The organism is Shinella sp. GW821-FHT10F02, assembly GCF_058809275.1.
The window spans coordinates 742,903-838,420 of record NZ_JBXASL010000002.1 but is presented as its reverse complement, the minus strand read 5'-3'; the positions used below and the strand labels follow the sequence as shown (position 1 = coordinate 838,420).

At 61.0% G+C, this 95,518-nt stretch carries 85 protein-coding genes and 1 pseudogene (1 of these 86 cut by a window edge); 31 read left to right on the top strand and 55 right to left on the bottom strand.

Annotation, left to right across the window (positions count from 1 at the left end; all coding sequences use genetic code 11):
• Positions 1–131: 131 nt before the first annotated feature.
• Positions 132–806, bottom strand: coding sequence for a FadR/GntR family transcriptional regulator (locus AC1RWL_RS09730; protein WP_256116715.1), 675 nt, complete (start codon positions 804–806; stop codon positions 132–134).
• Positions 807–1,055: 249 nt separating this feature from the next.
• Here AC1RWL_RS09730 and AC1RWL_RS09725 point away from each other — a divergent pair, with 249 nt between their 5' ends.
• From AC1RWL_RS09725 to AC1RWL_RS09705, 5 genes are read left to right on the top strand one after another with little or no spacing between them, the layout of a single operon-like run.
• Positions 1,056–2,045: an ABC transporter substrate-binding protein gene (locus tag AC1RWL_RS09725; RefSeq protein WP_493094460.1), complete on the top strand. Its 990-nt coding sequence runs from the start codon at positions 1,056–1,058 to the stop codon at positions 2,043–2,045.
• Complete coding sequence (locus AC1RWL_RS09720) at positions 2,045–2,887, top strand: ABC transporter permease (protein ID WP_435265537.1); 843 nt, start codon at positions 2,045–2,047, stop codon at positions 2,885–2,887. Before AC1RWL_RS09725 ends, AC1RWL_RS09720 begins: the two co-directional genes overlap by 1 nt.
• Before the next feature lies 1 nt (position 2,888).
• On the top strand, positions 2,889–3,695 hold the full coding sequence (locus AC1RWL_RS09715; RefSeq protein WP_493094459.1) for an ABC transporter ATP-binding protein: 807 nt from the start codon (positions 2,889–2,891) through the stop codon (positions 3,693–3,695).
• A gap of 6 nt (positions 3,696–3,701) precedes the next feature.
• Positions 3,702–4,454 (top strand): ABC transporter permease, encoded by a 753-nt coding sequence (locus AC1RWL_RS09710; protein ID WP_439630180.1) that lies wholly within the window; start codon positions 3,702–3,704, stop codon positions 4,452–4,454.
• Entirely contained in the window at positions 4,454–5,164 is a 711-nt protein-coding gene (locus AC1RWL_RS09705; protein WP_493094458.1) for a fumarylacetoacetate hydrolase family protein, read from the top strand. The genes AC1RWL_RS09710 and AC1RWL_RS09705 overlap by 1 nt, the downstream gene beginning before the upstream one ends.
• 71 nt (positions 5,165–5,235) lie before the next feature.
• Here AC1RWL_RS09705 and AC1RWL_RS09700 read toward each other — a convergent pair whose 3' ends face one another.
• Positions 5,236–5,505 carry a transposase gene (locus AC1RWL_RS09700; protein WP_493094457.1) on the bottom strand — a complete coding sequence of 90 codons (270 nt, stop codon included), beginning with the start codon at positions 5,503–5,505 and terminating at the stop codon, positions 5,236–5,238.
• Positions 5,506–5,537: 32 nt separating this feature from the next.
• On the opposite strand from AC1RWL_RS09700, the pseudogene AC1RWL_RS09695 reads away from it, so the two are divergent.
• A pseudogene (locus tag AC1RWL_RS09695) lies at positions 5,538–5,648 on the top strand (type II toxin-antitoxin system VapC family toxin); the annotation flags it as partial.
• 221 nt (positions 5,649–5,869) lie between these two features.
• Positions 5,870–7,420, top strand: a complete 1,551-nt coding sequence (locus tag AC1RWL_RS09690; RefSeq protein WP_493094456.1) for a DUF1963 domain-containing protein — start codon at positions 5,870–5,872, stop codon at positions 7,418–7,420.
• Positions 7,421–7,807: 387 nt separating this feature from the next.
• Here the strand turns inward: AC1RWL_RS09690 and AC1RWL_RS09685 are convergent, their stop codons facing one another.
• The 10 genes from AC1RWL_RS09685 to AC1RWL_RS09640 all read right to left on the bottom strand — a co-directional run bounded on the left by AC1RWL_RS09685 (position 7,808) and on the right by AC1RWL_RS09640 (position 18,913).
• Entirely contained in the window at positions 7,808–9,238 is a 1,431-nt protein-coding gene (locus AC1RWL_RS09685) for an FAD-binding oxidoreductase (RefSeq protein ID WP_493094455.1), read from the bottom strand.
• Between the two features lie 56 nt (positions 9,239–9,294).
• Positions 9,295–9,876 carry an S-(hydroxymethyl)glutathione synthase gene (gene gfa / locus AC1RWL_RS09680; RefSeq protein WP_493094454.1) on the bottom strand — a complete coding sequence of 194 codons (582 nt, stop codon included), beginning with the start codon at positions 9,874–9,876 and terminating at the stop codon, positions 9,295–9,297.
• 116 nt (positions 9,877–9,992) lie between these two features.
• Positions 9,993–11,120, bottom strand: coding sequence for an S-(hydroxymethyl)glutathione dehydrogenase/class III alcohol dehydrogenase (locus tag AC1RWL_RS09675; RefSeq protein WP_439616839.1), 1,128 nt, complete (start codon positions 11,118–11,120; stop codon positions 9,993–9,995).
• A 28-nt stretch (positions 11,121–11,148) separates the two neighbouring features.
• Positions 11,149–11,835, bottom strand: coding sequence for an ABC transporter permease (locus AC1RWL_RS09670; RefSeq protein WP_493094453.1), 687 nt, complete (start codon positions 11,833–11,835; stop codon positions 11,149–11,151).
• Positions 11,836–11,838: 3 nt separating this feature from the next.
• Entirely contained in the window at positions 11,839–12,546 is a 708-nt protein-coding gene (locus AC1RWL_RS09665) for an ABC transporter permease (protein WP_493094452.1), read from the bottom strand.
• Positions 12,547–12,630: 84 nt separating this feature from the next.
• Positions 12,631–13,428: a transporter substrate-binding domain-containing protein gene (locus tag AC1RWL_RS09660; protein WP_493094451.1), complete on the bottom strand. Its 798-nt coding sequence runs from the start codon at positions 13,426–13,428 to the stop codon at positions 12,631–12,633.
• A 77-nt stretch (positions 13,429–13,505) separates the two neighbouring features.
• Positions 13,506–15,470 carry a DUF2817 domain-containing protein gene (locus tag AC1RWL_RS09655; RefSeq protein ID WP_493094450.1) on the bottom strand — a complete coding sequence of 655 codons (1,965 nt, stop codon included), beginning with the start codon at positions 15,468–15,470 and terminating at the stop codon, positions 13,506–13,508.
• Positions 15,471–15,586: 116 nt separating this feature from the next.
• A complete protein-coding gene (gene hisC, locus AC1RWL_RS09650) occupies positions 15,587–16,696 on the bottom strand; it encodes a histidinol-phosphate transaminase (RefSeq protein WP_493094449.1) in 1,110 nt (369 codons plus the stop codon).
• Between the two features lie 58 nt (positions 16,697–16,754).
• Complete coding sequence (locus AC1RWL_RS09645; RefSeq protein WP_493094448.1) at positions 16,755–17,855, bottom strand: 2Fe-2S iron-sulfur cluster-binding protein; 1,101 nt, start codon at positions 17,853–17,855, stop codon at positions 16,755–16,757.
• An 11-nt stretch (positions 17,856–17,866) separates the two neighbouring features.
• Entirely contained in the window at positions 17,867–18,913 is a 1,047-nt protein-coding gene (locus AC1RWL_RS09640) for an aromatic ring-hydroxylating dioxygenase subunit alpha (RefSeq protein WP_493094447.1), read from the bottom strand.
• A 103-nt stretch (positions 18,914–19,016) separates the two neighbouring features.
• On the opposite strand from AC1RWL_RS09640, the gene AC1RWL_RS09635 reads away from it, so the two are divergent.
• On the top strand, positions 19,017–19,976 hold the full coding sequence (locus tag AC1RWL_RS09635; RefSeq protein ID WP_493094446.1) for a LysR substrate-binding domain-containing protein: 960 nt from the start codon (positions 19,017–19,019) through the stop codon (positions 19,974–19,976).
• 206 nt (positions 19,977–20,182) lie between these two features.
• On the opposite strand, the gene AC1RWL_RS09630 is transcribed toward AC1RWL_RS09635, so the two are convergent.
• The 15 genes from AC1RWL_RS09630 to AC1RWL_RS09560 form a co-directional block, all read right to left on the bottom strand.
• The gene (locus AC1RWL_RS09630; RefSeq protein ID WP_493094445.1) at positions 20,183–21,088 is read right to left on the bottom strand and encodes an SMP-30/gluconolactonase/LRE family protein; all 906 of its coding nucleotides are present in this window, start codon (positions 21,086–21,088) and stop codon (positions 20,183–20,185) included.
• 4 nt (positions 21,089–21,092) lie between these two features.
• Complete coding sequence (locus AC1RWL_RS09625) at positions 21,093–22,121, bottom strand: 4-hydroxythreonine-4-phosphate dehydrogenase PdxA (protein WP_493094444.1); 1,029 nt, start codon at positions 22,119–22,121, stop codon at positions 21,093–21,095.
• Positions 22,118–23,236 carry an ABC transporter ATP-binding protein gene (locus AC1RWL_RS09620; protein ID WP_493094443.1) on the bottom strand — a complete coding sequence of 373 codons (1,119 nt, stop codon included), beginning with the start codon at positions 23,234–23,236 and terminating at the stop codon, positions 22,118–22,120. Before AC1RWL_RS09620 ends, AC1RWL_RS09625 begins: the two co-directional genes overlap by 4 nt.
• Positions 23,233–25,176 carry a glycoside hydrolase family 127 protein gene (locus AC1RWL_RS09615; protein WP_493094442.1) on the bottom strand — a complete coding sequence of 648 codons (1,944 nt, stop codon included), beginning with the start codon at positions 25,174–25,176 and terminating at the stop codon, positions 23,233–23,235. Before AC1RWL_RS09615 ends, AC1RWL_RS09620 begins: the two co-directional genes overlap by 4 nt.
• 34 nt (positions 25,177–25,210) lie before the next feature.
• Complete coding sequence (locus AC1RWL_RS09610; RefSeq protein ID WP_493094480.1) at positions 25,211–26,050, bottom strand: carbohydrate ABC transporter permease; 840 nt, start codon at positions 26,048–26,050, stop codon at positions 25,211–25,213.
• A 20-nt stretch (positions 26,051–26,070) separates the two neighbouring features.
• Positions 26,071–26,997: a carbohydrate ABC transporter permease gene (locus AC1RWL_RS09605; protein WP_493094441.1), complete on the bottom strand. Its 927-nt coding sequence runs from the start codon at positions 26,995–26,997 to the stop codon at positions 26,071–26,073.
• Positions 26,998–27,102: 105 nt separating this feature from the next.
• The gene (locus tag AC1RWL_RS09600) at positions 27,103–28,344 is read right to left on the bottom strand and encodes an ABC transporter substrate-binding protein (protein WP_493094440.1); all 1,242 of its coding nucleotides are present in this window, start codon (positions 28,342–28,344) and stop codon (positions 27,103–27,105) included.
• A gap of 64 nt (positions 28,345–28,408) precedes the next feature.
• Entirely contained in the window at positions 28,409–29,419 is a 1,011-nt protein-coding gene (locus AC1RWL_RS09595; protein WP_493094439.1) for a LacI family DNA-binding transcriptional regulator, read from the bottom strand.
• 440 nt (positions 29,420–29,859) lie between these two features.
• On the bottom strand, positions 29,860–30,864 hold the full coding sequence (locus AC1RWL_RS09590) for an ABC transporter permease (protein ID WP_493094438.1): 1,005 nt from the start codon (positions 30,862–30,864) through the stop codon (positions 29,860–29,862).
• Positions 30,857–31,861, bottom strand: coding sequence for an ABC transporter permease (locus tag AC1RWL_RS09585; RefSeq protein WP_493094437.1), 1,005 nt, complete (start codon positions 31,859–31,861; stop codon positions 30,857–30,859). The genes AC1RWL_RS09590 and AC1RWL_RS09585 overlap by 8 nt, the downstream gene beginning before the upstream one ends.
• Positions 31,842–33,392, bottom strand: coding sequence for a sugar ABC transporter ATP-binding protein (locus AC1RWL_RS09580; RefSeq protein WP_493094436.1), 1,551 nt, complete (start codon positions 33,390–33,392; stop codon positions 31,842–31,844). Before AC1RWL_RS09580 ends, AC1RWL_RS09585 begins: the two co-directional genes overlap by 20 nt.
• Before the next feature lie 75 nt (positions 33,393–33,467).
• Positions 33,468–34,508, bottom strand: a complete 1,041-nt coding sequence (torT, locus tag AC1RWL_RS09575) for a TMAO reductase system periplasmic protein TorT (protein ID WP_493094435.1) — start codon at positions 34,506–34,508, stop codon at positions 33,468–33,470.
• A gap of 544 nt (positions 34,509–35,052) precedes the next feature.
• The gene (locus AC1RWL_RS09570) at positions 35,053–35,565 is read right to left on the bottom strand and encodes a flavin reductase (protein WP_493094434.1); all 513 of its coding nucleotides are present in this window, start codon (positions 35,563–35,565) and stop codon (positions 35,053–35,055) included.
• Positions 35,566–35,567: 2 nt separating this feature from the next.
• On the bottom strand, positions 35,568–36,845 hold the full coding sequence (locus tag AC1RWL_RS09565) for a styrene monooxygenase/indole monooxygenase family protein (protein ID WP_493094433.1): 1,278 nt from the start codon (positions 36,843–36,845) through the stop codon (positions 35,568–35,570).
• Between the two features lie 706 nt (positions 36,846–37,551).
• A complete protein-coding gene (locus tag AC1RWL_RS09560; RefSeq protein ID WP_493094432.1) occupies positions 37,552–38,475 on the bottom strand; it encodes an NAD-dependent epimerase/dehydratase family protein in 924 nt (307 codons plus the stop codon).
• A gap of 424 nt (positions 38,476–38,899) precedes the next feature.
• Here AC1RWL_RS09560 and AC1RWL_RS09555 point away from each other — a divergent pair, with 424 nt between their 5' ends.
• On the top strand, positions 38,900–39,610 hold the full coding sequence (locus AC1RWL_RS09555) for a GntR family transcriptional regulator (protein ID WP_493094431.1): 711 nt from the start codon (positions 38,900–38,902) through the stop codon (positions 39,608–39,610).
• Positions 39,611–39,817: 207 nt separating this feature from the next.
• Here the strand turns inward: AC1RWL_RS09555 and AC1RWL_RS09550 are convergent, their stop codons facing one another.
• From AC1RWL_RS09550 to AC1RWL_RS09505, 10 genes are all read right to left on the bottom strand, one after another.
• Positions 39,818–41,038: a M20 family metallo-hydrolase gene (locus AC1RWL_RS09550; RefSeq protein ID WP_493094430.1), complete on the bottom strand. Its 1,221-nt coding sequence runs from the start codon at positions 41,036–41,038 to the stop codon at positions 39,818–39,820.
• A gap of 105 nt (positions 41,039–41,143) precedes the next feature.
• Complete coding sequence (hydA, locus tag AC1RWL_RS09545) at positions 41,144–42,571, bottom strand: dihydropyrimidinase (protein WP_493094429.1); 1,428 nt, start codon at positions 42,569–42,571, stop codon at positions 41,144–41,146.
• 28 nt (positions 42,572–42,599) lie between these two features.
• A complete protein-coding gene (locus AC1RWL_RS09540; RefSeq protein WP_493094428.1) occupies positions 42,600–43,361 on the bottom strand; it encodes an SDR family NAD(P)-dependent oxidoreductase in 762 nt (253 codons plus the stop codon).
• Positions 43,362–43,380: 19 nt separating this feature from the next.
• Positions 43,381–44,295: an NAD-dependent epimerase/dehydratase family protein gene (locus AC1RWL_RS09535; protein ID WP_493094427.1), complete on the bottom strand. Its 915-nt coding sequence runs from the start codon at positions 44,293–44,295 to the stop codon at positions 43,381–43,383.
• Entirely contained in the window at positions 44,295–45,950 is a 1,656-nt protein-coding gene (locus tag AC1RWL_RS09530; protein ID WP_493094426.1) for a dipeptide ABC transporter ATP-binding protein, read from the bottom strand. Before AC1RWL_RS09530 ends, AC1RWL_RS09535 begins: the two co-directional genes overlap by 1 nt.
• A complete protein-coding gene (locus AC1RWL_RS09525) occupies positions 45,947–46,795 on the bottom strand; it encodes an ABC transporter permease (protein ID WP_493094425.1) in 849 nt (282 codons plus the stop codon). Before AC1RWL_RS09525 ends, AC1RWL_RS09530 begins: the two co-directional genes overlap by 4 nt.
• 12 nt (positions 46,796–46,807) lie before the next feature.
• A complete protein-coding gene (locus tag AC1RWL_RS09520) occupies positions 46,808–47,848 on the bottom strand; it encodes an ABC transporter permease (RefSeq protein ID WP_493094424.1) in 1,041 nt (346 codons plus the stop codon).
• 61 nt (positions 47,849–47,909) lie between these two features.
• A complete protein-coding gene (locus AC1RWL_RS09515) occupies positions 47,910–49,544 on the bottom strand; it encodes an ABC transporter substrate-binding protein (protein WP_493094423.1) in 1,635 nt (544 codons plus the stop codon).
• 536 nt (positions 49,545–50,080) lie between these two features.
• Entirely contained in the window at positions 50,081–50,830 is a 750-nt protein-coding gene (locus AC1RWL_RS09510) for an SDR family NAD(P)-dependent oxidoreductase (protein ID WP_493094422.1), read from the bottom strand.
• Positions 50,827–51,618, bottom strand: a complete 792-nt coding sequence (locus tag AC1RWL_RS09505) for a GntR family transcriptional regulator (RefSeq protein WP_493094421.1) — start codon at positions 51,616–51,618, stop codon at positions 50,827–50,829. The genes AC1RWL_RS09510 and AC1RWL_RS09505 overlap by 4 nt, the downstream gene beginning before the upstream one ends.
• 198 nt (positions 51,619–51,816) lie before the next feature.
• Here AC1RWL_RS09505 and AC1RWL_RS09500 point away from each other — a divergent pair, with 198 nt between their 5' ends.
• The 11 genes from AC1RWL_RS09500 to AC1RWL_RS09450 all read left to right on the top strand — a co-directional run bounded on the left by AC1RWL_RS09500 (position 51,817) and on the right by AC1RWL_RS09450 (position 66,615).
• Complete coding sequence (locus AC1RWL_RS09500) at positions 51,817–52,791, top strand: nucleoside hydrolase (protein ID WP_493094420.1); 975 nt, start codon at positions 51,817–51,819, stop codon at positions 52,789–52,791.
• Between the two features lie 213 nt (positions 52,792–53,004).
• Positions 53,005–54,042 carry a BMP family lipoprotein gene (locus AC1RWL_RS09495; protein WP_493094419.1) on the top strand — a complete coding sequence of 346 codons (1,038 nt, stop codon included), beginning with the start codon at positions 53,005–53,007 and terminating at the stop codon, positions 54,040–54,042.
• Between the two features lie 81 nt (positions 54,043–54,123).
• Positions 54,124–55,695: an ABC transporter ATP-binding protein gene (locus AC1RWL_RS09490; protein ID WP_493094418.1), complete on the top strand. Its 1,572-nt coding sequence runs from the start codon at positions 54,124–54,126 to the stop codon at positions 55,693–55,695.
• 5 nt (positions 55,696–55,700) lie between these two features.
• Positions 55,701–56,789: an ABC transporter permease gene (locus AC1RWL_RS09485; RefSeq protein WP_493094417.1), complete on the top strand. Its 1,089-nt coding sequence runs from the start codon at positions 55,701–55,703 to the stop codon at positions 56,787–56,789.
• Position 56,790: 1 nt separating this feature from the next.
• Complete coding sequence (locus tag AC1RWL_RS09480) at positions 56,791–57,711, top strand: ABC transporter permease (RefSeq protein ID WP_493094416.1); 921 nt, start codon at positions 56,791–56,793, stop codon at positions 57,709–57,711.
• Between the two features lie 38 nt (positions 57,712–57,749).
• On the top strand, positions 57,750–58,676 hold the full coding sequence (locus tag AC1RWL_RS09475; RefSeq protein ID WP_493094415.1) for an NAD-dependent epimerase/dehydratase family protein: 927 nt from the start codon (positions 57,750–57,752) through the stop codon (positions 58,674–58,676).
• Positions 58,677–58,769: 93 nt separating this feature from the next.
• Complete coding sequence (locus AC1RWL_RS09470; protein ID WP_493094414.1) at positions 58,770–59,810, top strand: nucleoside hydrolase; 1,041 nt, start codon at positions 58,770–58,772, stop codon at positions 59,808–59,810.
• A gap of 171 nt (positions 59,811–59,981) precedes the next feature.
• Positions 59,982–61,271: a styrene monooxygenase/indole monooxygenase family protein gene (locus AC1RWL_RS09465; protein ID WP_493094413.1), complete on the top strand. Its 1,290-nt coding sequence runs from the start codon at positions 59,982–59,984 to the stop codon at positions 61,269–61,271.
• A 182-nt stretch (positions 61,272–61,453) separates the two neighbouring features.
• Positions 61,454–62,344, top strand: a complete 891-nt coding sequence (locus tag AC1RWL_RS09460) for a ribokinase (protein WP_493094412.1) — start codon at positions 61,454–61,456, stop codon at positions 62,342–62,344.
• A 210-nt stretch (positions 62,345–62,554) separates the two neighbouring features.
• The gene (locus AC1RWL_RS09455) at positions 62,555–64,966 is read left to right on the top strand and encodes a molybdopterin-containing oxidoreductase family protein (protein ID WP_493094411.1); all 2,412 of its coding nucleotides are present in this window, start codon (positions 62,555–62,557) and stop codon (positions 64,964–64,966) included.
• A complete protein-coding gene (locus AC1RWL_RS09450) occupies positions 64,966–66,615 on the top strand; it encodes an MOSC domain-containing protein (protein ID WP_493094410.1) in 1,650 nt (549 codons plus the stop codon). The genes AC1RWL_RS09455 and AC1RWL_RS09450 overlap by 1 nt, the downstream gene beginning before the upstream one ends.
• Positions 66,616–67,045: 430 nt before the next feature.
• Here AC1RWL_RS09450 and AC1RWL_RS09445 read toward each other — a convergent pair whose 3' ends face one another.
• From AC1RWL_RS09445 to AC1RWL_RS09430, 4 genes are all read right to left on the bottom strand, one after another.
• Positions 67,046–67,405, bottom strand: coding sequence for a nuclear transport factor 2 family protein (locus tag AC1RWL_RS09445; RefSeq protein WP_493094409.1), 360 nt, complete (start codon positions 67,403–67,405; stop codon positions 67,046–67,048).
• A gap of 85 nt (positions 67,406–67,490) precedes the next feature.
• A complete protein-coding gene (locus tag AC1RWL_RS09440) occupies positions 67,491–67,964 on the bottom strand; it encodes a carboxymuconolactone decarboxylase family protein (RefSeq protein WP_493094408.1) in 474 nt (157 codons plus the stop codon).
• 133 nt (positions 67,965–68,097) lie between these two features.
• Positions 68,098–69,657 carry an alpha/beta fold hydrolase gene (locus AC1RWL_RS09435; RefSeq protein WP_493094407.1) on the bottom strand — a complete coding sequence of 520 codons (1,560 nt, stop codon included), beginning with the start codon at positions 69,655–69,657 and terminating at the stop codon, positions 68,098–68,100.
• A gap of 151 nt (positions 69,658–69,808) precedes the next feature.
• Complete coding sequence (locus tag AC1RWL_RS09430; RefSeq protein ID WP_493094406.1) at positions 69,809–70,765, bottom strand: GlxA family transcriptional regulator; 957 nt, start codon at positions 70,763–70,765, stop codon at positions 69,809–69,811.
• A 123-nt stretch (positions 70,766–70,888) separates the two neighbouring features.
• Between AC1RWL_RS09430 and AC1RWL_RS09425 the strand changes: the two genes are divergently transcribed.
• The 3 genes from AC1RWL_RS09425 to AC1RWL_RS09415 all read left to right on the top strand — a co-directional run bounded on the left by AC1RWL_RS09425 (position 70,889) and on the right by AC1RWL_RS09415 (position 74,584).
• Positions 70,889–71,698: an SDR family NAD(P)-dependent oxidoreductase gene (locus AC1RWL_RS09425; RefSeq protein WP_493094405.1), complete on the top strand. Its 810-nt coding sequence runs from the start codon at positions 70,889–70,891 to the stop codon at positions 71,696–71,698.
• 87 nt (positions 71,699–71,785) lie between these two features.
• Positions 71,786–73,054: a beta-ketoacyl-ACP synthase II gene (gene fabF / locus AC1RWL_RS09420; protein ID WP_493094404.1), complete on the top strand. Its 1,269-nt coding sequence runs from the start codon at positions 71,786–71,788 to the stop codon at positions 73,052–73,054.
• A gap of 336 nt (positions 73,055–73,390) precedes the next feature.
• A complete protein-coding gene (locus tag AC1RWL_RS09415; RefSeq protein WP_493094403.1) occupies positions 73,391–74,584 on the top strand; it encodes a TCR/Tet family MFS transporter in 1,194 nt (397 codons plus the stop codon).
• A gap of 21 nt (positions 74,585–74,605) precedes the next feature.
• Here AC1RWL_RS09415 and AC1RWL_RS09410 read toward each other — a convergent pair whose 3' ends face one another.
• From AC1RWL_RS09410 to AC1RWL_RS09350, 13 genes are all read right to left on the bottom strand, one after another.
• A complete protein-coding gene (locus AC1RWL_RS09410; RefSeq protein ID WP_493094402.1) occupies positions 74,606–75,334 on the bottom strand; it encodes an esterase family protein in 729 nt (242 codons plus the stop codon).
• Positions 75,331–76,290, bottom strand: coding sequence for an acetylxylan esterase (locus AC1RWL_RS09405; protein WP_493094401.1), 960 nt, complete (start codon positions 76,288–76,290; stop codon positions 75,331–75,333). The genes AC1RWL_RS09410 and AC1RWL_RS09405 overlap by 4 nt, the downstream gene beginning before the upstream one ends.
• Positions 76,291–76,351: 61 nt before the next feature.
• Positions 76,352–76,585: a tautomerase family protein gene (locus AC1RWL_RS09400; RefSeq protein WP_493094400.1), complete on the bottom strand. Its 234-nt coding sequence runs from the start codon at positions 76,583–76,585 to the stop codon at positions 76,352–76,354.
• Between the two features lie 137 nt (positions 76,586–76,722).
• Positions 76,723–76,884, bottom strand: coding sequence for a hypothetical protein (locus AC1RWL_RS09395; RefSeq protein WP_493094399.1), 162 nt, complete (start codon positions 76,882–76,884; stop codon positions 76,723–76,725).
• A 164-nt stretch (positions 76,885–77,048) separates the two neighbouring features.
• Positions 77,049–78,236, bottom strand: coding sequence for a saccharopine dehydrogenase family protein (locus AC1RWL_RS09390; protein ID WP_493094398.1), 1,188 nt, complete (start codon positions 78,234–78,236; stop codon positions 77,049–77,051).
• A gap of 27 nt (positions 78,237–78,263) precedes the next feature.
• Positions 78,264–79,769: an aldehyde dehydrogenase family protein gene (locus AC1RWL_RS09385; RefSeq protein ID WP_493094397.1), complete on the bottom strand. Its 1,506-nt coding sequence runs from the start codon at positions 79,767–79,769 to the stop codon at positions 78,264–78,266.
• A 174-nt stretch (positions 79,770–79,943) separates the two neighbouring features.
• Positions 79,944–80,291 (bottom strand): cupin domain-containing protein, encoded by a 348-nt coding sequence (locus AC1RWL_RS09380; protein ID WP_163898473.1) that lies wholly within the window; start codon positions 80,289–80,291, stop codon positions 79,944–79,946.
• A gap of 28 nt (positions 80,292–80,319) precedes the next feature.
• Positions 80,320–80,682 carry a cupin domain-containing protein gene (locus AC1RWL_RS09375; RefSeq protein ID WP_493094396.1) on the bottom strand — a complete coding sequence of 121 codons (363 nt, stop codon included), beginning with the start codon at positions 80,680–80,682 and terminating at the stop codon, positions 80,320–80,322.
• Entirely contained in the window at positions 80,675–81,967 is a 1,293-nt protein-coding gene (locus AC1RWL_RS09370; RefSeq protein WP_493094395.1) for a nucleotide disphospho-sugar-binding domain-containing protein, read from the bottom strand. Before AC1RWL_RS09370 ends, AC1RWL_RS09375 begins: the two co-directional genes overlap by 8 nt.
• Positions 81,968–81,980: 13 nt before the next feature.
• Positions 81,981–83,033 (bottom strand): ABC transporter ATP-binding protein, encoded by a 1,053-nt coding sequence (locus tag AC1RWL_RS09365; RefSeq protein ID WP_493094394.1) that lies wholly within the window; start codon positions 83,031–83,033, stop codon positions 81,981–81,983.
• The gene (locus tag AC1RWL_RS09360) at positions 83,030–83,821 is read right to left on the bottom strand and encodes an ABC transporter permease (protein ID WP_493094393.1); all 792 of its coding nucleotides are present in this window, start codon (positions 83,819–83,821) and stop codon (positions 83,030–83,032) included. The genes AC1RWL_RS09365 and AC1RWL_RS09360 overlap by 4 nt, the downstream gene beginning before the upstream one ends.
• Entirely contained in the window at positions 83,818–84,618 is an 801-nt protein-coding gene (locus tag AC1RWL_RS09355) for an ABC transporter permease (protein ID WP_493094479.1), read from the bottom strand. Before AC1RWL_RS09355 ends, AC1RWL_RS09360 begins: the two co-directional genes overlap by 4 nt.
• 166 nt (positions 84,619–84,784) lie before the next feature.
• The gene (locus tag AC1RWL_RS09350; RefSeq protein ID WP_493094392.1) at positions 84,785–85,843 is read right to left on the bottom strand and encodes a polyamine ABC transporter substrate-binding protein; all 1,059 of its coding nucleotides are present in this window, start codon (positions 85,841–85,843) and stop codon (positions 84,785–84,787) included.
• Between the two features lie 203 nt (positions 85,844–86,046).
• Between AC1RWL_RS09350 and AC1RWL_RS09345 the strand changes: the two genes are divergently transcribed.
• From AC1RWL_RS09345 to AC1RWL_RS09325, 5 genes are all read left to right on the top strand, one after another.
• Positions 86,047–86,988 (top strand): GntR family transcriptional regulator, encoded by a 942-nt coding sequence (locus AC1RWL_RS09345; protein ID WP_493094391.1) that lies wholly within the window; start codon positions 86,047–86,049, stop codon positions 86,986–86,988.
• A gap of 5 nt (positions 86,989–86,993) precedes the next feature.
• Entirely contained in the window at positions 86,994–88,283 is a 1,290-nt protein-coding gene (locus AC1RWL_RS09340) for a glycosyltransferase (RefSeq protein ID WP_493094390.1), read from the top strand.
• 17 nt (positions 88,284–88,300) lie between these two features.
• A complete protein-coding gene (locus AC1RWL_RS09335) occupies positions 88,301–89,782 on the top strand; it encodes an aldehyde dehydrogenase family protein (protein ID WP_493094389.1) in 1,482 nt (493 codons plus the stop codon).
• Positions 89,783–89,965: 183 nt separating this feature from the next.
• Complete coding sequence (locus AC1RWL_RS09330; RefSeq protein ID WP_493094388.1) at positions 89,966–91,207, top strand: AGE family epimerase/isomerase; 1,242 nt, start codon at positions 89,966–89,968, stop codon at positions 91,205–91,207.
• 28 nt (positions 91,208–91,235) lie between these two features.
• Positions 91,236–91,643 (top strand): DUF3307 domain-containing protein, encoded by a 408-nt coding sequence (locus AC1RWL_RS09325; RefSeq protein WP_439617406.1) that lies wholly within the window; start codon positions 91,236–91,238, stop codon positions 91,641–91,643.
• Here the strand turns inward: AC1RWL_RS09325 and AC1RWL_RS09320 are convergent.
• The gene (locus AC1RWL_RS09320; protein WP_493094387.1) at positions 91,640–92,536 is read right to left on the bottom strand and encodes a hypothetical protein; all 897 of its coding nucleotides are present in this window, start codon (positions 92,534–92,536) and stop codon (positions 91,640–91,642) included. The genes AC1RWL_RS09325 and AC1RWL_RS09320 overlap by 4 nt on opposite strands.
• A 276-nt stretch (positions 92,537–92,812) precedes the next feature.
• On the opposite strand from AC1RWL_RS09320, the gene AC1RWL_RS09315 reads away from it, so the two are divergent.
• From AC1RWL_RS09315 to AC1RWL_RS09305, 3 genes are all read left to right on the top strand, one after another.
• Positions 92,813–93,862 (top strand): helix-turn-helix domain-containing protein, encoded by a 1,050-nt coding sequence (locus AC1RWL_RS09315; RefSeq protein WP_493094386.1) that lies wholly within the window; start codon positions 92,813–92,815, stop codon positions 93,860–93,862.
• 68 nt (positions 93,863–93,930) lie between these two features.
• Entirely contained in the window at positions 93,931–95,304 is a 1,374-nt protein-coding gene (locus tag AC1RWL_RS09310) for a transaminase (protein ID WP_493094385.1), read from the top strand.
• On the top strand, positions 95,301–95,518 hold the 5' portion of the coding sequence (locus AC1RWL_RS09305; RefSeq protein WP_493094384.1) for a glutamine synthetase family protein. 1,171 nt of this gene lie beyond the right edge of the window; 218 of the gene's 1,389 nt are visible here — the first part of the coding sequence; it begins with the start codon at positions 95,301–95,303; its stop codon lies off the right edge, out of view. The genes AC1RWL_RS09310 and AC1RWL_RS09305 overlap by 4 nt, the downstream gene beginning before the upstream one ends.

The following is a 95,518-nucleotide window of genomic DNA, read 5'->3' as shown; positions in this document are numbered from 1 at the left end:
TCCTTGATGAACTGCCAGATGATGCGCGTCATCTCGTCGCCGTCGAGCTCGACGACGGGGTTGGCGACCTTGATCTTCGTCATTCCATGTTCTCCCTTGGGCCGCTCTTGCCGCCCCTCCTCGGATTTCGTTTAGCGCATGTCGCGCATATGTCCCTCGACGCTGCGCAGGTGCCGGCGCATCGCATCCGCCGCGGCAGCGCCGTCGCGGTTGGCGATCGCCTCGACGATGCGCTCATGTTCCGCGAAGGAATGGTGGTCCGGCGGGGGGCGGACCGGCGTGTCGCGCAACCGCCCCCAGGTGACGGCGCGGCGCACCGCATTCAATGTGTCGAGCAGGCCGAGCAGCAGCGAGTTCTGCGAGGATTCGCCGATCAGGCGATGCAGGCGGTTGTCCCACTGCTCATAGAGCCGCCAGGTCGGCGCCTGCTGCGCCTTCAGCATGCAGCTGCGCAATTCGGCGATCTGGCTCGGCGTGGCGTTGAGCGCGGCGCAGCGCGCGACCTCCGGCTCGAAGGCGATGCGCGCACCCATGACCTCCAGCGGATTGGTTCGCTGCACCATGGCATTGATGTCCGCGACGGTGTCGATCGGCCGCTCGCCGGTAAAGGTCCCCTTGCCGACATGGCGCCAAACGACGCCTTCCGCCTGCAAGGTCGCCAAGGCCTTGCGCAGCGCGCTGCGCCCGACATCCAGCGATTCCGCCAGATCGCGCTCCGGCGGCAGGCGCCCACCCTCGGCAAGTTGCGCCGTTGCAAGGAAGTCTCTGAGCCGGGAAAGCACGGTGGCATCGGTGTTTTCAAGCATGGCATTGTCCGAACCAATTCACGATTGGTTCGCTTATATTGAACATATTGGCCGCTGTCAACGCGCCGTTATTGAGGTGTTGAGCCAGAAATTTTTATAGTTTAAAATCAATATATTAAATCAATTAAGGGCTAGAAATGACCTGCCGATCCCGCATCGCAGCACGTTTAATTGGTTGACACAATGTTCGTTTAATGAAGAATTGGTTTTATATTGGGTTGGGAGAACCCGATTTTGGGAGGAAGAAAAATGAACATGTTTGCCAGACGAATGAGGGCGTCCGCGGTCGCCGCCGCACTTTGCCTTTCTGCCGCAGTGCCCGGATTGGCCTTTGCCGATCCGATGCGTGTTGCTTTCGGCGACATCGCGACGGTCGAATCCCTCCATCTGCTTGCGGCGCTGGAGCGCGCCAAGGAAAAGGGCGTCGATGTGCAGGTGACGTTCCTGAAGAGCGAAGACATCGCCGCGCAGGCCGTCGTCAGCGGCCAGGCCGATATCGGCATCGGCGGCCCCTATGCGCTGCTCCAGAAGGTGAAGGCGCCGATCCGCATCTTCCTGCAACTCTCGAAGCTCCAGTTCTACCCGGTGGTCAACACCGAGTTCTACAAGGAGTGGAAGGATCTCAACGGCCAGGAAATCGCCGTGCATTCGCGCGGTTCCGGCACCGAGGCGATCATGCAGCTGATGGCCGACAAGAACGGCATCGCCTATTCCAACATCTCCTACGTGCCGGGTGCCGAGGTGCGCACAGGCGCGCTGCTCCAGGGCAACGTCAAGGCGACGATCGTCGATTCCTCCGGCAAGCGCATCCTGGAAAAGGAAGCGCCGGGCAAGTTCGCCTTCCTGCCGCTGGGCGAAGTGGCGGCGACCGACGAGGCGCTCTTTGCCAACACCGATTATCTCTCGAAGAACACGAAGGACGTGGAAATCCTGGTCGAGGCGATCCTGACCACCTGGCGCGAGGTCGCGGCGGACCCGAAGGCGACCATCGCGCTGCGTGAAAAATACAAGCTGCTGCCCGATGCGACGCCGGAAATGGTCGCCGACATCGACCCGTACTTTGCCGAAGCCGCAGCCACCCTGCCGCTCAACGGCGGCGGCGAGGATGCCGCGAAGGACGATTTCGACTTCTACACGGTCTCCGGCGCGCTGGAAGGCAAGGCCGAGGACCTGAAGGTCGAGGACTTCTGGGACCTCACGGCACTCAATGCGGTGCTCGCCAAAATCGGAACCAAATAATGCACATGGCCGCCACACCCCACAAGGTGAGCGCGACGGGAGGGGCTGGCAGCGGCTCCTCCACCATCGTCGAAACGCTCGCCGAATTCGCCCGGCGCCGGAAGTCCTTCTGGGTCGTGCTGTCGCTCGCAATTCTCTTCACCGCCTGGGAAATCGCCGGCCGTGTCCCGATCAGTTTCGCTTTCCCGACATTTCTTGAAACCTTCGCCGCCCTGATCGAAATGGCGCTCGACGGCACGCTGCTGCCGGCCTATGCCATCACCTTCCAGCCGCTCCTCATCGGCGTCGCCGTCTCCGCGGTGCTCGGCATCGGGCTTGGCATCGCCATGGGCCTGTCCGACAAGGCGGAATGGCTGTTGGCGCCAGTCTTCATCGTGCTCCAGGCAGCACCGATGGCAGCGCTCGTGCCGCTCGTCACCTTCGTCTACGGCATCGGCCTCGTCGCCAAGACGCTCGCCGTCATCATGCTGGCGCTGCCGGTAATCGTGCTCAACTCCTACAAGGCGGTGCGCCACGTCAACCCGTCGCTCGTCGACATGTGCCGCTCGTTCCAGGGCACGCGGCTGCAGCAGATCTTCAAGATCATCATTCCGGATGCGACACCGGTGCTGTTTGCCGGCCTGCGCCTCGGCATCGCCGCGGGCTTCATCGGCGTCATGCTCGCCGAACTACTGATCACGCCTACGGGCATCGGCGACCTCATCACCTATCACCGTTCCATCGCCAATTACGCCCACATGTACGCGGCCGTCGCCTCGATCATCGCCGTCTCGACGATCACGCTTGCCGTCCTGCAATATGTCGAGGTCCGCTTCCTGCGTCCCGAAAAGAGGAGAAAGTGACATGGCCAATCCCATGCCGGCCCGCGCGGTCGAACAATCCGGAACCGCCACGTCCGACGCCATCGTCGAGGTGCGCGACATCTGCAAGCGCTACGGCGATATCGAGGCGTTGCGCGGCATCAACCTCGAATTCGAACGCGGCAAGCTGACGACGCTGCTCGGCCCCTCCGGCTGCGGCAAGACCACGCTTCTGAAGATCATCGCCGGCCTCGTGCCCGCCACCTCCGGCCAGATCCGCATCAACGGCAAGGTCGTCACCGGCCCCGGCCCCGAGCGCGCCTTCGTCTTCCAGGATTTCGCGCTGATGCCCTGGGCGACCGTGCTGCGCAATGTTAGCTTTGGCCTGGAGCTCAAGGGCGTGCCGCAGGCGGAGCGCCATCGTATCGCCAAGCACTATATCAGCGAAGTCGGCCTCTCCGGCTTCGAGGAAAAATACCCGCACGAGCTTTCGGGCGGCATGCGCCAGCGCGTCGGCATCGCGCGCGCCTTCTCGGTCAATGCCGACGTGCTGCTGCTTGACGAGCCGTTCTCCGCGGTCGACGAGCAGAACCGCCGGAAATTCCAGGAAGACCTGCTCCAGCTCGTCGAGAAGGAGCGCAAGACCTTCCTCTTCGTCACCCACTCGATCGAGGAGGCGGTCTACGTTTCCGACCGCATTGTGCTGCTCTCGCCGCGCCCCGGCCGCGTCTCCCAGATCATCGAACCCAATATCGACCGTTCCGCCGCACCGGACGTCATCCGGCGCGACAAGGGCTATCTCGATGTGGTGGAGGAGATCTGGCAGGGTCTCCGGCAATATGCGGAGTAGGGCGCCATGAAACTCTTTGGCTTCAAGGTCCCCATGATGACGTCGCTCCTGTTCTGGGCGCTCGTCTGGGAAGTCGTCGGCAGGATGGATGTGATCTTCCTGATCCCGCCGATGAGCGCGATCGTCTCGGCTGGCGTCGAGCTGGTCGCGACGAATTCCTGGCAGAACGCCTCGCTGGTAACGCTGCGGTCCTTCGTCGTCGGCATGGCGCTGGCGATCGGGGTCGGCGTGCCGCTCGGCATCGCCATGGGACGCTTCAAGATCGTCGACAACATCTTCGGCCTGTGGGTCAACATGTTCGTCAGCGCGCCGCTGTCGGCCCTCGTGCCTGTGCTGATGATCCTCTTCGGCCTGGGAGAGACAACCGTCGTCGTGACCGTCTTCCTCTTCGCCGTCTGGATCATCGTGCTTGATGCACGGGCCGGTGTCATGCAGGTGCCGCCGTCGCTGATCGAAATGGGGCGCTGCTACGGTGCTTCAAGCATCACGATCTTCTCCAAGATCATCCTGCTCTCCGCCCTGCCGGAAATCCTCGCGGGCATCCGCATCGGTCTCATCCGTGGGGTGAAGGGCGTGGTGATCGGCCAGATCCTCGTGTCGATCATCGGGTACGGCGAACTCTTCGAGCTCTATTCCCGCTCCTTCGACATGGAGCGGTTCTGGGCCCTGACAATCATCCTCTTCGCGGCAGCCATGCTGTTGTCCGCGGCCGTGGAACTCTTTGAAAAACGCATCGAATATTACGCAGGAGCGCGATAATGAACGACATGTCCTCCATCAATGCCGCTTACGTCTTCACGCCGGCAGCCGTCCCCACGCTACCTGTCGTCGACAGCCAGGCGCTCTTCCCGGTGCACCGCATCTACTGCGTCGGCCGCAACTTCGCCGACCATGCCATCGAGATGGGCCACGACCCGGACAAGGAGCCGCCGTTCTTCTTTCAGAAGAACCCTGATACGCTCGTCCTGCCCGGCACCGATTTCCCCTATCCGGCCGAGACGAAGGACGTGCACCACGAGGTCGAGCTCGTCGTGGCGCTGAAGAGCGGCGGCGACAACATCCCGCTCGATAAGGCGCTCGATTGCGTCTACGGCTATGCCGTCGGCCTCGACATGACCCGGCGCGACCTGCAAGGGGAGGCCAAGAAACTCGGCCGCCCGTGGGAGACCGGCAAGGCCTTCGAAAGCTCCGCACCCTGCGGCCCCGTCCACCCGGTCGAAAAGGTCGGCCACCCGACGGACGGCGCGATCTGGCTCAAGGTCAACGGCGAGACCCGCCAGGAAGGCGACCTCAACCAGATGATTTGGAAAGTCCCGGAAATGATCTCCTACCTCTCACGCCTCTTCACCCTGCAACCCGGCGACCTCATCTACGCAGGCACCCCCGCCGGCGTCGGCGCAATCGTTAAGGGCGACGTGATGGTCGCCCATGTGGACGGTGTCGACGAGGTCGCCTTCAAGGTTGGCTGAATACGAGGCGGCGCGCTCCGGCGCGCCGTCATTTCTCATTTGACCCGCCCACCGGCGCCATTTTGTCCTTGTTAGGGTAGGGGGAGAAGAAGACTTAGGGTGGGTGTTTCCCGAGAGCCGTACTCTATCCTTGAACCCACCCAGCGGGAAAGCCGCTTGCAAAGCGTGGTGCGCGGGCCATAGCGATCCGGCATATTACGGCGGGATGAACCTGTCCGGAACCGCCCTACGATACCGTCGACAACCCGGCGGTCATCGACCCGCTCAACTCCAAGAACGTTGTTTGGCGGAAGCGGCGCGATAACGGCCTGTTCCTCGTCGCTCAGTTCGTGACGGCGCACAACAGTCTCCTTGAATCACACACCACCGAAAATCGGCCGCGGATGGAATGGTCGCGGCAATCGCTCGGGTAAATGGCGGCCGCGTTGCGACACGTAATCTCAGGGATTTTGAGACCAAAGGACTCTGGCTCATGTCCCCGTGGATTTCTGAGGCTCTGCCGAGAGCTTCCTCCATACGCGATGGAATGGGAGGGGCTATAATTCCATGTTGGGGAACCGGTTCGTGTCGACTGAAACGACATATCGTCAGAACATGTTGGTAGAATTGTAACCCATCGACATATCCCTGCGGACAACTCCGTTGGGGGGCTTGGGAGATGGATGCTTCACCCATTCTTCAGACGAGCTTCGTAAGTTATCCGGCATGCAGCCCTTCGCTCGAGCGTTTTTTGTCTTCTTCGTCATGTCTGTACTCACCGTGCAGACTTGGTCCCGCGTTCTCGAAAAACTGCCAGGAGGGGAGGACGCACGTGGCGTGCGGGGCATAAACGCCGTTTTGGACTTCGTGCTCGTTTCATGGGCTGGGGTGGAGGCGGCTACAGGTGTCATGGCGGTCTTGACCGTGATCTTTACGGTCATGGCTTTCCTGCGCACAGACGTGGCGGCAAGAGGCGACAATACCGGAATCCGGCGTCAGCCGCCCACCCCGTCCGTTTCAAAGAGCCGGATTGCTTCTGCCGTTAGGCAAGCGCCGGCACCCGTAGTAGCGCCGACCCAACATAAGGGTGAGTCGGTGGATAGCAGATCGATTGTAAGCGAGCTAATCGCCCGCTCGGGTCGGTACGAACGCGCCGCGCAACTGCCCGCTTGGGCACTGTTGTTTCGCTCGCCCTTCGCGCCTTTTGCGGATGTAACCTCTTGGCTCGGCGGCGTGCCACATGCACCTGCCGGCTTTGAATGGCCGAACGATGTCGATGGAACTCCGCTTCATTTCCTTGCGCAAATCGATTTGGCCGCCGTGCAGCCAGAGCCGGAAAGTGGGCATAGGCCGCCCGGTCTGCCGGTGGAAGGTTCCTTGCTCGTCTTTATCGGCGAATCCTACGCGTGCCGCGTGCTCGGGGTCGAGGAAATGCTACAGGCCTTGCCGGTGCCTTTGCCGGAAGGACTGGAACCGGTTTCCAAGCATGGGTTCTTCAGCGAAGAACAATGTTTCACCTGGCGGCCGGTCGATCCTGTGGCCTATCTGAGCATGGAGGGGCGGCCTGCATTCATGCCTGAAAGGTTCGTGTTGCCGCGCGACTGGATAAAGACGTGGGCGATTGCGGTCCTGGATGCAGAGGCCGTCACGGATTGCCTAGAGTCCTCACTACGGGTCGCACAGGCATCGGAAAGGCTGCGTCAGACTTCTGCCATAGCACCGCCTCACGATATCAAGGGCGCACAGAAAAAGGCGGCCTACGAGGCCATAATACTGCGAGAAGCGCCGTTGCTTTTGAGGGCTCTGAAAGATTTCTTACGGCTGGCCCGTTCGCGGCCGAAAGAGGATGCTGTTGACGTCCTGATCCTTGACGAGATTTTTTCGCAGCGCATGGCGGTGTCCGATCAGATAACCGATACGTACGAGCCGAAGCTTCTCTTGCCAGGCAGCGCCCAAGCAGTCTGGTACAAGCTGCAAGCGGCTTATCCCGACCTGCTCAAGCAGAGCCGTTGGGACGCGCTTCCGGCCTGTTACCGTTCGTTTGCCGAAGCATTGATCACCGACTGGCGTGACCACAGGCTCTTTGGCCTGGAACCTGAATTTCCAAACAACTGGGAGGACTTTCGCGGCCATGATTGCCTGATCAGCATTGCCGCCGACGACCTTCTACACACGCAATCGGAACACGAATACGGCATGTCGGTCTGGTGCCCCCAACCGCGGATCACCAACGGCCTGTACGATCAAGGGATGTTCGTTCGACACAGCAAGGGATGATGGATCGCTTGGCATACGGTTCTGTACAAGAGCGAGTTGGAGGATTTGCCACGGGAGTTGCCGCATTGAACTCGACTGTGGTTCGCCGAGACAATGCGGGCCTTGTTGGCGCCGACTCGACGAGAGGTGGCGGCGCTACCTGAGTTCGAGGAGATAGTCCTGATAGCAGCACGGAATTTCCCGTCGAACTGCCAAACATATTTGGCAAGACGGTATTGTCCATGTGTTGCGTGTCGGCTGCCGGCGGCAGGATTGTCCAGCTCCATTCATCGTTGTGCAACATCACGCCCACCGAATTCGCGATGAAAATGGATATGGAAAAACAGGTTGCATAAGGCCAAAGCTAAAAATCCAAGACTCTCAGAAATCGCGCAGGAAACTTGGGGCTCAGGTCAGAGGGATGTTCCGCTGCGTCCGTTGGTCATGCAGCACTTTTCCGCGGTTGAAAATCGCGCCTGGATCGAGCGTGTTTTTAATGTTGTTCATCAACGTCATTTTCGCGGCGCTCGCTGTTTCCAATAGGGCTCCCACTCTTTTTACGCCAATCCCGTGTTCGGCGGAAAACGAGCCACCAAGCTGACTGAGATCTTTATAGAGGACGGTCTCTATTGCTCTTGCTTTTTCCGCCGGCACGTCGCTGCCGGCCGCGTTTAGGACGATATGGAGATTGCCGTCGGCGAGATGGCCGAACACGTAGGGATCGAGCATGGCATCCAGGTCCCGGAGGTCGGCAAGGCAGCGGTCGAGATAGGAACGCACGTTGGAAAGGGGAACGGAGACATCATAGGAAAGGGCGCCCGGATGCTTGCGATAGATGAGGTCGGTATCCTCGCGCAGCCGCCAGATATCCGCCTCCTGTGCACCCGACGACGCAATCACGGCCGAAGAATCGGGATGATCTGCGATGATGTCCTCATAGATATGTTCGAGTTCCGTCTGCAGGGCCGCATCGTCGGCGCCTTCGAGCGAGACAAGGAGGTTGACCGGATGGTCGGCCCTGTAATCCGTGGCGGACCAGCCGTGATGGCCCGATGTCATCCGAAAATAGTTATTCCAGATCGCCTCCGCTGCACGCAGATGCCCGTATCCGGCATGAAGCCCCCGGCTTACCGTCGCGAGAGCCGCATCCACCGAGGATAGGCCAAAGAGGATTGTGGCGGTGGCCGCCGGCTGGGGTTCGAGCTTGACGGCAAGGCGCGTTATGATGCCCAGCGTGCCTTCGCTTCCCACGAAAAGGTGTTTCAGGTCATAGCCGGCAGCATTCTTCACGACCCTGGTGAGGTCGGAATAGATGGAGCCATCCGCAAGCACGGCCTCCAAGCCAAGGATACGGTGTCGCATGACGCCGTAGCGAAAGGCGGAGATGCCGCCGGCATTCGTCGATGCCATGCCGCCGATGGTTGCCGAGCCGCGAGACGGCACATCGATTCCCGGTTCCAGTCGATGCTCGGCGGCGGCGATTTGCAGTGCCTGCAATGTCACCCCCGCCTCCACGACGGCAACGTGCTCGACAGGTGAAAGAGACAGGATTCGATTGAGGCGGGCGGTTGAGAGCACCAGTTCGCCAGGCCGGGACATCGCCCCGCCCACGAGCCCGGTTCGGCCGCCATGCGTGACGAGCGGGACCCGGTGGGCGAGGCAGCATTTGACGACGGCGGCAACCTCCTCCGTGCTTCCCGGAAGGACGACAATGCCTGCCCCGAGGTTTTCAGGAGCCACCCCATAGTCGATGGTGGACGTGACCTCTCCATCCTTGAGGTTGCCTTCGCCGACGATCTTGCGGATTTCGGCCTTGAATTCAGGGGGCAGGCTATGCATTCGATGTCACCTGTTGATGGGAACGGAGAACGATGCGGTTGTTGCCGCAGGTTCCGTCAGGACGCCTCTGCCGGCAGGGTGCCGTTCTTTTTCGCCGTCCAGGTGGCGAGGTAATCCATCAGCCCGGGGTTGAGGCAGTCATAAGGTTCCAGGCCGAGTTCGCGCAGGCGTGCACGCACACCGTCCATCTTCGCCGGATCGTAGCCGCTCTCGATGATGGAGGAGACAAAGGCCGCAAAGCCGGGCTTCGCCCAGCCCTGCTCCTGGAAGCGTTCCGGATGCACGAAGGACAGGCCCTTGAATGCATGATCGCGTTCGACCGGGCCGTACATGTGCACGCCGCACCCCTTGCAGGCGTGGCGCTGGATCAGCGCCGCGGGGTCTACCACGGCGAGCTTGTCGCCGTTTTCGAGCACCTCGACATTGTCCGTCGGCGCGACGGCGACGACCGAGAACACGGCGCCGTCAGGCTTCCAGCACTTCGAGCACCCGCAGGCATGATTGTGGGCGATGTCGCTCTTGATGCGGACTTTTACGGGATTGCTCGTGCAGTTGCAGACGAGCGTGCCGCCGGAAAAAGCGGCATCGGTCGCGTTGAACCCGCTGTCGATGGATGGATGTATCGCAATGTTTGGCATGGGCTTCTCCTCCTTCATGGCCGGCGCGGTATGCGCGGCCGATCACAGGCACCACCGAACGGCGGCCGGCGGCACGATGAATGGATTGCAGTGTGCAAGCGGTCTCAAACCCGCGCTCAGTATACCACAACGCTGCGGATCGACTTGCCCTCATGCATGAGGTCGAAACCCTTGTTGATGTCTTCGAGCGGCATGGTGTGGGTGATCATCGGGTCGATCTGGATCTTGCCCTCCATGTACCACTCGACGATCTTCGGCACGTCCGTGCGGCCGCGCGCGCCGCCGAAGGCGGTGCCCATCCAGTTGCGGCCGGTGACGAGCTGGAACGGACGGGTGGAGATCTCCTGGCCGGCGCCGGCAACGCCGATGATCACCGACTTGCCCCAGCCGCGATGCGAAGATTCGAGCGCCTGGCGCATCACCTTGGTGTTGCCCGTGCAGTCGAACGTGTAGTCCGCGCCGCCGATTGTGTCGCCGTTGCGCTTGGTCAGGTTGACGAGGTAGGGCACGATGTCGTCGCCGACCTCCTTCGGATTGACGAAATGCGTCATGCCGAACTTCTCGCCCCAGGCCTTGCGGTCGTTGTTGATGTCGACGCCGATGATCATGTCCGCACCGGCAAGGCGCAGGCCCTGCAGCACGTTGAGGCCGATACCGCCGAGCCCGAAGACGATCGCCGTCGACCCGACCTCTACCTTGGCGGTGTTGATGACCGCGCCGATGCCGGTCGTCACGCCGCAACCGATGTAGCAGATCTTGTCGAAGGGCGCGTCCGGGTTGACCTTGGCGAGCGCGATCTCGGGCAGCACCGTATAGTTCGCGAAGGTCGAGCAGCCCATGTAGTGGAAGATCTTGTCCTTGCCGATCGAGAAGCGCGAGGTGCCGTCGGGCATTAGGCCCTGGCCCTGGGTGGCGCGGATGGACGTGCAGAGGTTGGTCTTGCGCGACAGGCAGGAATAACATTCGCGGCATTCCGGCGTGTAGAGCGGAATGACATGGTCGCCCTTCTTGAGCGAGGTGACGCCCGGGCCGACATCGACGACGATGCCGGCACCCTCATGGCCGAGGATCGCCGGAAAGAGGCCTTCCGGGTCGGCGCCCGACAGGGTGAATTCGTCCGTGTGGCAGATGCCGGTGGCCTTGACCTCGACCAACACTTCGCCGGCCTTCGGGCCGTCGAGCTGCACGGTCATGACTTCCAGCGGTTTTCCGGCCTGAACGGCAACGGCGGCGCGTACGTCCATGGTTTTCTCTTTCTTTCGAGCGGTGCGTTTATCGCGGCAGGTAGCGCGTAAGGTGGGCTTCCAGGAGCCGGACGAGGGTGATCAGCACCAGGTTGATCAGGAGATAGAGCACGCCGGCGATGGCGAAGATTTCGAGGATCGCATAGGTCTGGCTCATCAGGCGCTTTGCGTGCCCGGTGATCTCGAGGACGGTGATCGTGGAGGCGAGGCTCGTTCCCTTGACGACGAGAACGAGCTCGTTGCCATAGGCCGGCAGTGCCTGGCGGATGGCGAGGGGAAATGCGATGCGGCGAAAGCACAGGAGCCGCGACATGCCGCAGGCTTGCGCCGCTTCGACGAGCCCTCCTGGAATGGACATGAGGCCGCCGCGCAGGATTTCCGACGTATAGGCGGCCGTGTTGAGCGCCAGCGCCATAACGGCGCAATGCGTGCCATCGCCGACGATCCACCAGAGCACCGGATTGTCGCGCACGATGGAAAGCTGGCCGAGGCCGTAATAGAAGAGGAAGAGCTGGACCAGCAGGGGCGTGCCGCGGAAGACGGTGCTGTAGCCCTTGGCGAAGCTGCTCAGCGCCGCATGTTTCGACAGGCGCATGACGGCGAGGGCGAGCCCCAGGTTGAAGCCGATGGCGACGGAGGTGAGCGTCAGGACGGCGGTCAGCCACAGCCCCTTGGCGAGGGTGGGAACGGCGAGGTGGATGAGGTCGAAATTCATGGCCTATTTCCTCGTGCGAGGGCGCAGAAGGCGCTCGATCCAGTCGAAACCGCCCTGGCTCACCAGCGTGATCGAGAGATAAACGACGGCGGCGATGAAGTAGAAGATGAAGGGGTGGCGGGTCGAACCGGCGCCAACGAAGGCGGCGCGCATCAGTTCCTGCAGGCCGACGACGGAGACGAGGGCCGTGTCCTTGATCGTCGTCTGCCAGACATTGTTCATGCCGGGCACGGCGATGCGCAGCATCTGCGGTGCGATGATGCGGCGGAAAATGCGGGTTGCCGGAATGCCGAGCGCCCGTGCCGCCTCGATATGGCCGGTGGGAATGGCCGCAAGAGCACCGCGGACCACCTCGGTCGAATAGGCTCCGGAAATCGCCGCGATCGCGACGGTGGCGATGACGAAGGCATAACCGTTTCCGGCGAGCCCCTCATAGCCGAATGCCGCCGCAACCCGTGCCGCGAATTCCACGGAGGAGAAGAAGAGAAGATAGATGATCAGCAGCTCCGGCACCCCGCGCACGATCGATGTGTAGAAATCCACCGCCAGCGTCAGCGGGAAAAGCCTGGCCCATTTGATGAGGCCTCCGGCAACACCGATGACGATGCCGAAGGCCATGCTGGCGACCCCAAGGGCAATGGTGACTGCCGCCCCGCGCAGGATTGCGGCGATCCAGCCGCCCTCCCATACCTGCCATAATCCAAGTTCCATCGAACCCGCCCAAACCTGTCTGTTGTGCTGTGGGATGCGGCGCTCCCGCGGAGAAAGCTTTTCCGCGGGAGCGCCGTGTCGGCTTTACTGGCAGGGACGGGAGATATCCGTCTTGAACCAGGTCTCGCTCGCTTTGCCGATCGATCCGTCGGCGACCAGTTCGCAGAGCGCCTTGTCGATACGGGCCTTCAGCTCGGTATTCTCTTGCGAAATACCCACGCCGATGCCTTCGCCGAGCGACGGATCGAAGGTGCTCTGCACCTTGACGTCGACGAACTGGAAGTCCTTGCCGTCGGGGCGGGCAAGGAAGTCCTGAAGGGCGGATGCATCGGCGAAGGCGGCCTCGACGCGACCGCTGGCAAGGTCGATCTGCATCTGGTCGAGCGTGTCATAGGTCTTCAGCACGGCGGTAGCCGCGCGTTTTTCCATGAAATGCGCATGGGTCGTTCCGGCCTGGACGCCGACCGTGCGGCCGTCGAGCGATTTCAGAAGGGTCTCGATGTCCTTGATGCCGGCAAGGTCGGAATCCTTCTTCACCACGAACATGTTGGCGAGTTCCGCATAGCCGATCGAGAAGTTGATCTGCTTCTTGCGCTCCGCGGTGATCGACATGCCGGAAATGATGATGTCGAACCGCTTGGCTTTCAGCGCCGGAATGAGGCCGTCGAAGGCCTGCACGACGAAGTGGCACTTCATCTCCAGCTTGGTGCAAAGCAGGTTCCCGACATCCGCATCGAAACCGGTAACGTTCCCGACGGAATCGGCCATGCTCCACGGTGGATATTCGCCCTCCGTTCCAATCGACAATTCACCCTCGGCGGCCTGTGCCGCGGTGATGCCGGCGGCGAAGACTGCGGCGAGCAACAGACTTTTCAGCTTCATGTTTTGGTTCCCCATGTTGAGCGTTCTTGTTGGTTCCCGTCCGGAGACATTCCCGAGCGGGCATGTCTGGCGGGATGTCAGAGCGTACGGGCCAGGAACTGGCGCATGCGTTCGGAGCGGGGGTTGGTGAAGACCTCCGCGGGGGCACCCTCTTCCTCCACCTTTCCCTGGTGGAGGAAGAGGATCTTGTGCGAGACCTCGCGCGCGAACTGCATTTCGTGCGTCACGAGGATCATCGTGTTTCCTTCTTCGGCGAGCTGTCGGATCACGCGCAGGACCTCGCCGACCAGCTCCGGATCGAGCGCTGATGTCGGCTCGTCCAGCAGGATGAGCTTCGGGCGCATGGCGAGCGTGCGGGCGATTGCGGCGCGCTGTTGCTGGCCACCCGATAGCTGGCCGGGATACTGGGCGTGTTTTTCGGAGAGGCCGACTTTCTTCAGGAGGGCGTGGGCGTGGTCGATCGCCGCCTTCTTGTCCTCCTTCAGCACATGCAGCGGCGCCTCGATGATGTTTTCGAGAACCGTCATGTGCGGCCAGAGGTTGAAGTTCTGAAACACCATGCCGACGCGAGAGCGGATGCGCTCGACCTGCCGCATGTCGGCCGGCGCGGCGCTGCCGTCCGATGCCTTCTTCATGCGGATTTCTTCGCCGTCGATGATGATGCGCCCGTCGTTTGGCTGTTCGAGCAGGTTGATGCAGCGCAGGAACGTGCTCTTTCCCGAGCCCGAAGAGCCGATCATGGACACGACTTCGCCCGGCTGCGCGGAGACGTTGACGCCGTTGAGCACCGGCAGCAGGCCGAAGCGCTTGTGGATGTCATGCACCTCAATCGCGGGTTTCTCGCCATGCCTTGGACTGCCGCCATCCGGATGGGCGAGCACGGTCACGGCCGCGGCCGCGGGGATCGGCTTTTCCACCCCCATGCCGCCGACCGCTTTCAGATCGGCAAAGGCGCGATCGAAGTGGCGCAGGGAGGTCGATAGACAGGTGCGCTGCCAATCCGCATCCTCCGGGATGAATGCGGCGCGCAGGGCCTGCTTGATCCGGCCTCCGAGCGCGCTGTCGATCTTGCCGAACAGGTGGAGCCAGTTGTCCGCCTGGACCGCATCCGACACGGCGGCGCCATCGAGGGTTCCGCATTCCACTACCAGCGGCAGGACACGCGCCTTCGGCAGCGCGTTTCGCACCGCGGCCGAGACATAGCCGGTCGCAGTTGCCGCGATGCCGGTGTCCGTCTTCGCATTCTCTCCTGTGACGACGACCGAGAGGGCCGGCCCGAAGACGCGCCGGCCCCAATCCAGACCGGCGTGCTCGCTTTCGGCGACGGAGAGGAGCGCGGGATAACCGTAGGGTCCGGCACCGGTATGCAGGTCGAAGACGACGACCTCCACTGCGTCCTGCGCGAATGTCGACAGGATGTCGAAGAGTGTACGGTTCGACCAGACGGGGCCGTCGCCGCCATAGAACAGGCCGTACGGAAAATCGTACTGTCCGGCCTCCACGATCGGGGCGATGCCGTCATAGCCGCCGAGCCGCTCCTTGGCTGCTTCATAAGCCTCGGTGGCCGCATCGCGCTCCGGGCCTTCCCACGCGCGACAGACCAGCGTGCCGTGCAGATCGGCATAACGGTCGTTCTTCGGGGGCGCCTTCTGCCAGTCGATGAAGTTGCGGTTGAGATCGACATTGTCTTCGTTCACGCGGCGCGTCCAGGCCGTACCCCAGGGATTGATGAGGTGGATCGCCAGCACGGCGGTATCGTCCGGAAGCTGCCAAGGGGAATTCTGCGAAAGCCAGGCGGTCTGGCAGGCCGAGCCGAAGGGACCTTCGACGCCATGTGTGCCGGAAATCAGCACCATGAGCTTGCTCGCATCGTTGCGGCCGAGATAGGCGACGTCGGTGGCCAGCCGCTCGCCGTTCGGTCCGTGCAGGGGGTGCAGGTATTCGACCAGGCTGGCCCCGGCGGTGCGCGCGGCGGCAAGAAACCGGGCGCGCAGTGCGGAAAAGTCACCGGCGAAAAGGCCGGATGGCGTTGAAGGGGACATGCGAAAGGGCTCCCGGTTTGCTTCGTACAGGCGTGCGTTTGCACTCATTGTTCGTTCCCTTGGGTCGTGGCCCGACCCCTTGTTCTGCATTGGCTTGTGTGACGCCCAAGGCGTCGTCACCCGCTGGCAAGAGCGCGCAACGCGTCGAGGAAGCGGTCGTTTTCCGAAGGGGTGCCGATCGTCATGCGGATGAAGGTCTCGTAGCCTTCCTCCTTCCACGGCTTGACGATGATCCCCTTCGACAGGAAGTGATCCAGCGCCGCCCGGCTGTCCCAGCCGACATCGATGAACAGGAAGTTCGTCTGCGACCGGGCGGCCGCCAGTCCCATTGCGGCAACGGCGTCGGCCACCCGTGCCCGCTCGCTTTTCAAGGCTGCAACGGAAGAACGCATCCAGGCCTCGTCCTCCAGCGCGGCGACGGCGGCGACCTGGGCGGCGGCATTGACGTTGAAGGGGGTCTTGGCCGCCGTCACGACGCGCGCCAGCCGCACATCCGACATCACGGCGTAGCCGACACGCAGGCCGGCAAGACCATAGGCCTTGGAAAAGGTGCGCAGCACCACCCAGGACAGGTCTGTTGCGGAGAGTGCGGCAAGCCCGTCGGGCATGTCTTCATCGGTAAACTCGAAATAGGCCTCGTCCAGCACGAGAAGCGTCTCGGGCGCGACCGCCGCGAGAACACGGTCGAGGCTTTCGCGGTCGAGCGCCGGGCCGACGGGATTGGACGGTGAGGAGAGGAAGAAAATCGCCGGCGCCCGTGCCAGCATGGCGACGATTGCCGGCACGTCGAATTCGAGGTCCGCCCGCATGGCGACCTTCTCGACCCTGGCACCATTGGCGAGCGCTTCGATCTCGTGCAGTCCGAAGCCGGGACAGACCGTTGCCGCGAGGGCGCCGGGGCTGAGCACGGCACGGCACACCGCGGCGATCATCTCCTCCGAGCCGTTGCCGGCCACGATGCGCTCCGTGGGGACGCCGAGCTTGTTGCTGAGTGCGGCGCGCAGCGCCGTGCAGGCGGGGTCGCAATAGCGCGAGGGGTTGAGGCCGGCGAGTGCTGCGGCGACACGCGGTGAGCATCCATCCGGGTTTTCGTTGCTGGCAAGGCCCGCAATGTCCTGCCGGCCGCTGTGCTTTCGCGCGGCGGCGATGTTCATGCCCGCATTGTAAGGCGGTAGGGCCGCGACATGTGGATTGAGCGGGATTTCGGTCTGAAGCAGTTTCGTCACGGATCCTCCTTTGGGATCGGGTATCCCGGTTCAGGCCGCAGCCTCTTGTTTCGAGCTGTCAGAGATCGAGCACGATCGATGATTTCGGCCTGGTGCAACACAGCAGCACGCGGTCATGCGGTAGTGCATCGAGAGGCTCCTCGAAGTAGTCGACCTCGCCCGAGACGAGCCTCTGTTCGCATGTTCCGCAGACCCCCGCACGGCAGGAGAATTCCGGCTCGATGCCCTGCGCCTCTAGAAAGGCCAGGATGGATTCGCTCGTACCGTTCCAGACGAGGTCCCGCCCCGATTTCCGCAGAACGATGCGATGGCCGTCTGTCTCTGTGGCTGGCTCGACGGCACTTGGCACGGGGGACGGGGCGACGGTCTGCCCGGTCTCCGTCAACAGGCTTGCCGGCCCGAAAAACTCGTAGGCGATGCGGTCCTTGCGCACCCCGAGGCCGGTGAGGATGCCGTAGAGGGCCTGCATGAAGGGCGGCGGGCCGCACATGTAGATGTCATAGTCGTCAAGCGGCAGGAGACGCTGGAGCGTGGCACGCGTCAGGAAGCCCGCCGAGTGGCATCGGGCCGTATCGAGATCATCCCTGTCCGCGAAACGGTAGCAGAAGTGCACGGCAATACCGGGTCGCAGGGCGGCGACATACTCGACCTCCTCCCGCAACGCATGGACGGCCGCGCTGTCGCAGGCATGGATGAACCAGACGGGACGGTCGCCTTCCCGTGCCAGCACGTCCAGCATCGAAACCGTCGGCGTCAGCCCGACGCCGCCGGAAAGAAGCACGACGGGCCTCGAACTCGCGGCGTCGAGCTTGAAGGCGCCGCGCGGCGGGTCGATCTCGACGACGGCACCGGGCTCGATCTCGTCATGGAGCCAACAGGAACTCAGGCCCGGCGGCACGTCCTCGGACGGCGCGGCTTCACGTTTGACGGTGATCCGGTATGTGCCCTCCTCGCGCGGCGACGAGGAGACCGTGTAGTTGCGCAGGACATGGCCACCCTTGCGGTCCGGGACGCGCATGGTGAGGAACTGTCCTGCCTCGAACGGCCGCCAATGCTGCCGTTCGAGCGGCGCCAGGCGGAAGGATGTGATGGTGGCGCTTTCGCGCACCTTCGAGATGATTTCGAAAGGGCGGAAGCGCGAGGCCGCGGCATTCAGCATCCGATCGATCCCTATTCAGCCGCTTCACTGGTCGGTTCGGCTCTCGCCTCCGCGGCGATCATCTGGGCCAGCTTGCGACGGAAGCGCATCGGGCCGACGTCGATCTTCAGGTCGAGGTTCGGCGTCTGCTTGTTGGCCATGCCGTGATGGACCGCCTCCAGCACCACGCGGTCCTCCTCGAAGGCGCCGCGCACGGATTTCGCGAAGCTCTCCGAAACCTTGGCGTCGTCGGGCGCGAAATTGCGCATCTGGAACCAGTAATATTTGGTCCGGTTCTCATCGACGGGCGTCATGAAGTTGTAGCTGTCCATGAGGAAGGTGTTGTCCGGCAGCGTGCGGCCTTCACCGCCGGTATGGGCGGGCGCGAAAATCGCCTTGATGATCGCGTTGCTCGGATAGCGCACCTCATAGTGCTGCTTGCGATCGGTATTGCCCTCGAACTGCAGGAAGGGCGCATAGAACGGAGCCGGCTCGGAATCGATCATCCAGCGCCACACGGTCACGCCGTCGTCCTTGACTGTCGTCTCAAGCGGCGTCTCCTCGCAGGCGGAACTCGCGAAGGACGACTGATGGACCCAGGCGACATGGGACGGATCGAGCAGGTTGTCCGTCATGTAGAGATAGTTGCAGTTGAGGGTCATGGACTCGCCGCGATTGACGCCCCATGCGGGATCGCCGAAATAATCGACCTCGAAGATGTCCTTCGGATCCGCCTTGTCGGCGTCGCCCATCCAGATCCAGAGCATGCCGTAGCGTTCGTGGACGGGGTAGGAACGCACCTTGGCCACATGCGGAATACGCTCGGCGCCGGGAACGCGCGTGCAGGCGCCGGAACAGTCGAACGTCAGGCCATGATAGCCGCATTCCACGTCGTCACCCTTGATACGGCCCATCGAAAGCGGGAGCTTGCGATGGGGACAGGCATCTTCGAGCGCCGCGGCCTGGCCATCCTGCTTGCGGTAAAGGACGATGTTTTCACCGAGGATCGTAACGGGTTTCAGCTCGCGGCCGACCTCGTGGTCCCATGCTGCGACATACCAGGCGTTCGTGAGAAACATTTCGCTCTCCTTGCGTTTTGCTAAGCGAATGTTCGTCGTTTTTTGTCCGCCAACAAGTTGCCAGCGCCTGCGTTCTTTTTTAGAATTTCTAAATAGGAACAGCATGAGGAAGGAATATGTAGCGATGCCAAATCCGTCCTTGCGGGGTTTGCAGGCCTTCGAGGCCATCGGACGATGCGGTTCGGTCACGGCTGCGGCGGAAGATCTTGGCGTGTCGCCCGGAGCCGTCAGCCAGTTGGTGCGCAATCTGGAACGATGTCTCGGCTTGACGCTCTTGGAGCGCCGCGGGCGACGCGTGGAGCTGTCCTCGTGGGGGCGGCTTTATTATCGGGAGGTTGCGAAGGGTTTCCAGCAACTCTCACACGCTGCAAACGTCCTGACGCGCGCCCGAAATGAGAGCGGCATCGTGCTTAGCGCCTTGTCATCCGTCGCCAGCAGATGGATCAGCCGTAAAATATTCGACTGGCAATCTCTCTGTCCGGGTTCGAATGTGCGCATTCTCGGTCAGGAGCAGGAGCCTCGCCTGGGTGCGGAAGAGGTGGATTTTCGCATCACTTACGGTCGGCGTTCCCATGTGCATGAACACGTCGCCAACCTGTTCACCGACTGGGTCGTGCCGGCCTGTTCGCCCACCCTTATCGCCAACCGTGCTCCGCAACGCCCGGAAGAAATTCTCACATTTCCGCTGCTCAATGTGGAATGGGAGGCGGACTACAAGGCTTCACCGCAATGGAAGGACTGGGCGAACCTGATCAATGCGGAAGGACATCAGACGTTTTCCGGCCTCTCTTTCACCTTGTCGAGTAGTGCTATCGATGCGGCCGCAAATGGAAGGGGCTTTGTGCTTGCACAGGTGTCCATGGTGCAGGAAGAGGTTGCCGCGGGTACGTTGGTTGTTCCGTTCGACATCCGCATGCGGCTGCCCGAAAGCTATTATCTAGCCTGGGACAGAACCGCCTTGGAAAAGCCTTTTGGACAGAGATTTCACAAATGGCTCCTCGGTGTTGCGAAACAACAGGACGCGGTTTCTGTACCCATTTTGAACCGCGGAAGCACGGTATAACCCCCTCCGAATACACGGGCGGTCAACCTTACATGGCGACACCTTCGTCACGGTGCGACTGAGCAGGTTCTCCGCCTCGCTCAGAGCGAGAAGACGGAGATCGATGCTGGCTAGGCTTTGCGTCGTCTCCCGGTCATAGAAGCTGAGGCAACGGCTGCTCTTTTCCACGAGCATCAGTACCTGACCTTCATTTCCTCCGGTCGAGTTCAACATGGCCAGACTGCGCCCTTCGTCAGTACGTCGATAGCATAGAGCGAAGTGGAGGCGGTTATGAACAGCCGCCTGCGGTCCGGTCCGCCGAAAGTGCAATTTGCAATGATCTCGGGCACCAGAATTTTGCCGAGCCTCGATCCGTCGGGTGCATAAACCTGGATGCTGTCGTGCGAGGAGGTGAAGACATTGCCACGCACGTCGATCCGGAAGCCATCGGAGGCTCCGGGCCTGACATCGGCGAAGATACGACCGTTGGCGAGACGGCGGCCCTCGACGACATCGAAGACCCGGATGTGGCGCGGTCCATCCGGCAAATGGGAAAATCCCGTGTCGGAAATATAGAGCAGGCTTTCGTCGGGCGAAAAGGCCAGTCCGTTCGGCTTCTCGAAATCGTCGGCGACGATATCAAGTTCTCCCGTCGAAGGGTCGTATCGGTAGACATGGCAGGCGCCGATCTCGCTCTCGGCTTTGACGCCCTCGTCATCGGACAGGATTCCGTAGGAGGGGTCGGTGAACCAGATCGTTCCGTCGGATTTCACCACCACGTCGTTGGGCGAGTTCAATCGTTTGCCTTGGTAGCGATCGACCACCGTCACGATGGTCCCATCCGGCTCGGTGCGGCTGATGCGGCGTCCCGAATGCTCGCAGGAGACCAGCCGGCCTTCGCGGTCGCGGGTATGGCCGTTGGTATGGCCAGACGGCTGGCGAAAGACGGAACCGCCCATATCGACATGCCAGCGCAGCATACGGTTGTTGGGAATATCGCTCCATGTGAGGCTGCCGTCTTCCCACCAGACCGGGCCTTCGCTCCAGACCGCGCCTGTCCAAAGCCGTTCGAGCCGGGTATCAGGATCGACCAGTTGCAACATGCGCGGATCTTCAACGACGATATCGCTCATGATGTCAGCCCTGTGCTGTTGAAGTCGAGGTTGCCATGCGTGCGGCAAGCAGCAGCGCTTCCTCGCTGGCGCGCGGATTGGCGAGGCCCTTGCCGGCGATATCGTAGGCCGTGCCATGCGCCGGCGTGCACACGGGGAAGGGGAGGCCGCCGAGCATCGTCACGCCGCGATCGAAACCCATCAGCTTCATCGCGATTTGTCCCTGGTCGTGATACATGGTCAGGACCGCGTGATATCCACCCTTCAGTGCCGTCAGGAAGACCGTGTCGGCCGGATAGGGACCTGCGACATCGAAACCTTCGCCAGCGGCTGCTTCGACGGCGGGGCCGATGATGTCGATCTCCTCCGTGCCGAAACTGCCGCCATCGCCCGCATGCGGGTTGAGGCCTGCCACCAGGAGGCGTGGCGCATCGACACCGGATTGTCTCAGGCACTCCAGCGTCAGTTTGATCTCGGCCTGGATGCCCTGCTTGGAAAGGTTGTCCGCGACATCCTTCAAGGGAATGTGCGATGTCACGCGCGCGTTCCAGACCGTATCGAGTACGTTGAACTCCCTGACCGGGCCGTCCAGGCGCAGAAGCTGCGTGATGAAGCGGCTCTCGTCGTCATAGCCCGGATGCGCGAGGCGCATCGCCTTCTTGTTGAAAGGTGTGTAGCAGACGGCGGCTACGGTTCCAGCGCTCGCAAGGCGCAGGGCAAGAGAGAAATTCTCGACGGCAAAGCGCCCGCCTTCCTGCGTCGCCTCGCCGATCTGGGCGTCGACCGGATCGAGATTGTGCAGGTCTATGAGAACCGGCTTGTCGGCAATACCGATCGCATTGGTTTCCACGGTGCCGATGTCCAGCGGAACAGCGGCGGCAAAGGCTCCCTTTTCCAGAATGCGCCGGTCGCCGATCACGACGAGACGCGCCGCCGTGTTGACCTCCTCGGAGGCGATCAGCCTGGCGGCGAGTTCCGGACTGATGCCGGCCGGATCGCCCATGGCGAGGGCGATGAGGGGGCGCTTGTCAGCGTTGGCGACTGTCGAGTTCATCGAACAGCCACCTTTTCCATCGCGGCCGGGCGCAGCCGCTCGCCGGCCGACGAGAACAGCCGAAGGCATTCGATGTCGTAGCTCAGCCAAACTTCCTCGCCTGCGGAAAAGTCGCGTCCACCGCGCTGTTCCACCGTGATGCTCTCGCCGCCGGAGAGATAACAATAGAGGTAGCGCGTACTGCCGAGATATTCGGCGAAATCGACCTTTGCGCGCAGCGCGCCCTCTCGGTTGTCACCGAGGCGCAGATGTTCAGGGCGGATGCCAAGCTTGATCGCCTCGCCATCCGAGACGTTCGCCAGAGCGGTGGGCAGCGGGATGACCGAATCGGCGACCTTGATCTGGTTGCCGGCCGCGTAGACCGCGTCGACGATGTTCATCCGCGGTGACCCTATGAAGCCGGCAACGAAAAGATTGTTCGGATTCTCGTAGACTTCATGCGGTGTGCCGACCTGCTCGATACGCCCGTCCTTCAGCACGACGATGCGATCTGCGAGCGTCATCGCTTCCGTCTGGTCGTGGGTGACGTAGATCATCGTATTGCCAAGCTCGCGATGCAGGCGTGCAATCTCGATACGCATGCTGACGCGCAATTCGGCGTCGAGATTGCTCAGCGGTTCGTCGAACAGGAATGCGAGCGGCTTGCGCACGATCGCCCGCCCGATTGCGACGCGCTGGCGTTGGCCCCCGGAAAGCTGACCCGGGCGGCGGTCGAGCAGCGGACCGATTTTGAGGATCTGCGCTGCTGCATTCACCCGCTGCTCGATCTCCTTCGGCGGCGTCTTTGCCATTTCGAGCCCGAAGGCAAGGTTCTCGCGGACGCTCATATGCGGATAAAGTGCATAGGACTGGAACACCATGGCGATCCCGCGTTTGGACGGATCGAGATCCGTGACGTCCCGGCCGGCGATGAAGATATCGCCGGCGGTCACGTCCTCCAGCCCTGCAATCATGCGCAGCAACGTTGATTTGCCGCACCCGGATGGACCGACGAAGACGACGAACTCTCCGCCTTCGATTGCAAGGTCGACACCATGGACGACGGTGAGCGAACCGAAACTTTTCCGGACGCTGCGAAGCTCTATCTTCGCCTTTTCGGGTGCGACCTCTGTCATCTCTGCGTCCTCACCCATACGAGCATCTCGCCCGGCGCCCGGTTGTCCCAAAGATGATAGGGTACGAACCGTGCTTTCGTTTCCTTCAGCGTCGGCTGTGCGGTGTCATAGAGCTTGCCATCCCAGCCGTCCCAGCATTCGCGCCTGGCGCTGACGTCGATTGCGACCACCTTGCCGAGTTCATCCACGGAGGCTGCAGCGGCATTCGCCACGCCATCGGTCAGGATCAGGCTGTTGAGGCCAGCGCCATTGTCCACCTCCTCCGCGCAGTAGATCATCGGGCCGCGGGCGAGCGCGACCCGACCGAGGTCGGCCCTTACTGCCGGGTTGGCGTGCAAGGCGCGAATATCCATGACCAGGTCCAGGATGATCGTCTCGCCACCGCGCCAGGCGCGATCGATCCGCAGGTAGCCCCTATCCTCGGTCGCCGCGACGTCGACGGCCTCGCCATCGATAGACAGCGTCGCGTTGCGGCACCAACCGGGCACGCGCAACGCGAGTTTGAAGGACGCCGGGGCGTCAAGCCCGACGGTGATCGCGATACGGCCGTTCCATGGATATTCCGTGCGCTGCGTCAGCGTGACGGACGTGGCGCCGACAGCGAGCCGGGCGGTACTTTCTCCGTACAAGTGGACTGCCATCTCGTCGACGGACACGCCGTACATGTAGCTGCCGATGGAGGCGACAGTCCGGGCGATGTTCGGCGGGCAGCAGGGGCAACGATGCCATGTCCAGCGATGATGCGCTCCGCGGCTTTCCAGCGGGTTGTCGTAGAAGAACTTTGCCCCGTCGGTCGCCAGGCCGGACAGCGCGCCGTTGTAGAGCGCCTGCTCCATGATATCGGCATAAACGCGGTCCGGGCCGCGTCCCAGCATCCGGCTTGCCCACATGACGAGGCCAATTGCGGCGCAGGTTTCCGCGTAGGCGCTTTCGTTGGGCAGGTCGTAGTAGTCCGTGAAGCCCTCATTGCTCGCCGCCGGGCCGATGCCGCCTGTGACGTACATCTGCCTGGTGGTGAGATCGTCCCACAGAACCTTCAACGGGGCGGTCAGGCTGTCATCGCCGAATTCCGTCGCGACATCCGCCATGCCTGAGTAAAGGTACATGGCCCTCACGGCGTGCCCGATGACTTTCGTCTGCTGTCGGACGGGCATATGCGACTGATTATACTCATAAATGCGGTGCCGGTACTGCTTCGGGTCGTCGCCGCGCGCGGTCGCTTCGACGTCGAAATAATGCGGCTGCTGGCCCCGCTGCTCGACGAAGAACCGGGCGAGGTCGAGATAGCGCTGCTCACCTGTCGCGCGGCCGAGCCGGACCAGCGCGAGCTCGATCTCTTCGTGGCCGCAGTATCCAGGCCGCTGGCCCTGACGCGGCCCGAACATCGCGTCGATATGATCCGCGTAACGGCACATGACGTCGAGGAGCTTGCGCTTGCCGGTCGCGTGGAAGTAGGCAACGGCGGCCTCCATCAGATGGCCCGCGCAGTAGAGCTCGTGGCAATCGCGCAGATTGGTCCAGCGCTTGCCAGGCTGCATGCGGATGAACCAAGAGTTCAGATAGCCGTCCGGCTGCTGCAGCTTGTGGAACATGTCGATGATGGAATCCATCTTCGCTTCAAGCTCCGGGTTGGGCTTGCGATAGAGAACGTAAGCAGCCGCCTCGATCACTTTGGCGACATCCGAATCCCAGAACATCTGCACGTTGGCGGTGTCCGGCGAACCGTCGGGCCGCGTGTGGAACGGCAGCCGCAGGTCCGGCACCGGCAGGTCGGGATCGATCTGGTCGAACATGCCGGCCGCGACGCAACGGTCATAAAGGATCATCACGGTCTTGTCGGCGACTGCGTCGATGCGTTCGCCCCAGAAACCATGCACATCGACATCGGGGACGGCGGGCGGGCGGAAGCCGCTGGCGGTGGGTGTGTCAAAGCGTGTCATAGGGTGCTCTGTCCATTCGGTTGATAGGTTGGTATTATTTGACGGCTCCCGCGGTCAGGCCGCGGATGTAGTAGCGTTGCAGTGCAAGGAAGATTACGAGGCACGGCGCCATCATCAGCGTCACGCCGGACTGCACCGCGCCCCAGTCGATCGTGCCGAACTGGCCGGAGCGAACCGCCGCCATCAGCACGGGCAGCGTGTATTTGTTCTGGTCGGTGAGCAGGATCAGCGCCGCCAGGAATTCGTTCCAGGATGCCAGGAAGGCGAAGATGGCGACGGTCGCGACCCCCGGAAGAACGAGCGGCAGCATGATGCGATAGAGCAGGGCGAAGATCGGGGCTCCATCCACGCGGGCGGCATCCTCGATTTCCTTCGGCACTGCATCGAAGGCGTTGCGCATCATGAAGATCGAGAAGGGTAGCTGCAGCGTCACATAGACAAACACGATGCCCGTCAGCGTATTCTGAAGCCCGAGCTTCGTGAGGATTAGGAAAAGCGGCGTCAGGATCGACTGGAACGGGATCATGACGGTCGAGATGATCAGCACGAACAGCACGTTCTTCAGGGGAAACTGGAAACGGGAGAAGCCGTATCCTGCCAGCAGGCTGATAATCACCGAGGCAATCACAGTGGCGATCGACACCACCAGGCTGTTGCCGGTATAGGTCCAGATGCCGGAGCCATATTGCGCAAGGTTCTCGTAGCTCTGGATGCCGAAACTCTCGACAGGCCAGGGCGGCAGCGGCGGCTGCCTGGCTTCCAGCGACGGCTTGAAGCTGACCAGCACGCTCCAGACGAGCGGTGCGAGGAAGAGGAGGGCGGTGATGCCTCCGAACGCGTGATAGCGGATGGCCTCGAAGGAGCGGCGTATCATTGACGAGCGGCTTGCGGCCATCACATGCCCTCCGGATTGCGCAGCAGCCGCAGTTGCACGACGCTGATGACGACAAGAATGGCCAGCAAGACCATGGAGAGCGCCGCTCCGTAACCGAGATGGAACGACATGAAGGACTGGCTGAAAATCCAGTAGACGGCGGTGATGGTGCTGTTCTGCGGGCCGCCGTCGGCGATGATGTAGAACTGGTCGAAAGCGAGCATCGACCCGGCGACGGAAAGAATGAGTGCAAGTGCGATCGTGCGCCGCATGAGGGGCAGCGTGATCCGCCGGAAGCGCTGCCAGGAAGAGGCGCCGTCCATGCGGGCGGCCTCCTGCACCTCGGTGGAAATGCCCTGCAGGCCTGTCAGCAGGATGATCATGTTGAAGCCGGCGGTCTTCCACACGACCATGATGATTACCGACCAGAAGGTCGTATCGAAGTCGGCGAGCAGATTGATCCGCTTTTCGGTCAGCCCGAGGCTGTAGGCGGCGGGCGAGAACAGGCCGGAGTCAACGTCGAGCAGCCACGCCCAGAGCAGGCTCGCCGAGCCGAAGCCGACGACCACCGGCAGGAAAAATGCGGTGCGGTAGAGCTTTGTCAGCGGCCGCGCCTTTTCGGCAAAAAGGGCGAGCGGGAAGGCGACCGCGAAAATCGCGACCGTCACGACCAGCGTGTAGTAAACGGTGAAGCGTAGAGATGCCCAGAACTGCGCGTCCTGCGCCAGCCGCAAATAGTTGCCGAGCCCGATGAAGCGTGGCTTGCCGAGGAGGGGCCAGTTGTGCAGCGACATCCAGAATGCCATGCCAAGCGGGATGACGAAAAAGATCAGCACAAGAGCGACGGCGGGCGCTACGAAGAGAAAGCCCGCAAGCTGGTTGCGCCGCCGCCTGACGGACTTGCGCGGAACGGGTGCGCCATTGTGAAGTTGCTGTTGATGGGTCATCGCGTCCTATCCATTGAACAAGCAGAGGGGCTGCCCGGACGGGAAGAGCTCCGTCCGGGCCGGTGTCTGAAGTCGGGAGAGACAGACTTCAGATGCCGTTGCTTGTTAATTCGAGTTGTCGAGGATCGACTGCATGGCCGCCTGGGCCTTGGCGACGGATCCCGCGACGTCGTCGCCGAAGAACACCTCGTTCAGCATCTGCTTCCACGGGCCGGTGCTGCTGTTGATGATGTCGTTATAGACCGGCGAGGAGGGGGTGCGGCCGATCTTCATGGCTTCGGTCGCGATCTGGTAGCGTTCATCCAGGGACTTGACCGCTTCGGCAGCGATGTCCGAGCGGGTGGGCAGGCTTCCCCCCTCGGCAAGCAGTGTCTGGCCCTCGATCGAATAGACGAATTCGAGGAATTCCTTCGTGGCTTTCAGGTTGTCGCGCCCTGCCGTGACCACGAAATTGTCGCCACCGTCGAACGAGGCCTTGCCGCCATCCTTTCCGGGAATGAAGGTGACGCCGAATTCGACAGTCGGATAATTCTTGACCAGATTGCCGATGGCAAAAGCCCCGATCGGCGACAAGCCGATCTTGTCGGTCGCAAAGCCGCCGAAAAAGTTCTTGCCTGAATCCGTCTTGGCGCTTTCGGGCACGTAATCCTTGGCGACGAGGTCACGGTAGAAATTGATCGCGTCGAGCATCTGCGGCGAGTCGAGGGCGGCGCGTTTGCCGTCGTCGACCAGAATGTCGCCGCCCGATGCCCAGATGAGCGGCATGAAGGTAAAGGCGTTGCAGCCGCCGCATGCACCGGAGAAGTAGAACCCCTTGATGTCTCCCCCAAGGGCATTGACCTTGCCCGCGGCCTCTTCGATCTCGGCCCAGGTGGTCGGCGCCTTGTCCGGATCGAGGCCCGCCTGCTTGAACAACTTCTTGTTCCAGAGCAGGACGGAGGCGTCTGCCGACATCGGCAGGGCATAGATGCGCCCCTCGTAGGTGCCGGTGCCGACATGCGCCTTCGACAGATGCTCGAAATACGGCAGGCTCTTGGCAAGATCGGTCAGATCCTCCAGCGCACCGGATTTGGCGAAGGCCGGCGCGTAGACAAGGTCGAGTGAAACGAAATCCGGAGCAGATCCACCGGCGGCAGCCGTGGCGTATTTCTGCACCATTTCCGCCGAAGGCACGATCTGCAGCTCGATCTGCGTCTCGTGCGATGCGTTGAAGGCCTTGATCAGCGTTGGCATGAACGCCTCGCTGCTTGACCGCGACCACATGGTCAGCTTCTGTTGCGCGAGCGCGGATGTCGACAATATGCTGAGTGCTGTGGCGGTGAGCGCCACGATTTTAAGCAGCTTCATGATTGGGTCTCCTCCCTCTAAAGCCGTTGTTACCGGACTGGCTTGCTACTCCTTTGCCAAGTCGTCATGAGCCACGAACCACAAGCGTGCATGGCAACTTCCAAAGTCCTTTTTCGACGGCTTCGCCATTCACGAGGCGCACGAGCGCCTGACCGGCCTGCCGTCCGAGTTCCTTCAAATTCATATCCACCGTCGTCAGCGGCGGGCGCGTCTGCTCGGCGACAATCTCCCAATTGTCGAAGCCGACGACCGACACGTCCCGGGGAACATCGACCTGCCGCTCCCGCAACGCATCCACCACGCCGCGCGCGATCTGGTCGTTGCCGCAAAAGATACCGTCAGGACGGTTTCCGCTCGACCAGAGCTTCTCCACCGCCTCGTGCCCCCACCGCTCAGACCAGGAACCGCGCAAGATCCTCTCGTCAGGCGCCGACAGCGCTGCGGATTCGAGCGCATCGCTGAAAGCGCGCGCTCGTTCCTGAACGACCCTGAAGCTCTCAGGGCCAGTGATATGGACAAGTTGTTTGCGCCCACAGGCGATGAGGTGTTCGACCGCCTCACGTGCGCCTTGCCGGTCGTCCGGGACGAGGGTCACTGCGTCTTCAGGTCCCTCCGTCAAAGCATAGACGACGGGAACTGATAGATGTGAGAGATTCACGGGCAGCGTCCTGTCGATGCGCTTTCCAGTGGCAATGATGCCGTCGACCTGTTTGTCCAGCATCGCATCGACATGGATTTTCGCGAGATCAGGGTTGTCTTCCACTGTGCAAAGGAAGACCGAGACGCCGTGATCGATCAGCCCTTCGGAAATGCCAGCCATCACCGGCAGCGTGAAGCGTCCATAGGTGTCGTCCGTCAAAAGTCCAACCGTAAAGCTGCGCTTGCGGGTCAGGCTGCGGGCCAGTGCATTCGGCCGAAATCCAAGCTCCTGGGCAACACGTTTTATACGGTCGCGAGTCTCCGCCGACATGCGGCCTGTGTCGTTGAGTGCCTTCGACGCCGTCGCGGTGCTCACGGATGCCGCCGCCGCAACGTCATAGATTGTCACCCGATCGGAAACGCTGACACCTGACAATCTTGTGCTCCCTAAAAATTATGAGAAACCGGTTTCTCAATCGCAGTATAGCTAAAAAACGGAATGAGAAAAGGGTTTCTCAAAATTTTTTTGTGATCGCCCATCATGGCCGAGGTTTCTCAAGCCATCGTCAACTAGCGGAGTCTGTGGGAGGAGGGCGACGCCCTGTCATATTATTGGAGACCTGGCGTCTTTGAAGGTATCTAGCGTAGATTTAATGCTAGCGCCGCCTGCGGACTCGCTGGTCGTTCAAGGCCGGACGGCCATCGATTAAGCCGTCAGTATCACGCTCGATTTCTATCGGTTGTCGATGCACAGCGCCAAAGCCGGCAGGCGCTTCTGGATAAAAGCGCCTACCGGCCTGAAGGATTGAAAAATTGCTGATGGTCAACACCGATTGGGCGCCGTCCCATGCATTACCATTGCCGCCCTGAAGATGCCTAATGAACGGCTCGTCGTCCTTCGGCTCGCGCTTGAAGTGCCACTGTGATCGTAATGACCAGTCCAAGAATGATCTGCTGGATATAGCCATCGATCCGTACCAGATTCATTCCATTCGATAGAACGGTGATTACGAGCGCTCCGAAGAGTGGCGACGCGACGTTGCCCTTGCCGCCGCGCAAAGATGCTCCGCCCATCACCGCTGCCGCAATGCTTTCAAGCATAAGATTGCCGCCGAGATTAGGCTCGCCTGAACCTGTCCGGGCGGTGAGCAGCAAAGCTCCAATTGCGACCATGCCTGAACACAAGACATAGGCGAGCATCGTGTATTTTCGCACAGGAATCCCCGCGACGACAGCCGCACGCGGATTGCTGCCGATAAGGAACAGCGCGCGTCCAAGTCGTAACCTGGTAAGGACGAGATGCGAGACTACAAGCAGGACGATACAAGCGAATACAGGTGCTGGAATCCCAAGAACCGAAGACCGGTAGAATACACTGTTGAGAATGCCGGGAACGTCGAAGATCTGAAAGCCGCCCGAGATTGTAGTTGCAAATCCTACGGCGATGTTGAGGGTCGCTAGCGTGACTATGAAGGGGTTTAGATACCACGTCGCCACGACGAATCCGTTCACGGTGCCCACAAGCAGCCCGATCGCCAACCCTGTAGCGATGCACGCCAGCAGAGAGACGATGTCGGATCCCGTGGCAGCCGAGACCCACACCATGACCATCGTGGCGCCCACGCTAATCAGTGACACCGTGCTGCCAAGAGACAGATCAAACCCCCGTACGATCACAACGAATGTTTGCGCCAGCGCGAAGACGGTAAGATAGCTTGCCTGGATCGCGATGTTGGACACATTCCCCCAGGTGAAAATGGCGGGTTCGAATGCGCCAAAGGCCAGAAACAGCACAAGGATGGAAACAGGCTGGAAGAGACCAGGAAGGACGCCCTTAAACGAGAAGCGTTGGGTGGTATCCACAATGTTCACATTAGCCACGGTCAGTGCCTCCAGAGCTGCGTTTGTCTGCGAGGATCGCGATTAAAAGCAAGGCTCCGAAGACGATCGTCTGGAGCTTGCTGTCGATCCGTATGAGATTCATCCCATTCGCGACGACGGTGAGCAGGAGACTGCTAACTGCAATCATTTCTGCTCGGCCGACCCCGCCTCTGAGCGAAACACCAGCCAGCACGGCCGCGCTTATGCTCTGCAGCATGAATTCGGATCCAAGGTTCGCTTGACCGGAGCCTATCCGCGCGGTGATCAAAATCCCGGTGAGCCCGCTCAACAAGGAAGAGCAAGTGTACGCGCCAACGGTCAGCCCCTTCACCGAAAGTCCTGATGATCGCGCCGCCGGACCGTGGCCGCCAACCGCATAGAGGTGTCTGCCGATATGCAGGTGTCGTTGTGCCAGTGCTATCACGACGATCAGGAAGACAGCGATAAAGGTAGGATAAGACAACCCCAAAAAGGAGCCTCGGCCGAACCCTTTCGTGAATTCTTCCAGCATTCCATAGATCGGAATGCCCGACGTCACATAAAATGCGATCCCTCCCGCCACGGACAGCGTTCCGAGCGTGATCATAAAGGCGCTCGCCTTGGTATAGGCAACCAGAATGCCATTGATCGCGCCGATGGCGCCTGACATTCCCAGCGCCGCAAGACAGGAAAGTGCGATTACGAAGACGGGGTTGTCAGGAAACAGCACGCCCAATTTGCTCATCGTGATGGACGTCGTGACGCTGCTCAAGGCGACAATGACGCCTACTGACAGGTCGATGCCGCCAACGATCATCACCATCATCTGGCCGGCGCTGATGATGGCAAGATAGCTGGCGTTCCGCAGAACATTGGAAAGGTTGGTGTCGGAAACAAACCGCGGTTCGATAAGCCCCAGAACAACGACAAGGAACACCAGAAAAATCGGGATCAAACCTGTCGCTGTGGCGATGTTTGCCATCCGTACCTGTGTCGATTTAAGCGAAAGTGCCGTCATGTACTTTCCCGTCATTGTTGGAGGATTTCACAGCCAAAGGCTCATCTGCGAAGAAGGATTTGAGCGCATTGTCCTCAGTGATTGCAGGGCCTACAAGCTCGGCAGCAATTCGACCCTTGTTGAAAACCACGAGGCGGTGCGAAAGGTGCAGCAACTCTTGCAGGTCGGACGATACGAGAATGATGGCGCTGCCTGCTTCAACCAGATCGCGCATCAGCTCGTATATTTCGTACTTCGCGTTCACGTCGATCCCGACAGTCGGCTCATCGAAGAGAAAAACTTCAGTGTCACGCATCAGGCCCCGCGCGAGAAGAACCTTCTGCCGGTTGCCGCCGGACAGATTCTCCACGAAATACTCGATGTTTTTCGGTCGCAGTTTGAGCCTTGACGTCACCGCATTCGCCGCATCGCACTCTTCGCTCAGCCGCAATAGTCCACTGCGGGAAAATCGCTCCAACCAGAGTGAAGATATCGATGCATTTTCGCGCACCCGCCTCGTTAGCGCCAAACCCTCGGCAACCCGGTCAGCGGGGAAGTACGTAACCTTGTTGTCAAGCATGCTGCGCGGCGTGGGAGAATTTTGGGGTTCTCCGTCGAGTATGATTGTGCCGCTCGAAATCACCTCGAGGCCGAAAATCGCCCTTACGAAGTCAGATTGCCCGCTCCCAAGCAAGCCTCCTATCCCAACAATCTCACCGGAGCGCAGGTCGAGGCTCGCCTGCTTCACGGAGCCTTTTGCGAGGCACAGGTCTCGAACCGATAGACGGACCGGACCATATTTAGGCTCGATCGTCGGAAAGAGACGGTCCAGAGGGCGGCCGGTCATCAGCGAAACAAGGTCTTCGTCCGAGGTCGAAACTGCTGGCACGGTCGCGATCAATTTGCCGTCTCTCAGGATCGTGACACGATCGGCTAAGGCTCGTATTTCTTTCATGCGATGCGAGACATAGATTATGCCGACACCCTTCGCCTTAAGCTGCCCTATAAGGCGAAAGAGATTGGACGCTTCGGCTTCTGTCAGCGAGGCGGTCGGTTCATCCAGAATGAGGATCTTCGGCTGAAACAGAAGCGCCTTGGCAATCTCCACCATCTGCTGTTCAGCGCGTGAGAGATCTCCGACACGGCTTTGAACGTCGACGTTGAAGCCGAAGCTTTCGAGCGCGCGTTTGCCTTCTTCACGCATCCGTCTGTGATCCAGGCAGCGGGATGTTTTCTTGTACTCACGTCCAAGGAAGAGATTTTCGACGACATTCAACTGCGGCACCAGGCTGAATTCCTGGAAGACAACTCCGACACCGGCTTCTCGAGATTGCGCGGGTGACAGCCCGCCGATCTCCAGTTCCTTTAGGAAGCAGCGGCCTTCGTCCGGTGAAAACGTGCCGGCGATCAGGTTGATCAAGGTCGATTTTCCCGCTCCATTTTCTCCGAAGAGGACGTGAACCTCGCCACCGTTGAGGTCGAAGTTCACGCCACTGAGAGCGGTGACGCCTCGGAAGCGTTTGGTAACATTCTCGAGTTTTAACAACTGCATAGGCAAGTTATCCTGTCTGCCCGAGGCGTAAAGGTGTCGTACTTCATTTTAGGGAATTCAGGCGGAAGCCACCTGTCAGTCTACAGTGTAGACAGGCTGCCAATCGCGCGGTGCAAAGACATTATCGAGATTGACCGTGTCGACGTTTTCCTTCGAAAGCATCTCGGGAACGATCATCACTGCCTTTGTAAACTCCTTGCCTTCGAGCGCGCGCACAGCAGTGTCAATTGCAATGCGGGCCTCAAGGACTGGCGCGAGCGTGGGGAAAGCCTTCACGTCGCCACTGCGAAGCAAATCAAGCATCGCCTGGTTTTCATATGAAGAGACGAGCTCCACCTTTCCTGACAGACCAGCGTTATCCACCGCGCCGACGCCCGCCTCGATCGCCGGGGGCGCACCCCAAAGAACCGACACGTCAGGGTACGTTTCGAGGGAGTCTTCGACCAGTTTCAACTGAACGGCGACCCCTGTGTCCCCCCACTTTGTGTCTACGATTTCGGCGGAGCTCGGCTTTAGAGTTTCTTCAAAACCCTTGTAGAAGCCCTCGGCCCAACCAGATCCCTGCGGGCCAGGGAACGCGGAAACTTCGATTTTCTTATCGGGATAGTTCTTGAGAATGAAATCGGCGGCCAGTGCACCCAACACCGGATAATCGACCGACACCTTCGCGGTAACGCCAGCACCGGCGACGGGATTGATCAACATAATCTGAGGAATTTTCTTTTCCAAACCTTCCTCGAATTTCTTCGCCATACCCGCTTCAGAAATCGCACCGGTAATAATGGCATCAGACTTCGCGGCAACGCAGTCATCGAACTGCGAAATCTGCTTGGGAAGATTTTCGTAGCCACCAGCCTGGAGCAGCGTGAGCTTCACACCGAGACGCTTCGCCTCTTCGACCGCGCCATAGGCGGCAGCGACCCACATGCTGTCTTTGACATGCGGAAACAACACGCAGAGGTGCCACTTTTTTTCCGCCTTCGTCAGCGGCACGTAGTCGAACGACGCCTGAGCGCCTTCGCTTTGACTGTAAACTTTCGCTGGCCACCAATCGGCAGCAAGCGCGGTGGTGCAACCCAGGCACAAAAATGCAGTCGCAATAATTCCTGCTTTCACGAGAACCTCCTATTGTCTTGATTTTGTTTGGAGAACCCCTCTCCGAGGCATTCAAGTATTGGATGTAACATTGCATCCAATTTATCATTGTATGATTCTTTACCCCCTTGTCCTGGAGTCAATGCGGCATCTTCCGGACCCTATGGACACTATCAAGCAGACCACCGTTCGGCCGAATAACGAGGTGGCTGGCAATAAGAATAGGAGAGGCGATGCCATCTAGACCGGATCGGGCTGCGAATATGAACCCTTGCCGGTCTTTGCAAATCTCTGGGCTCACCGAATCGCAGAAGAGGATGTGGCCGCCTACATCATGCCAAGCAATCGTAGGAAAACAGGCGGTACGAGGGCTTCAACTTGAAGCTTCGTCACGAACTGCTCAGCCGCGCAACCCTTCTACACACTCGAGGAGGCAAAGATCATCATTCAGCACTGGCGGCGCCATTGTATTCTAACGCCAAATCGAGATCACCAGAGCCGCGCTTCGTTACTTCCCGGCCCCGTCAGGCAGGCTGGCGCTCCGCCGGAGCGCCAGCCTGTGCCTTCAGCCTGCAGGTAGATGATGATACTTCCTGGCGAAGTAGGCCAGGCTAGGTGAGCAGGGCGAGGGGAGGCGCACAGAAAGAATGTCGCCAAAGATCACCGAGTGAGTCCCGAACTCATGGATGTTTGAGATCCTGCAGTCGCATGCGGCGACGCAATCCGTCAGGACAGGTGAACCGGTGGCCAATTCCTCCCACTCTACCATTTCGAAGCGTTTGGCGGTGTCAAGGCCTCCCACTCCGGCAAACAAGGCAGAGACTTCCTCTTGACCGCTGCTCAGCATGTTGACGCAGAAAACACCGTTTTCCTTCAGCGGTGCGTTCTGCTCGCTTCGCCTGTTCATGCAAAAAAGCAGGGTTGGCGGCTCATCTGAAACACTGCAAACTGCAGACGCCGTGAAGCCGAGGCGTCCTGCTGTTCCGTCTGATGTGATGACGCAGACCCCGGAGCTGAGCCGGGACATCGCCTCGCGAAAGTCAGTTTTGCTCAGGCCTTCTTTCGGTAGCGGATACATGATCAGCCCCCCGATGAATAACGGCGAACGAATTCTTCGGCCCCCGCTTTGGTCAGCATCGTGCTGGCCATACGATCGGGACGTGCAAACCCGTTGAACAATGCATCGCCGGCTTCCGGGCTCTTGGCCGCGGTCGCAATGACGTTGTTGCCATAGTCGTCGAAAGGTTCAAGGAAGTGGTGATTGAACTGGTAGGCTGCCTTGCCAAGGTTGTTCCAGAGGTCATCGTTGATCTGGGTCAACCACTCTTCCGTATACTCGGCGTCACCGCGCGCTGCCAGCACTTGGGCCAGATAGTAGCCGCTTCGGTTTGCGAACTGACCACCCTGGCCGCAGACGGGGTCAAAGGTGATTGCGGTGTCACCCACCGGGATGACATATCCGCCCGAAGGAAGCTTCCCGAAGGCCTTCCGGACGGTTGGGGCGAAACGACCTGCAAGCCAGGCGTGCTGGTCGCCATCGCCGACATACTCCATATCATCAGCGATATGCCGTTCATGCGGAGAGGTCTCACGGATGATGTCGCAGGATTGTTTCACGACGTCTTCGCCGCTCTTGCAATCACCGAAGCGGTCCATCATACGGCCCGGCCGCGCTTCCAGCAGGATCGCAAACGAGGCCCCGGCTGTCTTGTGCTCGTAGGGAACCCAGAAGTATTCGCCGACGTCATTGTATTGATTGAACTTTACGGGAACGTAAGGCACCCGTTCGGAGAACCATTCTTTGTGTCGGCCGGTTTTCGACCTGACGATAGCCATCGCCAGATGGCGCTGGGGAGCCGTGTAGACCGACCGCACCTCGTCCCGCGGTATCGCGCTGGAAAGGTCGGCCTTGCCAGCGGCGAGGACTGTCAGGTCGTGAAACAGAGCGATCTGGTCCATGCGCTCCAGCGTTACGCTTTCGATGACGAGCCGTCCGCCGATGCTCTCGAAGTCCTCAAGCCAGCGGCTGACACGCATGCGCTGGTCGATGCCGGCTCCGGGGCGTCCATATTCCGTTCGGCCGGGGACAACCGTCAGGTTTCCGTTGACCTTGTCCCATGTGTCGAGAAGAAACCCGTGTCCTTTGAACGCCTTGTGCGACCAGTGATCCATCCCGAGAAGCCGCTCGATATCGATCACTTCGTCATAGAGATAGGCGGAACCTGTGGGCTTGGAATGATTGAGCCATTGATCCGGTGTGCGGTCGGAATAGAGGGTTACGTCAAAGCCGTTCCGTACGAGGGCATACGCCATGATACAACCAGCCGGTCCTGCCCCGATGATCGCGATCTTTCTCATTAAGTTCCCCTTGCTACTGCTGTTTTTGATCTTCCGCTCCCGACTTTCCGGGAAGGGTTTGAAGTCTTGAGGCATCGGGCTTTGGAAATTTAAACGCGCAGCAGCTTAAGCGTCACCTTCCTCTGGCTTGCTCAGGCGCCGGACAGTTTTTTTCAGCATCACCCCTTCACAAATGCGGTGACCCACTTCTCCTCCAAGAGGAGCGCTTGGTGTTTTATAGTGTTCACCACGTTGGATACAATGATGTGGTCATCCCGTGCCTGTCAATAGCTCTCTCGGTGATTACAGCATTGATGAATGCTCTGATTGGCAAAATATCGAAGTTATAACAGAATGTTAGGATGCTTATTCGATAATGAAGATTTTTTGAATTTCGGTGCCGCTTGCAAATAATGCACTGTGTGGGGCGTGCTTTACGTCGCGCATGTCGGGATATGGCTGAGTTGGATGGCGACAACCAGAGCACGTTGTCTGGTTAATGCAGTTCGCGCGGCGATGCCAGGCATACCTTGCCTGCGGCGCAGCGTTTCACCCTAATTCTTGGCCCATTTTGTGATGTGGGACGGCACTCGGGAAATGGTTCGATCAAGGCGAGAGCACTATGTCTATCCAGTGCAAGCGTGATTAAATTGGGACAAGCTAGTCGTCCATATTGTGCGACTAGCTCGTTAGTGTGCAGAGATCTGGGAGGGATGCGGATAGCAGATTACTGAGCGTCTAGCTCACGGGCTCTGAGCCATTCAAGGTACGATGCCACGCCGCTTGCAAGCGAAATCCGGGGCTCGTAACCGAGGTCGCGCTTCGCCGCGGATATATCGAAATAATCCTGGTGAATATCCCCCGGATCGTCACCGTCCGAAAGCTCGATAGCGGCGCTCGGCACGACTGCTTTCACGACCTGCGCGACCTCGGACAGCGTCAGCCAGGTGCCACCGGTAATGTTGTAGGCCTGTTGGGGAAGCTCTTTTCGGTCCAGCGCAGCAATCATCGCGTTTGCGGCATCATCTATATGCATATATTGCCGATGAAAGTTGCGACCATACGGGATGTGTGTCGTTTGCCCTCGCAATGAATCGAGCAACATCTGACGGATCAGACAACTCGTACTCCGGCGCGAGCCGTAAACCCAACTTATCCGGAGACTGACGGTGTCGACACCGAACTGCGTTTTGTACCCATTCAGTATATGTTCCGCAGCGGCTTTCGAGGCGCCATACATGCTGCTGGGAAAAAGGACGACATTTTCGGGAACCGGACCAGCGGAGGTTGTGCCGTACGCAGTGGCGGTTGACGCGAAAACGACGCGTACGCCACCGACGAGTCGCGCTAGTTCGGCAACATTCGTCGTCCCTAGCGTGTTGACCTGGACGATCTGGACCGGGTGATCCGGCGACACCATCGGGCCCGAAAATGCGCCACAATGTATGATGCCCTCGATATCGTGCTTGCGTGCCAGGGCATGGAGTCCATGAACGTCGGTGACGTCACATTCCAGCACGGGTCGGCCGTCGACCTCCAGCCCGACCCGATCGACCGCTACAACGCTGGTCCCGCGGTCCTCAAGCTTTCTCCTGACCGCATTCCCGATCAATCCGACCGCGCCGGTTACCAGCACTTTCTTTCCTGCCATTCTGGCCTCTCCCTATACTTTTCCTTTATCTTTGGTGGAAATTTCCAGCAGATTGGGCGTTATCCCTCGCTAACAATCCTGCGCTTTCGCACGCGGCTCATGACCACCATCGAACTCAATCGCAACCGGGCTACCAAACGGCAGCGGCATCCAACCCCTGCCCATGGCGGGGCAATCGAAGCTTAGCGGGCGTGAAACGAAATGTTCGGATAGTGCGCAACCGTGCTAACGTGCATTTCGTATGACTCTTGAGATTTTATTGGATACAATATGGCGCACAATATAGCAAGATCAATTGAATTCGCTGCTTTGACGTGCAATAAGCACAGATATTAAGCGAAAACACCGGGGCCGGCTTTCGTCCGAGCCGAACGCAAAAAAACCGGATCCGGTGTTGCTCATGGATGCAGGGAGAGGATCTAAAATGGCAGCAAGTCCGCGTCGCCATGGTTACACGGAGACTGAAATTACGCGGAAGTTAATTTCCGCAATCTTCGAACAGCGGCTGCCACCAGGTGAGCGTATTACGGAAAACCAGCTTGCGGAGGCGTTCGGTGTCAGCCGGACCGTCGTAAGACTTTCGATGAGCAAGCTTTCCGAAATAGGCGTTTTCAAGAAAGTTCCCAATCTCGGTTACACCATAGCCGCCCCGACACGGGCGGAGGCACGCATGATGCTCGATGTCCGCAAGATGATCGAGCCGGGAATGGTGCGTAGTGTTGCTTTGACGAAGAGTGCCAAGCAGCTAAAGCTGCTCTACGATCATGTTCAGATGGAGAAGCGCGCAAGAGACGCCGGCGATCGTTCCACGCTCGTGCGGTTGACCGGCGAGTTTCACCTCACCCTCGCTGAAATCAGTGGCAACATCTATCTCGTCAACATTCTTACGCAACTTCAGGTTTTGACGTGCCTGGCGATCTTGGTTCACGCCGAATCGGAAGAAGGTTGTCCGCGCGACGAACATAGTCGAATTGTTGAAGCGATTGACAAGGGTGACGGCGACGCAGCGGCGGCGGAAATGGCCAAGCATATCGATCATATTGCGTCCGAGCTGCAATTGGACAGCGCCCATGAGGAGCCGAGCCTCGAGAGCGCTTTCCGTTGGCTTGGTCACAAGCATGCACACAACGGCTAGGCACGAATGCATCTGCACTGACGGATCTGCGCCTCCGAAAGCTTAGACGCTTTCACTGGACAACTCCTTCTCCAACACAAGGATCGTAAATGGAAACTTCCGCCCAAAAACGATCCGATTCAATGGGGCGCGTCACGCGGTAATCTGCCGGTCGAGGTGAACCGCGCTTTTTAGCATTCGGAGGCCTTGCGATTGGGCCGGTGTCTGTCAATCGCTTGCGTGATAGACTCCACTATGGCCGAGAACAGCGTGAGCAAGCACATCGCAGGCCTTTTTCACATGATCTCGTTCCGACCATTCTGCGGGGTTATGGCTGATGCCGTCTCGTGACTGCACGAAAACCATCGCCGTCGGGTAGTGGCGCGCAAGGCTGCTCGCATCGTGCATCGCACCACTGGGGAGGATCATCGGCTTGACACCCAGTTCATGTGCGCTATCCAGGAGGCGGGAAACCATCGCGCCGTCGAATATCGCCGCCGGCACATCCATCACCTGCCTGACGCTGCCCTTTACGCCGCCCGTCGGCGGAATGGTCTCGATCGCCGATTTGATCCGCTCTTCGAACGAATCCAGGATTTCCACATCTCCGTGGCGAACGTCGAGGACCAGTTTGGTATGTCCAGGAACTGTATTGGCCGAGTTGGGACTGACTTCGACACGGCCAACGGTGAATCGGAGATTCTCGTCAATTGACAGCGCTTCTTGCCGGAGCTGCAAGGCTACCCCAGCCGCTGCCATGAACGAATCCTTTCGATCCATGAATGGTGTCGTGCCCGCATGAGCATCTTGACCTTCAAGATGCACTTCGTACCACCGAACGCCCTGGATACCTTCGACGATACCGACGGGAACGTTCGCGCGCTCCAATACTGGTCCCTGTTCGATATGGAGCTCGTAGTAGGATCCAACATTGATATCGACACGCTCTTTTCCGGCATAGCCGATGCGGTTCAGTTCCTCGAAGAAGTCAACGCCATCGCCTTTGACGGTCGAATGATCGAGATCACCGACAAACCCGACGGAACCGGTGAGGCCAGGCTTAAATCGGACGCCTTCCTCGTTTGTCCAATTGACCACTGTGATCGAGCTTGAGGTTAGAAGATCCCCATCATTCAGAGATCGCAGAATTTCCAGGCCTGCCAGCACACCAAGGACACCGTCGAACCGTCCCCCGTGAGGCTGGGTGTCCAGATGGCTTCCGATCAGGATGTGCGGCGCGGATCTGTCGAGACCGGCGCGGGTCGCAAACATGTTTCCATAGGGGTCGATGCGCAGGTCCAGGCGGGCTTCCCGACACCAATGAGCAAAAAGGTCCCTTGCTGCCCTGTCCTCGTCAGTCAGCGACAATCTGCAAGATCCATCGCCCGGTATCGCACCGATCTTCGCGATTTCCATAATTGTCGACCACAACCGATCGCCGTCGATCAAACCTCTATCTTCTGTCGCTCTTTTCATTTGAACCATAGTAAGCACCCGACTTTACAAAGACATCAGACCAGATCCATACGGATCTCTTTCAGCAACCATCACCGACTAGAAGTCGGAGCCGCCGGCGGCGTACGGGGAGATCGATCGCGGCAGGAAGGATCCATCCGTCTTGGTGCCGAGGATGCGGCCTTCCACGCAAACCTGCTTGCCACGCAGGATCGTCATGACCGGCCAGCCGGTGACGTGCATGCCTTCGTATGGCGTGTAGTCGGCGCCATGGTGCATCAGCGCCTGCGTGATCGTTTCTTTCCGGTTCGGATCCCAGAGCACGATATCGGCGTCAAATCCGGGTGCGATTGAGCCCTTCTTTGGGTAGAGCCCGTACATCTTCGCGTGATTGGTGGACGTGAGGGCGACGAATTCGTTAAGCGAGATGCGGCCCTCGACCACGCCCTTGGTATAGAGGATCTGCAGGCGTGTCTCAACGCCTGGAATGCCGTTAGGCACCCATTTGAACGATGTCCTGGCCTTCGGATTGAGCTTGCCGGACTGTCCTTCATAGAAGAAGGGGCAATGGTCCGACGAGAAGGTCTTGAATACGCCACCGCGGATGCCTTCCCAGATCGCTTCCCAGCTGTCGTGGTCACGGGGTGGCGGCGAGCAAACGTATTTGCCACCGACTTCGTCCATGTTCAGGCCCTTGAGGTCATCGGCTGTCAGAGCCACGTATTGCGGGCAGGTTTCGCCATAAATCTTCAGCCCCTTTTGCTGGGCCCAGCGTAGCTGTTCCATCGGCTCGCGACCGGAGACGTGCACGATCATGATCGGCACGTCGGTCAACTCGGCGTGGCTGATCGCGCGGTGGGTGGCTTCACGCTCGACAGACTGCGGCCGGGACACGGCGTGATAGTAAGGCGCCTTCTTGCCTGCCCGCTCCAGCTTTTCGGTCATGAAGCGGATGGCGTCATAACCTTCACAATGAACCATGACCAGTGCGCGGCAATCGCGCGCGCAGTCGAAGACCTCCAGGATCTGCCGATCGTTGAGGACAAGATCATCATAGGTCATGAACACTTTGAAGGACGTGTAGCCTTCGCTGACGAGCGACGGGAGCTCCTGGCCGAGAACCGAGGGCGTGGGATCCGAAACGATGAGATGGAAACCGTAGTCGCAATAGCTCTGGCCATCGGCTTCCTTGTGATATTCCTTGACGCTTTCGCGCAGCGACGCGCCGCGCGGCTGAAGGGCGAACGGCAATATGGTGGTGTTGCCTCCCGCGATCGCCGAGCGTGTTCCGCTTTCAAAGCCATCGGCCATGGCGGGGCCGCCGAAGGCGGGTTGTGCAAGATGTACGTGGCTATCGATGCCGCCAGGCATGACGAGAAGGCCCCCGGCGTCAATCGTCTCGGCTGCGTCGGTCAGATTGCTGCCAACCGCGACGATCTTGCCTCCTCTTATGCCGACATCTGCGCGAACCGTGTCCGCTGCGGTCACTACAGTGCCGCCGCGAACAACCAGGTCGTATTCGTTCATTTCAACTCTCCTAAATGTAAAACCGGCGTTAAAGCATCACGTCGCCGCCATTGGGCGATAGTGTCTGACCCGAGTAGTAGGCACCGGCCTCGGAGGCCAAGAGAAGTGCGGTGGGTGCAATCTCCATGACGCGTCCGAACCTTTGGATTGGTAGCTGGGCGCGCTTCATGGCAAGCCACGCATCGCTATGGGCCATCAACAAGTCCGTCTCGACAGGACCAGGGGCAATGGCATTGACCATGACGCCCCTCGGCGCGCCCTCGTAGGAAAGCGCGCGTGTGAAGCCGACGACGCCGGCCTTGGCAGCGCAGTAATGGGCCAGTCCAGGCGCGCCCTTGTAGGCAAGCTGAGACGCCAGGTTGATGACGCGGCCCCAGTTTCTTTCGGCCATCTTTTCGAAGAATTGCTGTGTGACCAAATACGTACCACGCAGGTTCACGCCAAGAACGCGATCCCAATCCGCGGTCGTGAGCTTGTCGAACGGCTTGTCGCCACCGCCGATCCCCGCACTATTGACCAAAATATCGACGTGACCGAGCGTGTGGAGCGCCCAGCGCGCCATTTCCGCGACGTGTTCCTCGGAGGAGACATCGCACTCCGTGTACGCAACCTTCAAGCCTTCAGCTTTCAGTGATACCGAAAGCTGCTCGGCATTCTCACTGTCGCCCAGATGGCAATAGGCAACAGACGCACCATTCCTCGCAAGGATACGAACAATCTCCGCGCCGATGCCCTTGCTGCCGCCGGTGACGAGTGCGGTCCGTCCGGAAAGGTCAAATTGATTTGTCATATTCTCCTCGCAGGTTTGGCTAACCAGCTCGCGCGCGAAGCCAGTCTACATAGGCACGGACACCCGCCTCGAAGCTGAAAGACGGCTCGAAACCGATTTCCGTGCGTGCCGCGTCGATGCTGAATTTTGCTTGTCGATCGTCGACGGGATCCGCGCCTGGATTGATTTCAATTTGGGCGTCAGGCAGGACGGACTTCACGGTCTCGGCGATCTGGGCGAATGTGAGGTAGGTCCCGCCCGTGATGTTGTAGACGCGACTTGGCAGGCCCGGGCGGTCCAGAGCGGCTATGATTGCCCTCGCAGCATCCTCGACGTAAATGAACTGGCGAGGAAAATCCGCTCCGAACCCAATAGAGGTTTTTCGACCCGACAGGGTGTTCACGATCATCTCGCGGACAATACAATCGGTTGATCGGCGTGGACCGTAAACCCAGGAAAGACGCAGGCTTACGCCGTCAACGCCATATTGCTGGGCATAAGCGCCGACGAGGTGCTCGCCGGCGGCTTTGCTCGCTCCATAGACCGTGGTTGGTGCAAGTGCAGTTTCCTCCACAACGAGGTCGCCGTCCGTCGGCCCGTAAGCGCTGGTCGAGGAGCAATAGACGACCCGGACGCCGCCAAGGACTCTGGCCAGTTCAAGGACGTTGGCGGTGCCCACAATGTTGACATCGACCATTGCTGGTGGGTTATCGCGGGCCACCATCGGGCCGGAAAAAGCGCCGCAATGTACTATGCCGCCAATCCTCACCCCACGGACGACCGCGTGAAGGCGATGAACTTCCGTGATGCCGCATCGCACGAGAGGCAGGCCTTCATCCGTTTGCGCCATGACATCAATCGGGATGACAATACGTCCGCTCTTTTCGAGCAAGGAGCGAACCGCGTTTCCGACCAGGCCGCCGCCGCCGGTCACCAGAATAGCACCGTCTAACATTAGAATTGCCTTCGTTGAGCTGGTGAGTTGCCGTCATGACCGCCTTTCGGGCGGTGATCGATTGGAAGTTCCGCCTCGAGCAGCTTTCGCGTGTATTCATGGATGGGCGATTGAAAGATCTTCTCTGTTTCGCCGATCTCGACGATCTTGCCGTACCGCATGACTGCAACATTGTGCGCGAGGGAACGAACTGAATTCAGATCGTGGGTGATGAACAAGGCAGACATGCCCAGTTCCTTCTGAAGCGCCCTGACGAGGTCGATGATCTGAGAACGAACGCGAATATCCAGTGCGGTCGTCGGCTCGTCGAAGACGACGAAGTCTGGTTTTGTTGACAGCGCGCGCGCGATGCCGATGCGCTTCTGTTCACCAGCCGTCAGTTCGTGCGGATAGGCGTCAACGAGTTTTCGCGAGATCCCGACGAGATCCAGCAGCTCACGAACGCGGTCGCTTCGTGTCTTTCCCTTCATCTCTGGAATGAGCGAAAGGGGTTCCGAAATGAGATCTTCGACATTCCATCGTGGATTTAGAGCGACGTACGGCTCCTGGAACACCATTTGGATTCGACGGCGAAGAGGGCGAAACTGGCTGTCTGACAGTCTTGTCGTTTCCTGGCCGTCGAACCGAATTTCTCCGCCCGTCGTTTGCAAAAGCCTGACGATGCATTGTCCCGCTGTCGTCTTTCCCGAGCCGCTTTCTCCTACAAGCGCCAGCGTTTCGTTGCGGCCGACGGAGAACGAAACACCATCCACAGCGCGGACGACAGTCCCATTTCCGACTGGAAACAACTTCTGCAGATCGCACACTTCCAGCAAGGGACGCTGGGTGGCAAGGTCGATGACCTTTCCTTGCTCCACCATCGGAACCGGGCGCGCCTTTGCTGCTTCCAACAAAGCCTGGCTGTAGCTCTCCTTCGGCTTCTTCAGGAAATTCTCTACCGGACCAATCTCAACGATTCGTCCCTCGCGCATAATGGCGACGCGGTCGCAATAATGCGCGATGATGCCGAGATCGTGGGTGATCAGCACCACCCCGAGGTCCTTTTCCCGACTTTGCTCGACAAGCCTGTCGAGGACCTGAACCTGTATCGTGGCGTCGAGGCCAAGCGTCGCGTCGTCGGCAAGAATGATTTTTGGACGAGCGATCATGGCCATGGCGATCACGACGCGCTGCGCCATGCCGCCTGATAATTCATGAGGATAGGCTTTCGCCCGGCTCTCGGGATTGACGATGCCGACCTTTCTGAAAAGCGCTATCGCATCGGCTTCCGCGTCGCGTCTCGAGCAGCGTTTATGCGCTTGCAGCACATCCGCCACCTGAGATCCGACGGTTTTAACCGGATCGAGCAGTGCCTTGGCATTTGTCCCAATGAGAGCGATCTGACCGCCGCGAAAGTGTCTCTTCTCCTTTGCAGGAAGCGTCGAGATGTCGTGACCGTCAAATTCCACAGTGCCCGACTTAATCTCGACACCCTCCGGAAGCAGGTCGATGAGCGCGCGGGCGAGGATCGATTTTCCAGCTCCGGTTTCGCCTACGATGCCCAGGATTTCGTTCCTGGACAGCGAGAACGATACGCCGTCCAGAATCCGATTGCTTTGCGTGCCAACTGTAAGGTCTTGGACCCGGAGGACGTCTCCGCTTTTTACAATGTTCATTTGCGCGTCCTCCCAGTGGGATCGAAGAGGTCCTTTGCCAGATCGCCAAGCAGAGCGAAGCAGAGGACGGAGATCACGATTGCCAGTCCGGGGAAGAGCGACACCCACCAGATCCCGAGGATCATTTGCTGGGCACCGCTCGACACCATCAGTCCCCATTCGGGCGTCGGCATCCGGACGCCCGCTCCAACGAATGACAGGCCGGCGGTGAGAAGGATCGCCATACCGACGCTGATCGAAATCTGGACAATTGCTGGCGTGAGGGCATTCGGCAGGATGTGACGAAACATGATCGACATGTCGTTTGCACCGCCGCATCGCGCAGCGCTGATGAATGGCCGCTGACGAAGGGAGAGCACTTCCGCCCGGATCAATCGAGCGAACATGGGAATGAAAAGTATCGCGAGAACGATCGCGACATTCCAGATTTCCTGCCCCATCACCGAAACAAGCGCCATGCCGAGCACGAAGACCGGGAACGACTGGATGAAGTCGAAGATGCGCATGGCCAGCGAACTGACGACACCCTTGTAATACCCGATGAAAAGCCCAATGGGCACGCCGATGGCAAAGGCGAAGGCGACGGCCGAAATGCTGATCAGCAGGTTTATCCGGGTGGCGTAGAGAATTCGGGAATAGATATCCATTCCGGAAACGTCTGTGCCAAGCCAATGATCCCATGAAGGGGGGCTCAACGAGGCAAGCGGATCGGCCTCGACCGGTGAATGGGTGGCAAGCACCGGCGCAAGCAGGATCGCAACGATCTGCGCCACAAGCAGCGCCAGTCCGATCATTGCGGCCGGACGGCGCCGGATTTCGCGGGTGATATGGTTGAAAGTGCTCATCTGTCCTTCTCCTCAAACCTGAATTCGCGGGTCAGCGAGCTCGTAGAGAATGTCAACGACCAGGAAGACGACGAGGATGAAGGCGGCAGCGACGAGCACAAATCCCTGAAGCGCCGGGTAGTCGCTATTGATGACGGCCTGGACCGCGTACTGGCCAAGTCCCCCCCAGGAGAAGATTGTTTCGACAAGAACAGCCGCGCCGAGCAGGAAGCTGAATAGGAAGCCGACCATGGTGATAATCGGCGGCAAGCTGTTGCGGAGCGCATTTTTCACGATCAGCCGTTCCGGGAGACCGCTCGCCCTCTGGTGGCGAATGAAGTCGCTGCGATAGATATCGGCAAAGGTCGTTTTCGCGATCTTCATGAGCGCGCCGGCATTTACGATCGTGAGCGTCATCACAGGAAGCACAAGGCGCCCGACGGCGGATGTGAATGCCGCGAAATCACCGGCAAGCAGGGTGTCGATCGTATAGAACCCGGTCACGGCCGGCGGAGAACTCATCATGGCATCGATGCGCCCGAAGGGAGGAGCAGCAATTCCCATTATGTAGAAGAGGAAGAATATAAGCAGGAGGCCGACCCAGAAGTCGGGGATCGCGCCGGCGGCGAGGCCGTAGGCACGGCTCATGATGTCGACAACACCGCCCTTCCTGACCACCGCTACGACAGCGAGAGTGACACCAAGGATGATCGTGCAGATCATCGAATAGGTGATCAGCTCCAGCGTGGCCGGGGCCTTCTCCATCAAGTCGGTTGTCACCGGATTGCTGGTGAAAAGCGAGACGCCGAGGTCGCCGCGCACGACATTGCCGATGTAGATGGCGAACTGCTCCCACACACTGCGATCAAGACCGAGCTTCTGATGGAGTTCGGCGATTGTTTCGGGCGTTGCCATGTTCCCGAGCATCAGCAATGCTGGATCGCCGGGCAGCATGCGAACGAGCAAAAATGTGACGAGCACGACGCCAAGCATTTGGGGCACGACGAGCGGCAAGCGTGCCATGACAATTCGAACGGGTCGCGGAATCCGCTCCCAGGTATCCTTGATGTTCATTTGAGATATCCTCTCCAACACTGGAGGGGCGCGCGCGCAGGGATACGCGCGCCCCGCGACATTACTTGGACATGTCGTACCAAGCGTTGCCGTTCGGGGTGTACCAGGAGTACCCCTTGACCTTCGCACTGGTGGCGAGCTGGTAGCCAGGGTTGAAAAGGAACACCCATGGAGCATCCTCCACGGTGATCTGCTGAACTCTTGTCATCGCAGCCAAGCGCTCTGGCTCGTCAACGCTGGTGAGAGCGGTGTTGATCAGCTTGTCGACCTCGTCGCTTTTGAAGCGGGAGTAATCGATGAGCGACTTGCTGTTCAGCCAGAGGTTTGCGACGTAAGCGGCGTCAGGCACGATCGCCATGTCACGGAAGAAATACATCGGGATTTCTCCCTTTGTGTAGCGCTCAACCAGCGTCGAGGCCGGAAGCTTGGACAGGGTCACTTCGACACCAGCCTTCGCGAAGGACGACTGCAGAATGACTGCAATTTCTTCCTCGATCTGGTCGCCGGTGCGATAACCCAATTCGGTTTTGAAACCATCGCCGAGGCCTGCCTCCTTCAGAAGCTGCTTGGCTTTCTCGACGTCCGTCGTGTACTTGAAGAACTCTTCCGTGAAACCCGGATAAATCTCGGAGATCGGGCTTTTGGTTGGCCGCGCCGTATTGAAGTAAACGGCTTTGAGGATGTCATCGCGAGGAACGAGGTAGTTGAGAGCCTGGCGGACTTTCGGATCCGTGAACGGCTTCATCGTGTTGTTCATCTCGACGCGATGAATGTAATTTCCGAAGACCTTCCAAACCTTGACGCTGGGGCTTTTTTCGACCAGCGCGAGCTCTCTCGGCAAAAGGTATTCCGCGACATCGACCGACCCGGCCTGGAGCGCGGCCACCCGGTTCGAAGAGGTCGGCATTTCGCGAAAGATGACCTTTTCGATCTTCGCCGGGCCGCGATAATAATCCTTGTTGCTTTCATAGATTACTTCCTGGCCCGGGCTATATTTTGATACGAAATAGGGACCAAAAGACGCGGAGTGGGAAGCAAGCCAACGGCTGCCCCAGGGATCATCGGCTGAAATGTGGTTCTTCATTTCAACGGCGTCGAGAATCCCAAGATCGCTGTTGATCCAGATCCGCTCCAGAAGCGGTGACTGATTGGGTACAGAAACCTTGAGCGTGTAGTCGTCGATCTTTTGGAAAGCGGTCTCGAACGACTCGATTTTCAGAATCTGCGTCATGTACCAATGAAAGTTCGACTTGAGGGCCCAGCCCCTTTCAAACGACCACATCACGCTGTCAGCGGTGAGTTCGTTGCCGGCCGAGCTTTTCACGCCTTTGCGAAGATGAAAGACGATCGATTTTTTGTCGGGCGCCAGCTTCCAGGTCTCGGCCAAAGCGCCTTCGATCTTGTTGAAATCTTCGTACTTGATCCCGTCTTCGACCTTTGACGCGTAAGCAAGCAGGCGTTCATAGACATTGCGTCGAACTTCGTGAACTGCTTCGGTCGGAGGGTATTCCTGGTCGAGGGACTCAGGCGTCCGTGGACCAGCCACGATCAATGTTTTGCTCGCATCCTGTGCAAACGTCTGACTGAGAGGCCACGCAACGGTGGCTATCAAGCACCCTGCAAGCAGGGCTGCCGAAAAACCCTTCTGGCCACGCCAACGAAACGTCTGCGAGAGACGGTCAGAAAATACACTCATAACAATTCCCCTTATTGAGGCCGAAGCCTGTGTGCTGTGTGCACAGCGATGAGCACGATTTGCGCAACTGGATTGTGCGCAAAAACCTTTCACCCGCTCCCGAGGTGTGGTCTCTTATGTTGTGCCCATCATTGTATGCAATTAAAATCTGGACGCAATCGCGCCTGCTGTCAACGGCAAAATTAATTAGCTGTGTGATGGGCCTGGCAGGCCTATATCGTGCTGAAGCGGTGAGATTAGTCCGCCGGACGCAATCTCTTTGACCGGCGCTACGTCAGGAAGGCCTTGCTTTGGAAGCCAAAGGTCACGCCGCCGCGGTGACGGCCGAGGCTGGTCAACACCTGCCCCGGGCGCATGCGATTGATGTCCTCAATCGGATTGTTCGGCAACGCAAGGCTCAGCGGCCTACAGCGAATTTACAGGCGCTCTCGTCAATCTTTGGGCGTATGACCATAAGTTTTGCATCGGCTTATTGCCCTGGAGGCTAACGCTCCAACCGGAAAACCACGGTCAGGCGCTTTGAGCCGGAACATGCTCTACCACATGACGTCTCCGCCGTTTGGCGAAAGGCTTTGCCCGATGAAGAACCCAGCAGCATCCGACGCCAGATAGACATAGGTCGATGCGATCTCCGATGGTTCGCCCGCACGGCCAATGGGCAGGGCGTTCAGTTTCTCTTCCACAAACGCAGCTCCGCCGACGTGAAGCATGGCGGTGTTGGTCATGCCAGGGCACACGCAATTGACGGCAATGCCGGCGCGCGCCACTTCCTGGGCCACACTTGCCGTCAACGCGGTGACAGCAGCCTTGGACGCGCAATAGGCGCCATGATTGGCGACCGGCTTGTGCGCGAGCTGTGACGAGGTGTTAATGATCCGGCCATAGCCACGTTCCAGCATATGCGGGATCATGTGCTTCATGCCAAAGGCGACGCCTTTGAGGTTGACATCGAAAATACGCGACCAAACATCCCAGTCCTGCGCATGCAGAGGGGCGCCGCCGCTCGTTACGCCGGCATTGTTCACCAGGATGTCGATGTGACCAAGATGATCGATCGCCTGCCGGATCGTTGCTGCCACCGACGCCTCGTCCGTGACATCCACGTCACAGGCCAGGTTCTTGGACACGCCATTTTCGAGCACCGCCAGCAGGGACGCCTTTTCGTCCGGGTGGCCAAAATCGGCAATGGCGACATTTGCGCCCGCCTGTCCGAATGCAATGCAGACGGCGCGACCTATGCCGACGGCTCCGCCCATCACGAGCGCATTTTTTCCCTTCAACATCATACCGCGGGCTCATTGCGGGTAGGGCGCTTTTTCGTGGCAGGCGGAAACGCCGTGCCGCCCTTGGCGTATTTGATCAAGACACTCTCAAGGCTCGGCCGATCCTCGGTCGTTTTGTCTTGAAGAAGGTCCCTTTCGATATCATCGAGATGCCGTCCCATCTGAGCCACCGCCGAGGCGGCATCACGCTTCTGCAGCAACTCGACAAGATGGCGATGGTCATGAGCCTTGCAGCATCCCGTCACATCGCTGTAGGTCGCGATTACCAGGGCTGATCGGGAAATGAGGTTTCGAAGATAGACTTCGAGCACCCGATTGTCGGCAAGGTTGCTCAAGAGGATATGAAACTGGCCCGACAGTCTCAGCGCTTCCCGCTTGTCGTTCCGGTGATAGGCTTCGTCCTCGGCATCCACATGCGACTTCAGGGCAGCCAGATCGTCGTCGGTTGCGATCTTGACGAGCCGTTGAACGAGGTAGGGCTCGATCGCTTTGCGCGCTGAGATGATATCTCTTGCTTCAGTCGGGTCGGGAATGACGACGAAGCAGCCCTTGTTGCGCTGCAAATCCACCAGGCGATCCTGCTGAAGGCGCTGGATGGCAACCCTTACGATCGTCCGGCTAACGCCATAGTGGGTACAAAATACGTCTTCCGGCAGCTTTGTTCCGGGGTCGAGCGCTCGATCCAGGATCGCGTTGACCACAGTATTGTAAATCTCGTCCGGCACGTCGTCGAACGACCGCGCTTCCGATACTGCGGTGTCAATTGGTGCGAGCTCTAGTTTCTTTCGCATGGAATCTCCTTGGTATCGGAAATTTTCTATAGCGGATCATTGAATTCGGCTCAACAGAAAACGCCATTGGGCACATTACTCAATACGAAAAATACAAACTTCGTATTGACTATCGAATAATTCCGTTTCCTACTGGGCGTGCGCTGTCCGAAATTTTGACGCGGACCCACTCATGAAATCCCTGCGGAGGCGAAGCGAATGCGGAAGAAACTAATTCTCGATGTCGATACTGGGACGGATGATGCCATCGCCATCATGTTGGCCGGCCTGCACCCGCAACTCGATCTCGTTGCGATTACAACGGTCAACGGCAATATTCCGGTGGAGAATTGCACGGACAACACCTTGAGGACGCTCGACTGGATAGGGCGCGGCGATATCCCCGTCTATGAGGGAATGGCCCATCCGATTGTCCGTGAAGAGTTCCCGGAGCCGCGGTCGACCAAGCGTGACCCACAGGTTCACATGGCTGTTTTGCCGCTTCCCGAAGCGGTCTCCGTCAAGAAAGGCGTTAGCGCGCCGGCCTTCCTCAGCAAGGTATTTGCCGAACAGCCCGGCGAGATCACCCTCGTTGCCGTCGGGCCGCTGTCCAATCTCGCCGCAGCGATCGCTATCGACCCTCAATTCGCTGGAAACGTTGCGGAATTGATTATCATGGGCGGTGCGATCGACAAGTCAAACATCACGCCGTCAGCAGAATTCAACATTTGGGCCGACCCGGAGGCGGCCGCGCAGGTTTTCCGGGCGCCGTTCCGTAAAATCACGCTCGTTCCGTTGGATGCGACGCACGAGGCGCTGGTTTCCCAGGCGCAGTGCGACGCGCTGCGGGCTCAGCAGAGCCCGGCGGGCCGTGCCGCAGCCGATATCATCGAGCATCGGATCCGGGGCTACGAGGCGAACCAGCCCACGGGTACGCCGCAGACCGCGCCTGTCCATGATGCCGTGTGCGTGGCAGCGCTTATCGAGCGCGACATCATCGAGACGAAGTATGTCAACGTCGTTGTCGAGACGATCGGAGAATACACGATTGGCCGTACAGTCGTCGATCATGAGCGGCGCACCAAGCGTGCCCCCAACTGCCATGTCGCGTTCCATGCAAGGCGAGAGCCTTTCGTGGCGATGCTGTCGGACACGTTCGCATCCCTTACCGATACGCAAGCCAAGGCCAGCTGATTGAGTGCACGTCCGATTCAATTGGCCGACGCGATTTCGCGCCGGCCTTCATGAAGTCGTGGTCGCGCATCTGTCGATTAGCCGATTAATCAATTCGAAAATTCGTATTGACAAAAAAATACGAAGATACATATGATCGTATCATCTTGTTAAGCGGCCACGAACATATGGGAGAGCCGCTGCAAGTTCTCAAAAACCAAAAGGGGAATGACGATGAAGGTTTTCAAGACAGCAATGCTGTGCGTGGCGCTCTCTGTCGGCGCCTTGGCCACAATGGCGCAGGCTGCAACGCGCGTCGCTTTTGTCACGGCCGAAGGCGGCCTGGGGGATCAGTCCTTCAACGACATGATCAATGCCGGCCTCAAGAAGGCCAAGGATGAGCTTGGCATCGACTATGTCGTTATTCAGCCGCGTGCCGTTTCCGACTTCCAGTCTTCACTGGTCCGGGCTGCCGGGCAGAACTTCGATCTTGTTCTGGGCGCGTCCTTTGACATGATTGCGCCGATGAAGGCGGCTGCCGAAGCGTTTCCGGATCAGAAGTTCGGAATCATCGACGTCGGATCGGATCCGATTGCGCCCAACGTGGTCGGCGGCGTTGCCAAGGACTGGGAGGGGTCGTTCATTGTGGGCGTCGCTGCCGCATTGACGTCCAAAACCGGCACGATCGGTTTTGTCGGCGGCAAGGATATCCCGGTGATCCATCGCTTCTTCAATGGCTACTACTACGGCGCGAAGATCGCAAAGCCTGACATCAAGGTCATCGAGAGCTACTCCGGAACGTTCACCGATCCGGCCGCAGGCAAAGAGTACACGCTCGCCGCAATCAATGACGGCTCGGACATCAATTTCGCCGTCGCCGGACTGACAAGCGCCGGCGTCATCGACGCCGCCAAGAGCACCAAGACCTTCGCCATCGGCGTCGACTCCAACCAGAACGGCATGGCCCCCGGCACTGTTCTCACCTCCATGATGAAACGCGTCGATGTTGTTGCCTATGACATTGTCAAATCGGTCGTCGAGGGCACGTTCAAGGGCGGCGCCAACAAGGAATACGGCCTCAAGGAAGGCGGCGTCGAGGCGGCCATGGACGACAACAACAAGGGACTGATCTCCGATGAGACCCTCAAGGTGATGGACGACCTGAAGGCCAAGGTGATTTCCGGCGAGATCGTCGTGCCGAACTACATCGAGCTCGACCCGTCCGCAAAGCAGATGGGCAACCCGGCCATCGATCGGCCGTCCGGCAACTAGCACCGAAGCTCCTCCCGGATGCCCGGGGCGCGCGTCAAATGCGAAGCCCCGGGCACGACACCTCAAGCCAGGAGAAGCAGCATGGCCGATACGCAAAGCGACATCGTTGTCATCGACAATATTTCCAAGTCCTTCGGAAAGTTGGTCGCCATAGAAAACGCGTCCATGACGATACGCAAAGGCGAAATCCACGCACTTGTGGGTGAGAACGGCGCCGGCAAGTCGACGCTGATGAATATTCTCTACGGGATTCACGCCAGAGATGGCGGCGATGTCCTTCTCCGCGGTCAGGAGGTGCGTTTCAGCGGTCCGGCTGACGCCATCCGTGCGGGTGTTGGGATGGTCCACCAGCACTTCAAGCTCTCGCCCTCCTTCACCGTTGCCGAGAACATCGTCCTCGGTTCTGAACCGATGAAGGGACTGGGCCAAGTGGATTTTGCCCGCGCCGAGGCCGAGACACGCGAACTGAGCAGGCGCTTCGATCTCGAGCTTGACCCGAAGGCCATCGTCGGGAAGCTTCCTGTCGGTCTCCGCCAGCGCGTCGAAATCCTGAAGGCACTCTATCGCAGCGCTGAAGTCCTGATCCTCGACGAGCCGACCGCGGTGTTGACGCCGAACGAGACGCGCGAGCTTTTCAATACCATGCGCTCGCTGGCTGCCAGCGGCTGCTCGATTATCTTTATCAGCCATAAGTTGCGCGAGGTCCTGGCGGTTTCCGACCGGATTTCCGTCATGCGGCGAGGCCGCATCATGCGGACTTTCGACAACCAGAACGTCACGGCGCAGGACATTGCGAACGAAATGGTCGGACGATCGGTTCTGCTTCGTGTCGACAAGTCGGCACCGCGGGACGTCGGTCAGCCGATCCTCGAGGTGCGCAATCTGATCGCCTATGGCGATCGCGGGGAAAAGGCGGTCGATGACCTCTCGCTCAAGGTACGCGCCGGTGAAATTGTCGGTATCGCTGGTGTCCAGGGCAACGGTCAGGACGAGTTGGTCGAGTGTATCGCGGGCCTTCGCACACCGCCGTCGGGGGTGATTGAAATCGGCTCGGTTGCCGCTTCTGCAAATCCGTGCACCGCGCGCGATGCGAAGCTCGCCTATGTCCCTGCGGACCGGGGTGGACTCGGGTTGTCGCTCCAAAGCCCGCTTTGGGAGAATTTGATGGTCGGCCATCTGGACGAGGTTTCGAGCGGACCTTTTCTGTTGGCACGCCGTGCGCAGGAACGTGCCGACAAGCTGATACAGGCCTATGACGTTCGCGGCGGAGGCATGTTTGCGTCAGCCGGTTCGCTGTCCGGAGGCAATCAGCAGAAGATCCAGATTGCCCGCGAGCTGAGCCGCGATGCCACGCTGATTGTCGTCGAGCAACCCTCGCAAGGCGTCGATATCGGTGCGATTGAATCGATACACAAAGTTCTGGTGGCGATGCGAAACGCCGGAAAGGCCGTTCTCGTCGTCTCGGCAGACCTCGATGAGGTCATGGCGCTCTCCGACAGGATCATCGTCATGTATCGGGGGAAGGCTGTCGCCGACCTCGCGACCACGGAAACCAGCTACGAGGAGATCGGCCGATTTATGGGTGGTCTCCATGAGGACGCGCATCCCAGTCCAGCCGAGCAGACATCTGCAGCGCCAGCAACCGAGGGATAAGCGACATGGAAAACCTGAAGACCTTGATCAAACAGTCGATGTCCGCCTTGGTCGCCCCGGCCTTTGCCATCGTCACCGCCGTCATCGTCGGTGCTGTCCTTATCGCGCTGCTCGGGCGCAATCCGCTGGAGGTCTATCAGACGCTTCTTGCGGGCGGTTTGTCCGGGTGGCCCAATCTGTCGGTCACCCTGCAGATGATGACACCGCTTCTCTTTACGGGACTGGCCGTTGCGATCGCTTTTAGGGCAGGGCTTTGGAACATCGGGGCGGAAGGGCAGATGTTGATCGGCGCGCTGTTTGCCGGCGTTGCGGGATACCAATTCACCGGTCTGCCGATGATTGTGCACCTCCCGTTGTGCATCTTACTCGGCTTCCTTGGTGGCATGCTTTGGGCCTTGATACCCGCACTTTTGAGGGTATATCTCAGCGTCAACGAGCTGGTCGTCTGCCTCATGCTCAATCCTATCGCGCTGCTCCTGACGGGATACGTCTCCACGAGAGCCTTGAAGGCGCCGGGGCCGACGAACAAGCTGCCGGATATCGCCGAGACAGCCTATCTGCCGTCGTTTTCGATCTATTCGCAGCTCAATGCCGGCATCATCCTGGGGATCTTCGTCTGTATCGTCTTCGCGATCTTCAACGCGACGACGGTGCGCGGTTTCGTCTGGAAGCTGATTGGTCTCAATCCGCGCTTTGCGCACTATGGCGGGATCGATGTGAAAGCCAACGCCCTCTGGGTCATGATGGTAAGCGGCGGCGTGGCGGGCCTGGCCGGCGTCGAGCAGGTGCTTGGTCAGTACCACGCCTTTTACGACAACTTCTCACCGGGATTTGGGTTCGATGGCATCGCGGTCGCAATGCTTGCCAGCTCCAATCCCCTCGGCGTGATCCTCGCTTCCTTTCTTTTCGGAACGCTGACTGGCGGAAGCGCCGTGTTGCAGATGACGACCGGCCTCAGCAAATATTTCGTGCAGGTTCTCCAGTTCATCGTGGTCCTCGTTCTTGCAGCCCAGTTCACCTGGCGCCGCAAGCCTGGCCTCCGCAAGAAGGCCGCGCCTGCCACCGATCAGAAACCCGCTATCCAGGAGCATTGATATGATCGAAGAACTTGTCTTTTCATCTCTGCGCATATCGGCGCCGCTGGTTCTGGCGGCCCTTGGCGGGCTGTTGACCTACCAGGCGGGTATCCTGAACATTGCACTGGACGGTTTCATGATCGTTGCGGCTTTCGCCGCCGTGGCGTTCGCTTATGCGACGGGAAGCCTGACGGTGGGTATCTTTGCAGCAATTATATGTTCCATGCTGTTGGCCGCTCTCCTGGTGGTCTTCAACCTCAGATTCAGGGCGCATATCTTCATTGCGGGTATTGCTGTCACCTTCATTGCCTATGGCCTGACCGCGTTGCTGCTGGAAGGTATCTTCGGGCAGGATGGAATGTTCACGTCCAACGCGATCCCCGTCTTCCCGACCATTGATATCCCCCTTGTAAAAGATATTCCCTTCATCGGTGCGGCGATCAGCGGTCATACGCTGCTCGTATATGTCGCCTATATCGCGATCCCGATCGTCTTTTGGGTTCTGTACAAAACGCAGTGGGGATTGCGGGTCCGCGTCGTCGGCGAGGCTGAGGCTGCTGCCGCCGCGGCGGGCATCAGGGTCGATCGCATCAAGATCCAGACGATGCTGGCATCGGGCTTCTTCTGCGGACTGGCGGGCGCCTACCTGTCGCTCGGCTATGTCTCGCTGTTCGCAAAGCAGATGACAAACGACCGTGGGCTCATTGCGATCGCCGCTATCATCTTTGCCAAGGGGAACCCCTACGCGACCGCACTTCTGGCGTTGCTCTTCGGTGCTGCCTCGGCCCTTTCGATCCGGCTTCCTCAGATCACGGGCATCGCGCCGCAACTCTTGCAGTTGATCCCTTATGTGGTCACCGTTCTTGCCTTGGTCATAGTGGGTATCCGCAGCCTTCGTAGGCGAAACCGGCACGGAAGCTGGAACTTTGACGTCGTATGACCCTGGGGTCATTCAACCACCCAGAGGGAGGAATCTGAATGCGTGAATCCGTACTCGTGACAGGCGCCAATGGCTTGATCGGCTATGAAATCGTCGAGCGCTTGGTGCGTGAAGGTCGCCAGGTCGTCGCGGTGGACAGGACGGTCTCCGACGTCAAGGCGTTGACCGAAACCGCTTTCGCGCTCGATATCGGTGATACCCACAAACTGCACGAGCTTGCGGCGCGCTTCGCGATCGATGCCATCGTTCACTGCGGTGGCGTCTCCGGGCCGATGCTCGGCCGCGACAATCCGGCCGCACTGTTCGATATCAATGTTGGCGGCACGATCGATGTAGCGGAAGTCGCCCGCCTACGAACATTGCTTGGCCACCCCTGCCGCCTGCTGTTCTGCTCGTCCCTGACGGTCTACGGCAACCAGCCGGAAGACAACATTACGGAAAGCCATCCGCTTCTGACGCGGCAGTGCTACGCCTCCAGCAAGGTTGCAGGGGAGGCGATCGTTCTTTCCTACGCCGAGGAGCACAATGTCGATGCGATCGTGCTTCGGATTGCAGGCGTCTACGGCCCGCGGCGCAGGACAAGCTGCGTGCTGCGCTTGATGGTGACGAACGCGCTGCAAGGCCTCCCGACCCACCTGCCTTACGGAGATGGTTTCCCACGGCAATGGGTCCACGTGGGCGATATCGTCAGCGGCATGCTTCTCGCCCTTGACGTCCAATCACCGTCAACGCGCGTGTTCAATCTCAGCGCCGGCGAAAACCCGACGATCGACGAGGCCGCTTCGATTATCCGCGAAGCCATTCCCTCGGCGGATATCAAGCTCGATCCGGGCGCCGACCCCGAGGACATAACACTCGGGCGCCTCAGCATCGACGCGGCACGACGGGAGCTTGGCTACGTGCCCGCCGTGCCGCTCAAGGACGGGATTCATCGTCTCATCCATTCGATCAAGAACGATATGTGAAGAAAAACCCAACTGGTCGGTTCTTCGGGCTTGGTGCTGCGCTGACGCGCGAGCTTTCGCCTGTTGCGTGGAGCGGATTCATCAATCCGGCCGATGGCGGGCACGCCGTTTGAACCAACCATTCCACAACCGCGACAAAGCAAGATGGAGAATTTCATGGAAAAGATCATACTGGATTGCGATCCCGGGCACGACGATGCCATCGCGATCCTGCTGGCGGCGGCCAATCCCGCCATCCACCTGCTCGGCATCACCACGGTGTCGGGCAACCACAATGTCGACAACACCACGCGCAACGCGCTGTCCACCTGCACCGCCTATGGCATCAGGGTGCCGGTGGCCAAGGGCTCGCCCCAGCCGATGATCGCCGAACAGGTTCTGGCCATCGAGATTCATGGCGAAACCGGTCTCGACGGCCCGGAACTGCCGCCCGCATCGTTCGATCTCGACAAGCGGCACGCCATCGATTTCATCATCGACACCGTGATGGAGCACGAACCAAAGACGGTTACGCTCGTGCCGGTCGGTCCCTGGACGAACATCGGGCTCGCCATCCGCAAGGAGCCACGTATCATTGAGCGCGTGAAGCGGGTCATCGGGATGGGTGGCGCCTATACACGCGGCAACATCACGCCCACGGCAGAATTCAACATCTATGCGGACGCCGAGGCCGCCGATGTCGTGTTCCGCGCCAACTGGGAGGTCACGATGGTCGGACTCGACCTCACGCAGACCCAGGCATTGGCCACGCCCGATCTCCAGGACAGGGTGCGTGCTATCGGCGGACCGATCAGCAAGTTCATCCTCGACATCTGGGAATTCATCGCGACGACGCATGGGGGTCTGCTGCAGATCGCCTATCCCGCCATTCATGACGCGGTCTGCGTGGCCGCCTTGATCGACCCCGCCGTTCTCACCACCGAAAAGGCCGATATCCGTGTTGAAACTGCCGGTCGTTGGACCAAGGGCATGACCGTCTGCAACTTCGAAAAAATGGGCGGCATGCACCATTTCGGCGGTACAGCGGTCGAGCAGACCGACTATCGCCACAACGTGGCGATGACGCTCGATCATGCGAAATTCTGCGACATGATTGTCGATTCTATCGAGCGGCTGACGAAGGCGAAGGCATAGCAATCCCGCAATTGCAGGTTTGCCCGACCTTGTCGCGGCGGGCGGGCAAACCTCTTCTCAGGTGCAGAGCTGGGTCCGGTGGAGGAAAACAGGCTTGAGCCGATTGTTCATACGTATCGAGGCGTCCAAACTGCCATGAGCCGGAACGGCTCGTAAAAAGGGAACATACGGATGAGAAAGATCGCTATCATCGGCTCCGGCCAGGCCGGTTGCATTCTTGCCTATTCACTCGTGAAACAGGGCTATGACGTGACGCTGTACTCCGACAAGACGCCGGACCAGTGGCTGAACCATTGTGCTCCGACCGGCACGGCATGCCTTTACGCCGAGGTGATTGATATCGAGCGCGAACTCGGTATGGATTTCTGGTCCCACGATATGTTCCCCGCGGAAGGCGTCTTGCTTGAAAGCGCACGGTTCGCCAGCGATCCGGATGCCACGGTCATGAAGGGCCGCATCGAATACGGCCGGAGTGGCGGCGCGATTGATCAACGGTTGCGCATACACCGTTGGCTGGAGGATCTGGAATCCATCGGCGGCAAACTTGTCATCGAGAGTGTCACGCCCGAGCGTGTCGATAAAATCGCGACTGAAAACGACCTGACGATCCTGGCCGCCGGCAAGGCCGATCTCGGACGGCTTATTCCCCGCGACCCGCATCGCAGCTTCTATGATCGGCCGCAGCGCAATCTCGCTATGACGATTGTCCGCAGCAAGTCTGGCAAGCACGTTCGGGACTGGTTTTCCCACCGAACGCCGTACAACTCGACGAAGTTCGACTTCTTTGCCGATTCCGGCGAGTACTTTTGGGTGCCCTATAATCACAAAACCGCAGGCGCGACCTACGGGATTCTCTTCGAGGCACGCGAGGGGAGTGGCCTCGACAGGTTCAAGGACTGCAAGTCCGGCGTGGAGGTCACCGAACATGCGCGAAACATCATTCGCGAGTTCGCGCCTTGGGAACATCACATGGCCGACGACATGGAATATGTCGAGGAAGACCCCTATGGCTGGCTGGTCGGGCGCTTTGCCCCCATGGTGCGCAAGGCTTTCGGACGTCTTCCGTCCGGCGGGCTGATCATGCCGGTCGGCGATACCGCCATCACCTTCGACCCGATCTGCGGCCAGGGCGGTAATTTCGCCAGCCGCAGCGCCAAATTTCTCTCGCAGGAGATAGTGCGTCACGGCGAAGCAGCCTTCGATGAAATCTGGATGACCGAGGTCAATTACGGCATGTGGGAGAAGTACGGCCGCGGTGGCTGCGACCTGACCCGCATTTTCCTTGAGCCTGCCTCGCCCGCCACTCAGATCGTGCTGGACACCGCAAGGGCCGACGAACGGGCCGCAGACGCCTATTACTATGGTTTCCCGCATCCCGAGAGCATTGTTCCCGCGCTGACAGATATCAATGTCGCGAAGGCGTTTGCCGCGCGCTATGACATTACGCAGTCGGGGCCGTGATCGTAAGGACCTGATATGGTTTTGCAATTCGACATCGCCGTCCGGGCGTACCCTTTGCCTTTCAGCGCCACGGGCACGCTCTTGCGAAAAGCGGTCACCGACTATCAGCGGAAGCCCGTTGCCATGAAAGGGGCTGGCCTTTTCCTTTCACGCGACGTCGCATACCGGAATTGGGAGTTTCTATGATTGTGGTTTTGGGTTCCATCAACATCGATATCCGCTTCGAGGTCGAAAGATTGCCACTGGCCGGCGAGACCGTCCATGCGATCAACCGGCGCTATTTTGCCGGCGGCAAGGGTGCCAATCAGGCGCTGGCCGCACGACGAGCCGGTGCTGATGTTGCGATCGTCGGGGCTTCAGGAAACGATCAATATGCCGAAAGAGCGCTTTCCGAATTGATCGAGGCAGGCGTTGTTATTTCCGATGTGGCGACTGTGCAGGAGGAAACCGGCTCCGCCAACATCTACGTCGACAACCGAGGCGAAAACGTCATCGTGGTGAGCAGCGGCGCCAATGGTCTTGTCGATGTCGAGATGGCCGTGAAAGCCGTCTCTCAGGCGAAAGGTGGCTTTCTCGTCTTGCAGCAAGAGATCCCGACCGAAACCACGAAAGCCGCACTCGAGCTGGCGTGCGAGGCAGGTGTTAGGACAATTCTGAATGTCTCGCCTTTTGGGGAAAATTCGCCAGCTTTGGCGGAACTGGCGGATATCGTCATAGCCAACGAGCGCGAGTGGGCGCAACTGAGTGGCGAGGGCGACATGGCTGAATCGATGCAGGAGAGAAGTCGCCGATATCGGCAGACCATGGTGGTGACGAGAGGCCCGCTCGGCGTATGTGTGGCGTCGCCCGAGGAATACTTTGAAATTGAAGCACCCATCATCGAGCCCATCGACACTGTTGGTGCTGGCGATACGTTCTGCGGCTTTCTCGCGGCCGCGATGGATGCCGGTTCTTCGCTTCGAGAGTGCGCCAAGACTGCAGTCGTGGCAGCCAGCCTTGCATGCTTGACCCCGGGAGCTCAGCCCTCGATCCCGACGCGAGATCAAACCATGCTTGCTTTGAACAATGCCTGACGGCCAGTTCAATATTGACTGAAGACCGTTGCCGGCGCCGCCGCGCGCAACGGGGAAGGGGCTTCTCAAGACGCCCGCCAATCATGAATTGACGCTTCGTAGCGTAACGCTGCCGCTCGTGCGTCAGAGCCGCGACATTGATGCCATGAGAGCCGAGCAGGAGGCCTATGCATCAGATGCGGGCAGACCAGGTGAAGGATGGAGGTAGGAATGGCAACGCAACGCGTTCCGGGGTTTTGCGCCCTTTGTAAATCCCGGTGCGGCTCGATCATGGTCACGCGTGATGGAAAGTTCGTTGCCCAGGAGGCCAATCCCGAACATCCGACCGGCAAGTCTCTTTGCGTCAAGGGCAAGGCAGCACCGGAGATGGTCTATAATGACGATCGGCTGCTCTATCCGGTGATGCGTACCAACCCGAAAGGGAGCGCTGATCCAGGCTGGACGCGTATCCCTTGGGACGAGGCGCTCGATCGCATCGGCAACGAACTCGCGCGCATTCGCGACAATTACGGGCCGGAGGCGGTGGCTATCGGCCTCGCCACGCCAAGCGGCACCGCGATCTCCGACGACATCCGCTGGATCGAGCGTTTCGCCAACGTCTTCGGTACGCCCAATTCGGCAAATGGCACCGAACTATGCAATTGGCACAAGGATCAAGCCCACGCCTATACCTTTGGCAGGGGCATGTCGGCCCCGGATTTTGTCAACACCAACTGCGTGCTCCTCTGGGGCCACAATCCGAGCGCGACCTGGCTCGATCATGCCACCGCAACGGCGGCCGCGAAGGCACGCGGTGCGAAATTGATCGTGATCGATCCGCGACGTGTCGGCTTCGCGTCGAGAGCCGACCAGTGGATACGCGTGCGGCCGGGATCGGACGGCGCGCTCGCACTGGGCCTTGCGCGCTCGATGATCCGCCACGGGTGGTTCGACGAGGAGTTCATTCGCGACTGGTCGAACGGTCCGCTTCTGGTGCGTCAGGACACCGAGCGTTTTCTGCGGGTCAGGGAAGTCAAGTCCCAGGTAAGTGCCGGCCCCGACGACCTCCTGGCAGTCGCGTCGGGTTCGCGCGACCTGATCGCTTATTCTACGAAGACAAAAGCGTACGCAGGGACCGACCTCACGCCTGATCTCTGGGGGGACATGGAGATCGAACTCGCCAACGGCAACCATGTTCGATGCCGCTCGGCCTTCTCTCTCTATGCGCAGCTATGCGACGAATACACACCTGAGGTCATTGAGGAAATCTGTTGGATCCCGGCAGAGCAGATCGATGCGACTGCCAAGCTCATCGGGACCTCCGGTCCTGTCTGTTACTACGGCTGGACCGGGATCGGTCAGCACAGCAATGCGACGCAGACCGATCGCGCGGTCGCGCTGCTTATGGCGTTGACGGGAAGCTTCGATGTTCCAGGCGGGAACGTTGTTTATGCCAAGCCGCCCGCATTCTCTGTCGAACGGCCGGATCTTTTGTCGCTCGCGCAGCAGGCCAAATGCGTCAGCCTGAAGCAATCGAAACTCGGCCTCGCAAAAAACAACTGGATCGGGTCGCACTCGATGTACGACGCGATCCTGAAGGGCGATCCTTACAAGATACGCGCGCTCATGGGATTTGGCCGAAACTTCCTGGTCAATCACCCAAACGTTCAGCGAGGCGCCGAGGCGCTCAAAGAACTCGAATTCCACGTTCAGATCGACGTGACCATGTCGCCGACCGCCTCATATGCCGATATCGTTCTGCCGATCTGCACACCGTGGGAGCGCGATGCTCTGCGCGTCGGCTTCGAGGGCAGCGACAAGTCCGAACGTCTGGTCCAGTTCCGGCAAGCCGTCATCGCGCCGCTCGGCGAGAGCCGTACCGACGCCTTCGTCGTGTTCGAGATCGCCAAGCGCCTCAGCCTTGGACACCTATTCTGGGACGGGGACGTTACCGCCGGCCTAGAATACATCCTCAAGCCACTCGGGCTGACGCTGGATGATCTGCGTAAGGAACCCAACGGCATCAGTATCGCCGATGAGACAAGGTTTAAACGCTACCTGACCGACGGGATGAAAACGGCAACAGGCAAGGTGGAAATCTACTCGGAGGTTTTTGCCAATGAGGGCCATGATCCTCTGCCGCGTTTTGTCGAACAGTACCTCCCGTTGATGGAGCAACATGGCGGCCGATACCCCCTGATCCTCATATCAACGAAGGTCGTAGAGTACCGGCACAGCCAGGACCGCCATATTGCCTCTCTGCGCAAACGCCAGCCGGACCCGGCGGTGACGGTCCATCCGGATGCGGCGAAAGAGCGCTCGCTCAAGGAAAACGATTGGGTAGAGATCATCACCCCGCACGGTCGGGCTCGCTTTCGACTGAAGTTCGATGCCGCAATCCATCCGCGCGTCGTGTCTGCTCAATATGGCTGGTGGCAGGGCAACAAGGCGCTCGGCCTGAGTGGTTTCGATCCCTTTTCGACCAGCGGTCCCAATTTCAACCGCCTGGTGTCCGACGACAGGCTCGATCCGATAAGCGGCGGAGCACCGCTGCGGTCGTATATTTGCGAAATCAGGGAAGCACCCGATCACTCGGAGCAATCGCAGGTCCGCGCGCGTGAAACGGTCGCGAAGGCACAGTGATGAGCGAGAATACGAGCAGCCCAACAGACCAGCAGCAGCCCGGAAGGGCGGTGCTGAACCGCTTATGGTGTCTGGATGAAGCCGGAACGACCGTCACAACAAAGTGTGATGGTGACACTTCGGCGCTCGCAGCAGCAGCCCAGCATCCCGATCGCGTGCTCTTCCACTATCCGGAAGATCACTATACTTTCTGGAAGACCGAGTTTCCGGATTCCGGTCACCTTTTCGAGCCAAGTGCATTTACTGAAAGCCTGTCAGGCATCGGACTGAACGAGGCTGACGTCTGCATCGGAGATAAGCTCCGTCTCGGCTCGGCGCTACTGCAGGTCAGCGAACCTTTCGAACCCGGCTATGCCCTCAATGCCAGATTGGGATTTCCCTCGATTGCGCGCAAAGCATACGAGGCCAAGCGCACGGGCTGGCATTACCGCGTTCTCGAGCATGGTCATTTCAAAGTCGGCGACGAATTCAAGATCGTTGAACGCCCGCATCCGGAGTGGCCGATCGACCGCCTGCTGCACTTCCTTTACGTGGAGACCGCCAATCGGCGAGTGCTGGAGGAATTGCCGAAGATCGAGGTGCTGGGAAGCGCAACGCGTGCACTCCTCCAGGGTCGTTTCAACGATCTCAAGCCTGAGTTCGACCAGCTCGATGCATTGCCGGAAAGCCGGAGGATCGCCCCGGACGCGCCACCGTCGATTGACCAATCGGGCGACGAAGCGTGGATGCCTGTCCTTGTGAGAGGGATTATGATCGAGTCGCCATCGGTTCGGTCTTTCTATCTCGTTTCGGCAACGGGCGCGCGGTTGCCGAGGTCGAAACCTGGCGCACATCTCAAGGTCAAGCTTCCGAACGGCCTCACCAAGCATTATTCCTTGTGCAACAACTCGCCGGGCGACGAATACCATATTGCCGTGGGACTGAACCCGAATGGCGCTGGCGGCTCAGTCTATCTGCACGAGCAGGTAAAGGTTGGAGATATTCTCCATATCGCCGGACCGTTCAACACCTTCCCTGTCGATCAGAAGGCTGAGCATCATGTCATGATCGCAGGCGGCATCGGAATTACCCCCTTTCTTTCGATGATCGAGCACTTCGAAAAGTCCTCGGCCAGCTACGAACTGCACTTCTGCACCCGCAGCGCCAAGGATACCCCGTTTCATAAGCGATTGTCCCGCCTGCCGGCCAATAAGGTCGCCTTCCATCACAGCGGTGGCGATCCGAAGAACCGCATAAACCTTGACGCTGTCTTGTCGCGCCTCGATCCCGATGCTCACGTCTATTGCTGTGGGTCTGTTGGTCTGATGCGCTCGGTCGAAGCCGCCACGAGTGGCTTCGATCGCAAGCAGGTGCACTTCGAATCCTTCGCCCCAGCGGCGACAGGGCAGACCGCATTCGAGGTCAAGATCGAGTCGACAGGGCGGCACTTTCCCATCGGCCCTGATCAGACGATCCTCCAGGTTCTCCGCGAAAACGGCGTCAATGTTGATTCGCAGTGTGAGACCGGTTCATGTGGCACCTGCATCGTCCAATATTCGCAAGGTGACGTGCTGCATAAGGATTTTGTCCTCAGTCCGGAAGAGCGAACGACCTGCCTGACCGTTTGTGTGTCGCGTGCGACATCGGATATTCTGACGTTGACGCTGTAGGATTTCCCCACAGAAACTTGCGTCTTCAACGCCACCCGTTTGCCATGGAACGCTTGGGTCGCAGAGCCAACTGCGCGTGGCCAAGCTCGTGCTCGAAGATCAGAAGGCTGTCCTGCCAATGACCGAGCTCTGAGCGGTCTTCAACGTAATCAGGCCATAGCTCGCGATCACGGAACGCGTTGCGCCTCGTACCTGGAGATAGAATACATCTGCGGTTGCTATAAACTCACATAAGCTGAATTATGGAACTCGCTTGGCTTGCTAGGGTAACGACGGCGCCCTCATCGGTCGGATCGGCGTGACCTATCTTCTCAATAACGACGGTTGACCCTATAGCAAGGGCAGAACGATCAATGCCGGCTTTCTATAAGTTCTGGCGTCAGATGCTGGGCGCGCGTCTCTGCAGCCGCGCGCCATCCCTCCCCAATGCCTATTCATCCCAAGCCTGCACGACCGTCTGGCGGGCTATGCGGCCGTTGGAGAGGTCGAGGATGGCGGCGCAGAAGACGTGGGTGCCGTCCGGATAGGCGCAGGCCTGGGTGAAGGCGAGGTGGTCGCCTTGGGCGATGGTGGCATCGACCTTATGGGTCATTGCGCGGCTGCAGATGTCGTCCCAGAAGGTGGCGATGGCCTGCCTGCCGCGAATCTCGCGTGGCTTGCTCGGCGGGTTGTTCCTGTCGATGACGCACACGACCGCGTCGTCCGCATAGAAGCTCGCCAGCATCTTGCCGTCGCGTCCTTCGATGGCCTTCTTGATCGCCGCGCCATCCACGGCCTTGGTCTGAAGCATGTCTTCCTCCTATGTCCGCCTGTCGCGGCGTGATCGGGGTTGAGGCCCCTGCCCGGTTGCCGCCGGGCGGGAAGCATGGCTGCTGCTAGTTCTTCGCCATCGCGGCAGCGCGGGCGAGCATTTCATCCGTCTCCTTTCGGAACGTCGCCTCGTCGACCTGCATGCCGTTCAGCACCGTCGACCAGTGCCGCACGATCGAGGCCATCGCCACGGCCTCGCGGATTTCCTCGTCCGTCGCGCCGTTGAGCTTGGCCGCCGCCGTGTGGAAATAGATGCAGTAGTGGCAGGGGATTTGCGACGACACGGCGAGCCCGAGCAGTTCCTTCGTCTTGCCGTCCAGCTTCGTTTCGGGATTGAGCTGCAGCGATTTGAACTCGGCCCAGGCGCCGGCGATGCCGACCTCCGGGAACGCCTTGAACATGGTGGGAACTTGGCCGAGCGCCGCCTCGATATCCTTGTAGGTGGCGGCCGAGCCGTCGTCGGCGTGCAGCGGCATGGTAAGCGCGAGGCCTGCCGTCAGCGTGGCGGCAAAGATCAAGCCTGTCCTGATGGGGCTCATTGTCCTGTCTCCTTGCACATCTCCCGCCGGCGACCATCGTCGAAGGGAATGCATGCCGCCACACTAGGACCCTGCCGCCCGCCCCGCTTCGCCCGAAAGCGCCATGGCGCGCATAGCTCTGCCGGGCCAGCGGTCAGTGCCCCGCCTGGCCGACGGAAAACGCTGCCGCGGCGGTGCGCGACGGCAGGTCGAGCTTGGCGAGGATGTTGGCGACGTGGCGCTTCACCGTATGTTCGCTGAGCGCGAGGCTTGCGGCGATCGCGGGGTTGCGCATGCCATCGGCCACGAGGGCGAGGATTTCCCGTTCGCGCAGGGTCAGCACGTCGAGCGATGGTTGGGCGCGGGTCCTCGCCGCTGCGGGTTCCAGATGCTGCTCTGCCACCACCAGCACGATCGCCAGCGGCTGGCCGTGGCCTTCGACCTCTATCGCGTCGCGCGCGGCAAAATGCAGGCCCGAGCCGGTGCTGAGTTCGGCCGCAAGGGACGAAGCGGCGATTTCCCCGGGCCTGGCCGATTGCGCGACGCGTTCGGCGACCTGCACCGCAAACCCGGTCATCGTCTCGCCGCCAGTTTCGATCTCACCGACATGCACGCCCTGCGCCAGCGGAAGCCGCAGCGCCTCGCCGGCTTGTCTCAGCACGAGCGCCGTGCGGACGGCGCGGGCAGGCCCATCGAAACGCGCGACGAGCCGGTCGCCTTCCCAGCGGATATCGCGCGCGTAGAGCCGCTCGGCGGCGGCGAAGGCCGCGGCCCGGAAATCTTCGGATCGCTTCAACCAGGCCTGGTCGCCAAGACGGGAGGCAAGCCGTTCCGCGCCGTCGATGCGCGCCACCAGAAGGGCGGCCAGCACGCGGTCGACCTCCCGCACCGGCCGTGTCCCGGTCAGGAACTCCTCGATCTCGTCCGCGATGCGGTCAATATCGCCGAGCCAGATCGGATGGTCGCCGCCGGGCAACTCGACCAGCCTGGCGCCGGCGATCTTCTGCTTGAGATAGTGGCTGGCCTTCGGGCTGACATGGGGATCGTCGGTGCGATGTATGAGCAGGGTCGGAACGCGCAAAGCCGAAAGCACGCCGCGCACGTCGATCGCGGCATTCATGCGTGCCAGCGCCATGGCCGCGCCGGGGCTTGCCGACAGGCGCTCGAAGCGGGCCCACCATGGGGCGAAACGCGCGTCCTTCGTCAGTCTCGGCGCGAAGCTCTCCAGCGTTGCGCCGCTTCCCCAGCGTGCGTCCACCGTCTCCAGGAAGCGTTCGAGCGCCTTCCTGTCCATCACCCCGCTATGGAAATGCGCGTAGCCGCCGTAGAGCACAAGGGCGCGCGTGCGCTCCGGATAGGTGGCTGCGAAGAGCATCGCCATCGGCGCACCCTCGCAGACGCCCAGGATTGCAGCACGGCCGCTGCCGGAGGCGTCCATGACGGCGCGTATGTCATCCATGCGGGTCGTGAGATCGGGCAGCGCCGAGGCATCGACCCGATCGGAGAGGCCGGTGCCGCGCTTGTCGAACGGGATAACGCGCGAAAAGGCCGAGAGCCGCGCAAGCAGGTGGCTGTAGCCGGGGTCTTCCCACTGCAAATCGAGATTGGAGATGAAACCGGGCGCGAAGACGAGATCCATCGCGCCCTGGCCGACCACCTGATAGGCGATATGCAGGCCGCCGCTTCTGGCGTATCGCGTTTCGACGGGCTTCACGAATTTTCTCCGTGCGGATGTATGTATATTAGCAGACTATTGAGAAACCTTGTTGCATATTTTGTGGGGCGCCTGGGCTGTTACGGCCGATCTCGTCGAGCGGCGTTCGGCCACGCACCGGCAGATGCGCTGATCGAGAGAGCGAGCTGCGCTAGCCTGTTATATCCTCCGCCATCGCGCCGCGGGCGTTGCGGCGGATCGCCTGGGGTGGCTGGCCGAAGGTGCGCACGAAGGCGCGGCGCATTCGCTCGCGGTCGGCAAAGCCGGTCTCGGCGGCGACCACGTCGACCGGATGCCGGCTCTGCGCCATCATCATGCGCGCCGCCTCCAGCCGCAGGTTCTCGACCGCCTTGGCCGGGGTCTGCCCCGTCTCCGCCCGGAAGGCGCGGCTGAACTGGCGCGGGCTCAGATGGGCCACCTCGGCAAGCTCCTCCACGCTCAGCGCGGAGCGCAGGTTGCTTCGTGCATAGGTCAGCGCGGTCTGAATGCGATCCGATTTCGGGGTCAGCGCGAGCAGTTCGGAATGCTGCGACTGGCCGCCGCCGCGGCGATGGTAGAGCACGAGGCGCTGGGCCACCGACTGCGCCAGATCCGCGCCAAAATCCTTTTCGATCATGCCCAGCGCCATGTCGATGCCTGCGCTCATCCCCGCCGAGGTCCAGATCGAGCCGTCGATGATGAAGATCCGGTCCTCCTCGACGCGGATGCGGGGATAGGCCGCCTGCAACTTGCGGGCGGCCAGCCAATGGGTCGTCGCGCGCCGGCCGTCGAGCAGGCCCGCTTCGGCGAGCACGAAGGCGCCGACGCAGATCGCCGCGACGCGGCGCGTCGTATGGAACGCCTCCCGTGCAAAGGCGACGAGGGCCGGCGGCGTGGGTTGAAGAGCGACACCCGTACCGAAGATCAGCGTGTCGTGCCCGGGAGCGCCGATCGGTTTCGTATCGATGGTGTTGCCCAGCGAGGTGGCGAGCGGGCCGCCCTCTGTGGACAGGAAATCGATCGAATAGAGGGTTTCGCCGGCCGTGAGATTGGCGAATTCGAACGCCGAGGCCGCCGCGAGGCTCATCATCTGGAAGTCGGGCGACAATACGAAACCGATCCGCAACACGGGTCTGTCCTCTTCATGGGCTATGTCCTTAATAGTGGGATATATGACATTTGAGACAAAGGAAAGGCGGCCTACTCTCCTCCCATGCCCTGGAACTGGTCCAGGCCTTCAAGGAGATCCAACATGTCGAATGCACATAAGGGTACGGCGCTCGTGACGGGCGCTTCGTCGGGGATCGGCGCCATCTATGCCGACCGGCTGGCCAGGCAGGGTTACGACCTGATCGTGGTGGCGCGCAGCGCCGACAAGCTGAGGAGCCTCGCCGCCGTGATCAGCGATGCCACCGGCCGATCGGTCGAAATTGTGCAGGCGGACCTAGGCCGCGGCGACGACCTGCGGCGCGTGGAACAGGTGCTCCGCACCGACCAGAGCATCACGATGCTGGTCAACAACGCCGGCGTCGGCGCCGCCGCGCCGCTGCTCGACGGCGATGTGGACGCCATGCAGGCCATGATCGACCTCAACGTAACCGCGCTGACGCGGCTGACCTATGCTGCGGCACCTGCCTTCGTGGCACGCGGTAGCGGCACGATCATCAATATCGCGTCCATCGTGGCGATCGCGCCCGAACTGCTGAACGGCGTCTATGGCGGCAGCAAGGCTTTCGTCCTCGCCTTCTCCCAATCCCTCCACCACGAACTCGCCGACAAGGGCGTGCGCATCCAGGCGGTGCTGCCGGGTGCTACGGCGACCGATTTCTGGGCGGTCGCGGGCGTACCCATCGAGCATCTGCCGGGCGAAATCGTCATGCCGGCCACGGCCATGGTCGACGCCGCCCTCGCCGGCTTCGTCGCCGGGGAACTGGTGACCATTCCCGCCTTGCCTGACGCCGCCGACTGGGAGCGTTTCGAGGCCGCACGCGTGGCGCTCAAGCCCAATCTGTCGCATTCGAGCCCTGCCCCGCGCTACGCCGCCCAACCGGCGATCGCCTGAATTCTCAAGCAAGAGATCTGAAATGCGTAACGACAGTAAAGGCGAACCAGCGCACATCCAGCGCCTGTCGCACAGTCAGGAGCAGCAATGCGTCGCATCGTGATAACGGGAATGGGCGCGCTCAGCCCTTTGGCGGCAGGGGTCGAGGCGACATGGTCGCGACTTCTTGCCGGGCAATCGGGGGTTCGGCGTCTTCCCGAAGACATCGTCGCCGATCTCGGCTGCAAGATCGGCGGAACGGTGCCCTCGCTGGCGGACGATGCTGCGGCCGGCTTCGACCCCGATCGAACCGTGCCGGCAAAGGATCAGCGCAAGATGGACCGCTTTATCCTCTTCGCCCTGGCGGCGGCGGCCGAGGCGCTGGAACAGGCGGGCTGGAAGCCGGTTACACCGGGCGAACAGCAACGCACGGCCACGGTGATCGCTACCGGCGTCGGCGGTTTCCCGGCGATTTCGGAAGCGGTGCGCACGGCCGACCAGCGCGGCGTGCGGCGGCTGTCGCCCTTCACCATCCCCTCGTTCCTGGCAAACCTTGCCGCCGGACAGGTCTCGATCCGCCACGGGTTCAAAGGGCCGATCGGCACGCCGGTGACGGCATGCGCCGCCGGCGTCCAGGCGATCGGCGACGCCGCGCGTCTCATCCGGGCGGACGAGGCCGACATCGCGATCTGCGGCGGGACGGAAGCCTGCATCAACGCCGTCAGCCTGGGCGGTTTTGCGGCGGCGCGGTCCGTCTCCACGGGTTTCAACGAGACGCCGCAGCGCGCCTCGCGGCCCTTCGATGCCGATCGCGATGGCTTCGTCATGGGCGAAGGCGCCGGCATCCTCGTGATCGAGGCGCTGGACCATGCCCTGGCGCGCGGGGCAAAACCGATCGCGGAGCTCGTCGGCTATGGCACTACGGCCGACGCCCACCACATCACCTCCGGCCCGGAGGACGGATCAGGAGCGCGGCGTGCCATGGAACTCGCCATCGCGCAGGCGGGCATCGCGCCGCGGGACATCGGCCACCTCAATGCCCATGCCACCTCGACGCCCGTGGGCGACAGGGGAGAAATCGAGGCCATCAAGGCGGTGTTCGGGCGCGACGGCCGGATCGCCGTGAGCGCGACAAAATCCGCAACCGGGCACCTGCTCGGTGCGGCGGGCGGCCTGGAAGCCATCTTCACCCTGCTTGCGCTCCGTGACCAGATCGCACCGCCGAGCCTGAACCTCGAAACGCCCGACCCTGCCGCCGATGGCATCGACTTCGTCACCGGTCGGGCACGGGCGATGGCGTTCGACCATGCCATTTCCAACGGTTTTGGTTTTGGCGGCGTGAACGCCAGCGTCCTGTTCCGCCGATGGGTGGAGTGAGCGACACGAGATAGCGCGGCCGGCCCATGAACGGGCCGGCCTCGGCAGAGGCGACACCGGGTCGTATTGTTCATAAAAAAGGGACTTGCCGCGCAACGCCGTCAGGCGTAAATGGCGATTGTCGCGAAAAGCGGCTGCTTCCCTTGATCCGCCTCCGTGGCGGAGTAAACAGGTGGACGAATTGTCGTCCAGGCGGCCAAGCACACGCCCTCCATGCATTTTTGCGCATGGTTCGGCCAGCGTTCCCAAGAAACCCATCGCCTGAGGTCCCTCAGGCCCAATCGCAAGCCATCTGCGCCTCGCGGCGTCGTGCGCTTGCGTCGACCGGAACCCGCTATGAACAAATCCCTCATCGTCATCTTCACCGCCATTGTCCTCGATGCCGTCGGCATCGGCCTCATCTTTCCCATTCTCCCCTCGCTGCTGCAGGAGGTGACGCATGCCGACAACGTGGCGCCCACCATCGGCATCATGACGGCGCTCTATGCGATCATGCAGTTCATCTTCGCACCGGTGCTCGGCTCGCTGAGCGACCGGCTCGGCCGGCGCCCGGTCCTGCTGATCTCGCTTGCCGGCGCGGCCATCAACTACCTGTTCCTCGCTTTCGCCCCCAGCCTCTGGATGCTGCTGCTCGGCCGCGCCATTGCCGGCCTGACGAGCGCCAATATCTCGGTGGCGACCGCCTACATCACCGACATTTCCCCCGAGGACAAACGCGCGCGCCGCTTCGGCCTCTTCAACGCGATGTTCGGCATGGGCTTCATCATCGGCCCCGTGCTTGGCGGCGCGCTGGGTGATTACTGGCTGCGGCTGCCGTTCGTGGTCGCGGCCGTGCTGAACGGCTGCAATCTCCTGCTGGCGTTCTTCGCGCTACCGGAGTCGCGCATCCCGACCCGCGAGAAGATCGACCTCGCGGCGCTCAACCCGCTCCGACCGCTGCGCTGGGTCTTCTCGATGAAGCGCCTGCTGCCGATCGTCGTCATCTTTTTCGTCTTCAGCGCCACCGGCGAGGTCTACGGCACCTGCTGGGCGCTCTGGGGCAGCGACACCTTCCACTGGAACGGATTGTGGATCGGCCTTTCGCTCGGCACCTTCGGCGTCTGCCAAACGCTGGCCCAGGCCTTCCTTCCCGGCCCTGCCGTCAAACGTCTCGGCGAACGCGCCACCATCCTGACGGGCGTTGCCGGCGCCTGCGTGGCGCTCATCGTCATGGCCTTCGCCACCGAAGGCTGGATGATCTTCGCGATCATGCCGGTATTCGCGCTTGGCGGTATCGGCGTGCCGGCGCTGCAATCTCTCGCGACCCGCCAGGTGGACGAGAGCCAGCAGGGCCAGTTCCAGGGCGTGCTGGCGTCGGCCGTAAGCCTCGCCTCGATCGTCACCCCGCTGGGGTTTTCGAGCTTCTATTTCGTCGTCAGGGAGCAATGGCCAGGCGCGATCTGGCTGTCGGTCGTCGTCGTTTACGCGATCAGCGTGCCCCTCGTGCTCGGCTTGCGCTTCAAGAGACCCGTGGCGGCTCCGGCACTTTAGAAAAGTGCTGCCAGGCGCCGCTTAAATATAGAGCGGCGCCATCCTGCGCCACGCGCCGGCACGGTGGGCGCGGCCGTCCCAGAAATGCAGCTGGTGACCAACGCCCTTGTCGGTCAGCACCTGGCTGAGATGGCGGTTGTTGTCGAGGAACGGATCCTCGTTGCCGATGGTCAGGACGATGTCGACCTGTTTGAGCCTCTCCAGCTGCCAGTCGCAGGAAAGTTGCGGCAGGAAATGCGTCGGCGTGTGAAAATAAATGGTATCGTCGTAATAGCCGCTAAAAAGGTCGTCGAAGCTTTCCACCTTCAATGTCAGGTCATAGCGGCCCGAAAAGGCGACGAGCTTGCGGAACAGATGCGGGTGGCGGAACACCAGGCTGGCAGCCTGATAGGCGCCAAGGCTGCATCCCTGCACGATGGTGCAGTCATGCGCATTCTTCTGCGCCATCAACGGCAGGACTTCGTTGAGCACATAGTCTTCAAGCGCAGCATGGCGCCGGATGCGATCCGCCGGATGCCGGTGGGAGCCATAAAAACTCTCGTTGGCCAGCCCGTCGATGCAATAGAGCTGAAGATGGCCGGCCGATAGCTTCTCGCCGAGGCTTCCGACGATACCGAGCTGTTCATATTCCCAAAATCGTCCGTCCCGTGTCGGGAACATCAGCACCTTGGCACCGGCATGGCCGAATACCAGCAGTTCCATATCGCGATGAAGCCTGGGGCTGTACCAGCGGAAATATTCGCGGTTCATGGCGCCTTGAAGAGTTTTCCGATCTTCTCTCGCAACAAAGCTCTCTGTGCTGCGGCGCCAACGTAGTCGAAATGACCTGCGTCCAGTATGAAACTTTCGTTAAATTTCGGCGGTGCATTTGCGACGGCGAACTGGCAGGGCGGGGCCACCGCGGGATCAAAAAGCGCCGGCGCCATCAGCATCGGCACGCTAATGCGCGACGCCGCCGTCGCCGCATCGAACAGGCGCAGCTTTTCAAGTACATCGGGATGCCGCCGCTGGTAGATCTGCACGGCCTGCGCGCTGCCTGTGGTGGGCAAGGTCAGCCACAGCGGCCGATGGCCGAAGGTCGGCACCTCCAGGTAGCCACGGTCGATCCTCTCGTCGAAGGGAATGGCCAGCGCCCCGATGCCGCCGCCGAAACTGATACCGCTATAGCCGATATGCCCGGCGGTCTCGGGAAAAAGCCGGATGAGCGCGGAGACGGCAAGCCACAGATCCTCGACGCAACCGGCGATGATGTAGTCGTCGGGTTTGTCGATGTCGTTGAGGACGTGCCATGCCGGGCTTTCAGAAATCGGCGGCCTTGCGCTGCGCGACAATCCCCGGAAACAGGGAAACAGGATCGCCGTCTCCTCGACCGGGATATCGAAATCCGGCTGCTCGCGACCACCGTAGCCATGGCCGACCACGAGGCCGCGCCGGACGATGCCGGTGCGAGGGACGAGCAGCCATCCGCCGATCTGGAAGGAGCCTGTCGAGGTGTAGACGATGTCGCTGACCCGCCAGTCTGGATGGCTGGCCGTGCTCCCGCTGAGGGACGGCATAGGGTCGACGGCAAGCGCCTTGCGATAGCGCGCTTCCCAGAAGGCCGCGAAACCGTCCGGTGCCGGCGGCGGCCGGACGGCGAGAAGCTGTTCGAGCGTCATGCCATAGGTCGGATCGAAGTCGAAAGGATGGGTCGTCGGAACGCTCATGGGGCCGGCTTTGCTGCGGAATCGGACAGCCTGGATACCATGAGTTGCAGGTCCGGCTGTATCAGTCTTCGGGGCCGTATCCCGGCATTCTGTAAATCGTGGCGGAGCGCTCCTGGATGTCCGGCCCATAGACCTTGGCCATCCACTCCTCGTCCTTGAAATCCTCGATCGCGACGGACACGAGATCCTCGCCGCAGCCCAACGATTCCGTCACGGCCCTTGTCAGCGCCTCGGTGAGCGCCTGCTTCTGCTCTTCCGTGCGACCTTCGAGCATCTTCAATATGACGTGCGGCATCGTGGTCTCCTCATTAGCCAGGCGTGCTTTCGACGCTCGGTGGCGATTCTTAACGCCGCATCGGCAAGCTGAGAAGGGGCCGCTCAGTTCAGCGGCACAAGACCGAGATATGGATTTGAAATTAGGGGAAAAAAGTATCAGCCGACGAGGCCGAAGACGACGGCGCTGACGAAGAGGAAGGCGACGACGACGGCGATGTTGCTGACCAAGACCTGCCGCTCTGCGCGGCGCGCCCTGCGGTCGCTCGTTGCGCTGAAGGAACCACAGGTGGAACGGCCGCCGAGTTTCGCATTGCTCATTCGCAATCATCCCTTGCTGTGGAGGCCGGATTTTCCGGTCTCTCCGTGGCGGACATTCATGCCCGCCCGTTCTCTGGAGATGATTTATATATTATCCCTATAAGATTGGTAGGGTATTTTTTCTCATTTTCGCCACACTCGTGAATTCGCCTTTCACACTTTCGTCATGAGACAATTTTTGCGATGCGGAATTTCCGTTTTTCCAGTTCCGGAAAATAGGTCGCGACGTCGAAATAGCTTTCCGGCGCGTGCACGCCCGGCTTCTTCGGATTGGCGAGAATGAGCTGTGCGGCGATGGAGGCGTTCATCGAGGTGCAGGCATCGACATAGGGCGCATACATCGGATCCGGTGAGACCGTAACCTCGACCCGAACGGTGCGCTCCACGCCGTCCTTGCGGCCGCGGCCGATGGCGAAATGGATTTCGTGGCTGTCCTGCGCCGGGATCTTTTCCGCGTTCTTGCGGATGTTGCGTTCGATCACCTTGTTCAGCACATCGAGCGGCTTGACCTTGACGCCGCCGATCTCGACCGGCTCGTCGAAATCACCGAAGCCGGCCTTCACCAGGCCGATCCACGCCTCGTGCTCGCGATGCGGCAGGTGCAGCTTCCAGGAGAATTCCCGAATGCCCTTCTCGCGGATGCCGTCGGCGAGCGGCACGGTGAGCTGCTCGGAATGCGGGGAATGCAGGAATTCGCAGCGTCCCCACGGCTCCGGCAGGTCGAGAAACTCGCTGCCGCTCATCGGCGCGCATTCGACATGTTTGCCGTCGTAGAACTGCGTGCTCGGATGGGCATATTCGGCCAGCACGGTCGAGACGCTGTAAGGCGGCACGAGAACGGGGTTTTCGTCGCCGGTGAGTTCTGCCGCCCAGTAGAGGTTGATCCTGTCGATCTCGTCCAATTCATCGGCGACCGCCCGGCAGATGACGTTCGACATGCCGGGATCCGCACCGCAGCCGATGACCGCCGGCACGCCCGCCGCCTTGAAGCGCTCGTGCTCGGCCAACTGCTTGACGGTGTAGGTGCCGAGGCCGCCGAGGTCCATGTAGGGCACCTTGAGGGAGAGTGCAGCCTCGAAGATCCTCATCTGGAAGCCGAGCAGAGTCGGCACGCAGTTGATGCAGATATCGGCGCCGGCGATCGCCGCATTCAGCGCTTCCGGGTTCGTCACGTCGAGATCGACGAGCGTGATGCGCGGGTCGCCGAGCTCGCTCGCCAGCGCCTCCATCTTCTCCCGCGAGGCGTCGCAGAGGCGGATGGTGGTAATATCGATGATGGCACGGTCGGAAACCAGGTCGCGCACGATGCCCGCGCCCATGAAGCCCGCGCCACCGAGAAGGGTGATGATCATTGTATTTTCCTCAAAAAGTTGCCCGTTTCAGACGTGCTTGCGCCCGCCCTCCTCGTAGAACCAGTCGTCCGGATAGGGATACCACCAGCTCTGGATTGTCGGTTTGTGGTCGATGATGACCATCTTGGAGCGGCGGAAGGCATCGAGGCCGAGTTTCGAAAGCTCGCGGCCGAGGCCGGATTTCTTCCAGCCGCCGAAAGGCAGCGCGTCATTGTCGATCAGCGGGTTGTTGACCCAGACCATGCCCGCCTCCAGCCGGTCAGCCGCCTCCATCGCCTCCTCCAGCGACGTGGTGAAGATGGAGGCGCCGAGGCCGAATTCGCTGTCGTTCGCCCGCTCGATCGCCTCGTCGAAGTCGGCGACCCGCATGACCGCGGCGACGGGGCCGAAACACTCTTCCCGCATGATCGCCATATCCGGCGTGCAGCCAGTGAGAATGGTCGGCTCGTAGAACCAGCCCGTCGGCTCGCTCTCGGGGATCTTCCCGCCGATCACGACGGTCGCGCCTTTGGCCTTGGCATCCTCGACCAGCCGGATGACCTTGTTCCGTGCAGCCTCGCTCACCAGCGGGCCGATTTCTGCCCGGGTCAGGCCGTTGCCGATGCGCAGCCGCTTCGTCTCGGTCGTGAATTTCTCGATGAAGGCATCATGCACGGCATCGGCGACGAAGAAGCGCTCCGCCGAAGTGCACACCTGGCCGGACATGTGGAAAGCGGCGGTGACGGCGCCGGCGGCCGCGACATCGAGCGGCGCGTGCGCCGTGACGATCATCGGATCGGACCCGCCCGCCTCGATCACCGCCGGCTTCATCTCCCCCGCCGCCGCCATCGCCACAGCCTTTCCCGCGGCAACCGAGCCGGTGAAGGCCACCGCGTGGGTTTTCGGCGAGGCGATCAGCGCGCTGCCGAGTTCCGCCCCGCCCGGCAGGCAGGCTATCAGCCCTTCCGGTAATGCCTCGAAGACCTGCATGAACTCCAGCGTCGAAAGTGTCGTCGCCGGGGCGGGCTTGATGATGCAGGCATTGCCGGAAGCAAGCGACGCAGCGACAGTCCAGCACATCAGCAGGATCGGGAAATTGAACGGCATGATATGCACGCTGGTGCCGAGCGCCTCGTAACGCGCATGCTGGAAGGAACCCGCCTGCGTCGTGCCCGCCACCTTGCCCGCCTCGTCGCGCGCCATTTCCGCGAAATAGCGGAAGGCGCCGGCGCAGTTCGCCACCTCGCCGATCGCTTCCGGATAAGGCTTGCCCATCTCGCGCGACATCAATTCCGCGCAGCGCCGCATATCCGTCGCCTCGATGCGGTTGGCGATGCGGTGCAGGACCGTCGCCCGCGTCTTGGCGTCGAGCCGTTTCCAGTCACGCTGCGCCTTGGCGGCGGCGTCCAGCACCGTTTCCATCTCCGCCAGCGTGGTATCGGCGATGGTGCCGACGGTCGCGAGCGTCGCCGGGTCGATCACGGTGTGGCGCGTGCCATCGCTCGGGAGATAGGCCGGATGCCGGTAGAACACGGGTTCGGCAGGGTTGAACATGGCATTTTCCTTTGCTGTCGGCGGGAGCAGCGGCCCCCTCACCCTGCCCTCTCCCCGAGGGGAGAGGGGGATGCCGCATGTGCGGCGCTGGCGAATATCGCCTCCACGGTCACATCTCCCCTTCTCCCCGACGGTGAGAAGGTGCCCGAAAGGGGCGGATGAGGGGGTATCCTGCTACCGGATCATGTAGACCTTCTTCACCGTCTCATGGACCGTGCACTCGCCCTTCCAGTCCTTCGGAAAGAACGCAGCCGTATCCGGCGTGATCTCGATCACCTCGCCGCTTTCATGCACATAGGTGCACCGGCCTTCGAGGAAATGGCAGAACTCGTCGCTGGTGACGTGGCAGAACCATTTGCCGGGCGTGCAAATCCACAGGCCGCTCTCGGATTCGCCGTTCGGGCCTTTGTAGATGACCTTGCCGGAGGTGTGGCTTTCGCCCTCGATCATGGTGGGGATGACGCCCCAGTCCTTGAGGTCGGTTTCTTCGAGCGGCTTGCGCATCAGGGGTGTTGCGGTCATGGGGGATTCCTTTCCGTTTTTTCTTGCGTCAGGCCAGCATGTAGATGTTGCGCATGGTCTCGATGACAGTGCATTCGCCGGTCCAGCCAGCCCGAAAAAGGACGACGGTGCTGGCCTCGACTTCGATCACCTCTCCCTCATCCGAGCGATAGACCGCCCTCCCCGCCACGAAATGGCAGAATTCGTCGCGCGGGATCGACAGCCGCCAGCGGCCGGGCGTGCAGACCCATATGCCGGATTCCGGCTGGTTGTTTGGCCCCTTGAAGACCAGTCGGCCGGAGGAGTGGGACTGGCCCTCAACACTGTCCGGCTGACCGCCCCAGTCGACGAGGTCGGAGAAGGTCGTGGCCTCGTAGATATGCGGCGCAGAGGATTTTGTCGTCTCAACCATTGTAGGCGCCCGTCTTCACGAGTTCGTCGAGAATGCCGGCGGCCTTCTTCGGGCCGTTGCGCGCCTGCATGTGCGCGCTGGTGGCGGCGAGGCGCGTCTTCATGGTCGGGTTGTTGACGCAGGCATCGAGCTTTGCCGCAAGGTCCGCATCCGTCCAGTCGTAGCGCGGCATCTTGAAGCCGTGGCCGGTTTCGTCGACGCGCGTCGCATTGTCGTGGCCGTCCCAGACATAGGGCATGATGATCGCCGGCTTGCCGAAATAGAGGCACTCCGTGAACGAGTTGTTGCCGCCGTGATGAATGACCGCATCGACCTGCGGGATGACAGAGGGCTGCGGAAACCAGTTGTCGACGATGATATTGCCCGGCAGGTTCTCGTACTGGTCCTTGTAATCGCCGACATTGACCAGCGCGCGATAGGGCAATTTGCCGATCGTCCCGATCAGGCGTTTCAGGAGATCGGTGTCCCCTGCCCCAAGCGAACCGAAGGAAATGTAGAGCAGCGGCTTGTCGTTGTTCTCCGCAAACTCCGGCACCTCATAGGGCTTTTCCTTGCGCACGCAGCCTTCGAGATACTGGAACTGTTTCGGGTCGAGCGGATGTTCGCGATCGAACTTCACCGCCTCGGGATAGAGCAGCAGGTTCATGAAGGGCGAGGCCTCGAAGAACTGGCCGATCGGATAGGCCGCCTCGCCGTTCTCGCCGAGGAAGCCGTTGAAATCGTCGTGGATCGGCTTGATGACCGCGTTGAAGTGATCGCGATAGGCGGTATGGCCGGCGAAATCCTTCTCGCCGCAGCCGGAGAGATGCGGCGGGATTTTCGGGTCCTCGATCTCGTTTTCCGAGCAGGAGATGATGCGCACCCAGGGCTTGCCGAACTGCTTGATCGCCGGGAAGAGGATGACATTGTCGACGCAGATGAGGTCCGGCTTGATCCTTGCCAGCACGCCCGGCAGGTCCTTCTGTGCCCATTTCGCGCTGTCGACGATCGCCGTCCAGCAGTCCTTCACGTAATTGTCGACCTGGTCGTAAGGCGATTTCCGGAAATTCGGTATGTGGCCGTTGATGAAATCCTCCCAGAATTTCGCCATCTGCTCCGGCGGCATGGGTTCGGAGAGGTTCACCGCATGGGCCTCGAAACCATAGCCTTCATAGACCGAAACGAAGCCGGGGTCGGACAGGAAGACCGCTTTGTGGCCGAGCGCCTCGACAGCCTGGGCGATGCCGACCGAGTTCAGCGCCGGGCCGAAGGCCGCTTCCGGGAAGAATGCTATCGTCTTGGACATGGTGTTTCCCTCTTTATGCATTGAAGAGCCGGCATTTCGCCGTGTCGATCTTGAGGCTCAGCGCGTCGCCGATCTTCCAGTTACCCGCCCCGCTTGCGGGAATGCGGACCTGAAGCGGCGTTGCAGTCGCGGCGGTCCGGACATGCAGCACCCGGTCGAGCCCGTGATAGGCGATATCGGTGATCGTGCCGGCGACCGGATGATCGCCCGGTGGGCCGATGACGATGTTTTCCGGGCGGATGGAGAGCGTCGCCGCTCCGGCTTTTGCACCCGCGGCCTTCACCTGCAGGCCTTCAGCCGCGAAAACGCCATCGGCGCCTACCTTGCCGTCGATGAAATTCATCACGCCGATGAAGTTCGCGACGAACCGGTCGGCCGGCCGCTCATAGACTTCCTCCGGCGCCCCGACCTGCAGCAGGCGCCCATCCTTGAGGATCGCCATGCGGTCGGCCATCACCAGCGCCTCTTCCTGGTCGTGCGTGACGATGATGAAGGTGATGCCCGCCTCGTGCTGCATGCGCTTCAGCTCAAGCTGCATGCGCTCGCGCAGCTTCTTGTCGAGCGCGCCGAGCGGCTCGTCGAGCAGCAGCACCTTGGGGCGCTTCACCAGCGCGCGGGCGAGCGCAACGCGCTGCTTCTGGCCGCCGGAAAGCTGCTCCGGCTTGCGGTCGGCGAAGGGCGTGAGGTCGGTCATCGCCATGGTCTCATCGACCCGGCGACGGATTTCCGCCTTGGCAAGCCGCTCCATTTCGAGGCCGTAGGAAAGGTTTTGCCGCACCGTCATATGCGGAAACAGCGCGTAGGACTGGAACATCAGGTTGAGCGGCCGCTTTTCCGGCGGCAGCGGCGAAATATCCTTGCCTTCGAGCAGGATGCGGCCGGTATTCGGGCTTTCGAAGCCGGCGAGCATGCGCAGAAGCGTGGTCTTGCCGCAGCCGGACGGACCGAGCAGCGCGAAAAACTCGTTCTCGCGGATATCGAGCGACACGTTGTCGACGGCCGTCACCGGCCCGAACGACTTGCCGACGCCCTCGATGCGCAGGATCGGGTTGCTCGATGAATTCATGGGACCTGCTGTTCTCTGTTGAGCCATTGCGAGATCAGCAGCGCCGTCGCGCTGACGCCCATGACGATGGTGGCGAGCGCGTTGACCTCCGGCGTGATGCCGAAGCGGATCATCGAATAGATCTGCATGGGAAGGGTGATGGACGAACGCCCGGCGCCCGCCGTGAAGAAGGCGATGATGAACTCGTCCACCGAGAGCGTGAAGGCGAGCAGCGCGCCTGCGACGATCGACGGCAGCAGCACCGGGAAGGTGACGCGCCAGAAGGTCGTCCAGCCGGACGCGCCGAGATCGCGCGAGGCCTCGACGATGGAGAAGTCGAAATGTTTCAGCCGCGCGCGCACCACCGAGCAGACGAAGGCGAGGTCGAAAATGACGTGGCTGATGACGATGGTGTGCAGGCCCATCGCCAGGCCGAGGCGCGAGAAGAAGGTGAGCAGCGCCACGGCCAGAACGATGTCGGGAATGACCATCGGCGCGAAGGCGAGCGCCTCCAGCCCATTGCTCTTGCGCCGCCGCGTTTCCATGCCGAGCGCCAGCAGCGTGCCGAGCACGGTCGAGATGACGGTGGCGAAGACGGCGACGATCAGCGTGTTCCAGGCGGCGCGCAAGATATCGGTATTGGCGAGCAGCGCGCCGTACCAGCGGGTGGAGAAGCCGGACCAGGAGGTCGGCAGGCCGCTGTCGTTGAAGGAAAGCAGCACCAAGACAGCGATCGGCAGATAGAGGAAGCCGAAGACCAGCACGAGCACGATGCGGCCCGGCAGCTTGCGGGAAAGCGCGGCATTCATCGCTCCGCCTCCCCTTTCCGTTCGCCGGAGGCATGCGCGGTGGCGCGGGCTTGCAGGAGGAGAAGCACGATCATCGTGAGGATCAGCGCCGCGCCCAACGCTGCGCCGAAGGGCCAGTCGTTGGCGGTCAGGAACTGGTCGTAGACGAGATTGCCGACCATCTGGAACCGCCCGCCGCCGAGCAGCGCCGGCGTCACGAAATTGCCGATGGAGAGCACGAAGACGAAGACGCCACCGGCCGCGACGCCCGGCAGGGTGAGCGGTAGCGTGACGCGCAGGAAGGTGCGGATGGGGCCGGCGCCGAGATCGCGCGAGGCCTCCATCAGCTCCGGGTTCAGCCGCGAAAGCGTGGAATAGATCGCGAGGATGACGAAGGGCAGGTAATTATAGATGAGGCCGGTAATGACGGCGCTCTCGGTGTAGAGCATGGACAGCGGTTCGCCCGTGTAGCCGAGCGCGCGCAGCAAGTTGTTGATCAGGCCTTCGCGGTTGAGCAGCACGATCCAGGCATAGGTGCGGATCAGGTAGTTGCTCCAGAACGGCAGCACGGCGAAGAACAGCAGGATGGGCTGCGTCATTCTGGGCGCGCGGCTGATAGCATAGGCGGCGGGATAGGCAATGAGGATCGCCACCACCGTCGCCGTCAGCGCGATGCGGGCGGAATTGAGGAAGATCTTCGCGTAGAGCGGATCGACGACGCGGGCGAAGTTTTCCAGCGTGAACGTATATTCCACCCCGCCCCAGACCCCGCGCTGGAAGAAGGCGTAACTCAGCACCAGCAGGCACGGCACCACCATGAAGGCGACGAGCCAGGCGACGCCGGGCGCGGCGAGCAGGGTCGGTCTGGTGGTGTTGAAGGACAATATTCTACTCCCACGGGGCCGCTGACGGCACCCGCGCATCGATGGGTTCAGGACTGGAATTGCCCGTGGCGGCGCGAACCGCCACGGGAGTGGCGTGCGGTTAGTTCGCGGCCTTGATCTCGCTCACGATGCGCGAATAGTCTTTCTGCGCGGTGCCGAGGTCACGCAGCAGCTCGTATTTCACGAGGTCGGCCGGGGCCATCGCCATGTTCGGATATTGTTCGGCCAGCGCCTTGTCGAGGCTTTCCATCGCGGCCTTGTTCGGCACCTTGTAGAGGATGTTCTGCGCGGCCCAGGCGTGGTTCTTGGCGTCCAGGATGAAGTTGATGAACTTCATCGCCGCTTCCTTGTTTTCCGAACTCTTCATCACGACGATCGTGTCGATCCAGAGGTCGGAACCCTCCTTCGGCACGACGAACTTGATGGCTTTGTTCTCGGTGATGCCGTAGTTGCACCAGCCGTCCCAGGCCTGCACCAGCGAGGCTTCCCCTGAAACGAGCTTGGAATAGAAGGTCGTGTCGTCATAGGCGAGCAGGGTCTTCTTCGCCTCGACCAGGAGGTTTTTGACCTCTTCCAGCTTCGCCGGGTCCTTCTCGTTGACCGAATAGCCCTTGGCAAGCTCGCCTGCGGCCATCAGCCAGCGGTCGGTCGCGAGCATCGTGGTCTTGCCCTTCAGCGCGTCGGTCGGCTGGAGCAGGTTCATCCAGCTGTCCGGAGTGCCTTCCACGAGGTCGGAGCGGTAGCAGAGGCCCGTCGAACCCCAGGTATAGGGCACGGAGAAGGTGTTGCCGGGGTCATAGGCAAGCGTGGTCGCCTCCGGATAGAGGTTCGCAAGGTTCGGCACGGCCGCCTTGTCGATCGGCTCGGCGAGCCCCTGCCCGTTCAGGATTTCGGCGAAGGGCGAGGAGACGAAGACGACGTCGTAGCCCTTGCCGCCGCTCGCCATCAGCTTGCCCATGACCTCTTCGTTGGTGGCGTGGTTGACCACCTCGATCTCCAGCCCCGTCGCGGCCTTGAAGGCATCGGCGATGTCGGGCGACATGTAGCCATCCCAGTTCGAGATGACGAGATCGGCGGCAGAGGCCGCGCCCGCCGCAAGGCTTGCGGCAAGTAATGCCGCGGCCGCGCAGGTCGCAGTCAGTCGGTTCTTCGCGTTCACGGAAGACTCCCTTGTTCGATTGTTCCAACCTCTTCGACGGGCGCGCCGGTTCTCCGGTCTCATTCCTGTCGGAGTGGCAGTATTATTTATAAAAAAAATACGTCAATAGGCTTTGGCGATTTTGTGCACGGAAACGAAATCCGCGTGCGGCGGACTTGCGGAAAGCGGGCGCAAAGGGCAGCATGCGCGGTGATGGATGTGAGATGCCGCAGATGACCCCGGAGCCGAAACGCACCAATTTCCGCCATGTCGAACTGGCGCAAAAAATACTGGACGTCGCCGGCGAGCGCGGCATGGCGCCCGGCGAGCGGCTTGCCGAACAGGCGCTGGCCTCCCTCTGCAATGTCTCCAGAACGCCGATCCGCAAGGCTTTGCAGATACTTGCCGAGCGCGGTGTAGTGACGGCGGATGCCGAGGGTGGATATCTTCTGGCCGTAGACCTGGTGGCGACAGCGCGCCTAGAGGACACAGCGGAGGGCGATGGCGAGAGTGAAATCTACGCCGCGATCCTGCGCGATCTTTCCGCCGGACGCATCACCGAGAACCAGACGGTCGCCGCTCTCCAGCGTCGTTATGACGTCTCCCGCCAGACGGTACAAAATGCGTTGATGAAACTGGCGGAGGAAAATCTTGCCGAGCGCGGCGCCGGGCAGCAATGGCTGCTGAAGCAGTTTGCGATCAGCGGCGATGCAGCGGCAAAGAGCTATGAGTTTCGGCTCGCGACCGAGCCGCTCGCGCTGACCCTGCCGGATTTCAAGCGCGACATCCCGGCGATGACGGCGCTGCGCCAGTCCATGCTCATCCTGCGCGGCATGAACGAGACGAGCTTCGACCGAAAGCTCTTCGACCGCACGGATTTCGATTTCCACCTGCTGATCGCGCGCTCCTGCGGCAATCCCTTTATGGCGGAAGCGCTCGTCAACCACCATCGCCGCCGCCGCGCCAGCCCGCCGGCCGGCCATGTCAACGCCTTCCGGCTGATGCAGTCTAATCTCGAACATATCCAGATCCTTGAGCAAATCGAGCGCGGTCAGATGGAGCTTGCCGCCGATCTGATGCGTGTGCATATACAGCTCTCCCAATCGCAGCGCCCGCGGCTTGCCGGCCGCGGCGTTCCCCCCGCCTTCAAGCTTGTCGTGCGTTAGCTCCCATGGCGCCAGCAAAGACCATCGCCCTGTTTCCCGAAGCGAGCTACGGCGCGGCGCTGAACTGCGTCGGCATTGCGCAGGAACTGCGGCGCCTGGGCCATCGCCCGGTCTTCATCTGCCATCCGGGTTTCAGTGGTGTCTTTGCCGAATATGGTTTTGCTGAATACCAGCTCTCGGATGCCGAGGCCGGTGCGCCGACGGACTGGACCGATTTCATCGAACGCCACCAGGATGCCTTTCGCCAAGCGCCGCTCGATCAGCTCGAAAGTTATGTCGGCCCGACCTGGGAGGCGATTGTCGACACGGCGATGCGCGTGGAAGAACCGCTGCGCCAGCTTCTCGCCCGGCTGAAACCCGATGCGATCGTGCTCGACAACGTCGTGATGTTCCCGGCCATCGCCAATGCCGGCGTGCCATGGATCCGCATCGTCTCCTGCGCCGAGACTGAGATTCCCGACGACAATATGCCGCCCTATCTCTCCGGCTGCGGCGGCGATGAACGCGCGGCCTGGGCGACCTTCGCTGTCGGTTACGAAAAGACCGTTGCACCGGCGCACAAGCGGTTCGCCGGCTTCCTCGCCGATTGCGGCCTCAAGGCGCCTTCGGCGCCAAACTTCCTCGATCCGTCCCCCTGGCTGAACCTGCTGCTCGCGCCGGAAATCATCCGGCACGAGCGCCGCCAGCCACTCGATCCGAAAACCTTCGTCTTCCTCGACGGATGCGTGCGCCACGAAGCGCCCTATACGCCGCCGCGTTTTGCCAGCCACAACGAGGCGCCGCTGGTGTTGACGAGCTTCGGCTCGCTCGGCGCGATGGATGTGGCGATGATGAAGCGCATGATCGGCGTCTTCGCTATCCTGCCCTATCGTTTCCTCGTCAATGCCGGGCATTGGCGCGACGACTATCGCGAGGTGCCGGACAATGTCTTCATCGACAGCTGGTTCCCGCAGCCCTCGGTGGTCGAGCAAGCGGGCCTCTTCATCCATCACGGCGGCAACAATTCCTTCTGCGAGGCGCTCTACTACGGCGTGCCGTCGCTCGTCATGCCCTATTGCTGGGATGGCCACGACAATGCGGCCCGCGCCGCGGAAACAGGCATCGGCCAGCGGCTCGCAAGATACGACTGGAGTGACGCCGAGCTTGCGGCCGCAATCGAAGGCCTGCTCGGTGACACGGCCATGCATGTTCGCCTGAAGACGAATGCAGCAAAGATGCACAAGGCGGCGGGCGTGACGCTGGCGGCGGAGGAAATCGTGCGTGTCGCGACCGGCGCAGCGCGGGCCTCCAGCTAAGAAACGGGAGACAGGGGATGCGCGAACAACTCTTTATCGACGGCAAATGGGTGTCGCCCGCGAAGGGCGGCACCTTCGCGGTCATCGATCCGGCGACCGAGACGGTTGTGCATCACGCCCCGGCCGGCACGGCCGAGGATATCGATGCCGCGGTCAAGGCGGCGCGGCGGGCTTTCGACGAAGGCCCGTGGCCAAGGATGTCCGGCAAAGAGCGGGCCGCCGTGCTGCGGCGCATCTCGGAGATCATCCTTGCCCGTAAACAAGACCTTGCCCGCCTCGAAGTTATCGATAATGGCAAGCCGATGCCGGAAGCGGTTTGGGACATGGAGGATACGGCCGGCTGCTTCGCCTTCTATGCCGGCCTTGCCGAAGAGTTGGACGAGACCCCGGAGGAGACGATCGCGCTCGCCGAGCCGCGTTTCTCCTCCAAGGTGGTGCGCGAGCCGATCGGCGTCGCGGGTGCGATCATCCCGTGGAATTATCCGCTGCTGATGGCCTCGTGGAAGGTGGCGCCGGCGCTCGCCGCCGGCTGCACCCTGGTGCTGAAGCCCTCGGAATTGACGCCGCTCACCGCGCTGGAACTCGGCGCCATCGTCACGGAGGCCGCGCTTCCGGCCGGCGCACTCAACATCGTGACGGGGCTTGGCCCCGAGGCTGGCCAGCCGCTGTCCGAACATCCCGGCGTCGACAAGCTCGCCTTCACCGGCTCGGTGCCGACCGGTGCCAGGATCATGGCCGCTGCCGCGCGCGACATCAAGAATGTCAGCCTCGAACTCGGCGGCAAGTCGCCCTTCGTCGTCTTCGCCGACAGCGATATCGAGAAGGCGGTCGAATGGATCCTGTTCGGCATCTTCTGGAACCAGGGCCAGGTCTGCTCCGCCACCTCGCGCGTGCTGGTCGAGGAAAGCCTCTACCCCGCGCTTCTGGAGCGCCTCATCGCGGAGGCGGCAAAAATCCGTATCGGCAACGGGCTTGAGGAGGGCACCCTGCTCGGCCCGCTCGTCTCCAAGGGACAGTATGACAAGGTTCTCGCCGCAATCGAACGCGGCAAGGCGGAGGGCGCGACGGTTGCCGGCGGCGGCGAGCGGCCGGCAGGGCTCGAAACCGGCTATTTCCTCGAACCGACCATCCTCACCGACATGGCGGAGGACAGTTTCGTGTGGAAGGAGGAAATCTTTGGGCCGGTCGTCTGCGTAAAGCCGTTCAACGACGAGGCGGATGCGATCCGCATGGCGAACGACAGCCGTTTTGGCCTCGCCGCCGCCGTCATGTCGAAGGACAAGACGCGCTGCGAGCGGGTGGCGCGGGCCTTCCGCGCCGGCATCGTCTGGATCAACTGCTCGCAGCCCACCTTCACCGAGGCGCCCTGGGGCGGCTACAAGCAGTCCGGCATCGGGCGCGAACTCGGCCGCTGGGGCCTCGCCAACTATCTGGAAGTCAAGCAGATCACGTCCTTCAACAGCGACGAGCCCTGGGGCTGGTACATCAAACCCGCCTGAGCGTGGGTTGCGACGCCAGCCGTTCTGGGCCATAAATCCCCTCCCCACCTGTCGAGGCCAGCCGTCATTGCGAGCGTTGCGGGCCGTGCGTGATCTTCACGCCACGGTATCTCTCCCCGCGCTCCGGCTGTCCGAGGCTCAAGGGCACGATAAATGCGGACCGATCAAAAAGGAGAACGCATCATGGGCGCAACGGGACATCTTGGCGCGGCTTGGCGCAAGCGCGACTATCACCGCCAATGGCTCTGGCGGGAAGCAAACCGCCTGTTCGATTTCTTCCAGAACCGGGCCTTCAATCCGGTCGGCGGCTTCCACGAGCTCGATGCGGACGGTCGTCCGCTCAATCCCGGCAATCCGGTGCGCGGCATCCATTCGACCGCGCGCATGGTGCATTGCTTCGCCGTCGGCAGCCTGCTCGGCCGCCCCGGCTCCGACGATATCGTCGACCATGGCATGAAATATCTCTGGGAAAAGCACCGCGACCAGGAGCGTGGCGGCTACCATTGGTCGCTCGACAATTCCGGCCTGCTCGATTCCAGCAAGCAGGGCTACGGCCATGCCTTCGTGCTGCTGGCGTCTTCCAGCGCCAAGCTCGCCGGCCACCCGGATGCCGACCGCATGATCGCGGACGTCACCGAAATCCTGGAGCGGCGCTTCTGGGAAGAAAAACACGGCGCGATCGCGGAAGAATTCGATGCCGACTGGACGCCGGTCCCCGGCTATCGCGGCCAGAATTCCAACATGCACCTGACGGAAGCCCTGATGGCCGCCTTCGAGGCGACCGGCGAAAAGAGCTATCTCGACAAGGCGGAAAGCATCGCCGACCTCGTCATCCGTCGCCGGGCCGGCGAAAACGGTTTTCGCGTGCCGGAACATTTCGACGAGAACTGGGTGCTCGACAAGGAGTATCGCGGCAACGAGATGTTCCGCCCCTCCGGCACCACACCCGGCCACTGGCTGGAATGGGCGCGCCTCATCCTCCAGCTCTATGCGCTGGGCGGCAAGAAACACGGCTGGATGCCGGAGGCGGCCAAGGCGCTCTTCGCACAGTCCATCGCGCTCGGCTGGGACAAGGAGAAGGGCGGTTTCTTCTACACGCTCGACTGGAACGACGAGCCGGCAAAGCGCAACAAGCTCTGGTGGCCGATGGCCGAGGGCGTGGGCGCCGCGGCCTTCCTGGCGGAACACCTGCCGAGCGACTTCCACGAGAACTGGTATCGCAAGATCTGGGATTCGATCGCCCGCCATTTCCTCGATCAGGACCGCGGCGGCTGGCATGAAGAGCTCACCGAGGATCTTCTGCCAAGTTACACCCTGTTCGCCGGCAAGGGCGACATCTATCATGCGCTTCAGGCCTGCCTCATTCCGCTCTATCCGGCGACGGGCAGCCTGACCAAAGGCATCATCGAGGCAGGCGGCCGATAAGGCCGTCTGTCGATCGGACGGGAGCGGAATGATCGATATACCCGACCAGATCTCGACTGTGTGGATCGCCGCCGCCTCGGTGGCGTTCCTCGTCAAACATTTTTTGGCGGATTTCGTCTTCCAGACGAGCCGGATGGTGGTGGGCAAGGACCGGCCGGTGGGCTGGTTCAAGCCGCTGGCGATCCATGCCAGCGTGCACGGCGTCATCACCGCCATGCTCTTCCTCGTCGTGTCGCCGCCGCTCGCCTGGCTCGGCCTCGCCGATGCCTTGGTGCACGGAACGATCGATCGGCTGAAGAGCATCGCGACGCGGCGCCAGAAACTGACGCCGGGCCAGACGACATTCTGGTGGTTCTTCGGCGCAGACCAGACGCTGCACCACCTGACGCATGTGCTGCTGGCGATCCTTCTCGCCGCCGCAGGCTCCGCGGGCTAGGCGGCCGCGGCGGGCTGCACCTGCGCTACCGCCTCGCGCAGTAGCAGGTCCGTCAAAGCGAACTTGTCGGCAAACCAGCGGTCTGCGGCATGCCACATCGTCGGCGTCAGGCGGATATCGTGGCCGCCGCGGGCCGTGGTGGTCAAAAGGCCGGCATCGCGCGCGGCTTCGACGATACGGCGGACATGGGTGCGCGACACGCCTGTCTGCGTGGCAAGACGCTGGTAGCCGGTGGAAATGGTGTTGTCGCCGCTTTCCCGGCCGCCGCGCAGCAGAAGCAGCAGGATCATGTAGCCGCAATCATGGGCGAAGAACGGCGCCAGCGGGAGATGCCGGCGAATGATGCGGCTGAGGCCCGGCAGAAGCGGCAGCGTTGCGAGCCGCATGCCGCGATGGAGTTCCGCGGGCAGCGGCCCCCTGCGTCCATCCGTCGGCGAAAGCCCGAAATCCGACAATCCATCGACGAGCAGCCCGAGGATGCCTGCGTCGCGCGCCAGAAGGGCGGCACTCGGCACGAGCAGGCGCACCCGCCGGTCCGAGGCATGCGGCTGCTGCGTGAGAAAGCCGTATTTGCGCAGGCACGAGACCTGCGCCTCCACCCGGTTCCGGCTGGCGACGCCGAGCTCTGTGACCTCGCGCTGGAGACGCCCGAGCGTCAGCCAGGTGGAGGGCTGTGCCATATCCTGGCTGGCATGGAGCGACAGTGCGGCCAGATAACAGAGGAACCGGCCCTCTTCGAGGATGAGCCGGTTGAACAGGTGGTTGCCCTCATAGAGCGCGAGCTTGCCGGCAATCAGCCGATCCCTCGTCTCTGCAAAACCCGGTGCGCTCAAGAATTCGAACGGCGGCACCTTGAATGCCACCGAGCCATCGTCAAAAGAAATCTGGTCCATGCCTGCTGTACCCCAAATACGAATCGGCACGCCTTGTTATGTTCTTGTCACGGTGCCGCAGGCCCGAATGGACCCTTTATTTTCCATGGGGTTGCAGTGTGGGGAAACTGTCAATTGTATTACTTAGCGCAACCCGCAATATGAGACGGGGGGACAAAAGAATGAGACGCCTTGCCAAGCCTTCAATTGCGGTGCGCTGGTGAATTTTCGGGAACCTTCGACCGTACCCATCCTTTGATAGGCATGTTGTCCGTTGTCCCAGCATCGTGAGAGAGAATGAGTTCTGCTGCCAAGCTGCCATCCAACTCCGTGCTTGCCGAAGCCGGCGCGGATTGTCGTCGCAAAAGCCAGCTCTTTGCCGAGACGCTCGATCCTGTCTTCGGCACGACCATGGCGACACCGGAAAAGATTACGGATTTCCGCGCGGGGCTTTCGACCTATTTCATGGGGCCGGCCGTGTTCTTCGTCGCGGATCTGCTCGGCACCACCTATACCTTCTCCCGTGATTCCGAGCGCATCGCCCGCAGCGGCCTCGACCTCATCTTCGTGCAGAAGACGCTGGAGGGCAGCGATGTGCGCACCGTCAACGGCGAGACGATGGTGGTGGAGGCGGGCGACATCTCGATCTTCGACCTCTCGCGCCCCATGCATGCCGAGACACAATATTGCCGCAACCTTACCCTCGCTTTGCCGCGCCATCTGCTCTTCAGCAAGGATGTGCAGAACGATGCCCTGCACGGCCTCCTCCTCAAGCGCTCGACAAGCAGCGCCCGGCTGATCGGCAGCCACCTGCGCGCCCTTTTCGAGGATCTTGCGGATATCAGCCAGGAGGAAGCGCCGGCGATCGTCACGGCCACGGCCAATCTCGTCACCAACCTCGTCGGCCCGCAGGTCGCAGACCGCAGCCTTCCCTCGCCCACGGTGCGCGGCGCCGTCATCATGCAGATCCGCCGTTATATCGAGCAGCACATCGCGCTGCCGGATCTCGGCCCGGATCATCTTTGCAAGATGTTCGGTCTGTCGCGTGCCTCGCTTTACCGGCTGTTCGAGCCGATCGGCGGCGTCACCGACTATATCCGCACCCGCCGCCTGCGCGCCGCCTTCGACATGCTGGCGAACGAGCGCCATCGCACCGTCGGCGAGATCGCCTATGTCTGCGGTTTTGCCGATATTTCCGCCTTCTCCCGCGCCTTCCGCCATCAGTTCGGCATGAGCCCGAGCGAGGTGCGCGACATGGGCGGCGGCATGCCGCATGCCCGTGGCTCCGCCGATAGGCAGGCGGCCACCTCCGTGCACGACTGGCTGCGCATCGTCAGCGCATTGTAGCCATCTTGTCGTTTGACACTTGAAATCACATCAATCAATATGTGATCACATTTCATTGGGGGTACGGCATGGAGAGGGCGAACCTGGAGGCGCGCGCCCGCGCGCTCATCGAGGCGGAAGCAGAGGTTTTTCGCGCAAGGCGGCCGCGCTGCGCAGCCGCGCATGACGAAGCGGCATCGGGCTTCTTCGACGGCGTTCCGCAGCATTGGATGCTCGACTGGCCCACTCCCTTCCCCATGGTCGTCGACCAGGCGAGCGGCGTCGAACTCGTCGATCTTGACGGCAATCGCATGGTGGATGTTTGCCTTGGCGATACCGGCGCGATGTTCGGCCACGGTCCGGCCCCTGTGCTGGAAGCGCTGAAAAACGCCGGCACACGCGGCCTCACCACCATGCTGCCGTCTTCTGATGCGCAGGCTGTCGGCCGCTTGCTCGTCGAGCGCTTCGGCCTGCCGCGCTGGCAGCTCGGCGCTACCGCAAGCGACGCCAACCGCTTCGCCATCCGCATCGCCCGCGCCGTGACCGGCCGCGCCAAACTGCTGGTCTTCGATGGCTGCTACCATGGCGCCGTGGACGATACGCTGGTCGATCTCGTCGACGGCAAGACCATCTCCCGCCGCAACCTGCTCGGCCAGGTCCGCGACCTCGGTGAGCTGACCGTCTCCATCCCCTTCAACGACGAGGCGGCGCTCGAAAAGGCGCTTGCCGCGCACGACATCGCCTGCGTGCTTGCTGAGCCGGTGATGACGAATTGCGGCATGATCCCGCCCGCCCCCGGTTTCCACGACGTGCTGCGTCGCCTGACGCGCGACGCCGGCACGTTGCTGCTTATCGACGAGACACATACCATCTCTACCGGTCTTGGCGGCTACACGAAGGTGCATGGGCTCGATCCCGACCTTATCGTCATGGGCAAGCCGATCGGCGGCGGTGTTCCTGTCAGCGTCTGGGGCATGAGCCAGGCGATTTCGGACCGCCTGCACGTCATCCGCCGCGAACAGAGCGGCCACGGCCATTCCGGCATCGGCACCACGCTTTCCGGCAGCGCCTTGCAACTCGCCTGCTTGCGGGCCTGCCTGGAACACGTCATGACCGAGGAGGCCTACCGCATTATGCAGTCCCGCGCAGACCGAATCGAGACGGGCTTCAAAACGGCGATCGCCGCGGCCGGCCTCGACTGGACGGTCTCGCGCGTCGGCGCCCGGCTGGAAGTGGTCTTTTCGCCCATGCCCGTCCGCAATGCCGAGGAGGCCCGCGCGGCCGCCTCCGACACGATCGAGGCGGCCATGCACCTCTCCATGCTGAACCTAGGCTATCTGCTCACCCCCTTCCACAACATGGTGCTGGTCAGCCCCGCGCTCTCCGAAAAACAGGCCGATGGCCTCGTCGAGGCTTTCGCGACCGTCATCGGCCGCCTCGCAGAACGGAGGGCCGCCGCGTGAGCCGCGATCTCGCCACACGGCCGCCGGAGGCCGCGGATATTGCGGAGGCCGAAGCCTTCCTCGCCGCCCATCCGGACATCACCGCCTTCGATCTCGTCCTGATCGACCTCAACGGCATTGCGCGCGGAAAGATCATTCGCCGGCACGAATTGCTGCCGATCTTCCGCTCCGGCCGGCATCTGCCCGGCTCCATCCTCGGTCTCGACGTGACCGG

What these genes read in the sequence shown, in the direction of transcription:
- AC1RWL_RS09730 (WP_256116715.1), bottom strand. Translation starts at nt 806, where the DNA reads ATGCTTGAAAACACCGATGCCACCGTGCTTTCCCGGCTCAGAGACTTC.
- AC1RWL_RS09725 (WP_493094460.1), top strand. Translation starts at nt 1,056, where the DNA reads ATGAACATGTTTGCCAGACGAATGAGGGCGTCCGCGGTCGCCGCCGCA.
- AC1RWL_RS09720 (WP_435265537.1), top strand. Translation starts at nt 2,045, where the DNA reads ATGCACATGGCCGCCACACCCCACAAGGTGAGCGCGACGGGAGGGGCT.
- AC1RWL_RS09715 (WP_493094459.1), top strand. Translation starts at nt 2,889, where the DNA reads ATGGCCAATCCCATGCCGGCCCGCGCGGTCGAACAATCCGGAACCGCC.
- AC1RWL_RS09710 (WP_439630180.1), top strand. Translation starts at nt 3,702, where the DNA reads ATGAAACTCTTTGGCTTCAAGGTCCCCATGATGACGTCGCTCCTGTTC.
- AC1RWL_RS09705 (WP_493094458.1), top strand. Translation starts at nt 4,454, where the DNA reads ATGAACGACATGTCCTCCATCAATGCCGCTTACGTCTTCACGCCGGCA.
- AC1RWL_RS09690 (WP_493094456.1), top strand. Translation starts at nt 5,870, where the DNA reads ATGCAGCCCTTCGCTCGAGCGTTTTTTGTCTTCTTCGTCATGTCTGTA.
- AC1RWL_RS09685 (WP_493094455.1), bottom strand. Translation starts at nt 9,238, where the DNA reads ATGCATAGCCTGCCCCCTGAATTCAAGGCCGAAATCCGCAAGATCGTC.
- gfa (WP_493094454.1), bottom strand. Translation starts at nt 9,876, where the DNA reads ATGCCAAACATTGCGATACATCCATCCATCGACAGCGGGTTCAACGCG.
- AC1RWL_RS09675 (WP_439616839.1), bottom strand. Translation starts at nt 11,120, where the DNA reads ATGGACGTACGCGCCGCCGTTGCCGTTCAGGCCGGAAAACCGCTGGAA.
- AC1RWL_RS09670 (WP_493094453.1), bottom strand. Translation starts at nt 11,835, where the DNA reads ATGAATTTCGACCTCATCCACCTCGCCGTTCCCACCCTCGCCAAGGGG.
- AC1RWL_RS09665 (WP_493094452.1), bottom strand. Translation starts at nt 12,546, where the DNA reads ATGGAACTTGGATTATGGCAGGTATGGGAGGGCGGCTGGATCGCCGCA.
- AC1RWL_RS09660 (WP_493094451.1), bottom strand. Translation starts at nt 13,428, where the DNA reads ATGAAGCTGAAAAGTCTGTTGCTCGCCGCAGTCTTCGCCGCCGGCATC.
- AC1RWL_RS09655 (WP_493094450.1), bottom strand. Translation starts at nt 15,470, where the DNA reads ATGTCCCCTTCAACGCCATCCGGCCTTTTCGCCGGTGACTTTTCCGCA.
- AC1RWL_RS09645 (WP_493094448.1), bottom strand. Translation starts at nt 17,855, where the DNA reads ATGCTGAATGCCGCGGCCTCGCGCTTCCGCCCTTTCGAAATCATCTCG.
- AC1RWL_RS09640 (WP_493094447.1), bottom strand. Translation starts at nt 18,913, where the DNA reads ATGTTTCTCACGAACGCCTGGTATGTCGCAGCATGGGACCACGAGGTC.
- AC1RWL_RS09635 (WP_493094446.1), top strand. Translation starts at nt 19,017, where the DNA reads ATGAGGAAGGAATATGTAGCGATGCCAAATCCGTCCTTGCGGGGTTTG.
- AC1RWL_RS09630 (WP_493094445.1), bottom strand. Translation starts at nt 21,088, where the DNA reads ATGAGCGATATCGTCGTTGAAGATCCGCGCATGTTGCAACTGGTCGAT.
- AC1RWL_RS09625 (WP_493094444.1), bottom strand. Translation starts at nt 22,121, where the DNA reads ATGAACTCGACAGTCGCCAACGCTGACAAGCGCCCCCTCATCGCCCTC.
- AC1RWL_RS09620 (WP_493094443.1), bottom strand. Translation starts at nt 23,236, where the DNA reads ATGACAGAGGTCGCACCCGAAAAGGCGAAGATAGAGCTTCGCAGCGTC.
- AC1RWL_RS09615 (WP_493094442.1), bottom strand. Translation starts at nt 25,176, where the DNA reads ATGACACGCTTTGACACACCCACCGCCAGCGGCTTCCGCCCGCCCGCC.
- AC1RWL_RS09610 (WP_493094480.1), bottom strand. Translation starts at nt 26,050, where the DNA reads ATGATACGCCGCTCCTTCGAGGCCATCCGCTATCACGCGTTCGGAGGC.
- AC1RWL_RS09605 (WP_493094441.1), bottom strand. Translation starts at nt 26,997, where the DNA reads ATGACCCATCAACAGCAACTTCACAATGGCGCACCCGTTCCGCGCAAG.
- AC1RWL_RS09600 (WP_493094440.1), bottom strand. Translation starts at nt 28,344, where the DNA reads ATGAAGCTGCTTAAAATCGTGGCGCTCACCGCCACAGCACTCAGCATA.
- AC1RWL_RS09585 (WP_493094437.1), bottom strand. Translation starts at nt 31,861, where the DNA reads ATGACGGCACTTTCGCTTAAATCGACACAGGTACGGATGGCAAACATC.
- AC1RWL_RS09580 (WP_493094436.1), bottom strand. Translation starts at nt 33,392, where the DNA reads ATGCAGTTGTTAAAACTCGAGAATGTTACCAAACGCTTCCGAGGCGTC.
- AC1RWL_RS09570 (WP_493094434.1), bottom strand. Translation starts at nt 35,565, where the DNA reads ATGTATCCGCTACCGAAAGAAGGCCTGAGCAAAACTGACTTTCGCGAG.
- AC1RWL_RS09565 (WP_493094433.1), bottom strand. Translation starts at nt 36,845, where the DNA reads ATGAGAAAGATCGCGATCATCGGGGCAGGACCGGCTGGTTGTATCATG.
- AC1RWL_RS09560 (WP_493094432.1), bottom strand. Translation starts at nt 38,475, where the DNA reads ATGGCAGGAAAGAAAGTGCTGGTAACCGGCGCGGTCGGATTGATCGGG.
- AC1RWL_RS09555 (WP_493094431.1), top strand. Translation starts at nt 38,900, where the DNA reads ATGGCAGCAAGTCCGCGTCGCCATGGTTACACGGAGACTGAAATTACG.
- hydA (WP_493094429.1), bottom strand. Translation starts at nt 42,571, where the DNA reads ATGAACGAATACGACCTGGTTGTTCGCGGCGGCACTGTAGTGACCGCA.
- AC1RWL_RS09540 (WP_493094428.1), bottom strand. Translation starts at nt 43,361, where the DNA reads ATGACAAATCAATTTGACCTTTCCGGACGGACCGCACTCGTCACCGGC.
- AC1RWL_RS09535 (WP_493094427.1), bottom strand. Translation starts at nt 44,295, where the DNA reads ATGTTAGACGGTGCTATTCTGGTGACCGGCGGCGGCGGCCTGGTCGGA.
- AC1RWL_RS09530 (WP_493094426.1), bottom strand. Translation starts at nt 45,950, where the DNA reads ATGAACATTGTAAAAAGCGGAGACGTCCTCCGGGTCCAAGACCTTACA.
- AC1RWL_RS09525 (WP_493094425.1), bottom strand. Translation starts at nt 46,795, where the DNA reads ATGAGCACTTTCAACCATATCACCCGCGAAATCCGGCGCCGTCCGGCC.
- AC1RWL_RS09520 (WP_493094424.1), bottom strand. Translation starts at nt 47,848, where the DNA reads ATGAACATCAAGGATACCTGGGAGCGGATTCCGCGACCCGTTCGAATT.
- AC1RWL_RS09515 (WP_493094423.1), bottom strand. Translation starts at nt 49,544, where the DNA reads ATGAGTGTATTTTCTGACCGTCTCTCGCAGACGTTTCGTTGGCGTGGC.
- AC1RWL_RS09510 (WP_493094422.1), bottom strand. Translation starts at nt 50,830, where the DNA reads ATGATGTTGAAGGGAAAAAATGCGCTCGTGATGGGCGGAGCCGTCGGC.
- AC1RWL_RS09505 (WP_493094421.1), bottom strand. Translation starts at nt 51,618, where the DNA reads ATGCGAAAGAAACTAGAGCTCGCACCAATTGACACCGCAGTATCGGAA.
- AC1RWL_RS09500 (WP_493094420.1), top strand. Translation starts at nt 51,817, where the DNA reads ATGCGGAAGAAACTAATTCTCGATGTCGATACTGGGACGGATGATGCC.
- AC1RWL_RS09495 (WP_493094419.1), top strand. Translation starts at nt 53,005, where the DNA reads ATGAAGGTTTTCAAGACAGCAATGCTGTGCGTGGCGCTCTCTGTCGGC.
- AC1RWL_RS09490 (WP_493094418.1), top strand. Translation starts at nt 54,124, where the DNA reads ATGGCCGATACGCAAAGCGACATCGTTGTCATCGACAATATTTCCAAG.
- AC1RWL_RS09485 (WP_493094417.1), top strand. Translation starts at nt 55,701, where the DNA reads ATGGAAAACCTGAAGACCTTGATCAAACAGTCGATGTCCGCCTTGGTC.
- AC1RWL_RS09480 (WP_493094416.1), top strand. Translation starts at nt 56,791, where the DNA reads ATGATCGAAGAACTTGTCTTTTCATCTCTGCGCATATCGGCGCCGCTG.
- AC1RWL_RS09475 (WP_493094415.1), top strand. Translation starts at nt 57,750, where the DNA reads ATGCGTGAATCCGTACTCGTGACAGGCGCCAATGGCTTGATCGGCTAT.
- AC1RWL_RS09470 (WP_493094414.1), top strand. Translation starts at nt 58,770, where the DNA reads ATGGCGGGCACGCCGTTTGAACCAACCATTCCACAACCGCGACAAAGC.
- AC1RWL_RS09465 (WP_493094413.1), top strand. Translation starts at nt 59,982, where the DNA reads ATGAGAAAGATCGCTATCATCGGCTCCGGCCAGGCCGGTTGCATTCTT.
- AC1RWL_RS09460 (WP_493094412.1), top strand. Translation starts at nt 61,454, where the DNA reads ATGATTGTGGTTTTGGGTTCCATCAACATCGATATCCGCTTCGAGGTC.
- AC1RWL_RS09455 (WP_493094411.1), top strand. Translation starts at nt 62,555, where the DNA reads ATGGCAACGCAACGCGTTCCGGGGTTTTGCGCCCTTTGTAAATCCCGG.
- AC1RWL_RS09450 (WP_493094410.1), top strand. Translation starts at nt 64,966, where the DNA reads ATGAGCGAGAATACGAGCAGCCCAACAGACCAGCAGCAGCCCGGAAGG.
- AC1RWL_RS09445 (WP_493094409.1), bottom strand. Translation starts at nt 67,405, where the DNA reads ATGCTTCAGACCAAGGCCGTGGATGGCGCGGCGATCAAGAAGGCCATC.
- AC1RWL_RS09440 (WP_493094408.1), bottom strand. Translation starts at nt 67,964, where the DNA reads ATGAGCCCCATCAGGACAGGCTTGATCTTTGCCGCCACGCTGACGGCA.
- AC1RWL_RS09425 (WP_493094405.1), top strand. Translation starts at nt 70,889, where the DNA reads ATGTCGAATGCACATAAGGGTACGGCGCTCGTGACGGGCGCTTCGTCG.
- fabF (WP_493094404.1), top strand. Translation starts at nt 71,786, where the DNA reads ATGCGTCGCATCGTGATAACGGGAATGGGCGCGCTCAGCCCTTTGGCG.
- AC1RWL_RS09415 (WP_493094403.1), top strand. Translation starts at nt 73,391, where the DNA reads ATGAACAAATCCCTCATCGTCATCTTCACCGCCATTGTCCTCGATGCC.
- AC1RWL_RS09410 (WP_493094402.1), bottom strand. Translation starts at nt 75,334, where the DNA reads ATGAACCGCGAATATTTCCGCTGGTACAGCCCCAGGCTTCATCGCGAT.
- AC1RWL_RS09405 (WP_493094401.1), bottom strand. Translation starts at nt 76,290, where the DNA reads ATGAGCGTTCCGACGACCCATCCTTTCGACTTCGATCCGACCTATGGC.
- AC1RWL_RS09400 (WP_493094400.1), bottom strand. Translation starts at nt 76,585, where the DNA reads ATGCCGCACGTCATATTGAAGATGCTCGAAGGTCGCACGGAAGAGCAG.
- AC1RWL_RS09395 (WP_493094399.1), bottom strand. Translation starts at nt 76,884, where the DNA reads ATGAGCAATGCGAAACTCGGCGGCCGTTCCACCTGTGGTTCCTTCAGC.
- AC1RWL_RS09390 (WP_493094398.1), bottom strand. Translation starts at nt 78,236, where the DNA reads ATGATCATCACCCTTCTCGGTGGCGCGGGCTTCATGGGCGCGGGCATC.
- AC1RWL_RS09385 (WP_493094397.1), bottom strand. Translation starts at nt 79,769, where the DNA reads ATGTTCAACCCTGCCGAACCCGTGTTCTACCGGCATCCGGCCTATCTC.
- AC1RWL_RS09380 (WP_163898473.1), bottom strand. Translation starts at nt 80,291, where the DNA reads ATGACCGCAACACCCCTGATGCGCAAGCCGCTCGAAGAAACCGACCTC.
- AC1RWL_RS09375 (WP_493094396.1), bottom strand. Translation starts at nt 80,682, where the DNA reads ATGGTTGAGACGACAAAATCCTCTGCGCCGCATATCTACGAGGCCACG.
- AC1RWL_RS09370 (WP_493094395.1), bottom strand. Translation starts at nt 81,967, where the DNA reads ATGTCCAAGACGATAGCATTCTTCCCGGAAGCGGCCTTCGGCCCGGCG.
- AC1RWL_RS09365 (WP_493094394.1), bottom strand. Translation starts at nt 83,033, where the DNA reads ATGAATTCATCGAGCAACCCGATCCTGCGCATCGAGGGCGTCGGCAAG.
- AC1RWL_RS09360 (WP_493094393.1), bottom strand. Translation starts at nt 83,821, where the DNA reads ATGAATGCCGCGCTTTCCCGCAAGCTGCCGGGCCGCATCGTGCTCGTG.
- AC1RWL_RS09355 (WP_493094479.1), bottom strand. Translation starts at nt 84,618, where the DNA reads ATGGTGGTGCCGTGCCTGCTGGTGCTGAGTTACGCCTTCTTCCAGCGC.
- AC1RWL_RS09345 (WP_493094391.1), top strand. Translation starts at nt 86,047, where the DNA reads ATGCCGCAGATGACCCCGGAGCCGAAACGCACCAATTTCCGCCATGTC.
- AC1RWL_RS09340 (WP_493094390.1), top strand. Translation starts at nt 86,994, where the DNA reads ATGGCGCCAGCAAAGACCATCGCCCTGTTTCCCGAAGCGAGCTACGGC.
- AC1RWL_RS09335 (WP_493094389.1), top strand. Translation starts at nt 88,301, where the DNA reads ATGCGCGAACAACTCTTTATCGACGGCAAATGGGTGTCGCCCGCGAAG.
- AC1RWL_RS09330 (WP_493094388.1), top strand. Translation starts at nt 89,966, where the DNA reads ATGGGCGCAACGGGACATCTTGGCGCGGCTTGGCGCAAGCGCGACTAT.
- AC1RWL_RS09325 (WP_439617406.1), top strand. Translation starts at nt 91,236, where the DNA reads ATGATCGATATACCCGACCAGATCTCGACTGTGTGGATCGCCGCCGCC.
- AC1RWL_RS09320 (WP_493094387.1), bottom strand. Translation starts at nt 92,536, where the DNA reads ATGGACCAGATTTCTTTTGACGATGGCTCGGTGGCATTCAAGGTGCCG.
- AC1RWL_RS09315 (WP_493094386.1), top strand. Translation starts at nt 92,813, where the DNA reads ATGAGTTCTGCTGCCAAGCTGCCATCCAACTCCGTGCTTGCCGAAGCC.
- AC1RWL_RS09310 (WP_493094385.1), top strand. Translation starts at nt 93,931, where the DNA reads ATGGAGAGGGCGAACCTGGAGGCGCGCGCCCGCGCGCTCATCGAGGCG.